Below are 114,349 nucleotides of genomic sequence, written 5' to 3'. Positions count from 1 at the left end.
TACGGGCGCAGCACCTCGGGGACGTACACGGAACCGTCGGCCTGCTGGTGGTTCTCCAGGATGGCGACGATGGTGCGCGGGACGGCGCACAGGGTGCCGTTCAGCGTGGCCAGCGGGCGGACCTGCTTGCCCTCGCGGACGCGGATCGACAGACGGCGGGACTGGAACTCGGTGCAGTCCGAGGTCGAGGTCAGCTCGCGGTACTTGCCCTGGGTCGGGATCCACGCCTCGCAGTCGAACTTGCGGGCGGCCGAGGAGCCGAGGTCACCGGAGGCGACGTCGATGACCCGGAACGGCAGCTCCAGGGCGGACAGCCACTGCTTCTCCCAGGCGAGCAGCCGCTGGTGCTCGGCCTGCGAGTCCTCGGGCTTGACGTACGAGAACATCTCGACCTTGTCGAACTGGTGGACGCGGAAGATGCCCTTGGTGTCCTTGCCGTGCGAACCGGCCTCGCGGCGGAAGCAGGGCGAGAAGCCCGCGTAGCGCAGCGGCAGCTTGTCCGCGTCGATGATCTCGTCCATGTGGTACGCGGCGAGCGGCACCTCGGACGTGCCGACCAGGTAGAGGTCGTCCTTGTCGAGGTGGTAGACGTCCTGGGCCGCCTGGCCGAGGAAGCCGGTACCCGCCATGGACTGGGGACGGACCAGCGCCGGGGTGAGCATCGGCGTGAAGCCGACCGCCGTGGCCTGGGCGATCGCCGCGTTGACCAGGGCCAGCTCGAGCAGGGCGCCGACGCCGGTGAGGAAGTAGAAGCGGGAGCCGGAGACCTTCGCGCCGCGCTCCACGTCGATCGCGCCGAGGATCTGGCCGAGTTCCAGGTGGTCCTTGGGCTCGAAGCCCTCGGCGCCGAAGTCGCGGATCGTGCCGTGCGTCTCGAGGGTGACGAAGTCCTCCTCGCCGCCTACGGGCACGTCGGGGTGCACGAGGTTGCCGAGCCGCTGGAGCAGCTCCTGGGTCTCGGCGACGGCCGCGTCGCGCTCGGCGTCGGCGGCCTTGACGTCGGCGGCGAGCTGGCTCGCCTTCTTCAGCAGCTCGGCCTTCTCGTCCGCGGACGCCTTGGGGATGAGCTTGCCGAGCGATCGCTGCTCGGCGCGCAGCTCGTCGAAGCGGACGCCGGACGACCTGCGCCGCTCGTCGGCGGACAGGAGGGAGTCGACGAGCGCGACGTCCTCTCCACGGGCACGCTGGGAGGCGCGCGCACGGTCGGGGTCCTCACGGAGCAGGCGAAGGTCAATCACGCGGCCAAGGCTACCCGTGCGGGGTTGCGGCTCACGACTCGGTTTCCCGCGTCGCCCGCCGAGTGTTCCGGCGCCCCGGCGGAGTGTTCCCGCCAGTGTTCGGGATTGCTCCTTACGATGCGTTTTGAGGCAATTGCCGAGCGTGTCAATAAAGCGCGTCTCACTCCGTGGGACGGAGCATGTGACGGGCGTCGCATTGACTCGACTTCCTTGCGCCGCACGGGATTTGAGGGCGGAGTTGTCCACAGGAACCCGCGCCCCGTGTGAGTTATCCACAGGGTGTGCGAAAGATCTGTGGACATCGGAATTGATCATTCCGAAGCCTCCTTCCGCACCGGCGAATTCCCTTCCCAAACCCGACCTCAGCCCACTTTCGGGTGGAAATGGGTCGCCCTGAAGGGTTGATCGGAGGAAACAGGTGGACGAGGGGTGACGTGCGGGTTGCCCGTCACCCTGAGGGGATGAGGACCGATTTGTCGACTGAATGATGCTTCGTTGTCGACTTGTCCTCAGGTCGAGAAGCCGCCCTGTGGATAACTTCTGTGGATAACGAAGATATGCAGGTAGGACCAGCCCCGGACCCGCTCGAGCGCCTGCCGGACGCCTGTCCGGCCGGTGCCGGGTCGGTTCCGGGTTCGCGCCGGGTGACCCGCGGAAGGGTCAGAAACGGCCGTCCTGGCAGCGCGCCACCCAGTCCGCGGCCGCCATGAACTCCCCGTCGGAGGTTCCGGGCAGCGGGGTCTCGACATCCGCCGCGTCGACCTCCGCACGCGGATACGAACCGAGAAAGCGCACCTCTCGGCAGATCCTTTTCAGCCCCATGAGGGCCTCGGCCATCCGGCGGTCGGAGATGTGCCCTTCGGCGTCGATGCAGAAGCAGTAATTGCCGATGCCCGCGCCGGTCGGGCGGGACTGCAACAGCATGAGGTTGACGCCGCGGGTGGCGAACTCGCCCAGAAGGTCGCGCAGGCCGCCGGGATGGTCGTCGCGCTGCCACAGCACGACGGACGTCTTGTCCGCGCCGGTCGGCGCCGCAGGCCGGGCGGGCCGCCCCACCAGGACGAACCTGGTCTGCGCGTTCTCGGCGTCGTGGATCTCGGTTTCCAGGGCGGTCAGTCCGTAGCGGGCGGCGGCGAACTCGCCGGCGAAGGCGGCGTCGTAGCGGCCCTCCTGGACGAGCCGGGCGGCGTCCGCGTTGGAGGCGGCCGACTCCCAGGCGGCGTCCGGGAGGTTCGCCTTCAGCCAGTTGCGCACCTGGGGCTGCGCGGCCGGGTGGGCCGAGACCGTCTTGATGTCCGCCAGCTCGGTGCCGGGCCGTACCAGCAGGGCGAACGTGATGGACAGCAGCACCTCGCGGTAGATCATCAGCGGGGCGCCCGCGACCAGCTCGTCCAGCGTCGTGGTGATACCGCCCTCGACGGAGTTCTCGATGGGCACGAACGCCGCCTCGGCCTCGCCGGAGCGGACCGCGTCGAGCGCGGACTGCACCGACACGTACGGCATGAGCTGCCGGGTGGCCGCCTCCGGAAGCGTGCGCAGGGCGACCTCCGTGAAGGTGCCCTCGGGACCGAGATACGCATAGCTCGCTGGCATGACCTCACCCTAATGGCCCTCGCCCGGCGGGGTGCGTGCGTCTCACTAGGTGCCCTCGCAGGAATGAATCCGCGCAGCGGGGCGTGACGTCGCGGATTCCGCGGGGTCCGCCCGCGTCAGGCCTCAGGCCTCCAGGAGGCGCTGGCCCACGTACTCCCCCTCCGCGGCCCCGCCGGGCACCGCGAACAGGCCGCTCGACTCGTGGCGGATGTACTGCGAGAGCGCGTCGCCGCGGTCCAGCTTGCGCTGCACGGTGACGAAGCCGCGCAGCGGGTCCGCCTGCCAGCAGACGAAGAGCAGGCCCGCGTCGGGGGCGCCGTCGGGGTCGATGCCGTCGTGGTAGGAGAAGGGGCGCCGCAGCATGGCCGCGCCGCCGTTCTGGTCGGGACGGGTGATGCGCGCGTGTGCATTGATCGGGACGACCAGATCGCCGTTGGCGTCGGTCTTCTCCAGGTCCATCTCGGTGGTCTCGGTCCCTCCGGACAGGGCCGCCCCGTCCGCCTTGCGTCGCCCGATGACCTGCTCCTGCGCCGCGAGCGACAGTTTCTCCCAGTCGTCGAGGAGCATGCGGATGCGGCGGACGACGGCGTAGGAGCCGTTGGCCATCCAGGCCGGGTCCTTGGTGCCGGAGGCCGGGACGAAGATGCGCTCGTCGAAGTCGGAGTCGGTCGTCCGGGGATTGCGGGTCCCGTCCAGCTGGCCCATCAGGTTGCGGGCGGTCATGGGGTGGGCGGTGGCGCCCGGCGTCCGGTTGAAGCCGTTCATCTGCCAGCGGACCTTCGCGGCGCTGCCCGCGTCCTTCTGGACGGCGCGCAGGGCGTGAAAGGCGACCAGGGCGTCGTCCGCGCCGATCTGCACCCAGAGGTCACCGTTGCTGCGGGCCTTGTCGAGGTGGTCGGAGGAGAAGTCCGGGAGCGGGTCGAGGGCGACCGGCCGCTGCTTCTCCAGGCCGGTGCGGGCGAAGAAGCTGTTGCCGAAGCCGAAGGTGATCGTCAGGGACGAGGGGCCGGCGTCGCGGGCCACATCGGTGTCGCCGTGGGGGGCGGCCTCACCGGCCATCAGCCGCCGGGCCGTCTCCGACCAGCGGCGCAGCAGGGCGGCGGCCTCCTTGCGGCCGGCTCCCGCGGCGAGGTCGAACGCGACGAGATGACCGCGTGCCTGGAGGCCCTGGGTGATTCCGGGCTGATGTTTCACGTGGAACATCGCCTGCCCGGATCCGATGGAGGAGAGCGGGGTCGCCTGGGCGGGGGCCGCGGCATATCCGGCGGCCGCGCCCGCAGCGCCGAGGACGAGTCCGGTCGCTCCGGCGGTGCCGAGCAGCTTGCGCCGGGTGAGCCCCTCGCCCGAGGAGGCGGCGGGGGAAGGAGCGGAGGCGGCGGCGCTTGCGCGGGCCGCGCCGTCCTTCGCCGGGGCGGCCTTCGTCCCGGCAGTCTTGGGCGCACGGGCCGTGCCCGTCCTGGCCTTGGGCGTGGCGCTCCTGGCTGTCGCGCTCTTCTCTGTTCCGCTCTTGTCTGTTCCGCTCCTGCTCGGGTGGGCGCCGGGGCCGGGGGAGTCGGGTGTGCGGGCGTCGGGGAGGGACGGGTCGGGCATGGTGCGGTCAGCCGATCTGAGCGTTCTTGGACACGGTCACCTGGTCGATGTCGGAGGTGCGCACGGTGACGGCGACCTTCCATTCGCCGGCCAGGGGGATCTGCACGGCGCTCGCCGCCCAGTGGCCGGTGGTGATGTGGTCGGGGGTGACGGGCAGCGGTCCGATGTCCTTGGCCTCGAGGGTGAAGGCGACCTTGACCTCGGGCACGTCGAAGGCGCGGCCGTTGGGGCGGGTGACGTAGACGTGCATCTCGTTGGCGCCGGCGCGTGCGGGGTCGAGGTCGACGCTGACCACGCCCTTGCCGTCCGTGCCGCCGGTGTCGAAGGACATGTCCAGGGTGAGCGCGCCGGAGGCGGAGTCCGAGGAGGCCGAGGCGGACTTCGAGGCGCTGGTGGCCTTGGCGGCGTCCTGCTCCGTGCGGCCGGGCTCGGTCGAGGTCAGGACGGTGGTGACGGCGAGCAGCACGACGGCGACGCCGGCCTCCGCGAACACCGAGCGGCGCAGGCCGAAGCGGTCGGCGTCGGAGTCCCGCAGTCTCTTCTCGCGGGTGGCGTCGACGGCGGCCTGCTGCCGGGCGAGCTGCGCGGCGCGTTCGTCGCTTCCCGGGGCGGTCTCGGCACCCTTCGCGCCCTTCCCGCCCTTGGAGTCGCCCTGGCCCGCGGCGGGGCCGGTGGTCGCGCCGGCCGTGGCTCCCGACCGCCGGCCCGCCGTGACCACGGACTGGTGAGCCGTGGCCGTCTGCGCGGCGGGTGCGGTGGAGGCCGTCGTGTCCGTGAGGCGGGAGGTCCACCGGCGGGAGATCCAGGCGATGCCCACGAGCAGTGCGACGAGGCCGATCTTGACGAGGAGCAGCTGGCCGTAGCGGGTGTCGGTGAAGGCGGACCAGGAGCCGAGCTGGCGCCAGGACTGGTAGACGCCGGTGGCGACGAGGGTGACGACGCTGCCGAAGGCGACCTGGGAGAACCGGCGGACGGCGGCGCCCTCGACGGGCCGGTCGGCGGGCGCGCGGTAGAGGGCGACGAGGAGGGCGGTGAGTCCGCCGAGCCAGGTCGCGACGGCCAGCAGGTGCAGCACGTCGACGGGCATGGCGATGCCCGGCTGCAAGCCGGTGGAGGCGTGTTCGGCCATGGCCCAGCTCGCCGCCAGCCCGGCGGACACGACGGTTCCGCCGATCGCGAGCCCGAAGGTCAGGTCCCGCTTCTCCTCGTCCTCGCGCTTGTCGTAGGCGCCGAAGAGCACGGCGATGAACAGTGCGGCGGCGGCGAGCAGCAGCAGCCGGGAGACGAGGGCGGCGCCGGTCTTGGTCTGGAGGACCTGTCCGAGGAGGTCGAGGTCGAAGACGTCCCCGAGTTTTCCGGATCCGGCGTAGGAGCCGCGCAGGAGCAGCAGGAAGAGAGTGGCGGCGGTCATGGCGAGCCAGCCGGAGAGGACGAGGCGTTGCATGGCCCGCACTCCGGTGCCGCGTGGCCAGCAGGCGAGGACGAAGACGGCCCCGCCGGCCATCACGATGAACCCGGCGTACGAGGCGTACCGGCCGAGGCCGTAGAGCCAGCCGACGACTCCGCCGCCGGCCACCTGGTCGGACACCGACACGGTGGTCTCGGAGGGGGAGCCGATGGAGAAGGTGTAGGCGCCGGCGACGGGGTGGCTGTCGGCGGAGACGACCTGGTAGGTCACGGTGTAGGTGCCGTCGGGCAGCCCGGTGTGCAGCTGGACGGCGTAGGTGGCGCCGCCGACCTCGGACGGTTTGCCGGTGTCGACGCGGGTGCCCTTGGGGTCCAGGACGCGCACGGAGTCGTCGTTCATCGAGACGGTCTCGGAGAAGGTGAGCGACACCTGCGTGGGTGCCTTGTCGACCACCACCCCCTGCGCGGGGTCGCTGCCGGTCAGCGCGGCGTGCGCGGAGGCGGGTCCGGCGCCGGCCAGGAGTGCGCCGGCGACCGCCAGGAACAGCAGCACGAGCATCCGGACGCGGGGGGCGATGGTCTGCGTCAAGGTGGTCCCTCCCTCAGTGGCCGGTCTTGGGGGTGTACGTGGCGGACTTCACCGGCATCTCGACCGTGAGGGGGTCGGAGGAGGCGAAGTGGAGCCGGACGGTCACGGTGTCGCCCTGTACCGGCTTCGTCTTCAGCATCTCGAACATCAGGTGGTTGCCGCCGCTGTTGAACACGAGTCGACCGTGTGCGGGCACGTCGAAGGAGCCGACCTGCTCCATTGAGGATCCGGCGGTCCTGTGGAGGGTCACCTGGCCCGCGGCCGGGCTGGTGACGGAGGTCAGCTCGTCCTGGGCGTCGCCCTTGTTCACGATGGTGAGGAAGCCGGCGGCCATGGTGTCGGAGACGGGCTGCGGGATGTAGGCGGCCTGGACGGACAGGTCGGCGGTGCCGTCGGCGTCCGATCCGCAGCCCGCCAGCAGGAGTGCGCCCGTGACCATCGTGGCGGGTACGGCGAGCAGTCGTGCGGACCGCGTCGGCCTCACGGGTTCTCCCCCTTGACGATCTTGGGGAGGTCCTTGGTGTAGTCGTCGACCGTGGCGCTCTCGCCGTACAGGAGGTAGCCCGCGTCCGTCTTCGGGGAGAAGGCGACGACCTGGGTTCCGTGGGTGGAGACGATCTTGCCGTTCTTGTCCTTGTGAGGGGGTTCGACGGTGATGCCGAGGCGGCGGGCGGCGGCCTGGACAGTGGCGAACTTTCCGCTCAGGCCGACGACCTGGGGGTCGATGCCCTGGAGCCATTTGCCGAGCGCGGCCGGGGTGTCGCGGTCCGGGTCGGTGGTGACGAACACGACGCGCAGGGCGTCCTGCTGGGCCTTGGGCAGTTGCTTCTTGGCGACGGCGATGTTGTTCATCGTCAGCGGGCAGACGTCGGGGCAGTTGGTGTAGCCGAAGTAGATCAGCGTGGGGTGGCCGGCGGTCTCCTTGCGGAGGTCGTACGGCTTGCCCTGGGTGTCGGTGAGCACCAGGGCGGGCTTGGTGAAGGGCTGGTCGAGCACGGTCACGGGCCGCTGGGCGGTGTCCTGGGAGACGGAGGCCACGGAACTGCCGCTGTCGTCGTTGCCGCAGGCGGAGAGGGTGAGGGTGGCGGCCGCGATCAGCGCGGCCGCGGCGAACGTCTTGTTACGCATAGAGAAATGTCCCAGATGTATGGAATTCGGCGCGCACCGGGTGCTCGGCGGGGTGCACGGCCCGCCGTACGGATAGGAGTACGGCGGCCTCCGCGCCCCGGTGCGTCCCGGTGCGCACCGCGGGGAGCCGGCGTCGGACGGCGGCGGCCGTCCGGCGCGGCGGGGGATCAGGCCTCGGTGGCGGGGGTGCGGCGGCGTCCGGCGAGCACGCCGTAGGCGACGCCGGCGGCGCCGACCACGATGCCGACCACGCCGAGGACCCGGGCGGTGGTGTCGCTGCCGTCGGAGCCGGCGGCGGCGGTCGTGGCGGCGGTCGCCTTGGCGTCGTCGGACTTGTCGGAGGCGTCGTCGGCGGCGGCGCCGTGGTGGCCGTCCTTGGCGGGGGCGGTCAGGGCGAGCACGGGGGCCGGGTTCTCGGGCTCCTCCGCGCCGTCCTCCTTGACCTCGATCCAGCGCACGACCTCCTTGTCGGAGTACGTCTGGATCGCCTTGAAGACCAGTTCGTCGGCGTCCTCGGGGAGCGCGCCGACGGACACCGGGAACTTCTGGAAGAAGCCGGGCTGGACGCCGCCGCCGGTGGCGGTCCAGGTGATCTTGGAGACGGCTTCGGAGATCTGCTTGCCGTGGACCTCGAGGGGCTTGGCGAGCTTGGCCTTGGTGACGACGATCTTCCAGCCCGGGATCGGCTCCGGCATCGCGGAGGCCAGCGGGTGGTCGGCCGGGAAGGCGACCTCGAGCTTGGCGGTCGAGGCGTCGTCCCGCTCGTTGGGGACCTTGAAGTCGACGACCGCGTAGCCGCCCTTGGCCGCGGCGCCTTCGGCGGCGACGCTCACGTGGGCGAGGGCGGGCGAGGACAGGGCCAGGACGCCGGCCCCGGCGGCGGCAGCGGCGGCGGCGACACGGGTGGCGATACGAGAGGCCTTCATGGCAGGGAGCACTCCACTCTGAGTGAGTCTGTGGCTGGGGAGGCGTGGGCACGGTGGTGCGCACGCGCGCGTGCCGCACGACGGCGGCCGCTCTCCCCGGTCGTGGTGGAGTGCTGGTCGTGTCGTGTCAGGCAGCGAGGGCGAGGGCGGCCGGGTGCGGCGGGCCTCGACGGATCACCGAGTGCTGGAGTGCGGTGATGCGGGGAGCGGCCGGAGCGGGCAGACCGGCGCACGGGACGCGCGGTCCCGCTCCGGGCGCGGCCGGCAGACCCGCGAGCAGGGCGCGCACCAGCGCGAGCGCCCCGCGCAGGGACCGTACGAGCGCCCCCTCGGCGACTCCGTGGGCCGACAGGGCGAGCAGCCGCAGCAGGGCCTTGTCGCCGCGCCGCAGCAGCCAGCCGGCGGCGACGGCCGCCAGGACGTGGCCCAGCAGCATCGGCAGGGACGGCAGCAGGGGGATCGGCGAGCCGGACGTGGACAGGACGTCCGCGGAATGGCGCATCGACCCCATCCCGGTCATGCCGTCCATGGCCGTCGCACCGCCGCCGCCCGTAGCGCCGGGGTGGAGCCGGGCGTTCACCAGGATCTTCTGCGCCTCGGCCGGGCTGATCGCGGCCGCCGTGGCCCCGCACACCAGCCGGGCCGCCCGGGCGACGAGCGCGGCGTCCGTCCCGGCCAGCGGGGCGGAGACGTCGGCGGAGAGCGGGGCGGTCGCCGCGACGGTGTGCTGGCCGAGCCCGAAGAGGGTGTGCAGCGCGCTCTGCCCGACCGCGAGCAGGGCCGCGATGCCCGGCAGCGAGCGCTCGCGCCCGGCGAGCGGCACCACGACCGCGAGGACGCCCAGGAACCCCGCGCCCAGCGTCCACAGCGGGACGACGGCGCAGGAGGCCACCGAATGCCCGACAGCGGCCAGCACGACGCAGACCGCGGCGAACACCGCGGCCCGCAGCAGCCGTAGATCGCGACCGGAGCACGCGCTGTGGGGGGCAGTCATGGCGGGCTCATCATCGCACTGGCCCCACGACCGCCGTACGGCAGGTCCACAAGGTCGCAAAGATCCCCGGGGGCCCGCCAGAAGCGGAAGATCACTTTCCGTCAGGGCAGGTGCTCCTGGTGCCGATGGGTCCCGCATACACCGATTCCAGGCCTGCGTGCATCCCCCATATGGGCGGCATCACGCGGAAATCGCGCTTACATACGGCCCGGTGCGGCAATACGTATCGGTATGTCGAGCCGCAGCCAGGAGGCTGGAGCATGAGCATCTGGTGGTCACTGCATCTGCGGCGCGAAGCCGCGAGCGTGCCGCTCGCCCGCCGCCTGCTGCTCGGCACCATGGAGACGGCGGGCGTCGATCCCGACGTCAGCTACGACCTCTCCGTGGCCCTGAGCGAGGCCTGCGCCAACGCCGTCGAACACGGCGGCGAGACCGCGTACGGCGGCTGTTCGGAGGCGTACCGCGTCACCGCCTACCTCGACGGCCAGACGTGCCGGATCGAGGTGGCCGACTCGGGCCCCGGATTCACCGCCGAACGCCCCGCGCCCGCACCGACGCGCACGAACACCGACGCCGAACACGGCCGGGGCCTCTTCCTCATCCAGGAGCTCGCCGACCACGTCCACATCGGCAACAAGCCGGGGCGCGCCGGCGCCGTGGTGAGCTTCGACAAGATCCTCAAGTGGCGCAAGGACGCCCCGCTGATCGCCGTCTGACCCACGCCGTCCGACCCACGCCGTCCGACCCACGTCGTCCGACCCACGCCGTCCGGCCCTCCTCGGACCGCACGACCGCCCGTCAGGCCGCCCGTCCGGCAGGGGACTTCGCGATCCATGCGCGCGCTCACGGGTTACTCCCGGCGTGACCACCGCTCGGCCTTCGCCGACACCTCGACGGCGCGCCGGTGCGCGTCACCGAGGGCGCGAGCGGGATGCGGCCGAGGGCCGTGCGGCGGCGTGGGCAGGTGACGTCACGCCGCCGCTGCGGCCGGCCGCAGCGACGGCGACGGCGACGGCGGCGACGACGACGGCGGCGTCCGGACGGCGGCCGCTCGGCGGGCCGCCGGGCCCATCGCGTACGACGCCGCCACCGTCGCCGCGCCCAGCAGCAGCCAGCCGGGCGTGCCCCACTCGACCAGCAGCCAGGTCAGGACCAGGGGGCCGAGCGTGCGGGCCACCGTCACCCCGGTCCCGAACAGCCCCTGGTACTCGCCGACGCGGTCGGCCGGCGCCAGGTCGAAGGACAGCTGCCAGGAACCCGCCGACTGCCCCATCTCGGCCGCCGCCTGCAACGCCGACCCCAGCACCAGCACACCCGCCGCCACCCACGGCGAGGCCCCGGCGGACAGCGCGAACACCGCGCACGCACCGCACATCACCCAGCCCGCACGGCGCACCGCGCGCGTGGCGCTAGCGGGCCCCCGCACACCCCGCGCCATCCGCACCTGGAACACGGTCACCGCGGCGGTGTTGAGCACGAACAGCGCCGACACCAGCCAGGCGGGCGCGTCCGTCCGCCGGGTGATCCACAGCGGCAGGACGAGGCTGAGCAACGGCATCCTCAGCAGCAGCACGGTGTTCAGGAGCGCCACGACCGCGTACGGCCGGTCCCTCAGCACGCCCAGCGCGCTTCCGCCCGGCCGGGCCGCTCGCGGAGCCACCCGCGGCAGCGCGGCCAGCAGCAGCGCGCACACCAGGAAGCTCACCGCGTCGACCGCGAACACCGCGAGGTACGCCTCCCGCGTCCCGGCGTGCAGCGCGAGTCCGCCGAGGCCCGCGCCGACCGCCAGACCGGCGTTCAGCGTCGCCTGGAGCCGCGCCAGCAGCCCTGTCCGCTCCCCGGCCGGCGCGAGGCCGGCCAGCAGCGCCTGGCGGGCCGCCGCGAGCCCCGACTGAGCGGCCGCGTACGCGCACGCCACGAGGACGAACGGCACGAAGCCGCGCACCAGGGCGAAGGACGCCACGGTGAGCCCGGTCGCCAGCGCCAGCAGCACCGCCGTGCCGCGCGCTCCACGCCGGTCGGCCAGCCGTCCCAGCGGCACCCCCGCCAGCGAGCCCACCGCCCACCCGAGGGTCAGCCCCAGCCCCACGCGCGCGGGGGCGAGACCGATCACCTGGGTGAAGTACAGGGCCGACGTCGTGTAAAAGGCGCCGTCCCCGACCGAGTTGCTCAACTGCGCCAGCGCGAGCAGCCGTTGCGGGCCCGTCCGCCGCGCCGCCGCCCGCCGCGCGGGAGTCTTCGTCGTCATGGGAACGACGCTAGGGGTGCGTTGGACCGATGGGCAGAACCAATGGAGAACAGGTTCATTGGCCCAATCGCGCCCGAAGGGAAGACAGCCGACGAGCACACGGCTGACGAGCAGACGGCCGACGAGCAGACGGCGAGACATCAGGCGGCCAGACAGCAGGCGAGGTCGGCCGCCAGACGCCGGCCGCCAGACGCCGGCCGGCAGACGCCGGCCGCCAGACGCCGGCCGGCAGACAGCCGGCCAGTAGACACCCCGGCCCGAGGGCGGCCGGAGAGGACCGGCGCGCCCGCCCGCGCTCGCTCCCGGCGCGGCGCTGCGGGTCACCTGCTCCGGGGCACCTGCTCCGGAGCAGGTGCCCCGGAGCACATCCCTTCGAGCGCCCGCGCGAGCGCTTCCAGCGCCTCGGGGTAGGCGCCCTCCCTGGGCGTGCCGTAGCCGACGACCAGCCCCTGGGGCCGTCGCTCCGCCCCGTCCGGGGCGGCGTCGTGCCAGTGTTCGCCGAGGCGGCCCACCGCGAGCCCCTCCGCGGCCGCCCGCGCCAGCGCCTCCTCCTCGTCGGCCACGTCCACCAGCGCGTGCAGCCCGGCCGCGATCCCGCGCACGCGCCGGTCCGCGCCCAGCCGGTCGAGCAGCAGGTCGCGGCGGCGCCGGTAGCGCAGACGGCACGCGCGCACGTGACGGTCGTAGGCGTGGGCGGTGATCATTTCGGTGAGCGCGAGCTGCCCGAGGGACTCGGTGTGGTGGTCGCTGTGCAGCTTGGCGTCGACGACGGCGTCCACCAGCCGCGGCGGCAGCACCATCCAGCCGAGCCGCAGCGCCGGCCCGAGCGTCTTGGAGGCGGTGCCCAGGTAGACGACCTGTCCCGGCGCCATGCCCTGCAGCGCGCCGACGGGCTGGCGGTCGTAGCGGAACTCCCCGTCGTAGTCGTCCTCGACGATGAGGCCGTCACGCGCGCGTGCCCATTCGGTCAGCGCCCGCCGCCGCCCGGGGTGCAGTGTCCCGCCGGTCGGGTACTGGTGGGCCGGCGTGACGACGACCGCGCCCGCGTCGCCGAGTTCCGCGACGCGCACGCCGTCGTCGTCGACCGGGGCCGCGGTCACGGTTCCGCCGTTGTGCCGTACGACCTCGCGGTGGAAGGGCAGACCGGGGTCCTCCATCGCGATCGGGGCGTCGCCCAGCACGCGCGTGAGGAGGGCGAGACCCTGCACGTACCCGGCGGTGACGACGATCCGCTCGGGCGGCGCGAGGACGCCACGGGCCCGTCCCAGGTACCCGGACAGGGCGGTGCGCAGTTCGATGCGGCCGCGCGGGTCGCCGTAGTCGTACGCGGGGGAGGGCGCCGCCGCGAGGGCGCGGCGCATCGCGCGCAGCCAGGCCGCGGCCGGGAACGCCCCCACGTCGGGGCTGCCGGGCCGCAGGTCGAAGCGCGGCGCACGCGCGCGTGCGGCGGCCTCGGGCGGTTCGGCGGCGGCGGGGGGCAGGGGTGCGACCTGGGTGCCGGAGCCCTGCCGGGCGGTGAGGTAGCCCTCGGCGACGAGTTGGTCGTAGGCCGCCTTGACGGTGTTGCGCGACATCCCGAGCTCGGCCGCGAGCCGCCGCGTGGCGGGCAGCAGGGCGCCGGGCGGGAGCCGTCCGTCGCGCACGGCGTCCCGCAGGGCGCGTTCGAGCCCGGCGCGGCGCCCCTCGGCGGAGTCCGCCTCCACGTGCAGGTCCACGACCACCCCTTCCGGGCCGGGCGCCCGCGGGAGCGCCCCGCACGCCCCGGCCTCCGCGCCCCGCATCTCCCCGCCCGGCGGTCCCCACGCCCCCGCGGGGTTCACGGGCCCCTGTCGTGCGACGGCCGGGCACCCGCCGGGCGTCCGCCCGCCGAGTGCCCGGCCGTCGTCGTGCGTGACCCGCGTCAGCCGGTCAGCGACGCCATCCAGCGCTCGACCTCGTCCGACGTCCGGGGCAGCGCGGCGCTGAGGTTCCGGTTGCCGTCCTCGGTGACGAGGATGTCGTCCTCGATGCGGACGCCGATGCCCCGGTACTCCTCGGGCACGGTGAGGTCGTCGGCCTGGAAGTACAGGCCGGGCTCGACGGTCAGCACCATGCCGGGCTCCAGGGTGCCGTCGACGTAGGACTCCACGCGCGCGGCGGCGCAGTCGTGGACGTCCATGCCGAGCATGTGCCCGGTGCCGTGCAGCGTCCAGCGGCGCTGGAGACCGAGTTCCAGGACCCGCTCGACCGGCCCTTCGACCAGGCCCCACTCGACGAGCCGCTCGGTCAGCACGCGCTGTGCAGCGTCGTGGAAGTCGCGGTACTTGGCGCCCGGCTTCACCGCGGCGATGCCGGCCTCCTGGGCGTCGTACACCGCGTCGTAGATCTTCTTCTGGATCTCCGTGTAGCGGCCGTCGACCGGCAGCGTGCGCGTGACGTCGGCCGTGTAGTACGTGTGGGTCTCGACGCCCGCGTCGAGCAGGAGCAGGTGGCCCTTGCGCACCGGTCCGTCGTTGCGCACCCAGTGCAGCGTGCAGGCGTGCGGGCCCGAGGCGGCGATGGTGCCGTAGCCCACGTCGTTGCCCTCCACGCGCGCGCGGAGGAAGAACGTGCCCTCGATGTAGCGCTCGCTCGTGGCCTCGGCCCGGTCGAGGACCTTCACGACGTCCTCGAAGCCGCGCACCGTCGAGTCCACGGCCTTCTGCAGCTCGCCGATCTCGAACTCGTCCTTGACCAGACGGGCCTCGGAGAGGAAGACGCGCAGCTCCGCGTCGCGCTCGGCGGTGACCTTGTCGGTCAGGGCGGCCTCGATGCCCGCGTCGTGGCCGCGCACGACCCGCACGGGCCCGGTGGCCTCGCGCAGCCGGCCGGGCAGCTCGCGCACGTCGGAGGCGGGGATGCCGTACAGCTGCTCGGCCTCGCCGAGCGAGTGCCGGCGGCCCACCCACAGCTCGCCCTGGCCGGACAGCCAGAACTCGCCGTTCTCCCGGTCGGAGCGGGGCAGCAGGTAGATCGTCGCCTGGTGGCCGCCGGCGACGGGCTCCAGGACGAGGACGCCGTCCTCCGTCTGGTTGCCGGTCAGGTAGGCGTACTCGACGGACGCGCGGAAGGCGTACTCCGTGTCGTTGGAGCGCGTCTTCAGGTTGCCCGCGGGGATCACCAGACGCTCGCCCGGGAAGCGCGCCGAGAGCGCGGCGCGGCGGGCGGCGGTCTGCGCGGACTGGGCGATCGGCTCCAGATCGCGCAGCTCCGTGTCGGCCCAGCCGGACTTCATGTTCTCGGCCAGCTCGTCGGACACGCCCGGGTACAGGCCGTTCTTCCGCTGCTTGATGGGCTCTTCCGACTCTTCCGGGGTCTCCGGGGTGAGCTCGTCGGCCACGGTCATCCTCCTAGATACGGCACTGGACCCCCTCCATCGTACGGTCGTACGTAAGAGGGCCCAGAGGAGAAGGACCTGTCGCCGGGCCGGTCACGGACTGTCGTCGCCGTCCTACTCGAAGCGGGCCGCCAGCAGCACGACGTCCTCGTCGCCGTCCTGCCCGTCCGGCCCGCCCCGTCCGTCGGCTCCGCCCGGTGCGCTCCGTCCGTCCGGTCCGTCGGGCAGGAGCGTGCGCAGCACGTGGTCGGCGATCGCGCCCGGGTCGCCGCGCAGCGGTCTGGGCACGCTCGCGGCGGCCGCGTGCAGGCGGGCGAAGGCGCGGTCGACGGGCTCGCCGGTGCGGTGCAGGAGGCCGTCGGTGTAGAGCAGGACCGTCTCGCCGGGCTCCGCCTCCAGTTCCACGCTGGGCGCCTCCCAGCAGGCGAGCATGCCCAGCGGCGCGGAGACGGAGGTCTCCACGAACTCCGTGCGCCGCTCGCCGACCAGCAGCGGCGGGCAGTGCCCCGCGCCGGCCAGGGTGATCTTGCGCAGGGCGGGCTCGCAGTAGGCGAACAGCGCGGTGGCGGACCGTGCGGGCTCGGTGAGCCGCAGCAGCAGCTCCAGATCGGACAGGACGGCGACGGGGTCCTCGCCCTCCATCACGGCGTACGCCCGCAGGGAGGCGCGCAGCCGGCCCATCGCGGCGACCGCGCTCGGCCCGGACCCGGTGACGGAGCCCACGGCAAGCCCCAGCGCGGCGTCCGGCAGCGGCAGCGCGTCGTACCAGTCGCCGCCGCCGCGCGGGCCGGTGCGGTGCCGGGCGGCGAGCTGGACGCCGGGCACCCGCGGCAGCCGGGACGGCAGGAGTTCCTCGGCCATCGTGCGCATGCACGCGCGTGTGCGCTCGAGTTCCACGAGCCGGGCGAGGTGCTCGGCGGCGTACCGGACGTACAGGCCGGCCAGGTGGCGCCGGCGTTCGCCCGGTTCGGCGGGCTCGTCGTAGAGCCAGACGGCGGCGCCGAGCCGGCCCGGCGCGCCGTCCGCCCGCAGCGGCAGCGCGTAGCTCGCGGCGTAGCCGAGGCGGGCGGCCACCTCGCGGTGGCGGGGGTCCAGGCCGTCCCCGGCGAGCAGGTCGGGCTCGGCGATCTCCCCCTCGCCGCCGGGCAGTCCGTCGAGGATGCGGCCGTAGGCCAGGGCGCTGCGGGGCACGGTCTCGATGTGGCCGAGGTCGGCTCGGCCGAGGCCCAGGCCGATCGTGGTGTCGGGGCCGAGCCGGTCGGCGGGCTCCAGGACCACGAGGCCGCGGCGGGCGCCCACGAGGGCGGCTCCGGCGTGCAGCAGCTCCGTCAGGGCGTCCGCCAGCACGTCGGTGCGCGCCAGGCGTTCGGTGAGTTCGTGCAGGGTGGTGAGGTCCGAGACCCAGCCGGCGAGCCGGTCCGTCAGCACGGCTCCGGGACCGGAGGCAAGCGGGGGGCCGGGGGGAGGCGCGGGGAGGGTCGCGTGGCCCGGGGCGGCGGGCGCGGGCGGGACAGTGTGTGCGGGCGAGGGAACCGTTGAATCGATTCCGGCCACTTTCGGAGGGTGAGGGGCGTTCATGGCGTCCGGCTCTCGGACCGGAGCGTATTGCTCAAAAGCATCGCAAACCCCCATGTCATTCTGCGCCGCTAGCGGTGTCTCCACATGTACACGCACTCGTGAGGGGATGTCCAGCATTGTCCTGCTGGGATTACTGGTGTCCGCTGGGTCTTTGGGAGAATCACGCATGGTTCTTCCGGCTCCCTTGCGAAAATGCGAAGTTGGCCTAAAACTGCCTCGGGTAAGGGGTGATTGCGGTCGACTGGGTTTGCTCGACGGAGCGTCACAGCGGACGCGGTGGGTACGTACTCGGTAAGGGCCGGGGTCGTCGGGGGCTCGTAGGGAGCCTCCCGGAACCCGGTGACCGGACCGGGCGTCATAGTCATCGACGACCGTGCCCCATCCTCCCGTGGTGGAGGCGGAGAGAAATACGCGCGACGCCAAACGCCAGACTTCGCCACCCCACGCCACACCCAGGCACGAGAGGGACGCAAGTCGGACGGAGCGGCCGCGGAGGCAGCCGCCACCTCGACCCTGAGGGGTCTCCCTTGTCCAGGACAGGGGTGTGATGCGCCACAAGGTACGCACAGTGAAGTGATCGACACATGGTGTGATGAGACCCACGGTGTTGCCAGCGGTGCAACGGAAAGGAACGAGCGCTCATGCGCGAGATCCTCGGAAAGCGACGCAGGCTGCTGTCCCGGCGCGACGACGGAGGGCCCGACTTGCTCGACGCGGCCCTGACGTTCGCGACGCGATGGCAGTGGCCCGTCCTCCCAGGGGCGACGGCGGACCAGCGGAGCACGTCCCGCTGCACCTGCCCCGACCCGGAGTGCACGGTCCCCGGCGCCCATCCCTTCGATCCCGGCCTCCTCGCGGCCACCACCGACGCCCGCATGGTGCGCTGGTGGTGGGGCAACCGGCCGGCGTCGCCGATCATCCTGGCCACCGGGGGCGCCGCCCCCTGCGCGGTCAGCCTCCCGGCCCTCGCCGCCTCGCGCGCGCTCGTGGCGCTCGACCTGCAGGGCATGCGCCTCGGCCCGGTGGTGGCCTCCCCCACCCGCTGGTTCTTCCTGGTGCGGCCGTACTCGATGGAGCAGCTCGGTGAGCTGCTCTACGCCAAGGACTTCGTCCCCGGCTCGCTGCGCTTCCACGGCGACGGCGGATACATCGCCCTGCCGCCGTCGGAGACCGGCCGCGGCGGCATCCGCTGGGAACGCGCGCCGCTGCCCGGCTCGGCCTCGCCCTGGGTGCCCGACGTCGAGGCCCTCGTGGACGCCGTCGTCGACGCCCTCACTCGTACGGGTGTGAGCGCCCCCGAGTTGTAGGGGTGTCGGGCGCGCACCGGGCGGCAAGCCCGGGTTCGCCCTCTATCTTCCGGTGCATGAACCTTCGTCTCCTCGCCCTCGGGGGCGCCGTGGCCGGCGCGATCGCACTGCCTCTGGCCATGGCGTCCGCGGGGCCGGTCGGCGACGAGGGACGCACGGCCGACACGGCCGTCACCCGCGCCCTCGACCTGAGCGACCCGCGCGCCGCCGGACCGGCCGGCCCGCCCGGCGCGGAACGTCACGGCCCGCGAGCCGCGGAACCTCACCGTCCGCGCGCCGGGGAGCACGGCGACCGCAAGGCGCCCTACGCCGCGCCCTCCCGGTCTCCGCTGCTGCTCGGCCTGGGGCTGGCCACCGCCGCCCGCTGCGGCCCCGAGCTGACCTCCCCCGACGGCGTGGAGGCGCAGACCTGCGTGCTGTCCCAGGGCGAGGACACCTGGGCGCGCACGTACTACCGCAACGCCACCGGGCGCGCCCTGGGCGCCTTCCTGAGCCTCATGGGTCCCGCGGGCCGCACGGTGCAGACGAAATGCGCGGTGGGCGCCGAGGACGAACCGCTGTCCTGCGAGACGCCCCACGAACGCAGCCGTGGCGATCTGCCCGCCTACACGGCGGTCGCGGAGTTCGCACGAGCATCGGAGGGCGGACGGCTGCTGTTGCGCTCCGGCAGCAACTCGCCGACGGACACGGGGAGTTGACGTGCGCTGTCTCCGCGTGAGCGGATTCGCGCACGGAAAAACCCGGTTGCTGGCGACGGGGGATGCACCAGCAACCGGGCTACTCGAACGGTAACAAGAGATCGGCCCTGCGCAAATTCGATCTCTAGTTTTCATCGGCTTTCCGGACACGGGCGAATCGGTGCTTGTGGCGTCGACTCGCCTTGTGCGGACGGCAGTTGTGAGCGGACTCACCCCGGCCGCCCGCACCTCAGTCCCGAACGGCCCTTCCACCGGGGCCTGTTGGAACCCTGTGCGTCAGCTGAGCGTCACCTGTCGGTTGGTGAGGCCGCCCCGCGCGCGACGCTCGTCCGCCGTGAGCGGCGCGTCCGAGGCCAGGGCGACGGCGAGCCGCTCGGCGAACTCCGCGGCCGGCTTCTCCACGTCGTCCGCGGTGACCGCGCTCGGCAGGTCCCACACCGGCACCGTCAGACCGTGCGCCCGGAAGGAGCCCACCAGCCGCGTGCCCTCCCCGAGACCGGCCGCGCCCGCGGCGTGCAGCCGCGCGAGAGCGTCCAGAAGCCGCTCCTCCGGGTGCGGCATGACCCAGCGCAGATGGTTCTTCTCCGGCGTCTCGCACCAGTACGCGGCGTCCACCCCGGTCAGCTTGACGGTGGGGATGGCCGCGGCGTTCGCCCGCTCCAGGGAGGCGGCCACCTCGGGCGCGGCGTTCTCCGGGTCCGGCACCCAGAACTCGAAACCGCTGTGCACAACTGGCGCGAACGTGCCCTCCGGGTCGAGCAGGTCCTGCATCCGCGGACCGTCGGCCGGGGCGCGGCGCGCCTGGACCGGGGTCCCCGGCTCCGCTTCCAGGGCGCGCGTCAGGGTGTCGGCCAGGTCGCGGCTGATGTCCCCGGACGGCGTGTCGTTCTGGAGGCCGAGCAGCACCGAGCCGTCGTCCCGGCGCAGGGCGGGCCACGCCATCGGCAGCACCGTGGCGAGCGTGACCGACGGAACGCCCTCGGGCAGGCCGTCCCTGAGCGCCAGTTCCACCGTGGCGGCCGGCACCAGCTCGCGCAGCGCCACCCAGTCGCCCTCGCCCGGCAGCCCCTCGAAGGGGCGCTGCACCAGCTCGGTCACGGCGTGCGCGGCGGCCCGGCCGTGACAGGCCTTGTAGCGGCGGCCACTGCCGCAGGGGCAGGGCTCCCGCGCGCCGACGACCGGGATGTCCCCGTCGGTGAGCTGCGGCCGCTTGGCCTTCGTCTGGGGTCGCTTCTTGGCCACTGGGTGTCTCCCGGGTACGGCTCGTCTGATACGCCGGGAGCCTAACCGTTCGCACGCTCCGTCACCGGAACCTGTGGACAACGCCCGGCTCGCGGACGGCAGACGGCGGACGGCACGGGGGCAGACGCGGCTGCGGCCGCGCGGTGATCCGAACGACAGGCCCTGGCTGGCTAGACCACGTCGTCGAACCTCTCAGGGCAGTACAGCTAGTCCATGTCGTCGAAGACGTCCGCGAAGTCCAGGCCGGCCATGGACGCGACCGAAGGGGCCGCGACCCGGGACGCGAAGTCGTCGCGCCGGCAGCCCGCGTCGGGGTCGTACACGTCCGCGTGGACGACGACCCACACCGTGACCTCGCCGCGCGCGTCGTCGCGGACGCCCCAGTCGTCGGCCAGCGCCGTGATGATGTTGAGCCCGCGGCCGCCGTGGGCGGTGACGGACGGGGTCGCCGGGGCGGGGCGGGTCGGGCCGCCGCCGTCGGTCACCTCGACCACCAGCCGGCCGCCCGGATCGACGCGCCAGGCGGCCCGGACGTCCCCGTCCCCGGACAGGGCGTCGCCCAGTGGTCTGCCGTGCTTGCAGGCGTTGCTCAAGAGTTCGGAAAGGATCAGTACGGCGTCGTCGATGACCGATTCCGACACCCCGCCCCTGCGCAGCTGATCGCGCATGCGGTGTCTCGCGTTCCCCACGCCCGCAGGGCCATGGGGTACGGCCATGCTCGACGACGCGGGCACCTCCTGTGCCACCACCAACGCCACCCCCGAGACCTCCTTCGCCCCACGCCACGGTGTGGATGCCCCATTGGCCTGTACCGGAAACCGGCCGGCGCAGGTCCGGGGACGCATTCGGCACGACCGAACACGGACCGAACGCGCCGGAGCACTCCCTGTGAGGGGCTGGTCAGCGAGTGGCTGAATCTGGGCGGTATGGCTGAGAACGGAGAATGCTGTAGGTGGCGCTGTGGGTCAAGAGGTATGGATGGGGCTTCTGGGACGTGTGTGGCCTCCGAGGGACAACGAGGGCTCCCGGACGGCTTCCGGAGGGCTTCCGGCAGAGCCGTACGACCGCTCGATTCCGGCCCGTGCGGAGGAGTCGCAGCCGGGCCGAGCCGGGCTGACCGGGCCTGGCCGGGCGGGGCGGGGGCGATTCAGCGGCCCAGGCGTCGCAGGGTCGCGCGCGGACGGTTGGTGATGATGGCGTCGACGCCCAGCCCGACGCAGAGGTCGACGTCCCGCGGCTCGTTCACGGTCCACACGTGCACCTGGTGACCGGCCCGCTTCAGCCGCTCGACGTACGCCGGGTGACCGCGCACGATGCGGATCGAGGGGCCGGCGATCCCGACTCCCGCGGGCAGCCGTCCGTCGCGCAGCCGGGGCGAGACGAACTGCATCAGGTAGACGGCCGGGATCGTGGGCGCGGCGGCGTGCACCCGGTGCAGCGAGCGCGCCGAGAAGCTCATGATCCGCACCGGTGACTCGGCCGGGGAGGCGGGCGCGTCCAGGCCGAAGCGCTTGAGCAGCGTCAGCAGCCGCTCCTCCACCTGTCCGGCCCAGCGGGTCGGATGCTTCGTCTCGATGGCCAGCTCGACCCGCCGTCCCGCGTCGGAGACCAGCTCCAGGAGCCGCTCGAGGGTCAGGACGGAGGTCTCCTCGCGGTCCTCGGGCCGGACCTCCCAGTCGGGGTCCTCCTCGCGCGCGTGCCAGGCCTCGTGCGCCTCCTTGGTCTTCCAGGAGCCGAAGTCCAGCGCCGCCAGGTCGGCGAGTTCCAGGGCGGAGACCGCGCCGCGTCCGTTGGACGTACGGTTGACGCGGCGGTCGTGCACGCACACGAGGTGACCGTCCGCGGTGAGCCGTACATCGCATTCGAGGGCGTCCGCACCGTCCTCGATCGCCTTCTTGTACGCGGCCAGGGTGTGCTCGGGGGCCTCCTCGGAGGCGCCCCGGTGGGCGACGACTTGAATGTGGTGCTGCCGTGCGTGAGTCACCGCGTCATCGTGCCACCGTCGGACCGTCGTCTGAGAACCCTCTGAGATCTTTTGAAGATGCGCGCTTATTGTGCGTATTGACCCTTATAAAGAAAGACCGTGGACCCACAGGCACCGCTTATGGTGCTCTGACGGCCCGTGGGAAAAGCTGAGACGTACAAAAGGACAGGCAACAGCTTCAGCGCGCCGGGTAGTGGACGAAGCGTGCGACGAAGCGCGTCGAGCGCCGACGAGCACGACCCCGTGCCACCCAGTGCGACCGCCGAAAACAGCCGTGGATCGAGGAGAAGAGCTGTGAGCACCGAGAACGAGGGCAAGAGCGAGGGCACTCAGGTACCCCCGGCCCCGTCCGCACCTCCCGTGCCGGTGGAGTCTCCCTCGGCCGCCTCGCAGGCGTCCGCGCCGGACGCCGGCGCGCCCACCACCCCGCTCCCGGCGGCGCCCCCGCAGGCGCCCGAGCACGTCCCCGCGGGGGCGGCCGGTGCGACCGGCGCGCCCGAGGGCGCCTGGCCGCCGCCCAGTACGCCCCCGGCGGCGCCCGCGCCGACCGCTCCGGTCGACGGCGACTGGCCGCCGCCGACCGTCCCCCACGCCTCCGCCGCGCACGAGTCCGCCGCGCCCCAGGGCCCCCCGGCCGCGTCCGGGAACGACTGGCAGAACCCGCCCCCGGCGACCCCCCTGTACGCCGACGCCGGTGCGGGCACGCACGCGTACGGCGCCGACGGGTCCGGTGCGGGCGGCGCGGGCGGCGGCAGCGGCACCGTCTGGGGAGCCTCCTACCAGCAGCCCGCGCCGAAGTCGGGCCGTGGCCGCGGCGGGCTCGTCGCAGCGGTCCTGATCGCCGCGCTGGTCGCCGGCGGTCTGGGCGGCGGCCTCGGCTACACCCTCGCCAGGAACGACGACGACAGCGGCTCCACCACCGTCTCCGCCTCCACCGAGGGCGGCGCGGTGAAGCGCGATCCCGGCACGGTCGCGGGCGTGGCCGCCAGGGCCCTGCCCAGCACGGTCACCATCGAGGCCGAGTCCAGCAGCGGCGAGGGCGGCACCGGCACCGGGTTCGTCTTCGACACCCAGGGCCACATCGTCACCAACAACCACGTGGTGGCGGAGGCGGTCGACGGAGGCAAGCTGACGGCGACCTTCCCCGACGGCAAGAAGTACAACGCCGAGGTCGTCGGGCACGCCAAGGGCTACGACGTCGCCGTCATCAAGCTGAAGAACGCCCCCTCGGACCTCAAGCCGCTCACCCTCGGCAACTCCGACAAGGTGGCGGTCGGCGACTCGACGATCGCGATCGGCGCCCCCTTCGGACTGTCCAACACGGTCACCACGGGCATCATCAGCGCGAAGAACCGCCCGGTGGCCTCCAGCGACGGCTCCGGCAGCTCCGCCTCCTACATGAGCGCCCTGCAGACGGACGCCTCGATCAACCCGGGCAACTCCGGCGGCCCGCTGCTGGACGCCTCGGGCAACGTCATCGGCATCAACTCCGCGATCCAGTCCACCGGCGGCGGCGGGCTCGGCGGCACCGCCCAGTCCGGCTCGATCGGCCTCGGCTTCGCCATCCCGATCAACCAGGCCAAGAACGTCGCCCAGCAGCTGATCAGGACCGGCGAGCCCGTCTACGCCAAGATCGGCGCGTCGGTCTCCCTCCAGGAGGGCTCGGGCGGCGCGAAGATCACCGACACCGCCGAGGGCGGCTCCTCGGCGGTCGAGTCCGGTGGCCCCGCCGACCGGGCCGGCCTCAAGCCCGGCGACGTCATCACCAAGCTCGACGACATGGTGATCGACAGCGGCCCCACCCTCATCGGCGAGATCTGGACCCACCAGCCCGGCGACAAGGTCACGATCACCTACGAACGCGGCGGCAAGACCCACACCGTCGACCTCACCCTCGGCTCCCGCAAGGGCGACAGCTGACCCCACGCGCGCGTGCCTCCCGGGACGCGGCAACCACCGCCCCCATACGCGCGTGCGCGGCAATGAGTGAGGCGGCCTGCCGGAAGTGTGGCTTCCGGCAGACCGCCTCCGCTCGTCCAAGCTGTCGGATCAGCGGAGCGCACCGTCGGTGATCTGAGTGGCCACGCCGTTCTTGACCACGACCTCGGCCTCCACACCCTTCTTGGCGGCCTTCTCCAGGTCGGCCTCCTCGCAGGGAGCGTCCACCTTCGAGCCGGCGGTGCCGCAGATCTGGCCCCCGCCCAGGATCACGGTGTCCTCGGCGAGGAAGAACGCCTGCTGCTCACCGCCGGCGCCCTGGGCCGCAGGACCGTCGACCAGGTACTTGCCGGGCGCCACGTACCGCACGATGCCGTACCAGGTGCCGCTGACGCCCTTGCCCTTGTCGAGGCCCTCCACGACGGTCTCGCCGGACTCGGACGTGCCCCCGGAACCGGACGTGCTGCCACCGCCGGACGTCTTCCCGACACCGGACGTGCTGCCACCGGTCTTGCTCCCGGGACCGGACGTGCTGCCGCCGGACGTGCTCCCGGAACCGGAGGGAGAGCCGGAGGCACCGCTGACGCCTGTGGCGCCAGACTTGCTCGCCGCCGCGGACACGTCGGCCTTGCCGGAGGAGCTGTCGGCGTCGTCGCTCTGGTTGCACGCCGTCATCAGCAGGGTGCCGCCCAGAAGCGCGGCGGAGACAAGGAAGGCCTTGCGGCGGTTGCGGATCATGTGTCAATTCCCCTGCGTGATCAATGGGTTGGGGCTGAGGTGCGGGCGTTCCCCGGCCCGTGCTTGATCATTATGAGCGGTCCAGGATCCGATCGGATGCCTCGGTCCTTGACCCAGGACAACGCCGTAACGACCCCGTGACAAGACCGACTCGGCGTCACCTGAAGTACCGAAGTGTGGTGCGCTCATGCTCCCGCGGAGGGCCGGCACCGGAGACGGGAGCCTGTGAACCCGCGTGGACCATGCTCCCCGCTTCGAGCCCGCGCCCGGTAGTCTGTACCCGCTCCGCCCCAGGTGGGCCGGGGCGCGGGTGGGTTGCCCGAGCGGCCTAAGGGAACGGTCTTGAAAACCGTCGTGGCGCGAGTCACCGTGGGTTCAAATCCCACACCCACCGCGTAGCAGGTCAGAGGATTGCAGGTCAGAAGGGGTGCCCTCTCCGGAGCGGCACCCCTTCTGCGTGCACCCTGTCTCACCCTGATTCGCCCGTATCCCGGCTTTGACCAGCGCGTGCGGCCAACCTGCGGCCAGGATCTAGGGCTCTTCGGACCCGCTTTCCTGCTCCGCCAATCCCTGCTCGATCAGCGCGTTCATCCTCGCTTCCTCGCCGTCCAAGACCTTGGCGTAGTAGCGCTGGAGCACGGCGACGCTTTGCCCAGCCCGCCGGGCGGTCTCTGCCAGGCTCACCCCCGAACGGAGCCAGAACGACACGCAGGCGTGCCGCAGGTCGTATGGGATGGCGGCGAGCGGAGAGGCCACCTGCGCGGCGGTGAGAGCCTTACGGCGGGCTTCCTTCCATACCGAGCCGTACTCCTGCGACCGGATGGGCCCGCCCCGCACTGCGCTGAACAGCCGACCGTCGTCGGTCCTCCCGGACGCTTCGATGTGGGATCGCAGAATGGAGACCAGCACTGGCGGGATAGGCACTGGCCGAACCGCACGGCGGGCCCGGTGCTTGAGTTGCCTCTCCTCGTACGGCTTGCCGTCGTCGGTCCAGGCGGAACCCACCTGCGGCCGGGCACCGGCGAGCATGAGTCGTCCCCAGCCTTCGGTGGGAAGGTCGCACTGGTCAGCGCTCAGCATGGACACTTCTTCGGGGCGCAGTGCGGCGTAGTAGATGCACGCGAAGAACGCGGCCAAGTGCGCGCCGCGCGGGCCCTGGGCGCGAACGGCGTCCAGCAGCGCTCGTGCTTGCGCCGGCGTAGCGACGCTTCGGACGTCCAACTCCTCTACCGCTTTTGGGGTTTCCCAATGCACGCGGTGCAGGGGGTTGCCGGGCAGCAATTCGTGTTCGACGGCGAGGCGCAGGCAGTTGCTCAGTACCGCCCGGCGGCGTCGGAAGGTGTTGGCTGCGGCCGCTTTGCCATCCTGTCGCTTGGCCAGGTGTTCCAGGACCATGCGCACACGCTTCGCACTGTCCAGGTCGACCACGGCCGGGGCGTTGCGTTCCACCCACGCCAAGGCCTTGGCTTCCGCTTCCGGGGGCTCCTCGCCGTGGCGTCCGGCGTTGAATCCCCACTGGTAGAGGGCGCGGCGCAAGAGGTCGTCCGTCGGCCGTCCCTTTCCCGCCGGGCAGAGCGCCATAGTGGCGATGGTGAGGCTTTCCGCAATGCTCGCTCGGTGCTTTGCTGCCGCAGTCGGCCACTTCCGTGCGGCATGCGCGCGAGCGTGGGCGTACCAGCTCGTGCGGTTCCGCTCGCGCACCTCGGAGACCGGCAGACCGGTCTCCGTGTCGAAGGGCTCGCCCTTGCGGGTCGCGGTCAGCAACTCCGCCCGGCGGGCATCGGCGAGCGTCTTGGTGGCGAACTTCTCCTGATGCTCCGTCCCGTCTACTTGCCAACGGAGCTGGAACGGAGCGGCCTTGCTGGCACGCTTCCGGACGCTCCAAATGCGCACGTCATAGCTGTGCATCTTTGCTCCCTCACGGTGAAGGGGCCCCTGCCGCGCGGCAGGGGCCCCCTCGATGGGTCGACGTCAGGCTGCGATCTCGTGCATGGCCCACCAGGCGTCGAGGTCGGTGCGGCGGCAGCGGAGTTGCCCGTTGGGCAACTTGATGAGCTTGGGGGCCTTGCCGCGGGCGCGCATGCGGTAGAAGGCGGCGCGGCTCATCTCGATCTCTTCGAGGACTTCGGGGAGCTTGAGCATCTTGGGGCGGGCCAAGGTGAAGACTCCTTCTCTGCTTCTGCGGAGGGGGTACCTCTGAGGGCCGCTACTTCCGCTACCGCCGCTACCTCGCAGGTCAGGGGCCCTGTTGAGGTAGCGGGAAGGGGTAGCGGTAGCGGATGGGTAGCGGCGAGGTAGCGGCAAAATCCGGTGCTTGCCGCTACCGCATCACTGCTGGTCAGGCAGCATTTTCCATGCCGGGTAGCGGAGGTAGCGGACTTTCGGGGGGTGGGGGGCAGTAGCGGGCCCAGGCGTCCCAGAGATCGGTGGCGTAGTAGCCCTTGAGGACGCTGCCGGCGGCCTTGATGTTGCGGGAGGTGATCGGCTCGTTGTCGGCCGTCATGTACTCGGCGAGCATCTTGGAAAGCCGCCGGTTGTCGAGCGGCTTGCCGCCCAGGTCGGCCCATGGCGCGTCGTCGAGGGCGTTGAGGCGGTCGAGGATGGCGACGGTGGGCAGGCGGTCGATGCCGACCATGACGTGGTCGCGCAGGTCGGTCAGCAGCCGCACGCCCATGCTGCCCTTGTCGTTGGCGCGTGAGGCCTTGACCAGGGTCAGGCAGGCTTCGCGGGCCCGGTCGGGCCAGGTTCCGCCGGCCGCGTCGGCGATGGCGAGGAGTGGTTCCCACACGTCGGCGGGCCGGTCGGCGACTCCGTCAGGCATGTCCGGCCATGCCCCCATGACGAACCCTCGGGCCTGTTCCGCCCACTCGGCGAGCCGGTCGCGGAGCTTGTGGCCTTCCGCCTCGTGGATGCGGGCCCGGAAGGGTTCGACCTTCTCGTTCCTGGCCCGCCGACGCATGCGGATGATGACGGAGCGGGTCAGGATCGTGTCCGGCAGCGAGCCGAGACCGGCGACCGCGACCGCGCAGTACGAGGGGAAGGCCTGCACGGTCTGGTTGCCGCCGTCGCCGATGCACCGGTAGGTGACCCCGGTGCGACGGTGACCGGCGTTGAGGAACCCGCGCAACTCCTCGTTGTCGCCTGCCTTGGGGCCGAAGACGGTGTCGATCTCGTCGAACAGGATCGTGGGCTTCCCGCCGGGTCCGGAGACGGACCGGAACAGGGCGGCGGCGGACGCGTTCACGGCCGTCATCGGCTGCGGCACGAGGGTTTCCACGATCTCCAGCGCCCGTGTCTTGCCCGACCCCGGCTCGGGGGACAGGAAGGCGATGCGGGGGGTGGAGTCGAAGCAGTCGAGCAGGTGGGCGTGCGCGTCCCACAGGGCGACGGCGACGAACGCGGCTTCGGTGGGGAAGACGTTGAAGCGGCGGTGGAAGGCTTCCACCTCGTCGAGCAGGGCAGCGCCGTCGATGGCGGGCGGGGTCATGCGGCGGTCCTCCGTTCGGTGAGCGTGGCGGGGGTGCCGGTGCAGAAGTGCTTGTGGGCGGCGTAGTCGGCGACCAGGTCGGCCACGTTCTGTTGGCCGGTGGCGGTGGCGGTGTGGCCACAGGGGCAGGCGTACGCGGCGGTGGGGGTGTCGCCGTAGCGCTTGGACCAGCGGGCCCCGTCCCAGTGATGGTGGTACACCGGCGGGGCGTAGACGCGGATCCCAGGTCGTTCGGGCGTCGGGTCAGTACCGATGGGGACGCCCTTACGGGCGACGACCTTGGGCCCGCCCACGGCCGTCGTGTCCACAGGCTTTGCAGCGGCATCCGACCCGGTGGGGGTGGGGGTGATGCTCTTCAGGCGGGGGCGTGGAGGGGTGCTCATGCCGCCCGCCGGCTGCGCTGGTTGTGGGCGATGGACCAGTCCAGGGCGCTGCGCAGGGTGGAGCGGCACTCGGCGACGGTGAGTCCGGTCGCCTCTCCCGCCTCCTGAAGAGCCTGCTCCACCACGGGCCGGGGGAGGTCACCCCACGCGACGAACCGTCCGAGTGCTCGCGCTGCGCGGAACAACGTCGCTTCGCGTGCGCCGTGTTGGGCGGCGGCGACGTTCCGCGTCTCGTTGGCGAGCGCTACATCCGCGTATGTGCGGGATTGCGTCGTTACGGACCGCGAGGGGGCTTGAGACGCCCTGGGGGCGGGCCGCAGGATGCCTTGCAGCCATCGGGGCAGCGGAGCCGCCTCAGAGCCGCACAGCGCTTCGTAGGGCCCCGTGGGGGTGATGGAGCCGGCCGCGACGACGTATCCACCCCACGCCCTGGTGTCGACCAACGACCCAACGGTGCCTGCGGTGTTGGTCAGTCGGGCCCCGGTGGGGGCGGTGAAGTACAGGTGCTCTCCGCCGCTCGCGGTCCGCGCTCGATAGGTGGCGGGGACGGCGTGCCCGGCGCGCTCGCAGAGCGCTCCGAAGATGGCCGCGCCGCACGGCGCGTCCGAACAGCCCTTGTCCTTCGGCACGTCGAGGTCGACGACCAGCAGCCCGGATGGGCCGGTGGCGATGCCGACGTTGAACGGGCCGTGTGACCAGGCAGCGCGAATGCGGTCCGGGTCGGTCGTGGCGCGCTGCTCCCACTTGCGGTGCCCGCTCGCGCAGGGCCCGGTGCCGGGGCAGGAGGCTTCGCCGTGCAGGGAGGGGCGCTTAGTGCCGGGGCGCAGGGGGAAGACGTGCCATCCGCGTGCGGCGGCGTCGAGCGCTGCACGTAACAGCGCGGATCGTGCGTCATGGGTCATGCTGGAGGTCTCCAGTCCTGTGATGGGTGCTGGTGGACAAGGGCGGCCCCGGTTCTTTGGCGAGATGCGGGGGCCGCCCTTGGCGTAGCTACTGGCCGTTCGCGGCCCAGTGGGCGTACTGCTGACGGACGTAGGCGCGCGGGTCGCAGTCGGCGTCGGCGTCGTCGAGCACGACCAGGAACTTCGCCGCGATGTGGGCGGTGTCGTCGTCGCGGTAGTCGGCTCCGTCGGCGAGCGCGATGCGGTCGAGGACGGCGGCCTTGCGCAGGTAGAAGCCGCGTTCCAGCTTGGTGTAGCAAGCGGCGGTGCCGAGGGCGTGAGTGATCCAGTCGATTTCACTGTGGATGCTGGGGGCGTCGGCGTAGGCCTGCTCGGGCTCGGGCCAGACGTCGGCGTGGTCGGCGTCGAGGTAGAGGCGCACGCGGTTGCCGTCGCGGGCCGGATGGACGGTGACCCGTCCGGCCTTGAACGCGGTCTCCAGTGCGGCGGTGACGCGGTCGGAGTCGGCGGGGTCGCAGATGACGCGGATCTCGAACACGAAAGGGCTCCTGTCAGCCGTTGAAGTGGTTGCGCTTGAAGGTGGCTTTGCGGATGTGGAAGGTGTTGCCGCCGCTCGCGTGGCGGGTGCTGCCGAAGATCTGCACGGCGATCCATCCGCCGAAGATGACCGCGGCCAGCGTGATGAGCTGGGTGATCAGCGCGGTGAGTGCGGCGATGAACGTGGTCAGCAGCAGCAGTCCGCCGCACACGGCGAGGAACCCGATGCCCCCCAGGGCGACGTTCATCGCCGTTCGCGAGACTGCCGGCCGGTGCGCGATCGGATCCGGCTGGGCGGGTTCGACGGCGTACCCGGTGACGATTCGCCCGTCCGGCAGGACCACGCTGGCGACCGTCGGGAGGGCGGCCGGCTGCACCGGCATGAGGGGTGCCGCGTAGGACGTGGCGGGGGCGAGCGGGGTGGGGTGGTGGACTTCCGAAGCCCGGACGGCGGGCTGGTTGTGGGCAGGTTCGGGGTACATGCGGAATCCCTTCCGGTGCTCGGTGGGGGAGGCGGACACACCCCCTGCCGGGGGCGTGGTGGAGGGGGTTTCGGGGGTGCTGACCTGCGGGCCTCCCCGCCTCCCCGAAACGGTGTTTTCGCTGATCACCGTGGGGGAGGCAGGGTTGGGGAGGCGGTTGGGGAGTTCTCCCCGCCTCCCCGGACCGGGGGCCTGTTCCTCCCCGTTAGTGGGAGACGGAAGCGGAACCGTCGGCGTCGCGGTCGGCGAGAGCGCGGGCGATGTCGTCGGCGCGCACGACCATGCGACCGTGGGACTTCTTGGCTTCCGTGCCGGCCGCGTCCAGAACGCGGGTGAGGTCGCCGAACGACCAGCGGCCGTAGGCCTCCGCGTCGAGCACGGACAGACGCTTGATGACGTCCTGCGTGAACACCCGCTTCTCGTCTCCGAGGACGGCGAGGATGTCGGCGAGCGGGTCGCGCTTCTCGCCCCGGTCGACGGCGCGCAGGGTGATGACACCGTTGCGCAGGGCCTTGGCCCGGTCCGTGATGGCCTTGGCATCCTTGTCGCCGATGAAGTGCGTGCGCACGGTGATGGACGACTGGCCCTTGGGGATCTCGATGCCGTCGGAGGCGACGACCAGGGTCCCCTTGTCCAGACCTTGGCGGAGCAGGTGCGGTGCGGCGCCGCCGTTGACGGCCTTCTCGCCGAGGGCCATGACGGCCTGCGCCTCGGTGCCCAGCGCGAGGGAGGCGCGGGTGTGCGCGCCCTCGCGGACCAGCTTGGGAAGGTTCTGGTCGGTTGGGTCCTGCGTGCCCTCGTACATGAGCACGTCGACCACGCGGCCCTGGTTGTGGACCTTGCGCACGGCCATGAAGTAGCGGGACGTGGCCTTGGACCCGCCGTAGGGCCGCTTCTCGTCGTCCACGGCCGGGCACATGAACGCCACCTGCGCCTCGTCCACGATGCCGATCAGCGGATCGAACACCACGGTGGGGTCGGCCTGGCGCGCCGCGATGCGCCGGTTCATCTCGTCGACCAGGCTCTCGACCATCTCGGTCGCCTCGATCACGTGCTCATCGGTCGGCCCCTGGATGAGGACGGTGGCGAGCCCGTCGAACATGGCCCAGTCACCCGCGCCCTTGAGGTCGGCGATCCGGAACTCCACCCGACGGTCCAGCGCCGCCCACAGCGCGAGCGAGCGCAGCGCGGCCGTCTTGCCCTGGTTGGACAATCCCGTGATGAGCAGGTGGCGCTGATACAGGCTCAGCGATGCGGCGTCGCCGCGCAGGTCCTGTCCCCAGGGGGCGCGGCCCTTGGCGTAGTCGGCCGTGATCGTCTCGTCGGTCACCAGAGGGGACGGGCCGATCGGCTCGTCCAGCGCCCCGGAGTCGGCGACCCACAGCCGCACCGTGCGGGCCGCTTCCGGGATGGTGATGAACACCTCGTGCTCGTGCCGGGTGAGGTTCTCGGCGAGCTTGCGCCGCCTGGCCTGTACCTCGTTCGTCGACACCCCGGACGGAAGCGTGACGTCGACTTCCACGCCGCATCCGGCGATCCGGATGGGCCCGAGCATGGACGCGCCGGCGTCGCCCATCTCCTTGATGGCCTTGGCCAGAGTCGACACTCCGAGGTCGCGCAGGGCCTTGACCACGATCGAGGGCGTGATCGGCTCGCCCTCGCCCGATCGGACGTTGGCGGGCATCGCCCACGCGGGCGCGGCCTGCTGCTTGCTGCCGACCGCCCACAGCGCCAGCAGCGCGAGGAACGGGCCCAGCGAGACCAGCGGCCCCCACACCACGCGGACGATCGTGATCAGCAGGTTGATGAACTCGATCACGGCCGCGATGGGGGTGATGACGTCGGTGACGTCCTTGTTCGCGATGGCCATGACGATCCCGAGGGCGACCAGGGACCCGATGCCCATTCCGGTGCCCACGGCCAGGCCCTTGGCGGCGTCGAGCGGGGAGTGGAGGAGGTCCATGCGGCGGCGGTGGCGGGCGTCGCGGTAGCGCTGGGCGCGCTCCTCCCACTCCATGGCCGCGTCCATGTTCCCCGCGGCCTCCGCCGCGCGCATGAACCGCTCGTAGCGGGCGGCGGTCTTGCCGTCCCAGGTGCGGCGGGCCACGATGCGCGCCCCACCGGCCACGTAGAGGGAGTGCCGGGCGACCGCGCGGCCGGCGGTCCTCGTGCGGTCGTGCGTGACGGCCATCTTCACGGCGCGCCCGGAGCGCACCCACAGGGGCACCGGGGCGGGCGGGGAGGGGTCGGGCACGACGGTGAGCACGGTCGGCGCGGCGGGGGTGGTGTCTTTGTGCAGGTGAACGACGTTGTCGGACATGCGGAAGTCTCCTCAACGCCCCACGGCGGGGCGGGGAAGGCGGCGGGAAGGGTGAGGGCCGGGACGGGCGGGGCCGTCCCGGCAGAGCTGTTCAGGCGCGGCGGGCGGGTGTCACCACCAGCGCGACGGCTTCTTCGGCACGAGGTGGGGGTGGCCGTTGCGCATGTGGTCGACGCACTGGGGGCAGTCCTCGCGCGGTGCGAGCCTGCGGTGGATGCTGCGGTCGTGGGCGTGCTGCCAGCACTGCGGGCACTCGCCCGGCGGCGTCGGCTTGACGGTCATGGTCACCACCAGCCCTGGGACTTCTTGGCGGCCTTGGCACGTGCGGCCTCGCGCACGATCCGCTGACGCTCCATGTGCAGCGCCGTCAGCTCGGCGGTCAAGCGCGTCTCGGCGGAGCTGGCGACGGAGTCGAGGCGGTTCTCCTCGCGGCCGGTGCTCTTGCCGCGCAGGACGCGGTAGGAGCCGCCGGCGAGCGCGCCGATCACGGCGCGGCGCTCCGCGCTGGTCAGCGGCCACATCTCGCCCTTGCGGACCGCTTCCAGCTTGCGGGTGGTCTTGCTGATCTCGCGGTCAAGGCGGCGGGTGTCGGCGTTGCCCATGGTCAGCTACTCCTCAAAGCAGGGGATCGCCGCTGGTCGGCGGCGGGAAGGGTGGGGTCGCAGGGCTCGCACGTGCCGATGGACGTGCGGATCACGTAGCCGACGTCGCGCCGGCAGACGGGGCAGGTGCGGCGGCGGCGCATCATCGCCTCGTGCGCCCGCCACCGGCCCGCCGTCATCGGACGCACCGGCTTGGCCAGGTCGATCCGGTACAGGTAGGCGGCCGCGATGCCGCGCGGGTAGCGCCACAGCACTTGAGCGGCCACCTGCTGACCACCGGGCCGCAGGCCACGCGCCCTCAGTTGGCGGCGGGTGGCGAGCCCGGCGGGGGCCATGCGCAGCGGGTAGGTGGGGATGCCGAACGTCGCACCGTCCGGATCCCAGAACCGCACGCTCACGCGGCGACCACGCGCTTCCACGCCTCGCGCAAGCGGACCTCGGATGCGGAATGGCCGGCCGCGCGGAAGCGGGCGGCCATCTCGCGGTACGACAGGGCGGGGGTCTGGCTGTGCCGGATCTCGTACACCAGCCGGTCGAGTGCCTCATCGGTGAGCGCGAGAGCGAGCACGGGAACCGTCTCCACCGGGCCCCACACGGGCAGCTCCCAGCGGGGCGTGACGTCCGGTGTGACGGGGGTCGTCACGCTGGTCAGCGCCCTACCGGTGTCCTCGCCGCGCCGCGCCGCCTCCAGCGTCGACCACGCCCCGGCGAGGGTCTCTGCGGTCTTGGCCTGCACGCGTGCGACGCTCGCCCCGGCCTGCGTCACGGCCGTCAGCCGCGTCTCCTCGGTGGCCGCTTCAGCGCGCAGCCGGGCACGCGCCACGGCCGCCTCGTCGCGGGCTTCCTGCTGAATGCCCGCGATCGCGTCCAGCGCGACCGGGGTGAGCGCGGTGCGCTCCCACAGACCGTGCACCAGCCACAAGGCCTTGGCCGCGACCGGCAGCCACGCCACAGCCAGCCACGCCCCGGTGGACTGGTCGGCGGTGAGCGCGTGGGCGACCAGAACGCCGGTGGCGATCAGGCCGAAGCCCCAGCCGACGCCGGTCACAGTGCGGCTGTGGTCGCCCTGCGCGGCCAACCTGCGCTCATAGGCGAGGGTGGCCAGCCATCCCCCGTCGATGCCCAGACCGACGACCAGCGCGACCGGCCACGGCATCGCGCCGCCCAGCCACATCACGACCACGGCCAGGGTGAGCACCATGGACACGGCCGTCATCGCGACGGCCGGCAGAACGGTGCGCGCCTTCACAGCGCACCACCTGCCGCGATCAGCACGGCGAGCAGGAGCAGGGCCCCGCCGGCCATGGTCAGGTCGACCGCACGGCGCAGGCAGGTGAACTTGGCCACCGCCAGACGGGACAGCCCGGCGACGTCCGCGGCCAGGTTCCCGCCGTTGACGGTGGCGGTGATCTCGTCCGCGGTAAGGGTCGCCCACAGCGGGAAGCCGTGCCGGCCGCCCAGGTTCGGGCGGGTCGAGCGCAGCAGCAGGCCGGCCGCGCCGACCAGCACCGCCATGCCCAGACCGCCCGCGACGGCGGCGGGGACGTTCAGCGGGAGGTCGCGGGCGATCGTCCACGCGCCGGCCAGGACTGCGCCGACGAACGCGAGCAGCAGGGCCGTCTTGGCGTCGGTCCGGGCGATCTCCGCCTTCACCTCAGCATGCGCCGCCGTCAGCTTCTCGGCCGGCGCGCTCATGCTGCACCGCCCGGCAGCAGCGCGCCGGCCGGGCCGTTGGCCAGGTCCCGACGGGCCGCCAGCACCCGGTTACGGGCCCGGCGGACCCGGCGGGCGTCCACCTCGTTCACGGGGCGGTCAAGGGTCATGATCTGCGCGTCGAGCAGGTCGACCTCCGCCGCAATGACGGAGGACTCCAGCTCGATCGCGTCCAGCTCAGCGCTGGTCGGTTCCATGAAGTCGGCGAACGCCGTAACAGCGTCCTGAACAGTGACGATGTGTTCCATGGGTCGTGGTCTCCCTAGCAGGTGAAACGGCCCGAACAGCGGCCCCGGTGTTCGCGCACCGGGGCCGCGCGCCGTTGAAGTCGGAATGTCCGGCTCCCCTCAGCGCTACTCGTACGAGACGAGCAGCGGAGGCAACCGGCCGTCGCACGGATGCGGCGGAAGTCAGAGATGCGCGGGCCTGAGCCGCGCCGGACACCTTTTGCGGGAGGTGACGGCCCGTACTGCGCGATATGGATCTGTGCCTCAGTCCCGCTCCTCCGAGGAATCGCGTCTCGGTCTCTTCGCGCGGCGTAGGTGCCCTTGGGCAGATCCGTTCTTTTGAGTCGGTGCGTGTCCCTGACGGGAGGTGACCGACTGGTCTCCACTCGCCTCGGCCGGGGTCGTCACGGCCGTCCTGCCTGCGGTGGATCACGCTGTGGAGTTGTAGGCAGGAGGGAGCACACTTGAGGGTGTTGCACCACCTGCTCAGCTTGTTGGTACAAGCTGATGTAGTGATGCTGCACCCACGCACCGTGAGCCGTCAAGGGATTGGGGCCTACATGTACCAACAAGTTGCGCGAGTGCGTCATGATGAGGGCATGAACAAGCAGCCGAAGTACCGGCAAGTTGCCGACGTCCTGCGTCGCGAGATCGACAACGGCACCTACGCGCCGGGGTCGAGGCTGCCCTCTGAGAGCGACCTATCGCAGCGCTTCGACGCGTCGCGGAACACCATCCGTAACGGGCTGAGTCTGCTGGTCAGCGAGGGTCTCGTCTCATCCAGCCAAGGGCTTGGATACGAGGTCAAGTCTCATGAGGTGTTCGAACTCAACGCGTCCCGGTTCGAGAACCTGACGTTTCCGCAGAACGGCGACGCCTACAACACGGACGTGACGAACGCGGGGCGACGGCCGCACCAGACGTTCCGCGTCGAGATGCTGCCGGCATCACAGGAGATCGCTGAGCGTCTCAAGGTCGAGCCGAGTACGAAGACGGTATTGCGGTTCTGTCATCGCTACGTGGACGACGTCCCCTGGTCTACCCAGGCGACCTACTATCCGTCGTGGCTGGTCGATGTGTCGCCGCGACTGGCTGAGCCTGGGGACATCGACGAGGGAACAACGCGGTACCTGGCTGCTCAAGGGATCGAGCAGGTCGGGTACTTCGATGAGATCTCGGCCCGGATGCCCACGCCGGATGAGGCTCGCCTCTTGGAGATCGGAGCGGGGGTGCCGGTCATGCTCTGGACGCGAACCGGCTACTCGACAGATCGCCCCATCCGCTGCACGATCACAACGTTTCGGGGGGACCTGAACCGGATGAACTACGAGATCGGCGACCTTGCCGCCCGGAGCGAGAACACGTGATCATCACGCCCGCAGAGCCGCACGACGTAGCCAAGTTGCTGGCTTTCCGTGAGGAGGCCGCATCTTGGCTACGAGCCCTTGGGTCCGACCAGTGGAGTCGCCCGTACCCGGCCGACAAGCTTCTGGCCACCATCGAGGCAGGCACAGTTTTCATGCTGCGCGACGGCCACACGACGGCTGGCACCATCACGCTCACCCCGGACGCTGAAGACGGTTTGTGGACGGACGAGGAATTGACCGAACCTTCGATGTTCGTCAACAAGCTCACGGTGGCCCGTGAGTACGCCGGACAGAATCTTGGCGGTCGGCTGCTCGACTGGGCTGGTGACCGTGCGTGCCGCGCGGGTGCTCGGTGGCTGCGTCTGGACGCTTGGACGACGAATGAAGCTCTCCAGCGGTACTACCTAGAGCGAGGGTTCGTGCACATCCGCACGGTCCGCGAGGGCGGTGCCGTGAATGGCGGTCCACGAGTCTCCGGGTGGCTAGGACAACGGCCCGCAGCGCGGGCGAGCCATGAATTCACGGACCGCGCACCAGCACCTAAGCGACTCCGGCTCGCGGCTTGAAGGTCGCACGACTATTGGTCGTGTGAAATGCGTCACTAGTCGACCGATCTAAACCCCCTCAGGGCCTCTATGCGGGGGCAACGTGGTGCGCCACAAAAAGGGTGCTCGGGCGGCGCAGTGTTCAGGGGGTCCGTGTGTTGAGCCGCTAGAGCGGGGCCTGAACAGAAGGTCCAGGTCGCGACAGCATCGGCACTACCAGGGGTATCTCGCTCCCGCACACCCAAACCTATTGCGTTGCAATGGGATATGGGTTATCTCGAAGGTCGTTCATCTACCGCTCTGTTCAGGGGTTTGATGAACAACCCCAATTTGCCAGATGGTTCACGTGTGGAAATCGAGATGGAATGTTCCGGTTGTGGAGCGGAGTCACCCGAGGCCCATGGGGCGAACTGTCAAGGCACACTGATGCGGTGCCCGCCCTCGCTCATGGTTGGCTCCCTGAGCGCGAGGGCGGGCTGACCTAGTCCCTTGGCAGAGAAAGGTCAGAGATGACGTTACCCATTCAACGCGAGTCCCTCAGCGTTGAGTCCGACCCTGCGACCCAGTCGCGACTGGCACGGCTTGAAGCAGCATGGCGAACTCGGCGTATTGCGGCAGTGATCGTCGTCGTTGGACTGGCAGCTACCGCAGGCCTGGCTGTGCTCATGATCCCGGCGCTTGCTGCTCCGATTGGGACGGCCGCAGGTGTCGCGGCGGTAGCCCTGCCGCTGGCGCAGGGAATTTGGAAGGCAACGACACCTGGTAGGGGACTCGCGGACCGCGAGACTCCGTAGGCCCTCCACAGTGGTCTCTGGCCATCCTCCGGCCAAGAAGCCAAAGATGGCCACCTAATCTAGGTGAAACAGCAGGTCACGAGGATGCTCCGGGGGAATAGCGGTCGGTCTTGAAAACCGTCGTGGCAGCGATGTCACCGTGGGTTCAAATCCCACACCCACCGCAGGTGAACGGCCCCTGACCGGGTGAATCGGTCGGGGGCCGCTCTCGTGTGGGCGCCCGTCAACGCCCGTGGCTCCCCGCCGGTTACCGGGCGATCGGGCACGGCAGGGGCAGGGGCACGGGCATGCCAGGGCAACGGGTGCCGGGCGCCGGATGGCGGGTTCTCGTCGGCGCGCCTCAGTCCGGTGTGCCCGGGGTGTCCGGCCGGCTCGGGGTCGTGTCAGGTGTGCGGTGAGTGGTCATGCGGGCTGCTGAGGCGATGGTGCTGCGGGCCTCTTTCGGCGTCAGGCCCGTGCGTTCCGCGGCGGCGATCAGGTCCGCGGTCAGCTCCGCGCCGATGCCGTCCTCGTAGGCCCGGCAGGCCGCCCAGAACAGGCGGGTGTTGCGCTGCCCCTCGTGGGCGGCCAGGACGAACTGGACCAGGCCGCGGCCGTGCGCGCCGCCCGCCGTGGGTCCGGCGCGGCCGGGCCGGGACGCGCGCGGCGGCGGCAGCAGCAGGCGCAGCAGCGGACGGGGGCAGGGCGCCGGGGTGAGGTGTGCGGTGCCGGGCGCCGTCGTGTAGGCGCCGTGGGCGGTGCGGGAGCCGGGGCCGACCAGGTAGCCGCCGGCGCCCCGGATGTCGATGCCGGGGGCGAGACGGCCGGCCGAGTTGGGGACGACCACCTCAGGCGGCCCGGTGAGCCACAGGTGCCGTCCGCCGGACGGGGTGAGGACGATGATCGTCGGCGGGATCGTGAACCGGTGGCGCTGGGCGAGGGCGCGCAGCGCGGCGGCGGAGTCCGTGTCCGACTTGATGTCCAGGTCGACGCCGACGAGGTGGTGCGGGGGCAAGCCGCAGGCGATGCCGTAACCGGTGGCCCAGGGCGCGGCGGCGAACAGTTCGCGGATGCGGGCCGGGTCGGTCGAGGCGTCGTGGACGCCGTGCCCGAAGCGGCCGCACTCGCCGTGACACGGCGTCCCGGCCGGTGCGGTGGCGTCGCGGTGAGGGGAGCGAAGGGCCGGGAGCTTCGTGCGGGACAGGGGGATGACGGCCAGGCCGCGTTCTGCGGCCGACAGGGCGTGGGCGAGGGCCAGGGTGGCGGCCTGCCGTGGATACCGGTCGGTGGTGGCCATGCTCTCAGTGTCGTACGCATGTTCGATAAAAGGAAGGGGTGCGCGGTGCCGCGCCCGGCGCGAGCCGTGCCGGGCGCTCGGCTGGCCTGGCGCTTGGCGTCTCGTACCGCGTGACGTTCGGTATATGGCATCAAGGAGGTTTATCGGCCGTCCCTCACGCTTGCGTGGTAATCAGGGCATGTGGGGTGGTTCGTCAGGGATTTGGTGGGCAACTCTGATCTCGCGACGTCGTCGCAGGGGCGGGGTGGTCGGCGGACTGCCCTGGATGGAAACCGACTTGCGTCCGCACTTCGGGGAGGGGAGGGAGAAGGGAGAGAGGAGAGGGGGGAGGGGAGGGAAAGGGGGAGGGGCGCCGGGGGCTGGGGGCGCGGCTTCGGAGGGGAGGGAGGGGGCGGTGCGGCTGTGCGGCGGTGCTTCGGCGTCGCCGCACAGGCGTTTCCGGTGCTGCGACGACCTTGACAGGCGACCCGATCTGACGGACAGTCAGAAACCGTCTGGAAGGAGTGCGGCCGTGGACGACGACCATCTCCACCTGCGGCTCAAGGCCTACGAGGGGCGCCCCGCCGCGGTCGCCGGCGTGGGCCGGGATCCCGTCAACGCGCCCATGATCAGGCACTGGTGCGAGGCGATGGGCGACGCCAACCCCGCGTACACCGGCCCCGACGCGATCGCCCCGCCCACCATGCTCCAGGCGTGGATCATGGGTGGTCTGGGCGGTCCGGGCGGTCCGGGCGGTCCGGGGGGCACGCACGAGGGGCGGGCGCGGGCCTATGAGGAACTGCTGTCCCTGCTCGACGGGGCGGGCTGCACCGCGGTCGTCGCCACGGACTGCGAGCAGGAGTACGCGCGTCCGCTGCGGCCCGGGGACGAGGTCGCCTTCGACACCGTGATCGAGTCGGTCTCGTCGCGCAAGACGACCAGGCTGGGCGCCGGGTACTTCGTGACGACGCGGACCGAGGTCCGGGTGGGCGGGGCGCTTGTCGGCACCCATCGCTTCCGCATCCTCAAGTACGCGCCGGCCGGGTCGTCGGGCAGGCCCCAAGCGGGGACGGCGGCAGCAGCCACGGGCACGGCAGCGGCCGCGCCGACCCCTGCCGCGGCCACACCGGCCCCTGCCGCGGCCGCCCCTGTCGCCGCGGTGGCGGAGGCGCATCGGCCCGAGTCCGCGCGGTCCATGGGGCCCGGAGAACCCGCGCCGCCCAGGCAGCCAGGTGAGCCCGTGGAGTCCGCGCCGCCCAGGCAGCCCGTGGAGGCCGCGGGGGCGGCCGGGCTTCGGCCGCGGCCCGTCGTCAACCGGGACAACGCCGGATTCTGGGCGGGGGTCGGCGAGCGGCGTTTCCTCATCCAGCGGTGTGCCGCCTGCGCCACCCTGCGCTTTCCCTGGCTGCCCGGCTGCAACGCCTGCGGTTCGGCCGAGTGGGACACGGTCGAGGCGGGCGGCCGGGGCACGGTGTTCTCGTACGTCGTGATGCACCATCCGCCGTTCCCGGCGTTCTCCCCGCCCTACGCGGTGGGGCTGGTCGAACTGGCGGAGGGCGTCCGTGTGATCAGTGGCGTGGTCGGCGTGCCCTACGACAAGGTGCGCATCGGGATGCCGGTGGAGCTGGAGTTCCAGGTCTTCGACGACGGGCTGACGTTGCCCGTGTTCCGCGCGCGGGAGGGCGCCGCGTGAAGGCCGGTGACGAACTGCCGCCGCTGGAGATCGCGGTCACCCGGACCCTGATCGTCGCCGGCGCCATCGCCTCGCGCGACTACCAGGACGTCCATCACGACCACGAGCTGGCCCGGGCCAAGGGGTCCCCCGACATCTTCATGAACATCCTCACCACCAACGGCCTGGTCGGCCGCTACCTCACCGACTGCTTCGGCCCCACGGCGGTGCTCCGCAAGGTGGCGATCCGGCTGGGCGCGCCCAACCACCCCGGCGACACCATGGTGTTGAGGGGCCGCGTCGAGGAGGTCGACGGCGACACGGCCGTGGTGCGGGTCACCGGGGACAACGGCGTGGGCCGGCACGTCACGGGGACGGTCACGCTCCTCCTTGCGAAGGAGGCCGGGGCGTGAACGCGCGCGTGCGGGACCGGCTGGGCGGCCGGGCCGCGATCGCCGGGATCGGGGCCACGGAGTTCTCCAAGGACTCGGGGCGCAGCGAGCTGCGGCTGGCGGCGGAGGCGGTGCGGTCGGCTCTGGCCGACGCGGGCCTCACGCCCGCCGACGTGGACGGCATGGTGACCTTCACGATGGACACCAGCCCGGAGATCACCGTGGCGCAGGCCTGCGGCATGGGCGAGCTGTCCTTCTTCTCCCGCGTCCACTACGGCGGCGGTGCGGCCTGCGCGACCGTGCAGCAGGCGGCGCTCGCCGTGGCGACGGGCGCGGCCGAGGTCGTCGTCTGCTATCGCGCGTTCAACGAGCGCTCCGGGCGCCGTTTCGGGTCGGGCGTGCGGCAGCGGGAGCCGTCGGCGGAGGGGGCGGCGCTCGGCTGGTCGCTGCCGTTCGGGCTGCTCACGCCGGCCTCCTGGGTGGCGATGGCGGCGCAGCGCTACCTGTACGCCTACGGGCTGAGCGCGGAGGAGGCCTTCGGGCCCGTCGCCGTCACCGCCCGGCGGCACGCGGCGACCAACCCGGCGGCGTACTTCCACGGCCGCCCGATCACCCTCGCCGACCATGCGGCCTCGCGCTGGATCGCCGAGCCGCTGAGGCTGCTGGACTGCTGCCAGGAGACGGACGGCGGCCAGGCGCTGGTCGTCACCTCCCTGGAGCGGGCCCGCGACCTGCCCCGGCCGCCCGCCGTGATCGCGGCGGCGGCGCAGGGCGCGGGCCGGGCCCAGGAGCAGATGACCAGCTACTACCGGGACGACCTGACCGGGCTGCCGGAGTCGTCCGTGGTCGCCCGGCGGCTGTGGGACGGCTCCGGGCTGGCGCCGGACGACATCGACGTCGGCATCCTGTACGACCACTTCACGCCGTTCGTGCTGATGCAGCTGGAGGAGTTCGGCTTCTGCGCCCGCGGTGAGGCCGCCGCCTTCGTGGCGGAGGACCGGCTGCCGCTCAACACCCACGGCGGTCAGCTCGGGGAGGCGTACCTCCACGGGATGAACGGCATCGCGGAGGCCGTACGGCAGGTGCGCGGCACGGCCGTGAACCAACTGCCCGGTGCGGCCCGCGTCCTGGTGACGGCGGGAACGGGCGTGCCGACGTCGGGCCTGGTCCTCACCTCGGACGGGTGAGCGTCCGGCGCGGCCGGGAGGGGTGCGCGTGCGGCGCGGTCGGGGAGATCTGCGCGTCCGGCTGCGTCCGCCCCGGGGTGACGGGGCTCCGGCCCGCGCGCGGGTGGGGCATCGGCTCACGTCGTCGTGGACGGCTTCGCCCCAGGTCGGCGGGTGTGCGGGCGGCTTCGGGCGGGCCTCGGGGGCGAGTGCGACGTCATACCCCGGTACCAGGGTCATCCCGCAATGGTGGGGGACGTCTCGTCCACCTCTGGGAGGTGGGGCCCGCACCACCTCTACAACCTGAGACGGACCCGGCTTCGGGACCTGCGGGCGATCCGCGCGGCCGGGGGGCGAACCTAGCGTGGAGCCATGACCACCACCGTGTGCACCAGCGCTTCGAACGGCATGACGCGGCCTTCACCGTACCCGTCGTTCGCGTCGTACGTCAGGGCCCGGCAGCCGGTGCTGCTGCGCACCGCCAGGTCGCTGACCGCGAACCCGTGCGACGCCGAGGACCTGCTGCAGTCCGCGCTCGCGAAGACGTACGTCGCGTGGGACCGGATCGAGGACCACCGGGCGCTGGACGGCTATGTGCGCCGCGCCCTGCTGAACACGCGCACCTCGCAGTGGCGCAAGCGCAAGGTCGACGAGTTCATGTGCGAGGAGCTGCCGGAGCCGGACCCGGTCGGCGGCGACGATCCCGCCGAGCGGCAGGCGCTGCACGACGCCATGTGGCGGGCGATCACCAAGCTGCCCGCGCGGCAGCGGGCGATGGTCGTCCTCAGGTATTACGAGGATCTCAGCGAGGCCCAGACGGCCGAAGTGCTCGGCGTCTCCGTGGGCACGGTGAAGTCGGCGGTGTCGCGGGCCCTGGGCAAGCTGCGTGAGGACCCTGAGCTGGTACTTGTCCGGTAGTGCGCCGCTATGCGCTCACCTGGTGTGCTGACCTGGGCTTTGTCGTGACGTGATCGATCATCGTCAGCTAGTGACATACCGCGTGGTATGTGCGCAGAATCAGCGCAACAATGACCACCGCGTAGGCGATGTCGCCGCCCTGGGAGGACGCCGTGCTGAGCACCATGCAGGACGTACCGCTGCTCATCTCTAGGATCCTGACCCACGGGACGAAGATCCACGGAACGTCGCAGGTGACCACCTGGACCGGTGAGGACGAGCCGCGACGCCGCTCCTTCGCCGAGATCGGCGGCCGTGCCGCCCAGCTGGCGCACGCCCTGCGCGACGACCTCGGAGTGACCGGCGACGAACGGGTCGCCACGCTCATGTGGAACAACGCCGAGCACGTCGAGGCCTACTTCGCGGTCCCCTCCATGGGCGCCGTGCTGCACACCCTCAACCTGCGCCTGCCCCCGGAGCAGCTCGCGTGGATCATCGGCCACGCCGCCGACAAGGTCGTCCTGGTCGACGGATCCCTGCTGCCCCTCCTCGCGCCGCTGCTCCCGCACCTGCCGACGGTCGAGCACGTCGTGGTGTCCGGCCCCGGCGACCGCTCCGTCCTCGACGGCGCCCACGCGCGCGTGCACGAGTACGAGGAGCTGCTCGCGGACCGTCCGACGACGTACGACTGGCCCGAGCTGGACGAACGCTCCGCGGCCGCCATGTGCTACACCTCGGGCACCACGGGCGACCCCAAGGGCGTGGTCTACAGCCACCGGTCGATCTACCTGCACTCGATGCAGGTGAACATGACCCAGTCGATGGGCCTCACCGACCAGGACACGTCGCTCGTCGTCGTCCCGCAGTTCCACGTCAACGCCTGGGGTTTGCCCCACGCCACCTTCATGACCGGCGTCAACATGCTGATGCCGGACCGCTTCCTGCAGCCCGCGCCGCTCGCCGAGATGATCGAGCGGGAACGTCCGACCCACGCGGCGGCCGTCCCCACCATCTGGCAGGGCCTGCTCACGGAACTCACCGCCAAGCCGAGGGACGTCTCCACCCTCACCCAGGTCACCATCGGCGGGGCGGCCTGCCCGCCGGCCCTGATGGCCGCCTTCGACGAGCTGGGCATGCGCGTCTGCCACGCGTGGGGCATGACGGAGACGTCCCCGCTCGGGACCGTCGCCCGCCCGCCGGCCCACGCCGTGGGCACCGACCAGGAGTTCGCGTACCGCATCACCCAGGGCCGCTTCCCGGCCGCCGTGGAGGCCCGGCTCACCGGCCGCGACGGCGAACGCCTGCCCTGGGACGGGGAGTCCGCAGGCGAGCTGGAGGTGCGCGGCATGTGGATCGCGGGCGCCTACTACAACGGCCCCGACGCCGAACCCCTGCGCCCCGCCGACAAGTTCAGCGAGGACGGCTGGCTGCGGACGGGCGACGTCGGCACCATCTCCCCCGACGGCTACCTCACGCTGACCGACCGCGCCAAGGACGTCATCAAGTCCGGCGGCGAGTGGATCTCGTCGGTCGAGCTGGAGAACGCGCTGATGGGCCACCCGGACGTCATGGAGGCCGCCGTCGTCGCCGTCCCGGACGAGAAGTGGGGCGAGCGTCCGCTGGCCACGGTCGTCCTCAAGGAGGGCTCCACCGCCGACTTCGCGTCGCTGCGCGCCTTCCTCGCCTCCGAGGGCGGCATCGCCCGGTGGCAGCTCCCCGAGCGCTGGACGATCGTCGAGGCCGTCCCGAAGACGAGCGTGGGCAAGTTCGACAAGAAGGTGCTGCGCAGGCGGTACGCGGAAGGCGAGCTGGACATCACACAGCTCTGATCGCCCCGGCGGCGCGCCCCCCGGCCGCACAAGGGCGGGGCCGGGGGCGTGCTGCGGGGCCAGGAGCAGCGGGAGGGGCAGGGCCGGGGCGCGCGAGGTCGCGCCGACCCCGACCCAGACCCCGGCCGGGGCGCCGGCTGCGGGTCCCCGCGCCTGGTGGGCCGGGAGCGTACGCCCGGTGAGCCGGGCGGGTACGCATGGTGGGCCGGCGCCCGGCCGTCCACCGGGCCACCTGATCCGCCGAGCCACCTGATCCGCCGGGCCGCCTGATCCGCCGGGCCGGCCGCCTGATCCGCCGGGCCGTCGGGCCGTCGGACCACCGGGCTCACCTGGGCCACTCATGTGTCGGGTGCCTCTGGTGCGCCCCGCCCCTACCGGGCGGCGGCCCGGCGGCGTGTGCCGGTCGTGGTCCAGCCCAGGATCAGCCATGCGCCCGCCACCGCGACGACCCCGCCCCAGCCGAGGCGGGCGTAGGCGAGTCCGGCCAGGGCCGAGGCGGTGGCGCCGCCCGCGAAACCCGCGACGACATAGGCACTGTTGGCGGTCGCGGGCGCCGAGGTGGTCGTCAGGGCGAGGGTCTGGTTGGCGACGTGGGACGCGACGAGCGCGGCGTGGATCACGACGGCGGCCACGAACAGCGCCGCCAGCACGTGCCCGCCCAGCCAGAACAGCGGGACCGAGACGGCGGCGAGCAGGTACGCGCCGCGGACCGTCCGGGCCGCGCCGAAGCGGTCGACCAGACCGCCGGCCAGCGGCGCGACGACGCTCGCGGAGAGCCCGAAGAGGCCGAACAGACCGGCGGTCGCGGTCGACATGCCGTACGAACCGTCGGTCAGCAGCAGCGCCAGCGAGGTCCACAGGGCGCTCCAGGCGCCGTACATGCCGGCCTGCCGCACGCACGCCCGCCACAGGTCGGGCGAGCGCCGCACCAGTCCCGGCATCGCGGTGAGACCGGCGAAGAGGTGACCGTCACGGGCGGGCCGTTCCTCGGCGGGGAGCGCGGCCGCGGTCAGCAGGCCCAGGACGGTGGTGAGGACGGCCGCGCCGACGAACACCGTCCGCCAGCCGAAGGCCTGTCCGGCGAGCCCGCCGAGCACGCGGGCCGCGACGATGCCGGTGAACAGTCCGGCGATGACGGCCGCCACGTGCCGGGCGCGCCGGTCGGACGGGGCCCGGGCGGCGACCAGCGGGACGAGGAGCTGCGGGACGACCGTGGCGCCGGAGGCGACGAGCACCGCCGCCGCGAGGGCCGCGGCGCTCCCCGCCGCCGCGCCGGCGATCAGCGCCAGCGCCGTGACCAGGGAGAGCGCGGCGACCAGCCGCCGCCGGTTCACCCGGTCGCCGAGCGGAGCGAAGAACAGCAGGCCGGCCGCGTAGCCGAACTGGGCGACCGAGGCGATCCAGGCCACCGCCGAGGACGTCGTGCCGAAGTCGTGGGCGATGAGGGGGAGCAGCGGAGCCGCGACGTAGATGTTGGCGGCCGTGACGGCGGTGCACAGGGCGATGAGGACCAGGAGGAGGTTCGGGCTCCGGCCGGTGACCGGGTCTGGGTCCGGGTTCAGGTCCGGGTTCGGGTTCGGGGTCGGGGTCCGTCGGTGCGTGGCGGTGGCGGCCGGGGTGCGGGTGCCTGCGGACGACATGGGGGAGGCGCTCCTTCGAGACGACTCGACAACCAACCAGTTGGTTGGAACGGCAGGTGCAACAGTCTGGGGCGGTCGCCGATTCCCTGTCAACCAACTAGTTGGTTACGTGTCTCGCTACGATGTCCCCATGGCAACCACCAGGGATCCCGAGGCCACTCGAGCCCGGATCTTCGACGCCGCCGTCGCGGAGTTCGCCCGCCACGGCATCGCGGGCGCCCGCATCGACCGGATCGCCGCCGAGGCGAAGGCGAACAAGCAGCTGATCTACGCCTACTTCGGCAACAAGGCCCAGCTGTTCTCCCTGGTCCTGGGGCGCAGCATGGTCCATCTCGCCGCGGCCGTCCCCGTCGACCCGGACGACATCGAGGGCTGGCTCGACCGGCTGATGGACTACCACGCCGCCCACCCCGAGCTGCTGCGTCTCCTCTACTGGGAGGGCATCGAGTACGGCACCGCCGAACTGCCCGACGAGGCGGAACGCCGGGAGCACTACGCGCTCAAGGTCGGCGCGATGCAGGACGGCCAGGACCGGGGCGTGATCACCGACGCGATCCCGGCCCGCGACCTGCTCCTCCTGCTGATCGCGATCGCCAACTGGACCACTGTCGTCCCCCAGATGAGCCGCATCCTGGCGGGCGGCGAGGACACCGACCGCGACCGGCTGCGCTCCTCCATCAAGGAGGCGGCCCGCAGGATCATCGCGAACTGACGCCCGGCCGACCCCCGTCGGCCAGCGGGCCAGCAGGTCAGCCGGTCGCTGGGCCGGTCGGTCCGTCGGTCAGTTGGTGCCGATGCGGGCCAGCAGGTCCACGATCCTGCCCTGCACCTCGGGGCTGGTCGACCGCTCGGCGAGGAAGAGGACCGTCTCCCCCGACGCGAGCCGCGGCAGGTCCGCCTGGCCCACGGCCGCCGTGTAGACGACCAGCGGGGTGCGGTTGAGCTGTCCGTTCGCCCGCAGCCAGTCCAAGATCCCGGACTGCCGCCGGTCCACCTGCATCAGGTCCATCACCACCAGGTTCGGCCGCAGCTGCCCGGCGAGCGTGACCGCGTCCGCGTCGCTGGCCGCCCGCGCCACCTGCATCCCGCGCCGCTCCAGCGTCGAGGTCAGCGCGAGCGCGATCTCGGCGTGCTCCTCGATCAGCAGAACCCGCGGCGGATGCTGCTCGCTGTCACGCGGGGCGAGCGCCTTCAGCAGGACGGCGGGGTCGGCGCCGTAGGCCGCCTCGCGCGTCGCCTGCCCGAGCCCGGCCGTCACCAGCACCGGCACCTCGGCCGCGACGGCGGCCGTGCGCAGGGACTGGAGCGCGGTGCGGGTGATCGGCCCGGTCAGCGGGTCCACGAACAGGGCCGCCGGGAACGCGGCGATCTGCGCGTCGACCTCCTCGCGCGAGTGCACGATCACCGGACGGTAGCCGCGGTCGCTGAGCGCCTGCTGGGTGTGCACGTCCGGCGCGGGCCACACCAGCAGCCGGCGCGGATTGTCCAGCGGCTCCGGCGGAAGCTCGTCGTCCATCGGCTGCGGCCGCGGCGGATCCGCCACCTCGACGGCCCCGCCGGGACCGTCCAGCGGCTCCGGCCCCTCGGCGGCGTTCTCGTCCGGCGCTCCTATGGCGTACGAGCGTCCGGCGCCGTCGGTGCCACCGGGAGCGAGCCGCGACTGCCCCGCGAGCGAGGGGTGCGCCTGCGGCGCGGGCGGGGGAACGGGACCGCCCGCCACCGCGGCCTGCGCCGCCGTCGGGGAGGTCGGAACCCTGACGGCCTGGCCGACCGGGCCCGTCTGTCCCGCCTGTCCCGGCTGTCCCGTCTGTCCTGCCCGGGGCGGCAGGGCCTGCTCGGCCGACGGGTGCGGGCGCGCCGTCTGCTCCGGGCGGGTCGCCGGATCGGGCGGGGTCCCCAGCTTGCGGCGACGCCCGGAACCGCCCGGCGCATGGGGGGCGGGGGTGGCCGACGAGGACGGCGGGCCCTGGAGTACCGGCTGCGCCTGGTGCGCCGGGTGAGCCTGCTGCACCTGCGCGGCCTGCCGGGTGAACGGCACGCCCTGGCCCAGGGTCCGCACGCTGATCGCGCGCCCCTGAGTGGAGTTGGGGTCCATGACCGGCGCCGGCGCCGGCGCCGGGACCGCGGCCTCGGCGGGCAGGGGCTGCGCGGCCCGCGGCCGTCCGACGGCGGCCTCGGGCGGCAACGGGGTGCCGCCGCCCGGGGTCGGCGTGAGAGGGGCGGCCGGTGCGGGCCCCGGCGCCGCCTCGGCCGGGAGCGGCTGCCCCGGCCCGGACGCCTGTGCCTGCGACGACGTCTGAGTCTGGGGCTGGGCCTGGATCTGGGCCTGCACGGGTGCCGGGGCCTGTGCCCGGCCCTGCGCGTGCGGCTGGCCCTGTCCCGGAACGACCGCCTGAGCCACCATGGGCCCGGCCTGTCCGGCCTGTCCGGCCTGCCCGGACGCGGCGACGACCTCGGCGGGCGGCTGGGCGACGGCACGCCGACGACGGCCCGTGGGCGCGCTCGTCGGGTGCGGCTGGGGCGGGGTGTGGTCGCCCGACTGGTCGTGGGTGACGGCGTCATGGCGACCGCGGTCAGCGCCGGAGCCGTCCGCGACACCCGGGCCCGACGCCTGGACAGCAGCCTGGACCGACGCCTGGCCCGGCGCCTGCGCCTGCGCGGGAATCGGAGCCTGCGGGGGAACAGGAACAGGAACAGGCACGGGTCCGGAGCCCGGGGCCTGCGGCGGTAGGGGAGCCTGTGCCGGAACCGGCGACTGCGCCGGAATGGGGGACTGGGCCGGTACGTGAACCGCTCCGGGCCCGGAGAACCCTCCCGTTCCCGGCATCGCTCCCGCTCCCGGCATCGCTCCCGCTCCCTGGGCGGGAAGGGGAGCCGTGCCGGCGGGGGGCACCGGCCCCATGGCCGGCGCCTGGTGTGCCGCGCCGGTCCCACCGGCGGCGTCGGGGCCGTCGGGGCCGTCAGGGTCGTCCGGCGTCCGGTCCGCCGCCGCGGGCGGCAGGGCGAAGACCGAGCGGGGGGCGGCCTCCTGGGCGGCGGCGCGCTCGTTCGCGGCGGCCAGCGCACGCCGGCGACGCCCGGTGGGCTGCCCGCTCTCCTCTTCCGTCTCTTCCGTCTCCCACCCGGCGGCCGGGTCGGCAGCGCCCTGGGGGTGCGCCGGCGCGAGCGCGGGCAGGCCGGACGGCAGGGCGTTCTGCGGGTGCGGCGGCTGCTGTTGCTGCTGCCCGTCCGGAGCGTGCCGGGCCCGGCGTCCGCCCGGAGCCTGGACGCCCTGCGGCGGAACACTCTGCGGCGCGACGCCCTGGGACGGAACGCCCTGCGGCGGGACGGTGCCGCCGAGTCCGGTGCCCGAGGCGGCGGTTCCCGCCGCGTGCTCGGCCGCGGTCATGACGGCGCCCTCGCTGACACCGGCGTCGGCTCCCGCGTCCCCCACGAGGGCGACCTCGGCCGACCGTCCGCGCCGCCGTCCGGTGCCGCCGGAACCCTCCGTGCCGTCCGCGCCGTCGGTCTCCCCCACCGGGGGCGGAAGTTCGCCCGGGAGTTCCTGGGCGGCCGGGCCGCGCCTGCGCCGGCGTCCCGTGGGAGCCGACGCGTCCGCGTCCGTGCCGCCGCCCGCGCCGGGCGGCGCGGCCTCGCCCTCCAGGAACGCGTCCACGGAGGACCGCCGGGCCCGACGGCGTCCACCGGCGCCCTGGTCCACGGGGGCGCCCGAAGCGCTCTCGTCCACGCCCGCGCCCGCGTCGGGACCGGAGGCGAGGGCGGGCAGCGCCAGTGCGGGCGGGGCCGCGACCGCTCCCGCCCCGCCGCCCAGCGGCACCTCCAGGACGTAGGCGCTGCCGCTCATGCCCGGCACCTCGTGCGTCTGCAGCACCCCGCCGTGCGCCCGCACGATGCCCCGCACGATCGGCTCGTGCACGGGGTCGCCGCCGGCGTACGGCCCGCGCACCTCGATGCGCACGACCTCGCCGCGCTGAGCGGCCGCCACCACGACCGTGTTGTCCATGTAACCGCCCGCCGAGACGGGCGCGTTGCCGGTGGCGTCCACGCCCGCGACGTCGGCGACGAGGTGCGCGAGCGCGGTCGCGAGCAGCCGCGCGTCGACCTCGGCCTCGATGGGCGGCGCGTGCACGGCGAACTGGACCCTGCCGGGCCCGATGAGGTCGACCGCCCCGTCGACGCCCGCCGCGACGACGGCGTCCAGCATGACCTTCGTGCGGACGACGGTCTCCGCGCCCGTGTCGAGCCGCTGGTACCCGAGGACGTTGTCGATGAGCGTGGTGATCCGGGAGTAGCCGGCCGACAGGTGGTGCAGCACCTGGTTGGCCTCGGGCCACAGCTGGCCGGCGTCGTCGGCGGCGAGCGCGGCCAGCTCGCGGCGCAGCTCGTCCAGCGGTCCGCGCAGGGAACCCCCGAGCAGGGTGAGCAGCTGTTCGTGCCGCCCGGCGAGCGCCTCGTAGCGGTCCTTCTCCCGCTCGCCCAGCGCGGCGTAGCGCTCCTCGCCCGCCGCGAGCTCCTCCTCGTGCCGCTCGCGCAGCTCCTCCAGCTCGGCGACGTGCTGCTGGCGCAGCGCGGTGAGGTCGGAGGCGTGCTCCTCGGAGAGCTTCTCCAGCTCCGACGCGTGCCGCTTCTCGACGGTGTCCTTCTCCTCGGCGAGCGCGTCGAAGGGCCGCCGGTCGGTGAAGGTCATGACCGCGCCGACGAGCTGGTCGCCGTCCCGCACGGGGGCGGTCGTCAGGTCGACCGCGACCCTGTCCCCGCTCTTGGACCACAGCACCTGTCCGCGCACCCGGTGCTTGCGCCCGGAGCGCAGGGTGTCGGCGAGCGGCGACTCGTCGTACGCGAAGGGGGAGCCGTCGGCGCGCGAGTGCAGCACGAGGTCGTGCAGTTCCTTGCCGCCGAGATCGCTGGCCCGGTAGCCCAGTATCTGGGCGGCGGCCGGGTTGACGAGGACGATCCGCCCGTCGGTGTCGGTCCCGACGACGCCCTCCGACGCGGCCCGCAGGATCATCTCGGTCTGCCGCTGCGAACGCGCCAGCTCGGCCTCGGTGTCGATGGTGCCGGAGAGATCGCGCACGACGAGCATCAGCAGTTCGTCGGAGGCGGACGTGTAGCCGTAGCCGTCGTAGGCCTGCTGGCCGTTCTCGAGGTTGGCGCTGGTGACCTCGACGGGGAACTCGGTGCCGTCGGTACGGCGGGCGGTCATCCGGGTCGGCTTGGTCTGGCCGCGCGGGTCCATGTGGTCGGGGCGGCGCATGGAGCCGGGGATCAGCTTGGAGTCGAACTCCGGAAGCAGATCGAGCAGCCCGCGCCCCACCAGGGCCGTGCCCGGCGTCTCGAACGCCTCGAGCGCGATGGTGTTCGCGTTGACGACCGTCCCGTTGGCGTTGACCAGCAACAACGCGTCGGGAAGCGCGTCGAGTATGGCTGCGAGGCGAGCAGCGCCTCGGGATGGCCTGCTGCTCACGAGTCGCTTCCTCCCTGTTACCGCACTTTGCCGACCGCTCGGGCCATCTTGCCAACCGGTCCGCAGCGTGTCACGCGAGGGAGTCTAAGGGCTGGGGTCCCTCCGGCGACGCCGGATGAGAGGCAGCTCGCACGACGAAGCGCCACAGAACGTGTGTCCGTACCCCTCCCCGCCGGCCCTCCCGCCCGTCGGCCTGCCACGAAGCCCGTCCGGCCCCTGGTCCGCATGCTCCCGCAAGCCCGCGCGACTTCGCGGGACCTTCGCCCGACCTTTACGGAACAGGTGCTTCCGCCCCCGCCCGCCCGAACCCGCAAGAACCCCGAACGACCACGCCCCGACGAGACCGACCGACGACCGCCTGCGGTCCGGACCGACGACGTTGCCCACGGCCGGGGCGGGCCGCTGCCCGGCTCAGCCGCCCATCAGCCGCTGATCCGGTCAACCGCTGATCCGGTCAACCACTGATCCGGTCAACCACTGATCCGGTCAGCCACTGATCCGGTCAGCGGCCGACCGGACGCAGATCGGGCAGCAGCGGCACGAGCCGGTCCCACCGCTCGACCTCACAGCCGTTGCTGCGGTCGTACACGGCGTCGACCGGCCGCCCGGCCCAGCGTCCGGTGACGTGCGCGGTGGCCGGGCCGCCGTACCGCATCGTGCAGATCCCGTCCTCGGGCACGGGCGCGAAGACGTCCCGCCCCCACCGGGCGTCCCGGTCCAGGACGCCGCACGCGCCCGCCGGGTCCGGATGACTGCCGCCGGCCGGGTGGCAGTACACCTCGAAGGTCCCGTCGACGGGCCCGTGCGCCCGCGCGCCCGTGTGCCGGACGGTGACGGTGAGGTGATCGCCGGACACCTGGTCCTCGTCCCGTACGGGCGGAGGCGCGAAGGGGCGGGCGGCGCCGGCCGGCGGCGCGACGGCGGTGAGCGCGCCGACCGTCCCGGCGTACGCGGCGCCGGGGCCCGCGCCGGAGGCGGCGATCACGGCGGCGCAGGCGGCGGAGACGGTGACGGCGAACCGTCGGAGGGGGGTGACCTGGGGCATGACCGTACTAACGGCCCGCCGCCGCCGACGTTGCGCCCGACAACGCCTTTGCCCTGCGACGGGGGTCCCTAGTACCGTGGACGCCGATTGGTGACAGCGCGCTCGACTGTGTCATCATCTGCACGCACCACTCGCACACACGCGAGCGGTTGTGCTGGAGGCGTCGCCTAGTCCGGTCTATGGCGCCGCACTGCTAATGCGGTTTGGGGTTTACGCCCCATCGAGGGTTCAAATCCCTCCGCCTCCGCTCGAACACCGAAGCCCCGGTCCCACCGACCGGGGCTTCGTCGTTCCCCGGCCCGCCGCCGCCCGGTCCGGCCCCCGACCGCCCGGAGGCCGCTCCGAGGGTATCTCCGCAGGTCACAAGGGGTATGGCTAACGGATTTCACATGACGGCGGCAGTCATGTAATGTTCTTCCTGTCGCCGCGAGCGGCCCGAAAGGGCCAGGAACGAAGACAGAAAAACCGAATAACAAGCACTCGTAGCTTAACGGATAGAGCATCTGACTACGGATCAGAAGGTTGCAGGTTCGAATCCTGCCGAGTGCACACAGGTCAAAGGCCCCGGAGAGATCCGGGGCCTTTGGTGTTTCGCGGGCATGCAGCGGTGACTCGACGGATGGCGAGTGGGAACGGCTGCGGTCGTTCCTTCCGGTAAGCAGCGGGCGTTGTGGCCGGTGGCGGGATCACCGGCAGGTGATCGACGGGATCCTGCACCGGGTGCGGACCGGGGTGCCGTGGCGGGATCTGCCCGAGCGGTTCGGTCCGTGGAAGACGGGCTATGAACGCCACCGGCTGTGGTCGGCCGACGGCACCTGCGGGCGTCTGCTACAGCAGGTCCAGGCCGTGGCCGACGCGGCCGGAGGGATCGACTGGGGCATCGCGGTGGACTCCACCATCGTGCGTGTGCACCAGCACGCGGCCGGTGCTCGCGCCGACCCGCCGCCGGTCTGGTCATTGCACTGCCCGGATCAAGAAGGGTCTTTGAGGAAGCCGACCCGGAAGGTCACAGAGTCCACGCCAATGCCACCCTCCTCGTAGTCGATCACTTGCAGAAGCGCCCATCGTCCGCGGTCTGTCTTCATACAGACACTTTGCTCCGTCGATACGTCACTCAGGTCCAGATGCCCGCTCTTGACCAAGGCGCGGCTGGCACAGCGGGGAACGTTCTTGTTGTCGATGATCCCGAGGCTTTTGGCGTTTACGGGGAACAGCCGAGCCATCGAGAGGTTGACCTCGAATCCCGGATGCACTTCCTTCTCCTCAGCAACCACCCTGGCATCAACATCAAGATCATTTCGATCACCGACCTTGATGTCTTCGACGTCCGTCATGAGGCTGTCGAGAGCGTCGTAAGGGCTGTTCGGCGACTCGGTCACGCCCTTCGGATCGTCAGAGGCGCCCGTGGAGGAGGACGTCTCATCCGAGGGACCATCCGACGGCTTCGGATCAACGCTGGCGCCCGTAGGGGCCTGGGATAGTTCAGAGTGGGAGGCATCCGACTGCGACGCCGAGCCGCTCGGTGGGGAGGAATCCTCGGGCTGGAGGAGAGCCACGAGCAGTGCGATGACACCTCCAACCACAGCCACAACAATCCCGATCTTCAGATCTGAAGACTTCCACCACGGGCCATCGCCTGTCGTCATGGCTCTCCCCCGATGTTCGCGATGACTCATCGTGACACCAGAAGCCCCGAGTGTGCATCGGTCCCCATATGTATGTTGCCAAGTTGCCGATCTGTCGGCGAAAGATGATGGGCAGAGCTGCCGGAAGTGGCGAGAACTGCGACCAGGACGGTCAGTCGAACCCGGACCCGCACAGCCGGCCCGGCGTCGGCGATGACTCCCAGAGCTTGGGCAGCCACGTCGGCGCTGGGCTGTGGTGGCGGCGCGTCAGGACTGGGCTGATGGCCGTACCGCTGTGCATGGTGAGGGTGGACATGGATGGCGCGTCGGTGGTCACCCATCGCACGTCCTGGTGGCCGTACTCGGGCTCCAGTGGGCCATCATGGCGCGGCCGAGCCGTCGCGGGCTCCGGTCCGTGGAGGGGACATGCCGGCTCCGCCGCTGCGGACGCGCCGGCGTCGGACACCGTGACAAACGCGGCGTTGTCGGGCATGAGGTGCCGGGCGGCGGCCAGGACGGTGCTCGCGTGCGCCGGTTCCGGCGGCTGAGGCGTGACATCAACAGTCACGTATGTCGACGGGCAGTCGAATGCCCGCGTCCCGGGTGGCGGGGGACCGCAAATGCGGAGCAGAAGGTCGACGCGAGCCGCTCTTGCAACGAACGCGCCTGCGGATCAGAAGGTTGCAGGTTCGAATCAAGGATGACTCCTGAGGGCCTCCGGCTTTTGCGTTGGCGGCAGTGATCTTCGCTGGGCGGCTGGCGCCGTCTCGTCGTCGCCGCTCGGCAGCCCGTCGACGGTCGCTCGGCGGCGGTGGGGATATCCGTGCGCGACTTGTCAGAGGCATGACTTAACCTTCACTCACTTGCCACACGCACTCCACACCTTTCGCGCCCATGCGCCTGCGCGTCGGGTGCGGTGGCTCAGACCGATTTTCGTACCGGGGGGTTCGAAATCAGCGTGCACAGACGCACTCTCACGGCCGCTACGACACTGGCGGTCGTCCTGAGTTCCATGGTGCTCGGCGCCACACAGGCGTCCGCCGACACCAGCAGGCCCATCGCCGTCTCGGACGCGGACGACACCGTCGTCGACGGCCCGCACCAGCAGGTGTACTTCAGCGACCGCAGCCAGAACCGGATCGTCGTCGCCGACTACAGCGGCAAGGTCACCGCCACCCTCACCGGCCTGCCGCAGGTCCGGGACCTGGAGCTGAGCCCGGACGGCGGGACGCTGTACGCCGCGGTCCAGGGGGCCGACAAGATCGTCGCCTTCGACACGGCGACCCTCACCCGCAGCGCCGAATACCCGACCGGGGACAGGACCATCCCCTCCCGACTCGCCTACGCCGACGGCAAGTTGTGGTTCGGGTACGGCGACCAGTGGGACTCGGGGCTCGGTGTCGTGGACCTGACGGCCGCGAGCCCGACGGTGACGCTCGACCTGGCGGCCGGGCACGACTTCGCCACTCCGCCCGAGCTGTACGCCGATCCCGACAACCCGGGCACGCTGGTGGCCCTCGACTCGGGCATCAGCTCCGGCCCGATCATCGTCTACGACATCTCGACCGGCACCCCGGCCGTCCGCGTCTCCGCGGACAAGGGCGGCTTCTACAAGGACGCGGCGCTCACCCCGGACGGCCAGAACGTCGTCGTCGCGGGGCCGGGCAACCGGGCGCTCACCGAGTACCGGCTGTCCGACCTGGAGCAGGTGCGCACCTATCCGGTCGCCTCCGAGCCGGAGACGGTCAGCATCGCCGAGGACGGCACGGTCGCGGCCACCGTCCTCGACACCGACGACCTCGGCGACACCTACGTCTTCAGCACCGACCCCACCCGTCCGCCCAGCGTGCGCAACCTGTCGTCGAACTGGATGCCCTGGTTCGGGCACTCGATGAACTGGTCGCACGACGGCGCCAAGCTGTTCGTGCTGACCGGGTCCGACGGCTCCACCGAGTTCCACTCCGTCGACGCGCCCCGCACCTACGTGACCACGCTGACGGTCGACGCCCCCGCCACGGCCGCCCGGGCCAAGCCCCTGACCGTCAAGGGCGTTCTCCGCACCGGCCTGGCACTGCCCGCGGGGACGCCGCTGACCGTCACCCGTACCGACGTGCAGTCGCCGAACGGGAAGGTGCTCGGCGCCAAGCCCCTCGGCGCGGGCGGCAAGTACTCCTTCACGGACACCCCGCCGGCCGGCGGCCCCGTCAAGTACACGGTGACCTACGCGGGCGACGCCTCCCACGCCGCGGTCACGGCCTCCGACACGGTCACCGTCTCGCGCGCCGCGGCGAGCCTGACCCTGAACAACAACGGCAAGACCTACGCCTACGGCGCCGACGTCGCCTTCACCGCGCACCTCGGCACCACGTACACGAACCGTGCCGTGGAGATCTGGGCCGACCCGGCCGGCGCCGACAGGCCGAAGAAGCTCGTCAGGACCGGCAGGGTCAACTCCAAGGGCAACCTGGCCGCCACGCTCGACATGAGCCGCGACACCACCCTGACCGCCGTGTTCAAGGGCGACGCCCGCTACGCCCCGCGGACGGTCACCGCCACGGCCTACGCCAAGGTGAAGGTCTCGACGGTCCTCACCCGGCACTACAAGACCGGCAGGATCGGCAACACGACGTACCAGTACTTCCACAAGAACACCGACGTCGTCTGCACCACCACGATGAGCTACTACAAGGGCCGCAAGCAGCGGATCCAGCTCCAGGTGTACTCGGGCGGCGCGTGGTACGACGGGGCCGCCGAGTACTTCGCCCTCGGCACGAACGGCAAGTCGGTCGTCAACCTGGGCCACGCCGGCCAGTCCGGCATCCGCGCCCGAGTCCGCTCGTCCTACGTCGACGGCAGCTCCGGCGACAAGGTCAACTCCACCACCCACGGCGCCTGGAAGTACTTCTACTTCTCCAACTAGTGCCCCATCGGGCGGGGCGAGGTTCGCCCCGTCGTGACGCGCCACACCGCGCCGTCCGGACACCGGTCCGGGCGGCGCGGTCTCGTCATGCCGTCGGGCGACCTGTCAGGCGTCAGGCGTCTGACCTCTGACGTCAGACAGGTCGCCAGACGTCAGTCGTCCGGCTCCGGGGTCCAGTGTTCCGGGCCGGTGCCGCGCCAGTCGATCCACGGGGCGCTCGCTATCTCCGCCGGATCGATCTCCAGGCCGGCGCGGCGGAGGAATTCGGCGACGTCGGCCGCGTTGTGGGCGAGGCCCAGCATCTCGCCGTCCACGCGCACCCGCCGGCCGCCCGCGGGGGTGGGCGGGAGCACGGTCACGCGGCTCGGTCCGGACATGTCTCCAGGGTCGTCCGGGGTGTGCGGTCCCGCATTCCGGCCGGTCATCCGGTGAGCCGTTCGCGCTCGTCCGACACCGGGCCCGCCGGGTGCCGCAGCTCCCACCACGCCGAGGGGTCCGGACGCCGTCGCTGCCAGTAGGGGTGGAAGAACACCTGGGTGGACAGCCGGTGCAGGCGCCGCCGCAGCTCGGTGCGACCGGGCCGGGCGGCGAGCTGCCGGTAGGCGGCGCTCCACTCCCGCTGCGCTTGGACGAGGTCGTCGGGAAACCGTCGCATGACGAAATTCAATCATGTGTTCGATTTTCTGCGCCACACACGCCACACACGCCACGCCGAGCCGGGCTCCACCCGCCGACGCCGGTCTGTCCGCTCCGGGATGCGGGCGCCGCTGGCTAGAGCAGGCCCAGGTCGTCCAGTTCCTTGTGCAGGGCCGCGCGGGGGGAGCCGTCGGGGGCCGACGCCTTGCCGCGGGGGCGGCCGCGGGGGCCGCGGTCGCGGAACAGCCAGGCTCCGAGCAGACCGCCGGCCAGGCCGCCGAGGTGGCCGAGCCAGCTCACCCCGGGCGTCCCGGGCACGGCCACCGTGAGCAGATAGGCGAAGGACGCGGCCATGACGAGGCCGATCAGCGTGTCGATCAGGTGGCGGTCGAAGAGTCCGCGGACCACGACGTAACCGAAGTACCCGAAGACCAGACCGCTCGCGCCGACCGTGTCCGCCCCGCCCTGTTCGAAGAACCAGACGGTGAGGCCGCTGGAGAGGGCGACGAGCAGCGTCAGCCCCATGAAGCGCGCGACCCCCCGGTACGCGGCGAGGAAACCGAAGACGAACAGCGGCCCCGAGTTGCTCTCGATGTGCGCCCAGTTCCAGTGGAGGAGGGGCGCGGTGAGCACGTGCGGCAGGGCGCCGACGTCACCGGAGACCACGCCGAACTCGCGGGACAGGGCGTAGTCGTCGGCGTAGTTGGCGGCCTGCACCAGCCACACGACGGCCATCAGCCCGAACATCACGAAGAACGCCTTGCGCGCCTCCGCCACCAGCTCCGATTCGCTCATGACAGCTCCCCTCCCCGGCGGACTTCTCCGCGTCGTCGCGAACTCTACGGAGTGGCGTGCGGGGCGGGTCGCCGGGTGTCGCGAGGTGACGGGACGGCCCGGCGAGCCGGCTCGCGGGGCGCGGGCGTCCGGTCCCGGCCGCGTTGTCAGTGGCTGCGCCTACCGTTGCGGGTGATGGCACAGGAGTGGAAGTGCTCGGGGCTGCGATGGTCGGCGCAGGGCCCCGTGCTGACGTGGGACGGGGGGCGTCGCAGCCCGTTGTCCTGGGGGAAGCGGGTTGGCTTCGGGGTGGCGGCGGGGGGTGTGCGGCAGTGCGTGGGAGCGCGGGGGCATCCGTGTCCGCTGCGGGCGGCGGTCTCCGGGAGAAGCGCCGGGGCCAGGTGCGAGGAGTGCGCGCGGCTGGACCGCGCGCACTCCGTCGCGGCGGACGGGATCGCCGACGATCCCCGGCCGTACCACGTGTATCTGGCATGGTTCGGTCCCGGGCTGGTGAAGGTCGGGATCACGGCGGTCGAACGGGGGTCGGCGCGGCTGCTGGAGCAGGGCGCGGTCTGTTTCACCTGGCTCGGCGCGGGCCCGCTGATGGCCGCCCGGCGCACCGAGGAGCTGCTGCGTGCCGCGCTGCGGGTGCCGGACCGGATCCCGTACGCCGTGAAGCGGGCGGTGCGGGCCGCGTTGCCGGACACGGAGGAGGAACGGGCGGACGAGATCAGGGAGGTGTACGGGAAGGCCGTCCGACTGGGCGGCTGGCCCGAGTCGTTGGCCCCGGAACCGTTCCTCGCGGTGGACCATGTGCGGGCGTTCGGGCTGGCGGACGCGCCCGCCGCCTCCGGCGAGGTGCGCGAACTCGTGGCCGGGGGGTCGCTGGGCGGGGAGCTGGTGGCGGCGGCCGGGCCCGATCTGCATCTGGCCGGCTCCGACGGGGTGGTCGTCCTCGACACCCGGCTGATGCGGGGGTGGGAGCTGGTCCCGGCGGCGGGTGGTGAAGTCGCCTTCCCCGTACGGCACTTCGAGACGCCCCCGGACCACCGGCAGGACGGGCTGTTCTGAGCCTCGCCGGCCGGCGCCCGAACGGCCGGCGCCCCGGCGCCCGAACGGCCGGCACCACGGCGGGCCCGGCCGGGGCCCCGGCGCCCGTACAGCCGGTGCCGCGGCGGGGTCCGGCCGGCGCCCCGGCTCTCGTACGGCCGGGACGGGGCCGGGTTGGCCGGGGCGGACGGTGGAGGCGGGCGGAGCCGGGTTCGCGGGGGCGGACGGGCGGAGTGGGATGGGCGGGGGCGGACGGGCGCGCATCACCGGGGCGGCCAGGACGTAGACGTGGTGGGGAGGCCAGGACGTGGTGGGCGGCCGGGATGTGGTGGGGAGGCCGGGACGTGGTGGGGGCGGGAGGTCCCCAGATGTTCCCTGAGAGGCGCCTGTGTGTTTCTCAGCCAAATCACAGACGCGTGAAAGGGTGCTCTCAGGGGCCCCCGACAGGGTGTTCATCATGACCACGACCTCGCCCCAGGGGCGCACCGAACTGCTGAGGCCGGACGGGAGCCCCGTCCGAGTGCTTGTGGTGGACGACGAGATGTCGATCACCGAACTGCTCTCCATGGCCCTGCGCTACGAGGGATGGCAGATCCGCAGCGCCGGGGACGGCACGGGCGCCCTCCAGACGGCCCGCGAGTTCCGGCCCGACGCCGTCGTCCTGGACATGATGCTGCCGGACATGGACGGGTTGACGGTCCTGGGGCGACTGCGGCGTGAGCTGCCGGACGTCCCGGTGCTGTTCCTGACGGCCAAGGACGCGCTCGAGGACCGCATCGCCGGTCTCACCGCCGGGGGCGACGACTACGTCACCAAGCCGTTCAGCCTGGAGGAGGTCGTGGCCCGGCTGCGCGGGCTCATCCGCCGCTCCGGCGCCGCCGACCGGCGTTCCGACTCCATGCTCGTCGTCGGGGACCTCACCCTCGACGAGGACAGCCACGAGGTCTCGCGGGCCGGCGACGACATCCATCTGACGGCCACCGAGTTCGAGCTGCTGCGCTTCCTGATGCGCAACCCGCGGCGCGTGCTCTCCAAGGCGCAGATCCTGGACCGGGTGTGGTCCTACGACTTCGGCGGCCAGGCCAACGTCGTGGAGCTGTACATCTCCTACCTGCGGCGCAAGATAGACGCCGGCCGCGATCCGATGATCCACACGCGCCGCGGAGCCGGTTACCTGATCAAGCCCGCCGTGTCATGAGCGGACGGCGACGACCGCGTCCGCAGAAGCGTCGAGCGGGTACACCGCGCACCCTTCGGACGCGACTCGTCGTCGTGTCCGTGACCCTGATCGCCGTGGTCTGCGCGCTGATCGGCACCGTGACCACCCTGGTGCTGCGCGAGCACCTCTACGACCAGCTGGACGACAGCCTGCGCGAAGCCGCGATGCGCGTCTCGGGCGGTCCCGTCGGCGGGCCCGGCGGCAAGGGCACCGCGAAGAACGGCGAAGGCAGCGGCGTGCCGCAGCAGCGGGCGACCGACATCGGCGCGTTCGTCAGCCAGGGGCCGGGACCGCAGAAGGCCCTCGCCGCCACGGTCGTCGGCGGAGCCATCACCAGCGGCAAGGTCGGCGACAAGCGCACCGACGACAACGACATCCCGCAGATGCAGCCCGAGGACCTCACCGACGCCCAGACGACGAAGCTCGGCACGGTCGCGCGGGACGGCCGGCGGCACACCGTGGAGATCCCCGGCCTCGGCGCCTACCGGGTCCAGTACATCCACGGCAACAAAGGCGACTTCTACGTGGGCATCCCCACGTCCGACGTCGACGGCACCATCAGCACCCTGATCCTCGTCGAGGTCAGCCTCACGTTCGCCGGGCTCGTCGCCGCCACCCTCGCGGGCACCGTGATGGTCGGCGTCGCCACCCGCCCCCTGCGCAAGGTGGCGGCCACCGCCACCCGCGTATCCGAACTCCCCCTGCACAGCGGCGAGGTCAACCTCAGCGAGCGGGTGCCGGAGGCGGAGACCGACCCGCACACCGAGGTCGGGCAGGTCGGCGCGGCGCTGAACCGGATGCTGAACCACGTCCACGGCGCGCTGCACGCCCGCCAGGAGAGCGAGACGCGGGTCAGACGGTTCGTCGCGGACGCCAGTCACGAACTGCGCACCCCCCTCGCCTCCATCCGCGGCTACGCCGAGCTGACCCGGCGCGGGCGCGAGGAGGTCGGCCCCGACACCAGGCACGCCCTCGGCCGCATCGAGTCCGAGGCCGGCCGCATGACCCTCCTCGTCGAGGACCTGCTGCTGCTGGCCCGCCTCGACGCGGGCCGCCCGCTGCGGTTCGAGCAGACCGACCTCGTCCCGCTCGTCGTCGACACCGTCAGCGACGCCCACGCCGCCGGACGCGCACACGTCTGGCGTCTCGACCTCCCCGACGAGCCCGCCCTGGTGTCGGCCGACTCGGCCCGGCTTCAGCAGGTGCTCGTGAACCTGCTGGCCAACGCCCGGACGCACACCCCGCCGGGCACCACGGTCACCGCCCGCGTACAGCGCCGCGGGCCGTGGCTGTGCGTGGACGTCCAGGACGACGGGCAGGGCATCCCGCCGGAGCTGCTCCCGCACGTCTTCGAACGGTTCGCGCGCGGCGACTCCTCGCGCTCCCGCGCCTCCGGCTCGACCGGCCTGGGCCTCGCCATCGTGCAGGCCGTGGCGACCGCGCACGGCGGCGCGGTGACCGTCGACAGCGCGCCCGGACGCACCGTGTTCACCGTGCGCCTGCCCGCGCTCGGCCCGGCCGAGACGCGGCCCGCAGCCGCGACGGACCGGCGACCCGACCCGCGGACCGGGCACCCGGGGGCCCGGCACGCCCGGACCGGGCACGGGCACGGGCACCCGACGGTCCACGACTGGGACGTCCACGACTGGGACGTCCACCACGCGGACGTCCGCGACCGGGGCATCCTGCACCCGGCGGTCGGGGACTCGGCGACCGCGAACCCGGAGACCGAGCATTCAGGGGCGGGGCACTCGCGGGCGGGGCACTCACGGGTCGACGACCCGCAGGCCGGGCACGCGCAGGCCGACTACCCGCTGTCCGGGCACCCGCAGGCCGACGACCCGCAGGCCGACGGCCCGCTGTCCGGGCACGCGCAGGCCGGGCACGCGCAGGCCGACGACCCGCAGGCCGGGCACGCGCAGGCCGGGCACGCGCTGTCCGGGCACGCGCAGGCCGACGACCCGCAGGCCGGGCACGCGCAGGCCGGGCACGCGCTGTCCGGGCACGCGCAGGCCGACGGCCCGCTGTCCGGGCACGCGCAGGCCGGGCACCCGCAATCCGGGCCTTCACCGTCCGGGCACTCACAGGCCGGGCACAGTGCCACCACATGGGTGCGACAGGGCGCCTGACGAGAGTCGACGGCATGCGAACCGACTCTTCTCCCGGCACCCTGCCGGCGCGGGAGCACCTCCCGGCCGCCACCGCCGGAACGCCTGTCCTGGACGTAGTGATCCCCGTCTTCAACGAGGAGAAGGACCTCCAGCCCTGCGTCCGGAGACTGCACGATCACCTGACGCGCACGTTCCCCTACTCCTTCCGCATCACCATCGCGGACAACGCCTCGACCGACGCCACGCCCTCGGTGGCGCGCCGGCTGGAGGCGCGCATCCCCCAGGTGAGAAACGTCCGGCTGGAGCAGAAGGGCCGCGGCCGTGCGCTGCGGACCGTCTGGTCGGCCTCGGACGCCCCGATCCTCGCCTACATGGACGTGGACCTGTCCACCGACCTCAACGCGCTGCTGCCGCTGGTCGCGCCGCTGATCTCCGGTCACTCCGACCTGGCGATCGGCTCGCGGCTGGCCCGCGACTCGCGGGTGGTGCGCGGCCCGAAGCGCGAGTTCATCAGCCGCGCCTACAACCTGATCCTGCGCGGCTCGCTCCAGGCCCGCTTCTCCGACGCGCAGTGCGGGTTCAAGGCGATCCGGCGCGACGTCGCCCGGATTCTGCTCCCCCTGGTGGAGGACACCGGCTGGTTCTTCGACACTGAGATGCTGGTGCTCGCCGAACGCGCCGGTCTCCGTATCCACGAGGTGCCGGTCGACTGGGTCGACGACCCGGACTCCACGGTGCACATCGTGAGGACGGCGACCGACGACCTGAAAGGGGTGTGGCGCGTGGGCAAGGCCCTGGCCACCGGTTCGCTGTCCCTCCACCGGCTCCGCCGCCCCTTCGGCGACGACCCGCGCGACCGCGACATCCAGGACGTGCCCAAGGGCCTGGCCCGTCAGCTGGTCGGGTTCTGCGTGGTCGGCGGTCTGTCCACCCTCTTCTACCTCCTGCTCTACAGCGGCTTCCGCCAGTTCAGCGGCTCGCAGATCGCCAACGCGCTCGCGCTGCTGGTCTCCGCGGTCGCCAACACCGCCGCCAACCGGCGGCTGACCTTCGGGGTGCGAGGCCGCGGCGGGGCCGTCCGGCACCAGGCGCAGGGCCTGGTCGTCTTCGGCATCGGCCTCGCGCTGACCAGCGGCTCGCTCGTGGCGCTGAACGCGGCGGCCTCCGAGCCCGCGCACACCACCGAGCTGGCGGTGCTCGTCGCCGCCAACCTCGCCGCCACGGTGCTGCGCTTCCTGCTCTTCCGCGTGTGGGTCTTCTCCGACCGGCGCGACGGTGACGACGACCCGGTGACGACGCCCGCAACCGCCGCCGACGCCAAGGCCGTGGAGGCCGCGGCCCCCGACGCCACGGTCGTCGACGTCACGGTCACCGACGCCATGGCCGGACGGGCCGCGGGCGGCGTCTGGAGCGACGCCACCGTGCGACGTCAGCCGGTGCGCTGCGAGGACACCGACCGGGGGGACGTCCGATGAGCGCCCGTCTCGACCAGCCGACGGCCTGGGGCCCGCCCACCGCCACCGCTCCGCACGAACCGGCCGCCTCCCCGCCGGGCCCCGCCGCCGACCCCGCCCCCGGCGCGGGTCTGCCCCGGCGGCCCCTGTCGCACCGGCTCTGGCGCGGCCGGCCCGAGGACCCCCGCTGGGCCCGCCCGGCCTTCCTCGGCCTGCTGACGGCCACGCTCCTGCTCTACCTCTACGACCTGAGCGCCTCGGCATACGCGAACTCCTTCTACTCCGCGGCGGTCCAGGCCGGCAGCCAGTCCTGGAAGGCGTTCTTCTTCGGCTCGCTGGACGCGGGCAACGCCATCACCGTCGACAAGCCCCCGGCCGCGCTGTGGCCGATGGCGCTCTCGGTGCGGGTGTTCGGCCTCGGCTCCTGGGCGATCCTCGCGCCCGAGGCGCTGATGGGCGTCGGCACGGTCGCCGTGGTGTACGCCTCCGTGCGCCGCCGCTTCAGCCCCGCGGCCGGTCTGATCGCGGGCGCCGTTCTCGCGCTGACCCCGGTCGCCGCGCTGATGTTCCGGTTCAACAACCCGGACGCCATGCTGGCCCTGCTGATGGCCGTGGCCTGCTACTTCACGGCTCGCGCGGTGGAGGACGGCCGGACGCGGTGGCTGGTGTGGGCCGGGGTCGCGATCGGCTTCGCGTTCCTCGCCAAGACCTTGCAGGCGTTCCTGATCCTGCCGCCGCTCGCGCTGGTGTACGCGTTCTGCGCGCCGGTGCCGGTGCGCAGGCGGCTCGGGCAGCTGGCCGCCGCCACGGGCGCGCTGATCGTGTCCGGCGGCTGGTGGGTCGCGATCGTCGAGCTGTGGCCCGCCTCCTCCCGCCCGTACATCGGCGGTTCGCAGAACAACTCCTTCCTGGAGCTGACCTTCGGCTACAACGGTCTCGGCCGCCTCAACGGCGAGGAGACCGGCAGCGTCGGCGGTGGCGGCGGTGGCGGCGGCACCGGCCAGTGGGGCGAGACCGGCTGGGACCGGATGTTCAATTCCGAGATCGGCGGCCAGATCTCCTGGCTGCTGCCGGCCGCGCTGGTCCTGCTCGCTGCCGGACTGGTGGCGACGCGGAAGCTGAGGCGGACGTCGGCGACCCGGGGCCTGTTCCTGGTCTGGGGCGGCTCGCTGCTGATCACCGCGGCCGTCTTCAGCTACATGGCGGGCATCTTCCACCAGTACTACACGGTGGCGCTCGCGCCCTACATGGCCGCGGTGATCGGCATGGGCGCCGCGACCCTGTGGGAGCGGCGGGCCGAGACCTGGGCCTCGGTCACCCTCGCGGCCTCGGTCGTGGCGGCGGCCTCCTGGTCGTACGTGCTGCTCAACCGCACCCCCGACTACCTGCCCTGGCTGAAGTGGCTGGTGCTCACCGGCGGTCTGACCGCGGCGCTCGGCCTGACCTTCGCGGGCCGCGTCGACCGCAGGCTCGCCCTCGCCGCGGCCTCCGTGGGCCTGGTGGCCGCGCTGGCGGGACCGACGGCGTACACCGTCAGCACGCTGAAGGAGGGCCACACCGGTTCCATCGTGACGGCGGGTCCGGCGGGCGCGAGCATGATGGGTCGCGGTGGCCCGGGTGGCGGCGGTGGCCGAGGCGGCTTCGGCGGCGGCCCCGGCGCCCAGAACCAGGGCCAGAACCAGGGCCAGGGCCGGCAGAACCAGGGCCAGGGCGGCGGCACGGGCGGCCTCCCCGGCGGGGGTCTGCCGGGCCAGGGCAGCCGGAACCAGCAGAACGGGACGCCGGGTGCGGGGACCGGTGACGGCGGTGGCATGGGAGGCGGTGGCGGCGTCGGCGGTCTGCTGAACGGCGCGTCGGTCACCGACCAGGCCAGGAAGCTGCTGGAGGCCGGATCGGGGAAGTACACCTGGGCGGCCGCCGCGATCGGCGCCCAGAACGCCGCGAGCTACCAACTCGCCACGGGCGAGGCCGTGATGGCGATCGGCGGCTTCAACGGGACCGACCCGTCCCCGACCCTGGCGCAGTTCCGCCAGTACGTGGCCGACGGCAGGATCCACTACTTCATCGGCGGCGGCTCGGGCGGCGGCACGGCCGGCGGCGGCAGCGGGACGTCCTCGCAGATCACCGCCTGGGTCGCAGCCAACTTCACCAAGGTGACGGTCGGTTCGGCCACCTTCTACGACCTGACGCAGAAGGCGACGACGAGCGGCTGATCTCTCACCGAGCGGCCCGGCCGAGGGGCGGTGGCGGACAGCCACCGCCCCTTCGCATGCCCGGGGCGGCACGGCGCGGCGGTGGCCTGCGTGGTCGCCGTCGGCTCCGCTTAGCATCTTCAGCAGTGACCGCCACCAGCCGTGACCGCAGTCCAGGAAGGTGCCCAGCCATGGCCGAGACCGCCAAGGACGCCGCGCGGCACAGTGTGTGGCTGGAGGACAGGGCGCGTCGGCGGGGGCGGGGCGGGGGACAGCCGTCCGGGCTCGACCGGGACCGGATCACCGGGGTCACCGTGCGGCTGCTGGACGCCGAGGGGCTGGCCAGGTTCTCCATGCGGAGGCTGGCGGCCGAGCTGAACGTGACGGCGATGTCGGTGTACTGGTACGTCGACACCAAGGACGACCTGCTCGAACTCGCCATGGACACCGCCTTCGGCGAGCTGGCGGACCTCCCCGACGCGCAGGACGCGGACGCCGACTGGCGCGAGCAGATCCGTGCGCTGGCCACGGCCTACCGCGCGCTGCTGGTCCGGCACCCCTGGCTGTCGCCGCTCGCCGGCCGCTACCTCAACATCGGCCCGAACTGGCTGCGCTTCGCCCGCACGGTCCAGGAGGCGGTGCTGCGCACGGGGCTGCCCGCGTACGGCGTCACCGGCGCGATCTCGGCCGTCTTCCAGTTCGTGTACGGCTACGGGACGGTCGAGGGCCACTTCTTCGCACGGGTCGCCGACACCGGTCTCACGCCGGACGAGTACTTCCGCGACGCCATGACCGCGACGGCCGAGGCCCCGGACACCGGGGGCGTCGTCGAGCAGTCCCGCGACCTCATGGCGGCCCGCGGCGGGGACACGGTGGCGGAGATGATGGACCGGGACTTCACCTTCGCCCTGGACCTGCTGGTCGCGGGCATCGAGGCGATGGTGCGGCGCGGCTGAGCAGCCGGGACCGTCGCCCCGGCCCGCTTCCCGGCCCGCCGCGCCGGGCGTCCTGCCGTCGGTCCCGCCCGCGGCCCGCCGCCGGTGCGGCCGTCAGTCCTGCTGGGCGAGGCGGGCCGGGAAGCCGCCGGTGGCCACCGGGCCCCAGCGCCGCGGGGTGATCCGGATGATCGACTTGCCCTGCTTCAGCATGGCCTGCCGGTACTCGTCCCAGTCGGGGTGCTCACCGGCGATGTTGCGGTAGTACTCCACCAGGGGCTCGACGGACTCCGGCGCGTCGACGACCTCGGCGGTGCCGTCGATCTGGACCCAGGGGCCGTTCCAGTCGTCGCTCAGCACGAGGACGCCGACGCGGTCGTCGCGCTTGGCGTTGCGCGTCTTGGCCCGTTCGGGGTACGTGGAGACGACGATGCGCCCCGAGTCGTCGACCCCGCAGGTCAGCGGCGAGGCCTGGGAGCTGCCGTCGGTGCGCCGGGTCAGCAGGATCGCGCGGTGCCGGGGGCGGACGAAGTCCAGCAGCTCGTCCAGGGTGACCTTGGTGTTCGTCGCGATGTTCGGTGCCATGGGGCCAGCCTAGGCGGCGGCCCGCCGCTCCTGGCTGACCCTGCGCGACCTACGACCACGCCGCACCGGTCCGCGGGCAGGCGCCCGGCCCGGAGGTCGCCCGGCCCGGTCGCCCGGCCCACGGTCGCCCGGCCCGGTCCCGTCTACATCCCCGGCAGGGCGTCGCCCTGGACCGCCTGGACGTCCAGTTCGACCTTCAGGGTCGTGCCGATGGCCGCGATGCCCGCCTGGACGACCTGGTTGTAGTTCATGGCGAAGTCCTCCCGCCGCAGTTCGGTCGTGGCGCGGAAGGCCGCCCGGGTGCCGCCCCACGGGTCCGCGCCGGTGCCCAGATAGGCCAGCTCCAGGTTCACCGGGCGGGCGACGCCGTGCAGGGAGAGGTCGCCGTGGACGGTCCACCGGTCGGGGCCGGCCGGGGTCAGGCCCGTCGAACGGTAGGTGATCTCCGGGTACGTTACGACGTCGAGGAAGTCCGCCGAGCGCAGGTGGGTGTCGCGCATGGCGTTGCCCGTGTCGATGGAGGCCGCCCGGATCACCGCGTCCACGCGGGAGCGGGCGACGTCGTCGGGGGCGACCTCGATCGATGCCGTGAAGTCGGTGAACCGGCCGCGGACGCTGGAGATGCCCAGGTGCTGGGCGACCGCGCCGACGGTCGAGTGCGCGGGGTCGACGGTCCAGGGGCCGGGCGGGGGCAGTTCCGTGCCGCCCTGCCGGGCGAGGGTCACGGTCCCCACCTCGGCGCGGCCGCTCGCCGTCACGATCGCGCTGGCGGCCGCGGGCGCGTACCCGACGGCGGTGACGATCACCGTGTAGGCGCCGGGGGAGAGTTCCGTCCCGTCGCGCACCGCGCCCTCGCCGTCGGCCTCGGCGCGCAGCACCTGGCCGCCCGCCATGTCGGTCACCGTGACGACCGCGTGCGACACGGCCCACCCGTCCCGCGTGCGGATCTTCGCGGTCAGTCCCATCTCACGTACTCCTCGTCCTGCTCGTCCTGCTCGTCCTGCGAAAACTGGAACCGGCCCGGTGCGGGGGATCGCCCCGCACCGGGCCGGAGTCGTCAGCCGACCGTCCGGGCTACTCGCCGGGGTGGGCCAGTTCGATGTCGTGGCCGTCGGCGCCGGCGCCGGACACGGTCAGCGCGGTGGCCACCGGCGGGTAGCCGGTCGCGATGACGGTGTAGTCGCCGCCGTCGAGGTCGGCGAAGGCGTACGCCCCGTCCACGCCGGTGGTGGCCGTGCCGACCACGTTGCCGGCGGCGTCCACGAGGGTCACCCGCGCGTCGGCCAGCGGGCCGTGCGGCGCCCGGACGACGCCCTGGAGCCGGGCCCCCGCGTCGAGGGCGACCTCCGCACGGGTCACGCCCGTGGCGCCGACCTCGACGGGCAGGGCGCGCGGCCGGAAACCGGGCGCGTTGACCGCGACGGTCACCGTGCCGGGCACCAGCTCGGCGAAGGAGAACTCGCCCTGCTCACCGGTGGCCGCGGTGGCGAGCAGGTCGCCGCGCACGTCGGTGACGATCACCATCGCGCCCTCGACGGTCTCGCCCGACTCGGCGGCGCGCACGACGCCGGCGAGTCCGCTGGTCCCGCTGAGCAGGATGTCGTACGCGACCGGCTCGCCGTTGACGACGATCGTGGAGGCCTGCGGCTGGAAGCCGTCGGCGGAGGCGATCAGCACGTACGAACCCGTGCCCGGCGCGTCCAGCGCGTAGGAGCCGTCGCCCTGCGCGATCGAGCGGCCGAGCTGCCGTCCGGCGAGGGAGATGAGCGTGACGGCGGCCTGCGGGACGGGCGCGCTCTCCGCGCCCCGGACGAACCCGTGCACCGGGATGCCGGCCGGGGGCGTCGGGGCCGCTTCGGCGGTGGCGACGGCGGACAGCCGCTGGGCGCTCTCGGCGCCGCCCTCGGCGTCCGGTCCGGCGACGGCCCAGCTGGGGACCTTCTCGCCGGCGGCGGCCGGGCCGGCGGCGGAAGTCGCGTCCGCGGCCGATACCGCGTCCGTGACGGCGGAGGCGTCCGCTGAGGCGCCCATGGCCGTGGTCGCGGCCGTGTCCGGGGCCGTGTCCGGGTCGGCGGCCTGCGCCAGCGCGCCCTTGGTCCGCAGCGGGACCTCCTTGATGAACAGGGTGATGAGGAAGGCCAGCAGGGCGAGCCCGGCCGCGATCAGGAAGACGTCCGCGATGCCGTGGCCGTACGCGCTCTCCATGACCGTGCGCAGCGGCGCGGGCAGCTTGTCCATGTCCGGGATCTGGCCCGACGAGCCGGAACCGGCGAGGGAGGCGTACTTGGGGCCGAGGTCGGCGATGCCGTCCTGGGCGTAGTCGGTGATGCGGTGGGCCATCACGGCGCCCAGCGCGGAGACGCCGACGGCACCGCCGAGGGAGCGGAAGAACGTGACCGTGGAGCTGGCCGAGCCGAGGTCGGAGGGGGCGACCTGGTTCTGCGTGGAGAGCACCAGGTTCTGCATCATCATGCCGATGCCGAGACCCAGCAGGGCCATGAAGACGGCCATCTTCCAGTAGTCCGTGTCGTACCGGATGGTGCCCAGCAGGCCGAGGCCGGCCGTCACCAGGACGCCACCGCTGACCAGCCAGATCTTCCACTTGCCGGTGCGGGTGATGAACTGGCCGGAGACCGTGGAGGAGATGAACAGGCCGCCGATCATCGGGATCGTCATGACACCCGACATCGTCGGCGACTGGTCGCGGGCCAGCTGGAAGAACTGGCTGAAGAACACGGTGCCGGTGAACATGGCGACGCCCACGAAGAGCGAGGCCAGCGACGACAGGGTGATGGTGCGGTTGCGGAACAGCCGCAGCGGGATGATCGGCTCCGCGGCCCTCGACTCGACGAGCACGAAGATCAGGCCGAGCACGATCGAACCGCCGACCATCGCGGCCGTCTGCCAGGACATCCAGTCGTACTTGTCACCGGCGAAGGTGACCCAGACCAGCAGCAGCGAGACCGCCGCGGAGATGAAGAACGCGCCGCTCCAGTCGACCTTGACGTCCCGCTTCACGACGGGCAGGTGCAGGGTCTTCTGCAGCACGACGAGCGCGATGACGGCGAAGGGCACGCCGACGTAGAAGCACCAGCGCCAGCCCAGCCAGCTCGTGTCGGTGATGACGCCGCCGAGCAGCGGTCCGCCGACGGTGGCGACGGCGAAGGTCGCGCCGAGGTAGCCGGAGTAACGGCCGCGCTCGCGCGGGGAGATCATCGCGGCCATCACGATCTGCGCGAGGGCGGACAGGCCGCCGACGCCGATGCCCTGGACGACACGGCACGCGATCAGCATGCCGGCGTTCTGGGAGAGTCCGGCCGCGGCCGAGCCCAGCACGTAGATGACGAGCGCTATCTGGACGAGCGCCTTCTTGCTGTACAGGTCGGAGAGCTTGCCCCACAGGGGCGTGGCCGCGGTCATGGACAGCAGCGCGGCGGTGACGACCCAGGTGTAGGCGGACTGGCCGCCGCCGAGGTCGCCGATGATCTCCGGGAGGGCGTTCGAGACGATCGTGGAGGACAGGATCGCGACGAACATGCCGAGCAGGAGCCCGGAGAGGGCCTCCATGATCTGCCGGTGGGTCATCGGAGCGTCGCCGGCGGAGCCGTGGGACCCTCCGCCGTGCTTCGCGTGAGCCCGCACACCGGCTGGTGTGGTCGTTGCCATGGGCTTCCTTTTCTTACGTTGCTTGCGCGGGTGTACGGGTGGTCTGTGTCCGTTCGCCTGCCGGGACGGCCGGTGCGGCCGGTGCGGCGGGAACGGGGGGAGCAGCGGGTGCGGGGGGCCGGGGCGCGGGCGGGGGCGGCGGCCGGTGGGCGACGGTCCGGCAGTCGCCGAAGCTGGCGCGCAGCCGGGTCAGCAGTCCGATGAGCTGGCCGACCTCGGCGTCCGTCCAGTCCTCCAGCCGCTCGGCCAGGAGGCCGGCGCTGCGACGCGACAGCTCGACGAGCATCGCGTGGCCCTCGGGGGTGAGGTGCAGGATGCGTGAGCGTTTGTCCGCCGGGTCGGGGGAGCGTTCGATCCAGCCGCGGTCGGCGAGGTGCGCGGCGTGGCGGCTGGTCACGGACATGTCGACGGCGAGCAGCTCGGCGAGGTTGCTCATGCGCATGTCGCCGTGGCTGCCCAGCAGCGCCAGCACGGCGGCGGAGCCCGCGGAGCAGTCCTGCGGCAGGATCCGTCCGAGGTCCCGCTTCACGGCCCCGACGGCGCTGAGCTGGCGTGCCAGCTCCTCGTACTGCGCCTGCCCTGCCATCGCACCTCCCGGTATCGTTGCTTAGGGCAACCATAGAAGCGGTTGGTTGACGCAGGCAAATAAAACCGGACCCTGCGCCACAAAAAGTTGGCAAAGGCAAGTATTGCTGCGATAAATGTGCAGGTGGCGGAGGCGCCGGGGTGCGCGCCGCCGCCGAGACGGGCTCGCACGCGCCGACTGCCGGGAACTCCGTGACGACCCCCGCTTGGGCTCGCCCCCGCGTTTTCGCTAGTGTCTCGGCACATGGCTAACACCCAGGGCCCCCAGGGCAACCACGACCCCGCCGGCAGCACCCAGATGTTCCGCGCGTTCGTCGACGAGGGCGCCCCCCGGGCCGCCCAGCCGGCCCCCGCGGCAGCCGGTTCGCGCATCGGCCTGATCATCGGCGTCGTCGCCGCCGTCGTGATCGTCGCGGCCGTCGCCTGGCTCGCGCTGAAGTAACTCCCGCACCACGCGGCACGGGTGGGCGCGGGCGCCCGGACGAGCACCGGACGCGACGACCGGCACGGGACGCCGTCCCGACGACGCCGACGCGCCCCGCTTTCCCGACCCCGCGCCTCCCTCCGCCGAGCCCCGCCCGCGCGTCGCGCCCTGCCGCACCCGCGCCTTGCGGGGACATGCGTCTCCCCCCGCCGCGCCCGCGCCCTGCGGTGCCTGCGTCCATTGCCCGCGTCCGCGTCTTGCGGTGCCTGCGCCCACCTGCCTGCGCCCGCGCCCTGCGGTGCCTGCGTCCATCTGCCCGCACCCGCACCTTGCGGGGACGTGCGTCTCCCCTCGCCGCGCCTGCGCCTGCGCCCTGCGGTGCCTGCGCCCACCTGCCTGCGCCCTTCCCGCCCGCGTCCGCACCCGCACCCGTGCCCGCGTCTTGCGGTGCCTGCACCCTTCCCGCCCGCACCCGCGCCCGCGTCTGCCGGGTCGGGCTCGCGCCTTCGGGACGGCTGTTCCGCGGGCCCCTGCTCGGCCTGCCCGGCGGTGTCTGCCGCCGCCCTCTGCCTGTCTGCCCTTCACCGGTCCGGCGAGGGCCTCACTCCCACCGCACCGCGACGTCGCGTGTCTCGATGTGCATCCCCAGCGGTACGCGCCACGCGTCGACGCACACCGTCCACGTCCGCGCCTTGCGCGTGCCGGCGGCGATCGGTGTGGGCAGCGGGACCGTGGACTTCCGGGTGGCCCAGTCCGTGCCGAGGGCGTCCACGACATGCGCGCCGAAGGTGACCGTCCCCGAACCGACCGCGCGGCCGCCCGAGTTGACGAACGTCAGGGTCACGTCCTCGCACCACCGCCGATCCGTCCTCGCGCGGACGGGCTCGCTCACGGAGAGGGCGGCCGGTCCGCCGGACGCTCCCCCGGACGGCCCCGGACTCGGGGGCGTGGACGCCGGCACGGGCGGCGGTGACTGCGGGCGCGAGGGCGGGAGTGAGGGCGAGGGTACGGGTGGGACGGAACCCGCGCGGCCGCCTGGACCGCCTTCGCCTGACCGGTCCCCGCCTGAACCGCCCCCGGCCGAACCGGTTCCGCTCGTCGAACCGCCCCCGACGGCCGTGCCGCGGGGGTCGCCGGCCGAGCCGGGTGTCCCGTCGGGTGATCCGGTGGCGGACGTCGTCCCGGCCCCGCTGTGCGCCGTGGCGCCGGAGCCCGGTGTGCCGCCGGGAGAACCGCGCTGTCCGTCCAGCGGAACGAGACGCACCCCGCCGGTCGGATCCGCGGGACCGTCCGCGTCCGGGGCGGCCGGGTCACCGGCCGCGCCGATGGCGACGTAGTCACCGCCGTGTCCGCCGCCTCCGCAGCCGACGGCCAGGGCCGCCGTCGCCACGACGACCGCGGCGGCGGCCGACGCGCCCCGAAGGGCGCGCCGCCGCTCACGTGCCCGTGCCGGACTTCGCATCACGGCAGTGTGCCTGACGCACCGTCAGGAGAACAGCCCCCGGACCGGCTCGGCGCATACGACGCGGCGGGGAGCTGTGTCTCCAGGACGGAGGTCTCCCTGAGGGCCCGCGCGCTCCTGATCCCCGGCTAGTCGGAGATCAGGCCCTCGCGCAGTTGGGCCAGGGTCCGGGTGAGGAGGCGGGAGACGTGCATCTGGGAGATGCCGACCTCCTCGCCGATCTGCGACTGGGTCATGTTGGCGAAGAAGCGCAGCATGATGATGCGGCGCTCGCGGGGCGGCAGCTTGGCCAGGAGGGGCTTGAGCGACTCCCGGTACTCCACGCCCTCCAGGGCCGTGTCCTCGTAGCCGAGGCGGTCCGCCAGGGAGCCCTCGCCGCCGTCGTCCTCCGGGGCCGGGGAGTCCAGCGAGGAGGCCGTGTAGGCGTTGCCGACCGCGAGGCCGTCGACGACGTCCTCCTCGGACACGCCCAGGACCGCGGCGAGTTCGGCGACCGTCGGCGAGCGGTCCAGCTTCTGGGAGAGCTCGTCGCTGGCCTTGGTGAGGGCCAGACGCAGCTCCTGGAGCCGGCGCGGGACGCGCACCGACCAGGACGTGTCGCGGAAGAAGCGCTTGATCTCGCCCACGACCGTCGGCATCGCGAACGTCGGGAACTCGACGCCGCGTTCGCAGTCGAAGCGGTCGATCGCCTTGATCAGGCCGATGGTGCCGACCTGGACGATGTCCTCCATGGGCTCGTTGCGCGAGCGGAAGCGGGCCGCCGCGTAGCGCACGAGGGGGAGGTTCAGCTCGATCAGCGTGTCCCGGACGTAGACCCGCTCGGGGCTGTCCTCGGCGAGCGTGGCCAGTCGCAGGAACAGGGAGCGGGACAGGGTGCGGGTGTCGATGGCCCCCGTGGCCGTGAGAGCCGGGGCCTGGGGGGCCTCGGGGGCTGTGACGTCGTCGAGCACGTCGGGCTCGACCGGCGCGACAGGCGCGACGGGCGCGGACTCGCTCGGCGTGAGCGTGAGCGTGAGCACCTTCGAGCTGCCCTGTTCTGCGGACATGCCACCCCCTTTGGGTCGCGGGACGGTCGCGGCGCAACGCCCCCGCTTGAGGAACGTCAGCCTTCACCTGAATACCGGAGCCGAAGCCCCGGCAAACGCTCTTCCGGCAGAATGTCACATGTCGGCAACACGCTGTAGTGACATGTCGACACGTGAGTGACGAATCAGCCCTGGAAACAGGGGGTCTGACGGCTTTTCAGCGGGGTTTCACCGGGATCGGTCCCACTGGGTGATTCGCTCTCAGCGGTGACGACTCGGTCGTGCTTGCGATCCCTCAACGAGTGACGTGTCCTGACCCGGTTCCCCTCCCGCGCCCCGTCATGCGGGTCGTCCCGCGTTCCGTCAGGCCTCGATGCGGTTGGCCGAGCGGAGCCGCTGGAAGGAGCGGGCGAGGAGCCGGGACACGTGCATCTGGGAGACGCCGAGTTCGGCGCTGATCTGGGACTGCGTCAGGTTGCTGTAGTAGCGCAGGAGAAGGATGCGCTGTTCGCGCTCCGGCAGCTGGACCAGGAGGTGGCGGACGAGGTCGCGGTGCTCGACGCCGTCGAGCGCCGGGTCCTCGTAGCCGAGGCGGTCCAGGAGTCCGGGCAGGCCGTCGCCCTCCTGCGCCGCCTCCAGGGAGGTGGCGTGGTACGAGCGGCCCGCCTCGATGCAGGAGAGGACCTCCTCCTCGGCGATGCGCAGCCGCTCGGCGATCTCGGCCGTCGTCGGGGTGCGGCCGAAGGCGGTGGTGAGGTCCTCGGTGGCGCTGTTGACCTGCACCCACAACTCGTGGAGGCGGCGCGGCACGTGGACCGTGCGGACGTTGTCGCGGAAGTACCGCTTGATCTCGCCGATGACCGTGGGCATGGCGAACGTGGGGAACTGCACGCCCCGGTCCGGGTCGAAGCGGTCGATGGCGTTGATCAGGCCGATGGTGCCGACCTGGACGACGTCCTCCATCGGCTCGTTGCGGGAGCGGAAGCGGGCGGCCGCGTAGCGCACGAGCGGGAGGTTGGCCTCGATGAGCGCCCCGCGCACGCGGTTGTGCTCCGGCGTGCCCGGCTGGAGTTCCTTGAGTTCCGCGAAGAGCACCTGGGTCAGCGCCCGGGTGTCCGCGCCACGGCTCCGTTGGGGGGCCGGCGCGGGTTCCGTGGCGGCTTCGGGCACGGTCTCCAGGGCGGGGGCCGGTGCGGGTGCCGGGGGTGCCTCTTCCTGAGGCGGCGCAGTACTGGCCGACACGGTCAACGCCACCTCTTCGTCAGGTCAACATCGGTCAACTCATCCGTCAAAAGCGGTCATAGCATCACAAGACATGTGCACTGTGTGCAAGCACCCCATAACGCCGTGTTGAGGGATAAGTTGGGCCCTTACGGTCGTGCCGGACGTGCGAAAGCCCTCCGCCGTCAGGGCGGAGGGCTCCGTGCCGTCGGAGCGGCGGGCCGGGCGGGACGGCTCAGAACTCGTAGTCGGCGACCACCCAGGTGGCGAACTCGCGCCACAGAGCGACGCCCGACTGGTGCTCGGGGTGCTCGATGTAGCGCTTGAGGGCGTCCGCGTCCTCGACCGCCGAGTTGATCGCGAAGTCGTAGGCGACGGGGCGGTCGCTGACGTTCCAGCCCAGCTCCCAGAAGCGCAGTTCCTCGATCTTGCCGCCCAGCGCGCGGAAGGCGGCCTCTCCCCGCACGACCCGGGGGTCGTCGCGCCGGACGCCCTCGTTCAGCTTGAAGAGGACCAGGTGGCGGATCATGGGCACTCCCTGTGCGTACGACGGTGTGGGCTACTTGGCCCCGTCGGCGAGCCAGGTGAAGAAGTCGCCGATGGCCTTGGCGGCGTCCGATATGCCCTCGAAGCCTATCTGGACGTAGTCCGCCGCCTTCGCCGGGTCGGTGATGATCACATAGAGCACGAAGACCACGAGCATGTAGACGGCGATCTTCTTGGCGTTCACCGCCACCTGGCCTCCCCAGTAGTGCCCGCGCGGGCCCTTGTTGACGGCGGCGAGTGTATCTGTAAGTGCGATTTACACACCGCTTTTGATCGTCGTGGCGCGTTCATGAACGGCGGGAGGCGACGCGCGCGGAGACCCGGCCGACGCCGTGCACGCGCCGGCCCGGGGGGAAGGCGGGGCGCTTTCGACGAGACGGAAACCGAGACGGAGCACGACGAAGGGCCCGGTCCAATGGACCGGGCCCTTCGTCTACCAGCGGTAGCGGAGGGATTTGAACCCTCGGTGACTTGCGCCACACTCGCTTTCGAGGCGAGCTCCTTCGGCCGCTCGGACACGCTACCGAGGGAGACCTTACAGCAAGGTGAGCCCCGGTTTGAAATCGGAATCGGGGGCCGGCTCAGCGTTCCCGGAAGAACTCCGTGAGCAGGCCGGAGCACTCCTCGGCGAGGACGCCCTCGACGACCTCGGGGCGGTGGTTGAGCCGGCGGTCGCGGACGACGTCCCACAGGGAGCCGGCCGCGCCCGCCTTGTCGTCGCGCGCGCCGTAGACCACCCGGTCCACCCGGGACTGGGTGATCGCGCCCGCGCACATCGTGCACGGTTCGAGGGTCACGACGAGCGTGCAGCCGGTCAGCCGCCACTCCCCGACCGCCTCGGCCGCCCGCCGGACGGCGAGCACCTCGGCGTGCGCCGTCGGATCGCCGCCCGCCTCGCGTTCGTTGTGGCCGGCCGCGAGGACCGTCGTGCCGTCCGGGGCCAGCACGACGGCGCCGACCGGGACGTCTCCGCCCCGGGCGGCGAGCCGGGCCTGGTCGAGGGCGAGCCGCATCGCGGTCCGCCACCGGTCGCGTACCGGGTCGGGCGGCGTCTGCGGTGCGGTCAGCGGACGGTCTCCAGGACCTCCGAGGCGCCCAGGGACTCGGCGATCTCGTTGACGGCGTCCTCGGTCAGCGACCTCAGCTCCTTCTCGCCGACGCCGAGGTCGTCGAGGATGCCGGGGTCGCCGACGGGACCGTGCGGCACGGCCTCGGCGGAGCCGCCGCCCACGACCACCGGGGCGTCCCCGTCGCCGTCCTGGTCGTCGTCGGTCTCACCGTCCTCGGTGCCGTCGAGGTCGAGGGCGTCGAGGACGTCCTCGTCGCCCGGATCCCGGCCGAGCAGTTCGTCGGTGAGCAGGATCTCGCCGTACGAGCTGCGGGCGGCCGCAGCGGCGTCGGACACGTAGATGCGAGGGTCCTCCTCGCCGTCGATGCGGACGACCCCGAACCAGGAGCCCTCCTGCTCGATCAGCACGAGCACCGTGTCCTCGTCGGGAGAGGCTTCCCGGGCCAGGTCGGCCAGATCCGACAGGGTCTCCACATCGTCGAGCTCTGTGTCGCTCGCTTCCCACCCGTCTTCGGTGCGCGCGAGCAGTGCGGCGAAGTACACCGTGACTCTCCCACTGGTCATAGGCGTGCCGGTTGGGGGTCCCCCCGGCGGAGGTTGCGGGCGGGGCAGGAATTCAGGGCTGCGAGCCCCACCCACTCGGAATCGTGGCAGAAACAAGGCGTTCAGGGGACGTCTTCGGCTCCCTGTGTCCGGTGGTTTTGATCGCACGTCCGCGGTCACGTCCGTGAGGGACTCTCCGGCGCCCCGGTTGCGGCCACGAGCGGATCGTACGCGGCTTTGTCGCGCGCCCACGCACGAGCGCCCCCGCGCGGCACCCGTGGCGGCGGGGATCCTCCCCCTACGCCCCAAGTCCCGTACGGCAACGGCCGCCACCCGGCTACCAGCGGAACGTGCGCATGCGCATCGCGTGGCGCAGCCGGGCCGTCTTGGCGCGCCGCGGCTGGACGCGGTCGCGCAGTTCGCGCGCCTCGGCCAGTTCGCGCAGGAAGCGGGCGCGCCGTCGCCGGCGCTCGGCGTCGCTCTCGGCGCGAGCGGCCGCGTCCGGCGGCCTGTCGTCGGGCAGGTCGGGCAGCTCAGGCATCAGCACACCACCCCGGGTACCCCGGTCCGTCTCCATACCTGTCCCCCATTTTCCCTCCGACGGGCGGTTTGATGCCGACGAACGGCCGAAGCCGGGGGGAGGGGTTCACTGTCCGTGGGGACGCCGGGCGGGTTCGGCACCGTTACTGTTGTGGACATGCGTCTCCACGTCGTCGACCACCCTCTGGTCGCCCACAAGCTCACCACGCTGCGCGACCGGCGCACGGACTCCGCGACCTTCCGCCGGCTGGCCGACGAACTGGTCACCCTGCTCGCCTACGAGGCCACGCGTGACGTGCGCACCGAACAGGTCGACATCACCACGCCGGTCGCCTCGACCACCGGCGTCAAGCTCTCCTACCCGCGGCCGCTGGTCGTGCCGATCCTGCGCGCGGGTCTCGGCATGCTGGACGGCATGGTCCGGCTGCTGCCGACCGCCGAGGTGGGCTTCCTGGGGATGATCCGCAACGAGGAGACCCTGGAGGCGTCCACGTACGCCACCCGCATGCCGGAGGACCTCTCCGGCCGCCAGGTGTACGTCCTGGACCCGATGCTGGCCACGGGCGGCACGCTGGTCGCCGCGATCCGCGAGCTGATCCGCCGCGGCGCCGACGACGTGACCGCCGTCGTGCTGCTCGCCGCCCCCGAGGGCGTCGCGATCATGGAGCGCGAACTCGCGGGCTCGCCGGTCACGGTCGTCACGGCGGCCGTCGACGACCACCTCAACGAGCTGGGCTACATCGTGCCGGGCCTGGGAGACGCGGGCGACCGGCTGTACGGAGCGGCCGAGTAGGCCGAGTACGCCGAGCGGGCGCACCGGCCGGGCGGGCCGGCGGGCCAGGCAGGGCGGGTCCGACGGGTCTCAGCGGGCCCGACGGGTCCCGGCAGGCCTGACGACGGGTCTCAGCAGGCCTTCTTCGTGGTCGCCGTCGGCCGGGGGGCGGTCAGGGCCGTCAGGGCCTTGGCCGCGTCGGCCGGGCTGGCCAGCGCCTTGAAGCCGTTTCCGATGATGAGATCGACGGCCGGGCCCGTGCGGGCCGCGTCGGTGCGGCGCTCGGCGGTGGTCAGCTGGGTGGCGAGGACCGGCAGCGAGGTGTTGAGCGAGGACGCGGGACCGAGCAGCAGCCCGGTTCCGGTGACCTTCTTGTCGTACTGCTTGGCGGCGTTGCCCACCTCGCCGATCCGGAAGCCGCGCTTCTTCAGCTCGTCCGCGGTGGTCTTGGCCAGACCGCTGCGGGTAGTGGCGTTGAAGACGTTCACCGTGATCTGCGCGGGCCTGGGCACCGCGCCCGCGACGCCGCCCGCGGCCGAGGCGGCCCCGGACGCGGAAGGGGAGGGGGCGGGCCCGGACCTGGTCCTGTTCGCCGCGGACGTCCCGGCGGTGTTCCCGGCGGCGCTCCGGGAGCAGGAGGCGCCGGCGGCCGTGGCCGCTCCCGCGCCGCCCGTGAAGACGTCGATGAGCTGCAGGGTGCCCCATCCGGCCACGCCGAGCACCGCGCCGCAGCCGACGACCACGACGGCCAGCCTGCCGCGTCGCCGGTGGGGGCGCATGCGGGGGTACTTGTCCCCCGTGATCCGGTACTTACCGCCCATGCCCGGGGGCGTCAGCATGCTCATGGGCGCAGCGTAGTGCGCCCGGGCGGCCGTGACTAATAAACGATCATCCGACACCGGACGCGGGCAGCGGAAAGAACCCGAAAGGGTCAATCGGAGTGCGCCGCGAGGCGTGCGGCGGCTGGAGAAGGGCGTGTACGGCGGGCTGTCGGAGAGGTCTCGGGGCGGGCCCCGGAGGGCGCTGCGCGCCGCCGGCTCCCGGTCGGCGGTCCCGTTCTCCGGCTCCGCCGGCGCGGTCCGCGACCCTGTCCGGTCAGTCCAGCTCCAGCACGCGAGCGTGCAGCACCTGGCGCTGCTGGAGCGCCGCCCGCACCGCGCGGTGCAGTCCGTCCTCCAGGTACAGGTCGCCCTGCCACTTCACGACGTGCGCGAACAGGTCGCCGTAGAAGGTGGAGTCCTCCGCGAGCAGGGTTTCCAGGTCGAGCTGCTGCTTGGTGGTCACCAGCTGATCGAGGCGGACCGGGCGCGGCGCGACGTCCGCCCACTGCCGGGTGCTTTCCCGGCCGTGGTCGGGGTACGGCCGGCCGTTTCCGATGCGCTTGAAGATCACACGGAAAGCCTACCGGTCCTGACGTTCCGGGCGCAGCCAGGGAGACGGAGTGCGACGCTGGAAAAGACGTGATGAACAGGGGTAAAACGGAATGAGGGCCTGCCCATGAGCGAGTCGACGAGCGCCGCGGACATCGCCGCCGGGTACGCGTTCACGGGGCCCGCCCTCGACCTCGGCGCCGTCCTGTGGGACGGCGACTGCCTGCCCGACGCGCGGGTGCGCATCCCCCTCCCCGTGCTGAACAGGCACGGGCTGGTCGCGGGGGCCACCGGCACCGGCAAGACCAAGACGCTCCAGCTGATGGCCGAGCAGCTCTCCGCGCAGGGCGTGCCGGTCTTCCTCGCCGACGTCAAGGGAGACCTGTCCGGGATCTCGGCTCCCGGGACGGTGAACGACCGGGTGCGGAACCGGGCCGCGGAAGTCGGCCAGAAATGGACGGCGACCGGCTTCCCCGCCGAGTTCTACGCGCTCGGCGGTCTCGGTCACGGCATCCCGCTGCGCGCCACGGTCACGAGTTTCGGCCCGCTGCTCCTGTCGAAGGTGCTCGGGCTCAACCAGACGCAGGAGCAGTCCCTCGGCCTGGTCTTCCACTACGCGGACCAGAAGGGCCTGGAGCTGTTCGACCTCAAGGACCTGAGGTCGGTCGTCGCCTTCCTCACCTCCGACGACGGCAAGGAGGAGCTGAGGAGCCTGGGCGGTCTGTCGAGCGCCACGGCCGGGGTGATCCTGCGCTCCCTCATCGCCTTCGAGGCGCAGGGCATGGCGGGCTTCTTCGGCGAGCCCGAGTTCGACACGGCCGAGTTCCTGCGCACGGCCTCCGACGGCCGCGGGATCGTCTCCGTCCTGGAGCTGCCGGCCGTGCAGGACAAGCCGCAGCTCTTCTCGACCTTCCTGATGTGGCTGCTCGCGGACCTGTTCCACGACCTCCCGGAGATCGGGGACGCCGACCGGCCGAAGCTCGTCTTCTTCTTCGACGAGGCCCATCTGCTGTTCGACGACGCCTCCAAGGCGTTCCTCGACTCCATCACGCAGACGGTCCGGCTCATCCGCTCCAAGGGCATCGGCGTGTTCTTCGTCACGCAGACCCCGAAGGACGTGCCGGGCGAGGTCCTCGGCCAGCTCGGCAACCGCGTGCAGCACGCCCTGCGCGCCTTCACCCCGGACGACCAGAAGGCGCTGCGGGCCACGGTGAAGACGTTCCCCGACTCGGCCTACGACCTGGAGGAGCTGCTCACCGGCCTCGGCACCGGCGAGGCCGTGGTCACCGTCCTCAGCGAGCGGGGCGCCCCGACCCCGGTCGCCGCCACCCGGCTGCGGGCCCCGGAGTCGCTGATGGGGCCGGTCGGGGGAGCGGAGCTGGACCGGGCCGTGCGGGAGTCCCCGCTGCACGAGCGGTATGCACAGGCTGTGGACAGGGAGTCGGCGTTCGAGAAGCTCGCGGCCCGCACCGACACCGGGTCGGGAGCGGTATCCGGGGCCGGGGCTGAGACCGGGGCCGGGCGCGGGGAGGCGCGGGAACCGCACGGGGGGAAGGGGCCGGAGCGGGCGGAGCGGCCGACGGCGTCGAAGGAGGAACGGAAGCAGGAACGGTCCGTCGTGGAGCAGGTGGTGGGAAGCGGGATGTTCCGGTCGCTGGCCCGTTCCGTCGGCACGCAGGTCGGCCGTGAGATCACCCGCTCGCTCTTCGGAACGGCCCGGCGGAGGCGGTAGCCGCGCGGCCCCGCCCCCGCCGGCCGGTCAGCGGTCGCGCTCCGGCCGCCCGGGTCTGCGTCTCCGTCTACTTTTTCGTCGTCGCCTTGGCTGCCTTCGTCGCCTTGGCGGCCTTGGCTGCCGCCTTCATCTCCTGTTTGTGGGCCCGCACCCTCGTCAGGGACTCCGGGCCGGTGATGTCGGCGACGGAGCGGAAGGACTCCGGTTCGCCGTAGGCGCCGGCCGCCTCGCGCCAGCCCGTGGGGCGCACGCCGAGCTGCTTGCCCAGCAGCGCGAGGAAGATCTGCGCCTTCTGCTTGCCGAAGCCGGGCAGCTCCTCCAGGCGGCCGAGGAGTTCGCGGCCGTCGGCGACGTCCTTCCACACGGCCCCGGCGTCGCCGTCGTAGTGCTCGACGAGGTACGCGCACAGCTGCTGGACGCGCTTGGCCATGGAGCCGGGGTAGCGGTGCACGGCCGGCTTCTCGGAGAGCAGCGCGGCGAAGGCGTCGGGGTCGCGGGCGGCGATGTCGTGGGCGTCCAGGTCGTCGGCGCCGAGCCGGTCGGCGATCGTGCGGGGCCCCTTGAACGCCCACTCCATCGGAACCTGCTGGTCCAGCAGCATCCCGACCAGCGCGGCGAGCGGGGAGCGACCGAGCAGCTCGTCGGCCTCGGGGTCCTGGGAGAGGTGAAGGGTGACGTCCATGCGTCGATGATCCCGCCTCGGACCTCAGCCCGCGCGCCAGTACCCCAGCGCGTGCAGGCGGTCCTTGGGGACGCCCAGCTCCTTGCGCACGTACGCGGCGAGCGTCCGGGTGGTGCCGGTGTCGCAGGCGATCCACACGTACGGGTCGGGGGTGGCCCGCAGCAGGCCGGGCAGTTCCGCCTTCACCCGCTCGACGAGAGCCGCGCCGCCGTCGCGGCGCGGGACGAGCCGTATCTCGTGCCGGTCGGGGTCGGTGAGGAAGGGCAGGCCCTCCGCGTCGTCGGCGCCGCTCTCGAACCAGACGGTCGCCGGGGCCGGGCCGAGCGCGTTCCCGCCGTCGCCGAGCAGGGAGTTGACGGCGGGCAGCGAGGCCGGGTCGCCGATCACGAGGACGTGGGAGGGGGCCGGGGAGGGGGTTTCGAAGCCGGTGCCCTGGACGGTCGCGTCGATGGTGTCGCCGGGTTTCGCCGCCCGCGCCCAGTCGCTGGCGGCGCCGTCGTGCAGGGCGAACTCCAGGCTGAAGGAGCCGGCCGCCGGGTCGGGGCCGACCAGGGTGTAGGCCCGCTGGTGCGGCCGGCCCGCGTTGTCGAACCAGAGCCGCACCCACATCGTGGGGTGGACGCCGGTGGCGGCGAGCAGTCCGCCGTCGGAGAGGTGCAGCCGCCGGTAGCGGTCGGTGACGTCCTGTGTGCCCGTGACGGTGAGCGTGAAGTCCTTCGCCCGCATCATGCGGAGGACCGCGCCCTCCCAGCCCCGCCCCTGCGCCATGACCTGTCCACCCCTCGCGTACGATTCCGGCAACCGAATAGTTAGGGCAGCCTAACCTAAAGAGCGAGGGGTCACCGGGTGACGACCGAGATCTACCGCGACGCCTGGGGCGTCCCCCATCTGCGCGCGGACGGCCCCCTTGAACTCGCCCGCCTCCAGGGCCTGGTCACGGCCCGCGACCGCGCCTGGCAGCTGGAGGTCGAACGGCACCGCGCGCAGGGGACCTCGGCCGCCTTCCTCGGCCCCGACGCCCTCCCCTGGGACGTGTTCGCGCGCCGTGCCCGCCTCGACGACACGGCGAGACGCTGCTCCGCCGCGCTGGAGGAACGCGACCCGGAGACGGCGGCGTGGGTCCGGGCGTACGTCGACGGCGTCAACGACGGACTCCGGTCGGCCGGCGACGCCCCCGAGTTCGCCCGCGTCGCGCTCGCCCCCGGCCGCTGGGAACCCTGGACCCCGCTCGCCGTCTGGCTGGCCACGCACATCCTGTTCGCCGGGTTCCCCGCCAAGCTGTGGCGCGACGAGGCCGCCCGCCGCCTCGGCCCCGATGCCGTCGGCCTGTTCGCCGCCGACGGACCCGGCTCCTCCGGCAGCAACGGCTGGCTGGTCGGCGGCGACCGCACGGTCACCGGGCACGCCGTCATCGCCGGCGACCCGCACCGCTTCGTCGAGGACCCCGGCGTCTACCAGCAGATCCGCCTGGCCTGCGACGAGTTCGACGTCGTCGGCCTGGCCGTCCCCGGCGTCCCCGGCATCGCGCACTTCGGGCACACCGGCGCCGTCGCCTGGGCCATCACCAACGCCATGGCCGACTACCAGGACCTCTACCGCGAACGGCTGCGCCGCACCGGCGCGGACGTCGAGGCGCTCGGCCCGGACGGCGTCTGGCGGCGGATCGCCCGGCACACCGAGACGGTGCGCGTGGCGGCCGGGGACAGCGTCGAGGTGGAGGTGCTGGAGACCGGACGGGGGCCGGTCATCGTGGGCGGCCCGGAAGGGCTGGACGACGGCGCCCCGCTCGCCCTCGCCCTGCGCTACCCGCCCCGCGTCACCGCCGACCTCGGATTCCAGGCGCTGCTGCCGCTGCTGCGGGCCCGCAGCACCGCCGACGTCGACCGCGCCCTCGACCTGTGGGCCGAGCCGGTCAACGTCGTCCAGGCCGCCGACACCGGGGGCGGCGTGCTGCACCGGGTCGCCGGCCGGGTGCCGGTGCGCGCCGCCGCCAACGGCACGCGTCTCGTGCCCGCCTGGGAACCCGGCCACGAGTGGACCGGCTGGCACGAGCCGCCCCGCGCCGGACTGACCGACGGCGTCGCCGTGATGGCCAACCAGCGCGGCCCCGCCGCCGGCCTGGGCGTCGAGTTCGCCGCCCCGCACCGCGCCGACCGGATCGCGGCCCTGCTGGCGCGGCGCAGGCGCTGGTCCGCGTCCGACATGCCGGCCCTCCACACCGACACGCACCTCGCCTCCGCCGCCCCCCTCCTGGAGCGCCTGGCCGCCCTCGACGACCTCACCGGACCCGCCGCCGACCTGCGCGCACGACTGCTGCGCTGGGACCGCCGCATGGACGCCGCCAGCCAGGACGCGGCCCGCTACGCGGCCCTGCGCGGCGCCGTCGTCCGCCGCCTCGCCGCCCACCCGGCCCTCGCGCCCCTGGCCTCCCCGCCCGCCTACCCCGACGTCTTCCTCCCCTGGCTGGCGCTCCTCCCCCGCGTCGGCTTCGCCCTCGAACACCTGCTGCGCGCGCGGGAGTTGTTCGGGATCGACCGCGGGCGTCTGGTGCGCGAGGCCGTCGACGAGGTCGCCGGGGCCTTCGCCGGACCGGACGCCCCCCGCTGGGGCGACACCCACCGCCTCGCCGCCTGGCGGGCGCTGCCCGGCCCGTCGGACGAGGCGCCGCCTCTCGACGGCGACCACGACTGCGTGCTGTGCACCTCGGCCGTGCCCGGCTGGACCGACCTCGCCGCACGCGGCCCCGCCGCCCGTTACGTGTGGGACCTGGCCCGCCGCGAGGACAGCCTGTGGGTCGTCCCCTTCGGCGCGTCCGGCCTCCCCGGCCACCCCCACCACCACGACCAGCTCCCCCTGTGGCTGAGGGGCGAACTGGCCCCGGTCGTCACCGACTGGGCCCGGCTGAAGAAGGAGAACGACCATGGCTGACCGCCACCCGCCCGCGTACGTCCACGAGCAGACCGTCGAAGGGCTCGGCGTCATCGGACTGCGCCCTCTCGACCCCGAGGGCGACGCGGCGGCCGTCCACGCCTGGGTGAGCCAGGAGCGGGCCGTGTTCTGGGGCATGAACGGCCTGACGCGCGAGCAGGTCGCCGAGGTCTACGCCCACCTGGCGACGCTGGACACCCACCACGCCCTGCTGGCCGAACGGGACGGCGTCCCGGTCGCCCTGTTGCAAACCTACGAGCCCGCCGCGGACCGGGTCGGCGAGGTCTACCCGGTGCAGGACGGCGACATCGGCGTCCACGTGCTCATCGCCCCGGCCGGCGAGCACGGCGCCAGGACCGGCTGGTCGGCGGCGCTGATGAGCGTCTTCGCCGCGTACGTCCTGCTCGGCCTGGACCGGCGGCGCGTCGTGGTGGACCCCGACGTCCGCAACACCAGGGCGGTCGCCCGCTTCCTGCGGCAGGGCTTCGACGCGGGCCCGGTCGTCACGCTCCCGGAGGTCGACCTGCCCGACGTGTACCTGCCGGAGAAGAAGGCCCAACTCGCCTTCCTGCGCCGGGAGTCGGTCTTCCCCGAATGACGTCGTCGGCGCGGCCCCGGACCCGGGACGTCCGGCGGCCGCGCGCACGGCACCGTCCAGGAGCCCGCCACGGTGAACCGGATGCCCTGTGCATGCGTACGTATCCGCGAGCACGCGAGTCTCGGATCATGAGGTGCGAGCAGTCGAGCAAGGCGGAGCGGTGACGTGAGCGAAGGCCACCAGGACGGACGACGGGACGGCGGCCCCCACGGCGGCGGTCCCCACGGCGACGGCCGCGGGACCGGCGACCGCCGGACCGGCGACCGCCACGGCGACGGGCGCCGCGGCGGTGGCCGACGGGGGCTGCGCGGGCTCGTGCTGCTCGGGTCCGTGCTGATGCTGCTCCTCATCGGCGGCGGACCGGCCTCCGCGCACGCGGCCCTGCGCGGCGCCGACCCCGCCGACGGAAGCGTCGTCAAGACGGCCCCCCGCTCCCTCACACTCGCCTTCACCGAGTCCGTGGGCCTGCTCGACGACTCCTTCCGCGTCTTCGACGCCCAAAACCAGCGGCTGCGCACGGGCCGGCCCGAGCACGCGGACGGCCGCGCCGACACCGCGCGGGTGACGCTGCCCGGCCGTCTCGGCACCGGCACGTTCACGGTGGCCTGGCGGGTCGTGTCGGCCGACAGCCACCCCATCGCCGGCGCCTTCACCTTCTCCGTCGGCAAGCCCTCCGCCGTCCCGCCCGCCCTGCCCAGCGCCTCCGTCGAGGACCCGGCCACCAGCGGCCTGTTCAACATCGGCCGCTATGCCGCCTACCTCGCCGCGGCCCTCCTCATCGGCACGGCCGTCTTCGTCGCCGTCTGCGGCCCGCCCGACCTGCGGCCGCTGCGCCGGCTCCTCATGACCGGCTGGTGGGGACTCGCCGGATCGACGGTGTTCCTGCTCCTGCTGCGCGGCCCCTACGAGACCGGCGCCGGCCCGGCCCAAGCCCTGGACCCCTCGGGTCTCGGCCGCACCCTGGGCACCCGTCCGGGCCTGGCCCTGGTCGCCCGCCTCGCCTTGCTGGCGGCGGTCGCGGTCCTCCTGTGGCGGCAGCGGGGGCTCGTGCGGGAACGGGACGGCGGGCGGCCCTCGCGCCCGGCACTGCTCACCGGCGCCGTACTGGCGGTCGGCCTGACCCTGACCTGGGCGGCCGCCGAACACGCCTCGGCCGGCATCCAGGTCCCGGCGGCGATGACGTCCGCGGTGCTGCACCTCCTCGCGATGGCCGCCTGGCTGGGCGGCCTGACGGCCCTGCTCACCCTGCTCCACCGCGCGTCCGTCCCCTCGCACGTCGTCCACCGCTTCTCCAGGCTGGCGGCCCTGTCGGTGACGGTGCTGGTGGCGACCGGCGTCTACCAGTCCTGGCGCGGCCTCGGCTCGGCGTCCGCCCTGACGGACACCACGTACGGGCGGGTCCTGCTGGCCAAGATCGCCGCGGTGGCGCTGCTGCTGGCGGCGGGGGCGTGGTCGCGCCGCACGGTCCACGGAGCCCTACGAAACACGACGACGGGGAAGACGACGGCCGACACAGCGACGACGGCCTCCGGTACGGCGACGACGGCCGGTACGGCGACGACGGCCGACGCGGCGACGACCGCGACCGTGCCGCCGACGGCGACCGCCAAGGTGACCGCGACCGCGAAGGTGACGGCGGGCGTGAAGGTGACGGCCGGGGCGCCCGTGCCCGCAGCGGCGGCCGGTGAGGGCCCGGCCGGCGGGGACCCGGCCGGCGGGGACCCGGCCGGTGGGGACGCACCCGGTGAGGACGCACCCGGTGGGGGCACGTCGGCTGCGAACCCGGCCACCCGAGCCCCGGGATTCCCCGGCCGTGATCCCGGGCCGCTCGCCCCGGCCGGTGCGGACAGGCGGCGTTCGCTGCGCCGCTCCGTGCTGGCCGAGGTCGCCGTCTCGGCCGTCGTCCTCGTCCTGACGACCGTGCTGACCGGCACGCTTCCCGGCCGGGCGGCGGCCGAGGCCGCGGCGGCGGAGCAGTCGGGCGGGCTGCCCGTGGCGTCGGTGACCGACGTCCCCTTCTTCCTCGACTCCCCGCAGGCCGGCGAGGTCCGCGGCAAGGTGCAGATCACCCTCGACCCGGGCCGGGTCGGCGCCAACAAGCTCCAGGCCGTGGTCTACGGGCCCGACGGCGGTTTCGTCAGCGTCCCCGAACTGCGCGTCTCCTTCAGCCTTCCCTCGCGGGACGTCGGCCCCCTCGACTCCAGGATCACCGACAGGGGCGGCTACTGGGGTGCCGACGCCGTGAACCTGCCCATGCCGGGCGAGTGGGACATGAAGGTGACGATCCGGGTGTCGGACATCGACCAGGTGAGCGAGACGAAGCCGGTCCGTATCGAACGCTGAGCCGCCGCCGCCGCCGCCGCCGCCGGAGCCGCAGCCGAGCAGGAGCCGGACGCCCGGAGCCGTAGGGAGCCGCGGGGAGCCGCGGGAGGAGCCGCGGGGGCTGCTCAGCGGGCCGGGTCGGCCGTACCGACCGCACCGACCGTACCGACCGCACCGGCCGTACCGGTCGTTCCGGGTGTCGCGTGCCGGGCGGCCAGGGCGCGCTCCGCCTCCTCCAGCCGGCGCGAGCAGCGGGCGTCCGGGTCGTAGGCGACGGCCGTGCTCACACACGTGCAGAACACCCGGGCGTCACGGGTGACGCGGCTGGTGACGCGGAACGACGAGCGGCGCAGGTCGCCGATCGTGGTGGTGATGGTGACGGGCTCCGGCTGGAGCGTCAGCGGCTCCGAGTAGTCCAGCTCGTGGCGGGCGTAGACGAACCGGGGGCGGATCTCCTGTCCGGGCAGCCCGGGGCGCAGATAGAACATGTCGATGTGGGCGTCCTGGATCATCTCCAGCAGCCGGACGTTGTTCACGTGGTTCATCGAGTCCAGGTCGCTCATGCGGACCTGGCGCAGATACAGGTGCGGCCGGCACTCCGGCACGGCGCTCGTGCGGCGGATGTCGGCCGCCAGGGCGTGGGTCACGACGTCACTCCTAGAAAAGGGCTGCGGGTCTACAGGGCCCGCTCGATGAGGTCCGCGGCGGCGCCCGCCCCGCCCGCCGCCGCGATCTCCCGGCGCATGTCCGCCACGGCGGCGCGGACGTCCCGGTCGGACGACACCCGCAGGACGGCCTCGCGCAGCGCCTCCGCGGTGACGGTCTCGCGCGGCAGGTGGACGCCGAGCCGCAGACGTTCGATCTGCGCCGCGTTGACCCGCTGCTCGGCCATCTGCGGCACCGCGACCAGCGGGACGCCGTAGTGCAGCGCCTCCATCGTGCCGCCCATCCCGGCGTGGGTGACGAAGGCGTCCGCCTGCGCCAGCACGGCCAGCTGGGGCACGTGCGGATGCACCTCGACGCTGTCGGGCAGCGCCCCCAGCTCGTCCGGCGACACGGCGGGACCGACGGACATCACCACATGCCACGGCAGCTCGGCGAAGGCCTCGACGCAGGACCGGTAGAACTCGGGCCGCCGGTTGAACTGGGAGCCCAGCGACACCAGCAGCACCGGCCGGTCCTGCCGCGGGCGCCGCCAGGAGCCCTGGTAGGAGCGGTCCCCGAGCGCCGGTCCGACATAGGCGACGCGCCGCGCCATGACCGTGTCCGGCCTGCGCTGGAAGGCGCGCGGGAAGAACGCGACGGCGTGCTCGGGCTGGACGAGGTCCTGGATCCGCGCGCTGTCCACGCCGTGCTCGGCGAAGCCGGCCACGAGTTCCGCGAAGCCCGGCACCTGGGGAAGGCCCGGCACGCCGAAGAACTCGGGGACGATGCCGTCGTAGGCGAGGTGCGTGGGCGACGCCACCACCATGGGAGCCTGCCAGCGGGCCGCCAGCAGCAGCCCGGCCAGACCGTACACGTCGCACAGCACCAGATCGGGCCGCTCCCGGTCGTAGGCCCTGGTCAGGGCGGGCAGGCCGGCCAGCGCCAGCCGGACGACCCGGGCGAACCCCTCGCCCATCTCCTCCGGCGCCTCCGAGCCGTCCCCCGTGTCCGGGTAGAGGACCGGCTCGGCGCCGGCCGCCTTCACCTGGTGCACGAAGTCCTCGGTGACGGCGTAGGTGACCCGGTGACCCCGCCGGACCAGCTCCTCGACGACCCCCAGCGTCGGATTCACGTGGCCGTGCATCGGGACGTTGAACACGGCGATGTGCGCGGGATTCGCACGGGTACCAGGCACGACACGCAACTCCTGTCCGGCGCGGAGCCGGTGCGGGGACCGAAAACGGGTGACGGGGCGTCCCAACGCGGACGCGGAGTCCCGATTAAAGGCGCTCCGGCACCGCTCCCGGCCGCAAACCTGCTGCAGTGTCACCCCATCAGGGAGCCTGCGGGCCCGCGCGTTGACACCCGGGGGAGGCGCGGCACGTGACCGCCGGTCCGATCGGCCGTTGGGGGTACAGGACGTCGTCCGCGAGCGGCCGGTCCATGCCAGGACCGGTCCACGACAGGGACGGCCCACGACAGGAGCAGTCTCATGCCCGGATCGCATCTGCCCTTGCTGGAAGAGGGGATGGCCCGCTGGCCGTTCGGCCCGCCCAACGCCGGGATCGCCCTGGACTTCACGGGCGCGCCGCCCGCGCCGGACGAGCTGCGGGCGCTGGTGGAGGAGCGGTGGAAGGCGCTGCCCCGGCTCACCCAGACCCTGGTCGCCCCGGGCGCGCGGGCGGGCCTGGCCTGGTGGACCGGCCGGCACCGCTGGGCCCGCGCGGACGGCCACGCGCTGGGACGGCAGGTCGGCGAAGTGGACGGCACCCTGCGGGACGCGGTCCGGGAGTGGTTCCACTCGCCGTTCCCCGCCGGGCGTCCACCGTGGGGCCTGCACCTCCTGCGCGGCTCCGCCCAGGGCGAGTTCTCCCTGCTGTTCCGGATGCACCACAGCCTGCTCGACGGACGCTCGCTGACGACGCTCCTGCGCGCCCTCCTCGACGACGGCGGGCCCCTGGACGGCGCCGCGTCCCTGGCGGTGCCCGGCCCCCGGCGGCGGACGGCGCGGGCCGCCCGGTCGGCGGGCGGGCCGCCCGGCCTGCTGACCGCGGGCCGCCCCGTGCCCCTGCCGCACCAGGGCCCGCGGGAGCCCGCCTACGCGCTCGTCGCGCTCGGCTCCGACGTCCTGCGGGCGGCGCGGCAGGCCGCTCCGGCGCGCACGGCGACCACCAACGAGGTGTTCCTGGCGGCGGTCTCCGGAGTCCTGCGCGCCCGGCTCCCCGACCACGACGCCGATACCGTCCCCGACCGGGCTCCCCGTCCGGTGTGGCTCTCGGTCCCGGTCGACGAACGGCCGGACGACTGCGGGGAGTTCCTCGGCAACGCGTTCGCCAACGTGCGCGTCCCCGCGCCGGTGACGCTGGCCGGCCCCGCCGACCGCCTCACCGCCTGCACCGGCCTGCTGACGACCGTCACCCGCGCCCGGACCGCTTCGGAGCGGCTCGTCGAGGGCACGCTCGCGGCGCTTCCCGGAGCGACCATGGCGCTGGCCGGCGGCAGGATCTTCGCCCCCGCCTACGCCCCGGCCGCCTGCTCCTACGTCCACCTGCGCGAGCAGGGGCAGACCCTGGCCGGACGGCCGCTGCGCGGCCTGAACATCGTCCCGATGGTGCCCCCGGCGGGCACGGTCACCTTCGCCCTGGGCGGCTGCGCCCAGGGCCACACGCTGAGCGTCGCCACCAACTCGGGCGGCCGGGACGCGGCCCTCCTGGCCGAGGCCTTCCTGACCGAACTCGCCGCACTGGCGGAACGGGGCCGGGACCGGGCCCCGTCCGAGACCGGCCGGGGATGACCGGCGGCGGTTCGCCCCCGCCCGCGGGACGGTCGCCCTCCCCGCCGTCAGGCCCGGCGGGCGCGGGACGCGAGACGGTCGGCGAACGCGACGACGAGGCCGCGCAGTTCGTCGGGCCGCTCGACGGCGAACGGCCGGTCGAGCGAGGCCAGCACGGACGGCAGCCAGTCCAGCCGCTCCACCCGCAACTCGACCCGCCACCAACGCTCGGCGCCCGGATCGCCGGGGTCCGGGGTGGCGGGATCGCCCGCGTCCAGGGTGGTGGGATCGCCCGCGTCCAGGGTGGTGGGATCGCCGGGGTCCTGGGTGGTGGGATCGCCCTGGCTCCCGGTCGTCGGTTCGCCCCGGCTCCCGGCCGCCGGTTCGCCTGGGGTCCCGGTCGCGGGATCACCTGGGCCCCCGGTCGCCGGCCCGCCCGGATTCCCGGTCGCCGTCCCGCTCGGACCGCCGGTCGCTGGACGGGCGTCCGCCGGAGTGACGTCCGCCGGACAGACGTCCTCCGCATGGACGTCCTCCGCATGGACGTCCGCCGGGGGCCGCGTCTCCTCGGGGGTCAGGCTCGCGACGGTGGCCGGCAGGCGGGCGCGGATCGCGTCGGCCGTCGCGTGGATGCGCAAGGCGACCTCGTGGCGGTACTCGGCGGTGGCGAACCCGGACACCACGCGCTGCGCGGCACCGGGCCCGTCGGGCGCCTCGAACGAACCGGGCAGGGTCCGCGCGGCGGCGACGCGGTCGAGCCGGAAGGTCCGGTCCTCGCCGATCCCGGGGTCCGCGCCCGTGACGTACCACCGGCCGGCATGGGCGACGATCCCGTAGGGGTGCAGGGTGCGTTCGCTGCGCCGGCCCGCGCGGTCGGTGTATCCGATCCGGAGCGGCCGACTGTGGCGCACCGCGTCGGCGATCGTGAGCAGGATTTCGGCGTCCGGGGAGGCGAACGCCTCGGGCGCGGCCGTGAACGCGAGGGATTCCAGGACCGCGTCGAGCCTGCGGCTCAGCCGCGGGGGCAGGACCCTGCGGATCTTGGCCGCCGCCGTCTCGCTCGCGGTGTCCCCCGTCGCCGTCAGGCCCGCCCGGCGGCCCGCGAGCAGCCCGAGCAGGACGGCGAGCGCCTCGTCGTCGCTGAGCATGAGCGGAGGCAGACGGTATCCGGCGCCGATGCGGTAGCCGCCGTAGCGGCCTCGCACGGCCTCCACCGGCACGTCGAGGTCGACCAGCTGGTCGACGTAGCGACGCACGGTCCGCCCGTCCACGCCGAGCCGGTCGGCCAGCTCGCCCATGGTCCGGACGCCGCCCGACTGCAGCAGCTCCAGGAGGGTGAGGACGCGGCCGGTGGGTCGGGACATGGACGGAGAGTAGCCCGATTCCGCGAATAGTGGACGGATTCTGTCCAGTAACCGTCCTAGCCTGCGGTGCACAGCGGCCGGACGGCGCCGCGAGAGCCTGGGAGAACACCATGAACTTCGTCTCGACCCGCATCATCACCGGCGACGTCGCACGCCTGGTCGCGTTCTACGAGAAGGCCACGGGGGCGTCGGCGGCCTGGGCCACCGAGGACTTCGCCGAACTCGCCGGCGCGACCGCCACCCTGGCGATCGGGAGCGTCCGCACGGTCGCGATGTTCGCCCCGGGGGCCGCACGCCCCGCGGACAACCACAGCGTGATCATCGAGCTCCTGGTCGACGACGTGGACCGCGTGCACGGGAACCTGTCCCGTGCCGGGTCCGGCGTCGATGTCGTCGCCGAGCCCACCACGATGCCCTGGGGCAACCGCTCGCTGCTGGTCCGCGACCCCGACGGCAACCTCGTCAACTTCTTCACGCCGGTGACGGCGGCCGCCCGCGAGAAGTACGCCCGCTGAAAAGGGTGAAGGGCCGGGACGCGGTTCAGCCGAAGACGAGGAACAGGGGGACGGGCAGCAGCACGGCCAGCCCCACAACGGCGTCAGGAGCCCTGACGGCACGTCACCGGATCGGGCGGGCGCACGGCTGCTCGCCTTGCCCCGACCGAAGGTCCGCGAGGTCCGCGAGGTCCGCGAAGTCCGCGAGGTCCGCGAGGTCCGCGAGGTCCGCGAGGTGCACGAGGTGCACGAAGCTCACGCGCGGTGGAAGACGTCGAGCGGGCCGTAGGGGGTCGGGTTGCCGTCGGCCAGCTCGGGGTGGTCGCCGACGCGGTCCCGGAGGATGCCGACGGTGTCGGGCCACACGGTGAAGCGCCCTCCGCCGCCGACGAGGATGCGGTCCCAGTCCTGGGAGGCCGTGACGCCTGCCCGGTCGATGACGAACCCACGGCACTCGGCCGCGTCCTGGTCGAGGGTGCGAACCAGGGCGGCGACTGCGTCCTCGCGGTCAGGAGCAGGGATGTCGCTGATCTGGAAGAAAAGCTTCTGGATATTGCCGTCCAGGCACTGCACGGTCACGGCAAGGGACTCGTCGCGCCCCATCCAGCCCTGGAACTCGACATTTCGGTACTCGTCCGAGGCCAGCGCTGAGAGGAGGGTGTGGACCCCGCCCACCAGCGGCTCTCGCTTGCCCTGGACCGTGTCGCGGAAGCCGAAGAGATTGTCCGTGAGCGGGTGTCGGACGAAGAGCCCCGAGGTCGCCAGCTGGTCGATCAGGTTCTGAGCGGAAGCGCGGGTGAGGGCGGTCCGATACCAGATGAAGAAGCCCTTGGCCGTGGCTGCGTCGGCCGCCGCGGTGGCTCTGGCATTCTCGCCGAGGCACTCTTCGAAGATCGCCAGGGCCTGTTCGCGGGGGACCGGGGGGCTGACGTAGTTCCTCGCCCGGATGTGGGCGGCGAACTCGGGGAGCAACGCGACGTGGTGTCGCCGTACGTAGTAGGCGAGTTCGGTGGGCCACACGTAGGTGCCGTCCGTGATCAGGGAGCCGGCGCCGGTGATCCAGACGTCGTCGGCGATGACGTCGCGCTCGGCGCCCATGACCGTGTAGATCTCGTGGCTTGCTTCGAGGTAGGCGAGCAGTCGTTCTTCGTCCCGCTCGCCGGTGCTGCGCGCGGCGTCCCGAAGGGAGGGGGCGGCCGCTCCGCCGTCGGCTCCGCCGAGTTCTCGGTAGAACCCCGCCTGCTCGATCATGGTGTCTCCAGTCATGCCGGCCACCTAGTGCTGAATCGTGGGCAGGTAGGTACGCCAGTAGCCATTGTTGCCGATGGTGGGGGTCTGGTTGAGCCCGAGGTCGGGCGAGGTGCCGACCTTGTCCGTGGGCGCTGTCACGGGGACGCCGAGCTCGTCGGCCACGGTCTGGGCGAGTGGGATCTCCGGCGGCCGGGCGTCGGCACCGGAGTGGCAGGAGACCAGGCGTACCGGCTGGCCAGACCTGTATTCGGGGTTACTGCGGATCGCGTCCACGATGTGGTGCGGGTTGACCTCGAAGTCGGTCAGGTTCTTCCCGGCTGCGTTCAGACGGCCGGCAGCGAAGACGCCCCTGTCGGTACCGTGCACGATCACGTCGTGCACTCCGGGTATGCGGCGGACGCGTTCGAGGTTGTTCAGGGTGGCGTTGTCGTAGCCGACCGTCGTGGTGTTCTTTCCGTAATAGACCGGGTCGCCCGAGACCAGCTCGTAGTCGCCGGCCCGCGCCGGTGCGGCGGGGATCTTCGAGTCCGGGGATTGGATCAGCTTCCAGGTACGGGACTTGCCCATCTCGTCGAGGGCCGCGCTGTTCAGCCGGAAGCCGTTGAACAGGCTTTCCACTCCGCCGTTCTCGGCGACGATCCGGACCGTGCTCCCACCCGCTCCGAAGGCGCCGCCGAACTCCATGCCGTAGCGGGCGGAGTCGCTCACCTCGTCGAGGCTGAGGCCCTTGCTCTCGCCGGTGGCGATGGCGACGGGCTGGGTGACGGCGAGGTCGACGGTGATCGACTCGAGTCCGCCGATGGCGGCCGTGGCGAGGGTGGTGCCGGCGATGGTGGCGATCTCGGTGGACACGGTCACGCCGATCGTGGCGGACAGCTCCAGGATCGAGGCGGTGGCGGCTGCCGCGGCGCCTTCGGAGATGCCGAGGGTGAAGACCGCGAGGGCCGTGCCGGCGACGATGGTGGCGCCGACGATCTCCAGCTCGTGTTCCAGATGTTTGACGGCCTTGTGGACGGCGTCGGCGTACTGGTCGAGGGCCTTGGCCAGGTCGCGGGCGGCGTCGATCATGTCCTGGAGCCAGCCGTGGCCGTCGTAGTAGTAGCGGCGCCAGAACGGGTCGTCGAAGGCGGAGATCGCCTCGCCCTTGTTGTGCTCGATGATGCCGCGCGCCGACTTGTTCGCGGCGGCCGTCACGTCTTCCAGGTCGTCGGCGAAGTCCCGCCAGACTTTGGCCGCGTCGCGCAGACCCCCTTCGTCGGCGTCCGGCCACCACATGCCGGTCATGTCCTGGACGATCTCTTTGGCCTTGTCGGCCGCGCTCATCGCGCGTTCCCGTCACCGTCGTGCGGGGCGGGCCGGATCCTGCTGAACATCGAGCGGATGAGCAGTTCGTTGTCGATGTGACCGTCGGCCATGTCGGTCATGGCCGCCTCGATGCTGGCCAGGCCGAGCGCGAGAATCCCGGCGGCGGCCTCCATCCTCTTCACGTGCGGGCCGTAGTGCCCGTGGAACTTCTGCCCCTGCTCGTCGTCACCCCACGGCGAACCGGCCGCCGCCAGCCCGGTCTTGAGCTTGGTCAGCGCCTTGGCCAGGTCGGAGCTGTGGGTGTGGAAGTGCGGCGCTGTCGCCTTGAGATCGGCGATCTTGATGTCGAGTATCTTGCCGTCGCTGTGATCGCCCATGGCGTCGTCTGTTCCCCCTGAGTCGGCTGATCGGCCAGAAGACGTTCAGTCAACTCAAGGGGCTCACGGCCGCGATGCCGACAAAGGAAAGGCAAAGTTCCGGCCAAGCGCGACAGGCGGCGCGGCCTTGTCCGTCCGGGGGTCAGGGGATGCCCGGAGACGTCCTGACCTGCCGTGAGGCGTGAAAGGCGCACAGTGAGGCGGACGATTCGATCCGCTCCCGGCGGCGGAGCAGCTGGGCGGGGAGTCCGGTCTGCACGTCACACGTCACACGTCCAACCCAGCCGAAGATCAGCCGCATGTCCTCGATGCCACGTGTCCGGTCGGCGGTTGACCGTGCGCTGGAGAAGAACTCGAGCCCGGTGATCGGGCAGGTCGCGATGAGTCCGGCCGCGGCGGCCTGGTCCCAGCCGTGCTGCTCCGCTTCCCCGCCCGTGAACCGCGCGAGCGCGCTGGTGTCGATCAGGGACTGGGCCGAGTTCACCGACGGCAGTGCCCCTTGTTCTCGAACAGCTCCAGATCGAATGCGCCGTCGCCCGCCACGGCCCACAGCCGGGCGAGAACCAGGGCGCGACGCCGACTCTCCAGCGCCTCGCGAAGGGCCGTGTCGACAGTCTCCTTCTCGGTGCTCGTCCCGAGGGCTTTCGCCACGTCCGCGACCAGGTCGTCGTCCAGGTCGATAACCGTCCGACTCATGAGTGCCTCCCTGATATCGAATGTGGGCGGGCGCCCGGCCGTGGCCGCCGAGTCCTACGCGGGCATCACGCCGTGGATGCGGGAGAGAGTGAAGACACGTTGCGCTTCGCGCAGGTGGCACCAGGCGTCGAGGTAGGGCGGGTCGAGTTCCAGGTCGCTGAGGGTGCGCACGGTCCGGCTTCCCGAGGTGGCGATGTACTCGACGGTGATGGCCGCACCGGTGTCGATGGCATGGGCTACCTGGCGGACGTCGCTGTACGACAGGTGCTTCGCGTATCCGGCGACGATCTCCTCGGTGTCCGTCGCGAAAGGCACCCCGCTGCCGAACGGGTCGGGTTCCGGTGCGGTCGGCGGGGCCTTGAGCAGCCGGTCGGCCAGGACGTCCATCCCGGCCTCGGCGGGCATGCCCGAGGCGCGGATCGCGGTGGTCCCGGGGCCGCGCCGCCCGACGTTCCTTCGAGGGGGCGGGACGGCAGCGGGGGCCCGCTGCGGCAGGCGCTTCTCGATGCGTACCGTTCCCCCGGCGGTCTCGGCGACCGGGGCGTAGCCCGCGGCACGGAGCGCGGCGAGAGTCGTCGCGGGTGGGCTGCCGCTGACCAGGACCGTCGGGGCGAGCTGCCGCAGGGCGAGCTTGGACAGTGCGCGGTGGGCGGCGAGCTCGGCCAGGAGCGCGGGTTCGTCGCCGTGGATGACACAGGCCGCGGGGGCGATGCGCACCCGTCCGTGACCTCGTGCGGTGTCGGCGATGAGAAAGGTCAGCGGCTGTGGCAGGGCCGTGGCGGAGCCGGCCGCCAGGTCGGCTGTGATGTCGTCCGGGGTGCGGCCGGCGTCCAGGGCCCGGCGGATACTGCCGGCGCTGAAGCGCCATACTGAGGCCGTGCCGCTGGTCTCCCGGTCGGCCGTCGAATCCAGCAGCGCGGCGAGTCGCGCGGACGGGGTGCCGGTGACGACGGCGGTGAGGTCGGCTCCGATCCGGGCCGTCGTGGTCGCGGGGGGCAACAGCCGCCGGGCCGTGATGTCGAGCTCTTCGTCGGCGTGGGCCGCCAGGTGGGCGCCGAGCGGGGACAGCGCACCCCGTGCCAGCACGCCGAGCAGTTCGCCTTCGCGGATCACGGTGCTGAACGGTGCCGTGTCCTGGGGCGAGGCGTCGTCGGCGAGCGGACGGTGCCAGGCCACGAGCGGCCCCAGCTCCGAAACGACCTTCACCCCCTGTCCTGCCGGGAGCCCCGCTGCCGCGGAGAGCAGCCCGTGGCGGGCCTGCAGACAGCCGCCGCAGGCAGGCGCACCGGCGAGCGCGGGAAGCGCCTTGTCGTCTTCGTCGCGCGCCCGGGTGGGGGTGAGCGGCAGGTCCCGCCAAGCCCGGAGAAGTACGGTGAGTTGCTCTGCGGGCTCCTGCTCGGCCCAGGCGTCGTACGCCCGGGTGGGAGCTACGCGATCGCCGTCGCGGGCCAGCAGTCCGGCGGCGTACGCGGTCTCCAGGGCGATGCGTACGACGGCGTCGTCCGCTTGGGCGGCCTTGCCGAGCCTGGCCAGTTCACGCGCGCCGATCCCGCCCGACTTCAGCCGGGTCGGTGGAGCGGCCGCGCATGCCGAAAGGACGGAGGCGGCATGGGCCGCGAACGCGGTGGCGGCCGCCGCGGCCTCCCGCTCCACCTCCGAGCAGGTGATGGGCACCGACTGCGGGACGGGCGGCAGAGGTTCGAACGGAGCGTGCCAATCGGGGCCCCTCAGAGCCAGGGCCACCTCGACCGGCATCCGGACGGGCCCGTACCGGTGACGGTCCTGGAGCAGAAGCCCGCGGTCGAGTGCCCATCGCGCGCCTGGCCGGAAGTCGCGGCCAGGCGCCCCGAACACGACGGACAGTGACTGACCCGGCGTGGACCTGGCGCTCCGCTCAAGCAACTTCCGTGTGGCTGCCGGTGCCCCCGCCACCGACGCGGCGACCCGTTCCGCGTCACGGTGATGCTCCACCAGAGCCGCGAGCCGCTGCCGCTTGGTGCCGGGTGGCTTGATGCCCAGGGCCGCCAGCATGCCGCGCAGTTCCTCCGAGGTGGTGCCGGCCAGCAGCTCTTGCAGCGGGGCGTCAAGTCCCAGAGGCGTGCTCCACGCCTGCCGCAAGGACGTAGGGGTGCGGAGTGCCTCGTTGCCGTCGTGCCACACGAGCGCCCGATCCGACAGCGCCTCCAGGGTCGCGTCCAGCGCGTGTGCCGCCGCAGGGGATGTCGAGCCGAGCAGCTCCGCGAGGCTGTCCCGGGTCGCTCGTGCTCCCAGGGCTGCCAGCGCCTCGGCGGCCTGCAAGCACGGCAGCGTGAGTTGCGGCAGGACGAGTGCCACGGACCCCGGACGTTGGAGACGGTCCGCCAGTTCCCCCACCGAGCGTGGTTCCGGGGAGGAGGCTGCGTCCTTCCGCATGGCGAGTACGCGTGCCAGGCGGGGACCGTCGAGTTCGCTCAGCCAGGCCGCAAGCGTCGATCGGGACTTCATGAGGGTGCACCTCGACAGACAGGGAACGTGACAGGCGGGCCGTAGCCGCTTCGGCGCCAAGGTCAAGGATGGCGCAGCTCCATGATCCGCGGATGCCGTACGAAGACAGAGTCCGGGACACCTCCCCGCCGCGGGCCCGGTCCCACGACCCGAGCCGGCAACAGTGGAAGAGTCCGACCACCCGTTCGCCGAAATGTCCCCCTGGGTTGAAGTGAACGCAACCAAAACTGCGAGGGCCGAACACGACGAAGGGCCCCACCGCGAACGGTGGGGCCCTTCGACATCGTGCCCGGTGAGGCACTGGCGGAGGATACGAGATTCGAACTCGTGAGGGGTTGCCCCCAACACGCTTTCCACATGTTCGTCCGGGGTTTCGGGGTTGGTCATCGGTGTCCTGACCTGCGACGGAATGCGGCTGAGGGCAGGCGGTGAACGGTGCTGAACGGCAGTGAATGCAACCAGAACTGCAACCAGGGGGTTCAGTTCCTGCTCACACTCTGCGCCAAGCGCTGAGCAGTTCCTCGGGGCCGTACACCGCCTGGAGGCCGGAACAACCGACCCCGCTGCGCGAGACCGCCACAAGCGGTACCGGCTCGTCGGTGATCGCCGCCCGGTGCTTCTGCAGCGCGGCCAGGTCGTGGCTGTCGAACGCGGCGTTCTCCAGCCACTTCACAGAGCCGAGAAAGAGCAACTGCTTGGCCACCGGCTGTCGGTCGGCGCCCACCAAGTCGATTTCGACGTCGTTGCTACGGGTCCAGTACCCGCCGATCGCCGGGGCAGCGGGCAGGAGCCCGTCCGGCAGGAGACGGGCGAGGGATTCCCGGACCAGGGGCTCGATCGCGCGGCCACGCCAGCTCGTCCACTGCTCCTTGATCCGGCTCAGTGTGAGATCTCCCCGCATCCGCTCGATCTCCGCCATGTGCGGATCCAGAAACGCGAGCCAGAACCGCAGGTAGGGGTCGGCCACGCGGTAGCGGCGCTCCTTCGACGGCCGCAGTGAGAGTGGCAGCTCTGCGGCCACGACCCGTTTCCCGGTCAGGACCTCAGTGGCCCGGGTGAGAGTGGTGTGGGCGATGCCGCCGGCCGCGCGCGCGATGTTGGTGAAGGTTCGCTCCCCGGATCCGATGGCCCGCAGGACCTCCCTGCTCATCGCCTGTGGTGGAAACTCCGCCACCAGTGAGCGCTCGGCGGAGACCAGCAGCGCCGAGATCGGGTTGTCCAGCGAGTCGCGGAGAAACTCCCAGACATCCGCTCCGGCCCGCCACTCGGCGCAGATCAGGGGAAGACCGCCGGTGATCAGGGCGGCGTCGAAGGCGACCGCCGGAGACAGATTGAGCATTTCGCCGATGTCGGCCGGGTTCAGTGGCCCCACGACCATCTCCCGGCCGCGCTGATGGAAGGGGCGGTCGTAACTGTTCAGCGCTTTCATCATCGACAGGTCGGATCCGACCAGGAGGAGCAGTACGGGTTTGCGGCAGAGCAGGCGGTCCCACGCCCGTTGGAGCATGCCTTCGAAGGCGTCGATGCGGTCCATGAGATACGGAACCTCATCGATGACGACCACGCTCGGTCTGTCGTCGGGCAGGATCTCCGCAAGGAGCCTGAAGGCGGCGTTCCACTGCTCAGGGGTCTCCTCCGAGAACAGTTCCCGCTCCGGCAGAGTGGACCTGGCCACGGCGTCGAGCAACTCCGTCAGCTCGTCCTCCGCCGTGCCGCCCGCCGCGGTGAAGAAGAGGTACGGCGCCTCGGTGCGCCGGAGGAACTCCTCGACGAGGCTGGACTTGCCGACCCGCCGCCTCCCGCGCATGAGAATGCACTGACCGGGTTTCGCCGACCCGACAGCATTGTCAACCGCCTGCAAGGCGTTGCCGAGCGCGTTCAGCTCGCGGCCCCGCCCGATGAAACGATGCATGACGAACCTCCCGACAGGAACAGTATCGATGGAGATACTATCTCTGTCGATACTGTTATTCTCTTTCGCTCGGGCAGGACGCTGCGGATCCGGGAGACGGTGAAATCGCGCTCGCCGTCCCGCAGGTGACACCAGGCATCGAGGTGGGGCGGGCCGAGTTTCCAGGCCGCTGAAGGTGCGTATGGTCCGGTTGGCTGGGCCAGGTCGCCGAGGGCTGGCTCGGTGGCGCGCAGAACCGCTTCGAGGAACACCGGTACGGCTGGACCGAGCGGCTTCCCCAGCTGGGCGCGGCGCTGTGCTCCGCCCGGAGTCCGGCGGTGGCGCAGCTGCTGTCCGCCGGGCCTGGGCCCAGGTGGACGGTGAGCTGCGGCTGCGGCTGTGGACCGGCACCGGGCCGGCCGAGATCCGCCGCGCACAGGTGGAACGGCTGAGCCTGCCGCTGCTGCGCATCCTGGAAGCGGCCGACACGAAGCTGCACGGCCCGATCATGGCGGCAGTTGCGTTCCTGCCCGGACACGGTCCTGGAGTGCCTGCTGCCGCTGCTGCGCCACGCGGCGCAGGAACAAACGGAGGGCGAGTCCCGGGCGGCGGGGCTCGCAGCGGTGGTACGGGAGTGCGGGGACCGGCTCGGCGCGCTCGTGCGACGGGCGCCGCGCGCCCCGGATGACTGGTCGGTGGCATGGACAGCAGGGTGCGGCTGCGAGCTGTGCGGCACCCTGGGCGCGTTTCTCGGCTCCCGGTCGCGGCGGACGCTGGAGTGGCCGCTGGCGAAGGACGGGCGGCGGCACGTGCACAGCCGGATCGACACGGCCGAGCTGCCCGTAGACCATCAGACCAGGCGCCAGGGACGTCCTTATACGCTGGTGCTGACGAAGACCGAGGAGCTGTTCTCGCGCGAGCGGGCGTCCCGCCGCCAGGCCGGAGACGACCTGACCTGGCTGGCCTCGACATGGAACGTTTCCGGCGAGGTCGCAGTCGACCCGAGGCCGTGACACGAGTCCCGGGGCGTGGGAGCGACGCAGACGAAGGCCGCCAGGACGTCCGGCGAGGCGAACTCCTCCCAGCCGCCGCCGACGGCCGCGAGGAACTCCGCGCCCAGGACGGTGCCGATGCCGCGGCGGCTCTGGACTGTCAGCGAGTTCGTGTTCGCGAAACCGGCCTTCGACGGGCTTGTCCGACTCGGCGATCTGCTCGTTGAGGGCCATCACTTCCCTGGCCGGGTACGGCGAGTACCGCGTTGTCCACTCCGCTGAGGACCGTCAGCTGATGGTGTGTCCTGGCCGTCGGCAACCGCCGCGACACCGCCAAGTTCCATAGGACCTCCGCAATGCAGGTCGGTGCCAACTGCCCGCCGGGGGCGCGGGGCGTGCGTCTGCACGTCTGTCGAGATGTTCTGAATGTCGCCTATAAATGCAACCAGAACTGCAACCACACACGTCGAAGGGCCCCACCGCGAACGGTGGGGCCCTTCGACATCGTGCCCGGTGAGGCACTGGCGGAGGATACGAGATTCGAACTCGTGAGGGGTTGCCCCCAACACGCTTTCCAAGCGTGCGCCCTAGGCCACTAGGCGAATCCTCCGCGGCAAACAATACAAGACGTTGAGGAGTGCTCGCGAACTCGTTCCCCCCGCTCGGATCCTGTAGCCTGTGCGGAGCCCCTCACGCGGCGCTATCTGACTGAACTCCCCCAGGGCCGGAAGGCAGCAAGGGTAGGTCGGCTCTGGCGGGTGCGTGGGGGGCGCTTGCGTTCCCGGGGCCGGGCGGGCGGGGCGGCGGGAGCCGGGCGTGGGTCCGATGTCAGCGGTCGCCTATAACCTCGTATGCGTGTCGTCTCTCGCGCTGTACCGCCGCTATCGCCCGGAGTCGTTCGCCGAGGTCATCGGGCAGGAGCATGTCACCGACCCGCTGCAGCAGGCGCTGCGGAACAACCGGGTCAATCACGCGTACCTGTTCAGCGGTCCGCGTGGGTGCGGGAAGACCACCAGCGCGCGCATCCTGGCGCGATGCCTGAACTGCGAGCAGGGCCCCACGCCGACGCCGTGCGGTGAGTGCGAGTCGTGCAAGGACCTGGCCAGGAACGGGCCGGGCTCCATCGACGTCATCGAGATCGACGCCGCTTCGCACGGAGGCGTGGACGACGCCCGTGACCTGCGGGAAAAGGCGTTCTTCGGGCCCGCCCGCAGCCGCTACAAGATCTACATCATCGACGAGGCCCACATGGTCACGTCGGCCGGCTTCAACGCCCTGCTCAAGGTCGTCGAGGAGCCGCCGGAGCATCTGAAGTTCATCTTCGCCACCACCGAGCCCGAGAAGGTCATCGGGACCATCCGGTCGCGGACGCACCACTACCCGTTCCGGCTCGTTCCGCCGGGCACGCTGCGGGAGTACCTGGGCGAGGTGTGCCGGCAGGAGGGCATCCCCGTCGACGAGGCGGTGCTGCCGCTCGTCGTGCGCTCCGGCGCGGGGTCCGTGCGTGACTCCATGTCCGTCATGGACCAGCTGCTCGCCGGCGCGAGCGACGCGGGTGTGACATACGCCATGGCGACCTCCCTCCTCGGTTACACGGAGGGCTCCCTGCTCGACTCCGTCGTCGAGGCCTTCGCGACGGGAGACGGGGCCGCGGCCTTCGAGGTCGTCGACCGGATCATCGAGGGGGGCAACGACCCCCGGCGGTTCGTCGCCGACCTGCTGGAGCGGCTGCGGGACCTCGTCATCCTGGCCGCCGTCCCCGACGCCGCGGAGAAGGGGCTGATCGACGCCCCGGCCGACGTCATCGAGCGGATGCAGGCCCAGGCCGGCGTCTTCGGCGCCGCCGAGCTGAGCCGGGCCGCCGACCTGGTCAACGAGGGCCTCACCGAGATGCGCGGCGCGACCTCGCCCCGCCTCCAGCTGGAACTGATCTGCGCGCGCGTGATGCTGCCCGCCGCCTACGGGGACGAGCGGTCCGTCATGGCCCGCCTCGACCGCATCGAGCGCGGCGTGAACTTCTCGGCGGGCGGGGCCGTGTCAGGGCAGCCCGCGCAGGCGGCGCCCGCCATGCCGGCGATGGGGTACGTGCCCGGGCCGCAGGCCCACGGCGGCGCCGCCATGGCCGACGGCGCGTCGATCCCGCCGGGCGGCGGAGCCGCCGCGGCCCGCGCCGCGGTGCGGGGCCAGGGGCCTGGGCAGGCGCCAGGTCAGGGACCGGGGCAGGGGGCCGCGCCTTCCCCCGTCGGACCGGCGGTGACGCCCGCGCCCGACCAGCCCGCGGCCGCTTCTCACGCGCCCCCTCCGGCGCACCCGTCCGCACCCGCGGCCGCCCCCGCCCCCGCACCGGCTCCCGCGGTCCAGGCGGCAGCGCCCGCCGACGTGGCTCCCGCCCAGCCCGCTCCGGGCGCCTGGCCCACCGCGACGGCGGCCGGCGGCGGGCGGCGACCCGGCGGCTGGCCCACGGCCACGCCCGCGGGCGGCGGCGGACGGCCCCCGGCGGGCCCGGCCCCCGCCCCCCAGCCGGGCCCCCCGGCCTCCGCACCGGCGGCGGCCCCCGCGCCCTCGTCGCCGGCGGCCGCGCCCGCGCCCGCCGGGTACGCGCCGCCCTCCGGCGGTCCCGATCCCCGCATGCTCTGGCCGAACATCCTCGAAGCCGTCAAGAACAGGCGTCGCTTCACCTGGATCCTGCTCAGCCAGAACGCCCATGTCGCCGGCTTCGACGGCACCACCCTCCAGATCGGCTTCGTCAACGCCGGCGCCCGCGACAACTTCGCGAGCAGCGGCAGCGAGGACGTGCTGCGGCAGGCGCTGGCCGAGCAGTTCAATGTCCAGTGGAAGATCGACGCGGTCGTCGACCCGTCCGGCGGTTCGGGTCCGTCGCCCTCCGGCGGGTTCGGCGGCGGCGGGGGCGGCTTCGGCGCAGGCGCTCCCGGCGGGGCAGGGACGACCGGCGGGCCCGGCGGCTACGGCGGCGGCCCGGGCGGTTCCGCCTCTTCCGGCGGCGGCTACGGCGGTCACGGCGACGCCGGGGCGGCGGGTCCGTCGGCCTCCTCCTCCTACTCCTCGCCGCAGGCGTCGGGACCGGCCGGGAGCGGCCCGGACCGGCACAGACCCGCCCCGGCGTCGCCGCAGTCCCCGGCCCACGGCGGTTCCGCCGGTTCCGCATCCGGCCCGTCCCGCCCGCCGGCCCCGGATCCGGTGGCCCCCGAGGACGACACCGCCGAGGACGACGATCCCGACCTCAACGAGTCCGCTCTCTCCGGTTACGAGCTGATCGTGCGTGAGCTGGGAGCGACCGTGGTGGAGGAGTTCACCAACGAGTAGCGCGGGCAGCGCCGGCCCGCCCGGCGGCCGGAGTTGGAGGAACGCACAGGAGACCGGGCGACCGTCTCTCGGCGGCCCGCACAAAGCGTCCCGCCCCGCGGCGGCTAGGCTGACCCCGTGAACGTCCTCGTCATCGGCAGCGGCGCCCGCGAACACGCCCTGTGCCGCTCACTGTCCCTCGACCCCGCCGTCACCGCGCTGCACTGCGCGCCCGGCAACGCCGGCATCGCCGAGGTCGCCGAGCTGCACCGGGTCGACGCCCTGGACGGCGCGGCCGTCCGCGCGCTGGCCGTCGAACTCGGCGCCGAACTGGTCGTCGTGGGCCCGGAGGCGCCGCTGGTCGCCGGGGTCGCCGACGCCGTGCGCGAGGCGGGCATCCCGGTGTTCGGCCCCTCGAAGGAGGCCGCGCAGCTGGAGGGCTCCAAGGCGTTCGCCAAGGACGTGATGGCGGCGGCCGGTGTGCCGACCGCCCGCTCCTACGTCTGCACCACCCCGGAAGAGGCGGCCGAGGCCCTGGACGCGTTCGGGGCGCCGTACGTCGTCAAGGACGACGGTCTGGCCGCCGGCAAGGGCGTCGTCGTCACCGACGACCTGGAGGCCGCCGCGGCGCACGCGGCCGCCTGCGACCGAGTGGTCATCGAGGAGTTCCTCGACGGTCCGGAGGTCTCCCTCTTCGCGATCACCGACGGTGTGACGGTCGTCCCGCTGCAACCCGCCCAGGACTTCAAGCGCGCGCTCGACGGCGACGAGGGCCCCAACACGGGCGGCATGGGCGCGTACTCGCCGCTGCCGTGGGCCGACCCGAAGCTGGTCGAGGAGGTCATGGAGACCGTTCTCCAGCCGACCGTCGACGAGCTGCGCCGCCGCGGCACCCCGTTCTCCGGGCTGCTGTACGCGGGCCTCGCGATCACCGGCCGCGGTGTCCGGGTCATCGAGTTCAACGCGCGCTTCGGCGACCCCGAGACGCAGGTCGTCCTGGCCCGCCTCAGGACGCCGCTGTCGGGCGTCCTCGCGGCGGCCGCCACCGGTGAGCTCGCCGACCTGCCGCCCCTGCGCTGGAGCGAGGAGGCCGCCGTCACGGTCGTCATCGCCTCGCACAACTACCCCGGCGACCCGCGCACCGGCGACCCGATCACCGGGCTCGCCGACGTGGCCGCCGAGGACGCCCCGCACGCCTACGTGCTGCACGCCGGCACCAGGCGCGACGGCGGCGACGTCGTCAGCGCCGGCGGCCGCGTGCTGTCCGTCACCGCGACCGGCGCCGGTCTGACCGAGGCCCGTGACCGCGCGTACCGGGCGGTCGCGCGCATCGGCCTCGACGGCTCCCAGTACCGGACGGACATCGCCGCGAAGGCGGCGGCCGAGGCGTGACCGGCGTCGCGTGACGGACGACGCCCCACAGGCTTCTCACCAGGTGTTTTTCAGGCCCCGGGTTTCCGGGGACCCCCGCGCGGGGGTCCCCGGAAACCCGGGGCCTGATCGTTGCCCACCGTCATACACCTTTCCCCAAAGCCATTCCATCGAGTGACGCTGAAGCATCCGGCTGACGGGGGCCGGACCGCCAACTAGGGTGCGGCGCAAGCCTCCCGGCCCTCGTTCCGGCACTTGGCCCACCGGCATTGCGATGTCAGTGGGCGGTGCCACAGTGGGGGAGTGAGCACTGCGAAGACAGCCGGGGGACACAGGACTGCAGGGAGGGGGTGACGTCCGGTCGTGACCGGTATCGGTGTGGAGGCGGGCGCGCAGGCGGCCCGCGCCAGGGCACTGGCCGTGCTGCGGATCCGCAGCCGGGCGCTGGCCGTCGCGCTGCTGCCCGCGGCGGCCGCCGTGATCCTGGGCGCGGGCGGCGCCACCGGGCACTTCGTGGGGCCGGGCTGGGACGGCGCACGCGTGGCCGTGTGCACCGTCGCCGCCGTCGTGCTGATCGCCGCCGCGGTCGTCGGCCTGGTCGTCGCACGGGCCCGGCCCGCCGTCAGCCCCACGGTCGCCGTCGCCGAGGGAGCGGCCCCCGACCTGTACCGGCTGGTGCGCGACCTGGCCGACCGTCTCGACGTCCCGGCGCCCTCGGCGATAGCCCTCACCCCGGACTGCGACAGCTGGCTGGAGGACCGCACCCATCCGGCCCACGGCCCGCCCCCGGCCCGCGAGGGCGACGAGATAGCCGGTCCGGGCGGCGCCCACGGGCCGCTCCACCGCCGTGCCGCCGCGGCGCCCGTCCTCGTCATCGGCTCCCCGTTCCTGTGGTGGATGCGCGTCGGCGAACTGCGCGCCGTCCTCGCCCCGGTCGTCGCCGGCACGGGCCCCTCGGCGCACCCCGACATAGCGGCGGCGCGGCGCTTCGTGCGCGGTCTCGACGCGGCGGTGGCCGTCTGCGTCCAGCAGGGCGGCAGACACCCCGTGCTGCGGCCCGCGTGTGTCGGCGTCGGCTGGGTCGCGCGCCTGATGCTGCGCGGCTGCCAGCCGCACGCGGGCGAGATGGAGCGCGCCGTGGCCGCCGCGGCCGCCGCGCGCGCACAGACCGTGGACTACGGCCTGCGCATCGTCGCCCAGGAGCAGGTGGGCCTGGCGTACGCGGGCTGGGACCGGCTGCTCACCCGCGTGGCGCTGCCTGCGTGGCGCATGGGCCGCTGGCCCTCCCGGCTGGACGCGGGGGTCGTCGCGGCGCTGACCGAACTGTCCCGGCGCGACCGGCTGGCCGAGGGCTTCGCCTCCCGCCTCGGCGAACGCCCCGCCTGCGACCTGCTCGAAGAGCCCGGCACGGTCGACGAGGCCGCCTCGCTGCTCGCGGCCCGCCTCTTCCACGGCGGCCGGGCGGAGACCGGCCCCGACTGGTCGCCGATCGCCTGGGACGACTACCCGGACGAGGTCGTCGACCGCAAGTGGCGCACCGACGCGGCCCGTCTGCACCGCGTCCTGGACGCCCTAGGCGTCCGGCGCGCTCCCGACGCCGCGGCCGTCCGCCACCCCGGCGGTCCCACCCTGGCCCGCGTCCTGGACCACCTCACGGACGGCTTCCCCGCGCCCCCCGAAACGACGGCGCACCGCTCGCCGGCCCCGGCCCCGGACCCGGACCCGGACCAGGGGCACCAACCCACAGAACCGCCCGCGCCGACCACAGGCCCTGCGCCGAGCACGGGCCCTGCGCCGAGCACGGGCCCTGCGCCGAGCACGGGCCCTGCGCCGAGCACGGGCCCTGCGCCGAGCACGGGCCCCGCGCCGACCACGGGCCCCGTCGCCCACCCGGACCCCTTCCTCGGCGGGGCACCCACCGGTCACCTCGCGACCCCGGGGACGCCCGAAACCCCCGAGGCCCCCGAAAGCTCGGAGATGCCCGAGCCCTCCGAGCCCCCCGAGCCCTCCGAGCCCTCCGAGGTCCTCGCGATTCCCACGAACAGCTCGGATACCTCTGAGGGCTCGGGCATCTCCAAGGCCCCTGCGGCCTCTGACGCCTCCGGGCCCCCCGAAAACCCGGAGGCTCCCGAGGTCACCCCCGACGACCTCGCTCACCTTGCCTCCGCCTTCGCGCCCGACGGCGACGACGAGCTTCCGCCCGCCAACCCCCGCAGCGCCGCGCTCGCCGCCCGGCTCGGCGTCGAGGTCGGCCGCGAGGAGGCGGCGGCCGTGCCCGCGGCCGGCGCGGGGCCGCTCGCGGCGGGGCAGGGGCCCGACACGGCCCTCTGGGACGACTCGGCGCTACCCCTCTTCCCCCTCCAGCCCCCGCGCACGGACCGGGAACTCCTCGCCGACCACGTCACGGCGATGGTCTGCTGCGCGGCGATGGACACCGTCGGCGCGACGCCGGGCCTGGACTGGCTCGACGGGCCGACCCTCCTGGTCGACGGCGAGCGCGTGCCCGACCTCACGCCCCGGGTCCTCAGCCTCGTGGAGGACGGCGACGCGGGCCCCCTGCGCACATGGCTCGTGGAACTCGGCATACGGCCGGAGAAGCCGGTGCGGCTGGGCTGAGCGCGAGCGGGACACCCCCGCCGTTCACCGCCGTCCGCCGTCCGCCGTCCGCCGTCCGTCGCCCACCGCCCACCGCCCACCGCCTCCCCGCGAAGAGCCCCGGCTGCTCCGGCCTGTCCCGGCTCTTCGTCTCTTCGGCCGGACCGGTGGCCGGATCAGTGCGCCGGCCGGGCCGCGGTCGTCGTGCGGCCGCTCGGTGCACCGCAGGGCGCCGTCGGCCACCGCCCCTGGAGGGGCTAACGGAGGAGTGAATTCCACTTTCGGCCAATTCGCAACGACTAGTGACTGCATGCGCGCGTTATGTGATGTGCTGGGACCGATAGGGCCCATGGCAAGGGCTCGCGACATAGGACACGCGGCACGGGACCGGACACACAGGACGGTCACGTCCGTACGGGCCGGCACGGGGGCACGAGGGAGGGGAGCACCATGGGACCCGGACCAGGACCGGAGCACATCCGCCGATGGGAGTCGGGCGCACTGGCCCACGCCGTGACCGACCCCTTCGGCCAGGGCCCGGTGCCCTGGCTGCGCGGCAGCGAGACGTACTTCGACGACACCGGGCAGGTGGTCCCCTGGTACGTGGACCAGGCGGCGCCCGCCCCGGCGCAGGGCGCCCCCCGCGTCCCCGGACCCCGCTCCGCCCCCCGGCCCGGCGGCCCCCGCTCCGCCGACGACGTGGGCCGTCAGATCAAGGGTTTCGTCTCGACGGGCGCGGTCGCCCCCGGGGGCGCCGTCGACTTCCACGTCACCGTCGACCCGCCCCAGGAGTTCAGCGTCGACGTCTACCGCATCGGCCACTACGACGGCGACGGCGCGGCCAAGATCACCACCAGCCCGCGACTGTCCGGCATCGTCCAGCCGCCGCCCCTGACCGCCGACCGCACGGTCTCCTGCCACCACTGGTGGCTCTCCTGGCGTCTTCAGGTCCCGTCGTACTGGAACGTGGGCGCGTACGTCGCCGTCCTCACCACCGCCGACGGCTACCGCTCCCACGTGCCCTTCACGGTCCGCGAGCGGCGTCCCGCCGACCTGCTCCTGGTGCTGCCCGACATCACCTGGCAGGCCTACAACCTCTACCCCGAGGACGGTCGCACCGGCGCCAGCCTCTACCACGCCTGGGACGAGAACGGCCGGCTGCTCGGCGAGGCCGACGCGGCGACCACGGTCTCCTTCGACCGGCCGTACGCGGGCGCGGGCTTACCCCTGCACGTCGGTCACGCCTACGACTTCATCCGCTGGGCCGAGCGCTACGGCTACGACCTCGCCTACGCCGACGCCCGCGACCTGCACGCCGGCCTGATCGACCCCACCCGGTACCGGGGCCTGGTCTTCCCCGGCCACGACGAGTACTGGTCCGCCAAGATGCGCCGCACGGTGGAACTCGCCCGCGACACCGGCACCTCGCTCGTGTTCCTGTCCGCCAACTCCGTCTACTGGCAGGTGGAGTTGGGGCCGTCGCCGTCCGGTGTGCCCAGCCGTCTGCTCACCTGCCGCAAGCGCAGGGGACCCGGCAGGGCCGCGCTGTGGCGGGAGGTCGACCGCGCCGAGCAGCAGTTGGTGGGCATCCAGTACGCGGGCCGGGTGCCCGAGCCGCATCCGCTGATCGTCCGCAACGCCGGCCACTGGCTGTGGGAGGCGACCGGCACGGGAGAGGGCGAGGGCATCGAAGGGCTGGTGGCGGGCGAGGCCGACCGCTACTTCCCGCGCACCCCGCTCCCGCGGCACGAGGACCGCATCCTCCTCGCCCACTCGCCCTACCGCGACGGCGAGGGCGTCCGGCGGCACCAGGAGACGTCCCTCTACCGCGCGCCGTCGGGCGCCCTGGTGTTCGCCTCCGGCACCTTCGCCTGGTCGCCGGCGCTCGACCGCCCCGGCCATGCCGACCCCCGGGTCCAACGCGCGACGGCCAACCTCCTGGACCGCATCTGCAAGCGCGACTGATCCACCCCCACCCCCGCCCCCACCCGCTCCCCACCGCCGCTCGCTTCACACCGCCGCCCATCCCCCCACCGCCGGGATCCCCGCCGCCTCAGGGCCTGTGCCCGCCTCCCAGGCGGGCCCGTTCGGCTGTCGTCCCGGACGGTCCGGCCACCCGGCGTCCGAGGTCAATCCTGAACTAAGGGACAATCGAGCCTCCAGGTCAGAACCACGGGGAGGAACCGTGTCCGGATTCGTAGAAAAGCCCGAGCCCCTTCAGGTGCCGGGCCTGGTGCATCTGCACACCGGCAAGGTGCGCGAGCTGTACCAGAACGAGGCGGGCGACCTCGTGATGGTCGCCAGCGACCGCACGTCCGCCTACGACTGGGTGCTGCCGACCGAGATCCCGGACAAGGGCCGCATCCTCACCCAGCTCTCCCTGTGGTGGTTCGACCGGCTCGCGGACCTGGTCCCGAACCACGTCCTGAGCACGGAGCCGCCGGCCGGCGCCCCCGCCGACTGGGCCGGACGCACCCTGATCTGCAAGTCGCTGCGGATGATCCCGGTGGAGTGCGTGGCCCGCGGCTACCTCACCGGCTCGGGGCTCGT

97 protein-coding genes, 6 tRNA genes, 1 other RNA gene and 3 pseudogenes (2 of these 107 running past the window's edge) are annotated in these 114,349 nt (G+C 72.8%); 39 read left to right on the top strand and 68 right to left on the bottom strand.

From position 1 onward, the window contains the following. From serS to OG802_RS17545, 8 genes are all read right to left on the bottom strand, one after another. Window positions 1-1,238, bottom strand: the 5' portion of a protein-coding gene (gene serS, locus OG802_RS17580; protein WP_329411619.1) for a serine--tRNA ligase. The gene continues 40 nt to the left of window position 1, outside the view; the window shows 1,238 of its 1,278 coding nt (coding positions 1-1,238); the start codon lies at window positions 1,236-1,238; its stop codon lies off the left edge, out of view. A 660-nt stretch (window positions 1,239-1,898) separates the two neighbouring features. Continuing rightward, the gene (gene pheA / locus OG802_RS17575; protein ID WP_329411618.1) at window positions 1,899-2,831 is read right to left on the bottom strand and encodes a prephenate dehydratase; all 933 of its coding nucleotides are present in this window, start codon (window positions 2,829-2,831) and stop codon (window positions 1,899-1,901) included. Window positions 2,832-2,954: 123 nt separating this feature from the next. After that, a complete protein-coding gene (efeB, locus tag OG802_RS17570) occupies window positions 2,955-4,421 on the bottom strand; it encodes an iron uptake transporter deferrochelatase/peroxidase subunit (protein ID WP_329411617.1) in 1,467 nt (488 codons plus the stop codon). 7 nt (window positions 4,422-4,428) lie between these two features. Further along, a complete protein-coding gene (locus OG802_RS17565; protein WP_329411616.1) occupies window positions 4,429-6,417 on the bottom strand; it encodes a copper resistance CopC/CopD family protein in 1,989 nt (662 codons plus the stop codon). 13 nt (window positions 6,418-6,430) lie between these two features. Continuing rightward, entirely contained in the window at window positions 6,431-6,856 is a 426-nt protein-coding gene (locus OG802_RS17560; RefSeq protein WP_329417145.1) for a copper chaperone PCu(A)C, read from the bottom strand. Window positions 6,857-6,897: 41 nt separating this feature from the next. Further along, on the bottom strand, window positions 6,898-7,545 hold the full coding sequence (locus OG802_RS17555; RefSeq protein ID WP_329411615.1) for an SCO family protein: 648 nt from the start codon (window positions 7,543-7,545) through the stop codon (window positions 6,898-6,900). A gap of 167 nt (window positions 7,546-7,712) precedes the next feature. Then, complete coding sequence (locus OG802_RS17550; RefSeq protein WP_329411614.1) at window positions 7,713-8,471, bottom strand: YcnI family copper-binding membrane protein; 759 nt, start codon at window positions 8,469-8,471, stop codon at window positions 7,713-7,715. Between the two features lie 127 nt (window positions 8,472-8,598). Then, entirely contained in the window at window positions 8,599-9,465 is an 867-nt protein-coding gene (locus OG802_RS17545; RefSeq protein ID WP_329411612.1) for a hypothetical protein, read from the bottom strand. 260 nt (window positions 9,466-9,725) lie between these two features. Here OG802_RS17545 and OG802_RS17540 point away from each other — a divergent pair, with 260 nt between their 5' ends. After that, complete coding sequence (locus OG802_RS17540; RefSeq protein WP_329411610.1) at window positions 9,726-10,181, top strand: ATP-binding protein; 456 nt, start codon at window positions 9,726-9,728, stop codon at window positions 10,179-10,181. 254 nt (window positions 10,182-10,435) lie between these two features. On the opposite strand, the gene OG802_RS17535 is transcribed toward OG802_RS17540, so the two are convergent. From OG802_RS17535 to OG802_RS17520, 4 genes are all read right to left on the bottom strand, one after another. Next, window positions 10,436-11,713 carry an MFS transporter gene (locus OG802_RS17535; protein ID WP_329411609.1) on the bottom strand — a complete coding sequence of 426 codons (1,278 nt, stop codon included), beginning with the start codon at window positions 11,711-11,713 and terminating at the stop codon, window positions 10,436-10,438. A 320-nt stretch (window positions 11,714-12,033) separates the two neighbouring features. Further along, window positions 12,034-13,494 carry a MocR-like pyridoxine biosynthesis transcription factor PdxR gene (gene pdxR, locus OG802_RS17530; protein WP_329417143.1) on the bottom strand — a complete coding sequence of 487 codons (1,461 nt, stop codon included), beginning with the start codon at window positions 13,492-13,494 and terminating at the stop codon, window positions 12,034-12,036. A 119-nt stretch (window positions 13,495-13,613) separates the two neighbouring features. Then, window positions 13,614-15,071: an aminopeptidase P family protein gene (locus tag OG802_RS17525; RefSeq protein WP_329411607.1), complete on the bottom strand. Its 1,458-nt coding sequence runs from the start codon at window positions 15,069-15,071 to the stop codon at window positions 13,614-13,616. A gap of 111 nt (window positions 15,072-15,182) precedes the next feature. Then, window positions 15,183-16,763 (bottom strand): PP2C family protein-serine/threonine phosphatase, encoded by a 1,581-nt coding sequence (locus tag OG802_RS17520; RefSeq protein ID WP_329411605.1) that lies wholly within the window; start codon window positions 16,761-16,763, stop codon window positions 15,183-15,185. Window positions 16,764-17,287: 524 nt separating this feature from the next. On the opposite strand from OG802_RS17520, the gene OG802_RS17515 reads away from it, so the two are divergent. After that, window positions 17,288-17,953, top strand: coding sequence for a bifunctional DNA primase/polymerase (locus OG802_RS17515; protein ID WP_329411603.1), 666 nt, complete (start codon window positions 17,288-17,290; stop codon window positions 17,951-17,953). A gap of 56 nt (window positions 17,954-18,009) precedes the next feature. Next, window positions 18,010-18,651 (top strand): hypothetical protein, encoded by a 642-nt coding sequence (locus tag OG802_RS17510; protein WP_329411601.1) that lies wholly within the window; start codon window positions 18,010-18,012, stop codon window positions 18,649-18,651. Between the two features lie 276 nt (window positions 18,652-18,927). Here OG802_RS17510 and OG802_RS17505 read toward each other — a convergent pair whose 3' ends face one another. The 3 genes from OG802_RS17505 to OG802_RS17495 form a co-directional block, all read right to left on the bottom strand. Beyond that, window positions 18,928-19,893, bottom strand: coding sequence for a DUF5926 family protein (locus tag OG802_RS17505; RefSeq protein ID WP_329411599.1), 966 nt, complete (start codon window positions 19,891-19,893; stop codon window positions 18,928-18,930). Between the two features lie 206 nt (window positions 19,894-20,099). Then, window positions 20,100-20,738: an ATP-binding protein gene (locus OG802_RS17500; RefSeq protein WP_329411597.1), complete on the bottom strand. Its 639-nt coding sequence runs from the start codon at window positions 20,736-20,738 to the stop codon at window positions 20,100-20,102. 302 nt (window positions 20,739-21,040) lie between these two features. Continuing rightward, window positions 21,041-21,877 carry a glycerophosphodiester phosphodiesterase gene (locus OG802_RS17495; RefSeq protein WP_329411595.1) on the bottom strand — a complete coding sequence of 279 codons (837 nt, stop codon included), beginning with the start codon at window positions 21,875-21,877 and terminating at the stop codon, window positions 21,041-21,043. A gap of 294 nt (window positions 21,878-22,171) precedes the next feature. Here OG802_RS17495 and OG802_RS17490 point away from each other — a divergent pair, with 294 nt between their 5' ends. Next, window positions 22,172-23,797, top strand: a complete 1,626-nt coding sequence (locus OG802_RS17490) for a S1C family serine protease (RefSeq protein ID WP_329411594.1) — start codon at window positions 22,172-22,174, stop codon at window positions 23,795-23,797. A 129-nt stretch (window positions 23,798-23,926) separates the two neighbouring features. Here OG802_RS17490 and OG802_RS17485 read toward each other — a convergent pair whose 3' ends face one another. Next, window positions 23,927-24,553 (bottom strand): hypothetical protein, encoded by a 627-nt coding sequence (locus OG802_RS17485; RefSeq protein ID WP_329411592.1) that lies wholly within the window; start codon window positions 24,551-24,553, stop codon window positions 23,927-23,929. A 309-nt stretch (window positions 24,554-24,862) separates the two neighbouring features. Here OG802_RS17485 and OG802_RS17480 point away from each other — a divergent pair. Next, window positions 24,863-24,947, top strand: a tRNA-Ser gene (locus OG802_RS17480). 137 nt (window positions 24,948-25,084) lie between these two features. On the opposite strand, the gene OG802_RS17475 is transcribed toward OG802_RS17480, so the two are convergent. The 14 genes from OG802_RS17475 to OG802_RS17410 all read right to left on the bottom strand — a co-directional run bounded on the left by OG802_RS17475 (window position 25,085) and on the right by OG802_RS17410 (window position 35,227). Next, a complete protein-coding gene (locus OG802_RS17475; RefSeq protein WP_329411591.1) occupies window positions 25,085-26,461 on the bottom strand; it encodes a tyrosine-type recombinase/integrase in 1,377 nt (458 codons plus the stop codon). A gap of 63 nt (window positions 26,462-26,524) precedes the next feature. Next, window positions 26,525-26,710: a helix-turn-helix transcriptional regulator gene (locus OG802_RS17470; RefSeq protein ID WP_329411590.1), complete on the bottom strand. Its 186-nt coding sequence runs from the start codon at window positions 26,708-26,710 to the stop codon at window positions 26,525-26,527. A gap of 181 nt (window positions 26,711-26,891) precedes the next feature. Beyond that, the gene (locus OG802_RS17465; protein WP_329411589.1) at window positions 26,892-28,040 is read right to left on the bottom strand and encodes a DUF3631 domain-containing protein; all 1,149 of its coding nucleotides are present in this window, start codon (window positions 28,038-28,040) and stop codon (window positions 26,892-26,894) included. Further along, the gene (locus OG802_RS17460) at window positions 28,037-28,240 is read right to left on the bottom strand and encodes a hypothetical protein (protein ID WP_329411587.1); all 204 of its coding nucleotides are present in this window, start codon (window positions 28,238-28,240) and stop codon (window positions 28,037-28,039) included. The genes OG802_RS17465 and OG802_RS17460 overlap by 4 nt, the downstream gene beginning before the upstream one ends. Before the next feature lie 179 nt (window positions 28,241-28,419). After that, window positions 28,420-29,325, bottom strand: coding sequence for a bifunctional DNA primase/polymerase (locus OG802_RS17455; protein WP_329411585.1), 906 nt, complete (start codon window positions 29,323-29,325; stop codon window positions 28,420-28,422). Between the two features lie 88 nt (window positions 29,326-29,413). Next, on the bottom strand, window positions 29,414-29,863 hold the full coding sequence (locus OG802_RS17450; protein WP_329411583.1) for a hypothetical protein: 450 nt from the start codon (window positions 29,861-29,863) through the stop codon (window positions 29,414-29,416). Between the two features lie 13 nt (window positions 29,864-29,876). Further along, window positions 29,877-30,344 (bottom strand): hypothetical protein, encoded by a 468-nt coding sequence (locus OG802_RS17445; protein WP_329411581.1) that lies wholly within the window; start codon window positions 30,342-30,344, stop codon window positions 29,877-29,879. A gap of 205 nt (window positions 30,345-30,549) precedes the next feature. Next, window positions 30,550-32,664: an FtsK/SpoIIIE domain-containing protein gene (locus OG802_RS17440; RefSeq protein ID WP_329411579.1), complete on the bottom strand. Its 2,115-nt coding sequence runs from the start codon at window positions 32,662-32,664 to the stop codon at window positions 30,550-30,552. A 111-nt stretch (window positions 32,665-32,775) separates the two neighbouring features. Continuing rightward, on the bottom strand, window positions 32,776-32,946 hold the full coding sequence (locus OG802_RS17435) for a pRL2-8 (RefSeq protein WP_329417142.1): 171 nt from the start codon (window positions 32,944-32,946) through the stop codon (window positions 32,776-32,778). A 2-nt stretch (window positions 32,947-32,948) separates the two neighbouring features. Further along, a complete protein-coding gene (locus OG802_RS17430) occupies window positions 32,949-33,266 on the bottom strand; it encodes a hypothetical protein (RefSeq protein WP_329411577.1) in 318 nt (105 codons plus the stop codon). 2 nt (window positions 33,267-33,268) lie between these two features. Beyond that, complete coding sequence (locus tag OG802_RS17425) at window positions 33,269-33,658, bottom strand: RRQRL motif-containing zinc-binding protein (protein ID WP_443055446.1); 390 nt, start codon at window positions 33,656-33,658, stop codon at window positions 33,269-33,271. Between the two features lie 2 nt (window positions 33,659-33,660). Then, on the bottom strand, window positions 33,661-34,515 hold the full coding sequence (locus OG802_RS17420) for a protein spdB (RefSeq protein ID WP_329411574.1): 855 nt from the start codon (window positions 34,513-34,515) through the stop codon (window positions 33,661-33,663). Continuing rightward, window positions 34,512-34,961, bottom strand: coding sequence for a Pycsar system effector family protein (locus tag OG802_RS17415; protein ID WP_329411571.1), 450 nt, complete (start codon window positions 34,959-34,961; stop codon window positions 34,512-34,514). The genes OG802_RS17420 and OG802_RS17415 overlap by 4 nt, the downstream gene beginning before the upstream one ends. After that, entirely contained in the window at window positions 34,958-35,227 is a 270-nt protein-coding gene (locus OG802_RS17410; protein WP_329411569.1) for a DUF6284 family protein, read from the bottom strand. The genes OG802_RS17415 and OG802_RS17410 overlap by 4 nt, the downstream gene beginning before the upstream one ends. A gap of 578 nt (window positions 35,228-35,805) precedes the next feature. On the opposite strand from OG802_RS17410, the gene OG802_RS17405 reads away from it, so the two are divergent. From OG802_RS17405 to OG802_RS17395, 3 genes are all read left to right on the top strand, one after another. Then, window positions 35,806-36,573 (top strand): GntR family transcriptional regulator, encoded by a 768-nt coding sequence (locus tag OG802_RS17405; RefSeq protein ID WP_069772387.1) that lies wholly within the window; start codon window positions 35,806-35,808, stop codon window positions 36,571-36,573. After that, window positions 36,570-37,139 carry a GNAT family N-acetyltransferase gene (locus OG802_RS17400; protein ID WP_329411566.1) on the top strand — a complete coding sequence of 190 codons (570 nt, stop codon included), beginning with the start codon at window positions 36,570-36,572 and terminating at the stop codon, window positions 37,137-37,139. The genes OG802_RS17405 and OG802_RS17400 overlap by 4 nt, the downstream gene beginning before the upstream one ends. A gap of 858 nt (window positions 37,140-37,997) precedes the next feature. After that, window positions 37,998-38,073, top strand: a tRNA-Ser gene (locus OG802_RS17395). A gap of 179 nt (window positions 38,074-38,252) precedes the next feature. On the opposite strand, the gene OG802_RS17390 is transcribed toward OG802_RS17395, so the two are convergent. Further along, on the bottom strand, window positions 38,253-39,188 hold the full coding sequence (locus OG802_RS17390; RefSeq protein ID WP_329411565.1) for a bifunctional DNA primase/polymerase: 936 nt from the start codon (window positions 39,186-39,188) through the stop codon (window positions 38,253-38,255). Between the two features lie 511 nt (window positions 39,189-39,699). Between OG802_RS17390 and OG802_RS17385 the strand changes: the two genes are divergently transcribed. The 5 genes from OG802_RS17385 to OG802_RS17365 all read left to right on the top strand — a co-directional run bounded on the left by OG802_RS17385 (window position 39,700) and on the right by OG802_RS17365 (window position 45,123). After that, window positions 39,700-40,860 carry a bifunctional MaoC family dehydratase N-terminal/OB-fold nucleic acid binding domain-containing protein gene (locus OG802_RS17385; protein ID WP_329411563.1) on the top strand — a complete coding sequence of 387 codons (1,161 nt, stop codon included), beginning with the start codon at window positions 39,700-39,702 and terminating at the stop codon, window positions 40,858-40,860. After that, window positions 40,857-41,252 (top strand): MaoC family dehydratase, encoded by a 396-nt coding sequence (locus OG802_RS17380; RefSeq protein WP_329411560.1) that lies wholly within the window; start codon window positions 40,857-40,859, stop codon window positions 41,250-41,252. Before OG802_RS17385 ends, OG802_RS17380 begins: the two co-directional genes overlap by 4 nt. Beyond that, window positions 41,249-42,418, top strand: a complete 1,170-nt coding sequence (locus OG802_RS17375) for a lipid-transfer protein (protein WP_329411559.1) — start codon at window positions 41,249-41,251, stop codon at window positions 42,416-42,418. Before OG802_RS17380 ends, OG802_RS17375 begins: the two co-directional genes overlap by 4 nt. Window positions 42,419-42,769: 351 nt before the next feature. Continuing rightward, window positions 42,770-43,315: a SigE family RNA polymerase sigma factor gene (locus OG802_RS17370; RefSeq protein WP_329411557.1), complete on the top strand. Its 546-nt coding sequence runs from the start codon at window positions 42,770-42,772 to the stop codon at window positions 43,313-43,315. Window positions 43,316-43,467: 152 nt separating this feature from the next. Next, on the top strand, window positions 43,468-45,123 hold the full coding sequence (locus tag OG802_RS17365) for a long-chain fatty acid--CoA ligase (protein WP_443055262.1): 1,656 nt from the start codon (window positions 43,468-43,470) through the stop codon (window positions 45,121-45,123). A 371-nt stretch (window positions 45,124-45,494) separates the two neighbouring features. Here the strand turns inward: OG802_RS17365 and OG802_RS17360 are convergent, their stop codons facing one another. Next, on the bottom strand, window positions 45,495-46,763 hold the full coding sequence (locus OG802_RS17360; protein ID WP_329411554.1) for an MFS transporter: 1,269 nt from the start codon (window positions 46,761-46,763) through the stop codon (window positions 45,495-45,497). Window positions 46,764-46,893: 130 nt separating this feature from the next. On the opposite strand from OG802_RS17360, the gene OG802_RS17355 reads away from it, so the two are divergent. Next, window positions 46,894-47,475 (top strand): TetR/AcrR family transcriptional regulator, encoded by a 582-nt coding sequence (locus OG802_RS17355; RefSeq protein ID WP_329411552.1) that lies wholly within the window; start codon window positions 46,894-46,896, stop codon window positions 47,473-47,475. A gap of 69 nt (window positions 47,476-47,544) precedes the next feature. Here the strand turns inward: OG802_RS17355 and OG802_RS17350 are convergent, their stop codons facing one another. Next, entirely contained in the window at window positions 47,545-52,227 is a 4,683-nt protein-coding gene (locus tag OG802_RS17350; protein ID WP_329411550.1) for a PAS domain-containing protein, read from the bottom strand. 502 nt (window positions 52,228-52,729) lie between these two features. Beyond that, window positions 52,730-53,272, bottom strand: coding sequence for an SSI family serine proteinase inhibitor (locus tag OG802_RS17345; protein WP_329411549.1), 543 nt, complete (start codon window positions 53,270-53,272; stop codon window positions 52,730-52,732). Between the two features lie 156 nt (window positions 53,273-53,428). On the opposite strand from OG802_RS17345, the gene OG802_RS17340 reads away from it, so the two are divergent. The 3 genes and pseudogenes from OG802_RS17340 to OG802_RS17330 form a co-directional block, all read left to right on the top strand. Continuing rightward, a tRNA-Ser gene (locus OG802_RS17340) sits at window positions 53,429-53,519 on the top strand. A 229-nt stretch (window positions 53,520-53,748) separates the two neighbouring features. Further along, window positions 53,749-53,821, top strand: a tRNA-Arg gene (locus OG802_RS17335). 57 nt (window positions 53,822-53,878) lie between these two features. Beyond that, window positions 53,879-54,223 (top strand): annotated as a pseudogene (locus tag OG802_RS17330) (IS5 family transposase); the annotation flags it as partial. Between the two features lie 20 nt (window positions 54,224-54,243). On the opposite strand, the gene OG802_RS17325 reads toward OG802_RS17330, so the two are convergent. After that, complete coding sequence (locus OG802_RS17325; RefSeq protein ID WP_329411547.1) at window positions 54,244-54,918, bottom strand: hypothetical protein; 675 nt, start codon at window positions 54,916-54,918, stop codon at window positions 54,244-54,246. A gap of 937 nt (window positions 54,919-55,855) precedes the next feature. On the opposite strand from OG802_RS17325, the gene OG802_RS17320 reads away from it, so the two are divergent. Beyond that, the gene (locus OG802_RS17320) at window positions 55,856-57,817 is read left to right on the top strand and encodes a YncE family protein (RefSeq protein WP_329411546.1); all 1,962 of its coding nucleotides are present in this window, start codon (window positions 55,856-55,858) and stop codon (window positions 57,815-57,817) included. A 152-nt stretch (window positions 57,818-57,969) separates the two neighbouring features. Here OG802_RS17320 and OG802_RS17315 read toward each other — a convergent pair whose 3' ends face one another. The 3 genes from OG802_RS17315 to OG802_RS17305 form a co-directional block, all read right to left on the bottom strand. Further along, the gene (locus tag OG802_RS17315) at window positions 57,970-58,194 is read right to left on the bottom strand and encodes a hypothetical protein (RefSeq protein ID WP_329411544.1); all 225 of its coding nucleotides are present in this window, start codon (window positions 58,192-58,194) and stop codon (window positions 57,970-57,972) included. A gap of 44 nt (window positions 58,195-58,238) precedes the next feature. Then, window positions 58,239-58,472 carry a hypothetical protein gene (locus OG802_RS17310; protein WP_329411542.1) on the bottom strand — a complete coding sequence of 78 codons (234 nt, stop codon included), beginning with the start codon at window positions 58,470-58,472 and terminating at the stop codon, window positions 58,239-58,241. 116 nt (window positions 58,473-58,588) lie between these two features. Beyond that, complete coding sequence (locus OG802_RS17305) at window positions 58,589-59,248, bottom strand: rhomboid family intramembrane serine protease (protein WP_329411540.1); 660 nt, start codon at window positions 59,246-59,248, stop codon at window positions 58,589-58,591. 174 nt (window positions 59,249-59,422) lie between these two features. Here OG802_RS17305 and OG802_RS17300 point away from each other — a divergent pair, with 174 nt between their 5' ends. The 6 genes and pseudogenes from OG802_RS17300 (at window position 59,423) to OG802_RS17275 (ending at window position 68,209) form a co-directional block, all read left to right on the top strand. Continuing rightward, window positions 59,423-60,298, top strand: coding sequence for a DUF2797 domain-containing protein (locus tag OG802_RS17300; protein ID WP_329411539.1), 876 nt, complete (start codon window positions 59,423-59,425; stop codon window positions 60,296-60,298). Window positions 60,299-60,734: 436 nt separating this feature from the next. Further along, a complete protein-coding gene (locus OG802_RS17295) occupies window positions 60,735-61,475 on the top strand; it encodes a response regulator transcription factor (protein ID WP_329411538.1) in 741 nt (246 codons plus the stop codon). Beyond that, window positions 61,472-63,094 (top strand): annotated as a pseudogene (locus tag OG802_RS17290) (HAMP domain-containing sensor histidine kinase); the annotation flags it as partial. The gene OG802_RS17295 and the pseudogene OG802_RS17290, both read left to right, overlap by 4 nt. Before the next feature lie 545 nt (window positions 63,095-63,639). Beyond that, window positions 63,640-65,082 carry a bifunctional glycosyltransferase family 2/GtrA family protein gene (locus tag OG802_RS17285; protein ID WP_329411537.1) on the top strand — a complete coding sequence of 481 codons (1,443 nt, stop codon included), beginning with the start codon at window positions 63,640-63,642 and terminating at the stop codon, window positions 65,080-65,082. Continuing rightward, a complete protein-coding gene (locus OG802_RS17280) occupies window positions 65,079-67,274 on the top strand; it encodes an ArnT family glycosyltransferase (RefSeq protein WP_329411535.1) in 2,196 nt (731 codons plus the stop codon). Before OG802_RS17285 ends, OG802_RS17280 begins: the two co-directional genes overlap by 4 nt. Before the next feature lie 170 nt (window positions 67,275-67,444). Further along, entirely contained in the window at window positions 67,445-68,209 is a 765-nt protein-coding gene (locus OG802_RS17275; protein ID WP_329411534.1) for a TetR/AcrR family transcriptional regulator, read from the top strand. Between the two features lie 93 nt (window positions 68,210-68,302). On the opposite strand, the gene OG802_RS17270 is transcribed toward OG802_RS17275, so the two are convergent. From OG802_RS17270 to OG802_RS17255, 4 genes are all read right to left on the bottom strand, one after another. Next, window positions 68,303-68,773 carry a PPOX class F420-dependent oxidoreductase gene (locus OG802_RS17270; protein WP_329411532.1) on the bottom strand — a complete coding sequence of 157 codons (471 nt, stop codon included), beginning with the start codon at window positions 68,771-68,773 and terminating at the stop codon, window positions 68,303-68,305. Between the two features lie 143 nt (window positions 68,774-68,916). Beyond that, window positions 68,917-69,738, bottom strand: a complete 822-nt coding sequence (locus tag OG802_RS17265) for a YceI family protein (RefSeq protein WP_329411530.1) — start codon at window positions 69,736-69,738, stop codon at window positions 68,917-68,919. 109 nt (window positions 69,739-69,847) lie between these two features. Next, complete coding sequence (locus OG802_RS17260; RefSeq protein WP_329411528.1) at window positions 69,848-72,439, bottom strand: MFS transporter; 2,592 nt, start codon at window positions 72,437-72,439, stop codon at window positions 69,848-69,850. Window positions 72,440-72,452: 13 nt separating this feature from the next. Further along, entirely contained in the window at window positions 72,453-73,025 is a 573-nt protein-coding gene (locus OG802_RS17255) for a MarR family winged helix-turn-helix transcriptional regulator (RefSeq protein ID WP_329411526.1), read from the bottom strand. A 243-nt stretch (window positions 73,026-73,268) separates the two neighbouring features. Between OG802_RS17255 and OG802_RS17250 the strand changes: the two genes are divergently transcribed. Further along, window positions 73,269-73,466: a hypothetical protein gene (locus tag OG802_RS17250; protein WP_329411524.1), complete on the top strand. Its 198-nt coding sequence runs from the start codon at window positions 73,269-73,271 to the stop codon at window positions 73,464-73,466. A 583-nt stretch (window positions 73,467-74,049) separates the two neighbouring features. Here the strand turns inward: OG802_RS17250 and OG802_RS17245 are convergent. From OG802_RS17245 to OG802_RS17205, 9 genes are all read right to left on the bottom strand, one after another. Next, complete coding sequence (locus tag OG802_RS17245; RefSeq protein ID WP_329411522.1) at window positions 74,050-74,292, bottom strand: hypothetical protein; 243 nt, start codon at window positions 74,290-74,292, stop codon at window positions 74,050-74,052. Window positions 74,293-75,038: 746 nt separating this feature from the next. Next, on the bottom strand, window positions 75,039-75,956 hold the full coding sequence (locus OG802_RS17240; protein ID WP_069773420.1) for an RNA polymerase sigma factor SigF: 918 nt from the start codon (window positions 75,954-75,956) through the stop codon (window positions 75,039-75,041). A gap of 342 nt (window positions 75,957-76,298) precedes the next feature. After that, window positions 76,299-77,183, bottom strand: a complete 885-nt coding sequence (locus tag OG802_RS17235; protein WP_329411520.1) for an RNA polymerase sigma factor SigF — start codon at window positions 77,181-77,183, stop codon at window positions 76,299-76,301. Window positions 77,184-77,391: 208 nt separating this feature from the next. Beyond that, window positions 77,392-77,685, bottom strand: a complete 294-nt coding sequence (locus tag OG802_RS17230) for a Dabb family protein (protein ID WP_329411519.1) — start codon at window positions 77,683-77,685, stop codon at window positions 77,392-77,394. A 30-nt stretch (window positions 77,686-77,715) separates the two neighbouring features. Beyond that, on the bottom strand, window positions 77,716-77,892 hold the full coding sequence (locus OG802_RS17225; RefSeq protein ID WP_256919961.1) for a hypothetical protein: 177 nt from the start codon (window positions 77,890-77,892) through the stop codon (window positions 77,716-77,718). Window positions 77,893-78,142: 250 nt separating this feature from the next. After that, window positions 78,143-78,227 (bottom strand) — tRNA-Ser (locus OG802_RS17220). 56 nt (window positions 78,228-78,283) lie between these two features. Next, window positions 78,284-78,715: a tRNA adenosine(34) deaminase TadA gene (gene tadA / locus OG802_RS17215; protein WP_329411516.1), complete on the bottom strand. Its 432-nt coding sequence runs from the start codon at window positions 78,713-78,715 to the stop codon at window positions 78,284-78,286. A 50-nt stretch (window positions 78,716-78,765) separates the two neighbouring features. Further along, window positions 78,766-79,314, bottom strand: coding sequence for a tRNA adenosine deaminase-associated protein (locus OG802_RS17210; RefSeq protein WP_329417140.1), 549 nt, complete (start codon window positions 79,312-79,314; stop codon window positions 78,766-78,768). A 337-nt stretch (window positions 79,315-79,651) separates the two neighbouring features. Then, window positions 79,652-79,846 carry a hypothetical protein gene (locus OG802_RS17205; RefSeq protein ID WP_393348141.1) on the bottom strand — a complete coding sequence of 65 codons (195 nt, stop codon included), beginning with the start codon at window positions 79,844-79,846 and terminating at the stop codon, window positions 79,652-79,654. A gap of 165 nt (window positions 79,847-80,011) precedes the next feature. Between OG802_RS17205 and upp the strand changes: the two genes are divergently transcribed. After that, window positions 80,012-80,647, top strand: coding sequence for a uracil phosphoribosyltransferase (gene upp, locus OG802_RS17200; RefSeq protein WP_069773435.1), 636 nt, complete (start codon window positions 80,012-80,014; stop codon window positions 80,645-80,647). Between the two features lie 110 nt (window positions 80,648-80,757). Here the strand turns inward: upp and OG802_RS17195 are convergent, their stop codons facing one another. Beyond that, complete coding sequence (locus tag OG802_RS17195) at window positions 80,758-81,447, bottom strand: LytR C-terminal domain-containing protein (RefSeq protein WP_329417138.1); 690 nt, start codon at window positions 81,445-81,447, stop codon at window positions 80,758-80,760. A gap of 274 nt (window positions 81,448-81,721) precedes the next feature. After that, complete coding sequence (locus tag OG802_RS17190) at window positions 81,722-82,018, bottom strand: type II toxin-antitoxin system VapB family antitoxin (protein WP_004943146.1); 297 nt, start codon at window positions 82,016-82,018, stop codon at window positions 81,722-81,724. Between the two features lie 105 nt (window positions 82,019-82,123). Between OG802_RS17190 and OG802_RS17185 the strand changes: the two genes are divergently transcribed. Then, window positions 82,124-83,728 carry a helicase HerA-like domain-containing protein gene (locus tag OG802_RS17185; protein ID WP_329411512.1) on the top strand — a complete coding sequence of 535 codons (1,605 nt, stop codon included), beginning with the start codon at window positions 82,124-82,126 and terminating at the stop codon, window positions 83,726-83,728. Between the two features lie 67 nt (window positions 83,729-83,795). Here OG802_RS17185 and OG802_RS17180 read toward each other — a convergent pair whose 3' ends face one another. Continuing rightward, window positions 83,796-84,410, bottom strand: a complete 615-nt coding sequence (locus tag OG802_RS17180) for an HhH-GPD-type base excision DNA repair protein (RefSeq protein WP_329411511.1) — start codon at window positions 84,408-84,410, stop codon at window positions 83,796-83,798. A 24-nt stretch (window positions 84,411-84,434) separates the two neighbouring features. Beyond that, entirely contained in the window at window positions 84,435-85,178 is a 744-nt protein-coding gene (locus OG802_RS17175) for a siderophore-interacting protein (protein ID WP_329411510.1), read from the bottom strand. A gap of 78 nt (window positions 85,179-85,256) precedes the next feature. Here OG802_RS17175 and OG802_RS17170 point away from each other — a divergent pair, with 78 nt between their 5' ends. The 3 genes from OG802_RS17170 to OG802_RS17160 all read left to right on the top strand — a co-directional run bounded on the left by OG802_RS17170 (window position 85,257) and on the right by OG802_RS17160 (window position 90,279). Continuing rightward, a complete protein-coding gene (locus OG802_RS17170; RefSeq protein WP_329411509.1) occupies window positions 85,257-87,338 on the top strand; it encodes a penicillin acylase family protein in 2,082 nt (693 codons plus the stop codon). Continuing rightward, entirely contained in the window at window positions 87,331-87,936 is a 606-nt protein-coding gene (locus tag OG802_RS17165; RefSeq protein WP_329411508.1) for a GNAT family N-acetyltransferase, read from the top strand. The genes OG802_RS17170 and OG802_RS17165 overlap by 8 nt, the downstream gene beginning before the upstream one ends. A 315-nt stretch (window positions 87,937-88,251) precedes the next feature. Then, on the top strand, window positions 88,252-90,279 hold the full coding sequence (locus OG802_RS17160) for a copper resistance CopC/CopD family protein (protein ID WP_329417136.1): 2,028 nt from the start codon (window positions 88,252-88,254) through the stop codon (window positions 90,277-90,279). Window positions 90,280-90,383: 104 nt separating this feature from the next. Here the strand turns inward: OG802_RS17160 and OG802_RS17155 are convergent, their stop codons facing one another. After that, window positions 90,384-90,905 carry an acyl-CoA thioesterase gene (locus OG802_RS17155; RefSeq protein ID WP_329411506.1) on the bottom strand — a complete coding sequence of 174 codons (522 nt, stop codon included), beginning with the start codon at window positions 90,903-90,905 and terminating at the stop codon, window positions 90,384-90,386. Window positions 90,906-90,934: 29 nt separating this feature from the next. Then, a complete protein-coding gene (locus tag OG802_RS17150; protein ID WP_329411504.1) occupies window positions 90,935-92,098 on the bottom strand; it encodes a macrolide family glycosyltransferase in 1,164 nt (387 codons plus the stop codon). Between the two features lie 297 nt (window positions 92,099-92,395). Here OG802_RS17150 and OG802_RS17145 point away from each other — a divergent pair, with 297 nt between their 5' ends. Then, a complete protein-coding gene (locus tag OG802_RS17145; RefSeq protein WP_329411502.1) occupies window positions 92,396-93,697 on the top strand; it encodes a wax ester/triacylglycerol synthase domain-containing protein in 1,302 nt (433 codons plus the stop codon). 47 nt (window positions 93,698-93,744) lie between these two features. Here OG802_RS17145 and OG802_RS17140 read toward each other — a convergent pair whose 3' ends face one another. Then, window positions 93,745-95,040, bottom strand: coding sequence for a helix-turn-helix transcriptional regulator (locus OG802_RS17140; RefSeq protein WP_329411500.1), 1,296 nt, complete (start codon window positions 95,038-95,040; stop codon window positions 93,745-93,747). 110 nt (window positions 95,041-95,150) lie between these two features. On the opposite strand from OG802_RS17140, the gene OG802_RS17135 reads away from it, so the two are divergent. Continuing rightward, window positions 95,151-95,555 (top strand): VOC family protein, encoded by a 405-nt coding sequence (locus OG802_RS17135; RefSeq protein WP_329411498.1) that lies wholly within the window; start codon window positions 95,151-95,153, stop codon window positions 95,553-95,555. A 103-nt stretch (window positions 95,556-95,658) separates the two neighbouring features. Here OG802_RS17135 and OG802_RS17130 read toward each other — a convergent pair whose 3' ends face one another. The 8 genes from OG802_RS17130 to OG802_RS17095 form a co-directional block, all read right to left on the bottom strand. Continuing rightward, complete coding sequence (locus OG802_RS17130) at window positions 95,659-95,793, bottom strand: hypothetical protein (protein ID WP_329411497.1); 135 nt, start codon at window positions 95,791-95,793, stop codon at window positions 95,659-95,661. Beyond that, complete coding sequence (locus tag OG802_RS17125) at window positions 95,790-96,800, bottom strand: hypothetical protein (protein ID WP_329411495.1); 1,011 nt, start codon at window positions 96,798-96,800, stop codon at window positions 95,790-95,792. The genes OG802_RS17130 and OG802_RS17125 overlap by 4 nt, the downstream gene beginning before the upstream one ends. A gap of 9 nt (window positions 96,801-96,809) precedes the next feature. Next, the gene (locus OG802_RS17120) at window positions 96,810-98,108 is read right to left on the bottom strand and encodes a WXG100-like domain-containing protein (protein WP_329411493.1); all 1,299 of its coding nucleotides are present in this window, start codon (window positions 98,106-98,108) and stop codon (window positions 96,810-96,812) included. Further along, complete coding sequence (locus tag OG802_RS17115; RefSeq protein ID WP_329411491.1) at window positions 98,105-98,467, bottom strand: hypothetical protein; 363 nt, start codon at window positions 98,465-98,467, stop codon at window positions 98,105-98,107. Before OG802_RS17115 ends, OG802_RS17120 begins: the two co-directional genes overlap by 4 nt. Window positions 98,468-98,609: 142 nt before the next feature. Beyond that, on the bottom strand, window positions 98,610-98,951 hold the full coding sequence (locus OG802_RS17110) for a hypothetical protein (RefSeq protein ID WP_329411489.1): 342 nt from the start codon (window positions 98,949-98,951) through the stop codon (window positions 98,610-98,612). Beyond that, complete coding sequence (locus OG802_RS17105) at window positions 98,948-99,163, bottom strand: type II toxin-antitoxin system VapB family antitoxin (protein ID WP_329411488.1); 216 nt, start codon at window positions 99,161-99,163, stop codon at window positions 98,948-98,950. Before OG802_RS17105 ends, OG802_RS17110 begins: the two co-directional genes overlap by 4 nt. 54 nt (window positions 99,164-99,217) lie before the next feature. Next, the gene (locus tag OG802_RS17100) at window positions 99,218-101,647 is read right to left on the bottom strand and encodes a helicase-associated domain-containing protein (protein ID WP_329411486.1); all 2,430 of its coding nucleotides are present in this window, start codon (window positions 101,645-101,647) and stop codon (window positions 99,218-99,220) included. A 490-nt stretch (window positions 101,648-102,137) separates the two neighbouring features. Continuing rightward, entirely contained in the window at window positions 102,138-103,559 is a 1,422-nt protein-coding gene (locus tag OG802_RS17095; protein WP_329411484.1) for an ATP-binding protein, read from the bottom strand. A 497-nt stretch (window positions 103,560-104,056) separates the two neighbouring features. Between OG802_RS17095 and OG802_RS17090 the strand changes: the two genes are divergently transcribed. After that, a complete protein-coding gene (locus OG802_RS17090) occupies window positions 104,057-104,551 on the top strand; it encodes a hypothetical protein (RefSeq protein ID WP_329411483.1) in 495 nt (164 codons plus the stop codon). Window positions 104,552-104,553: 2 nt separating this feature from the next. Here the strand turns inward: OG802_RS17090 and OG802_RS17085 are convergent. Both OG802_RS17085 and OG802_RS17080 read right to left on the bottom strand, forming a co-directional pair. Then, window positions 104,554-104,776: pseudogene (locus tag OG802_RS17085) on the bottom strand (transposase); the annotation flags it as partial. Window positions 104,777-105,052: 276 nt separating this feature from the next. Continuing rightward, window positions 105,053-105,140: transfer RNA gene (locus OG802_RS17080), tRNA-Ser, on the bottom strand. 71 nt (window positions 105,141-105,211) lie between these two features. Between OG802_RS17080 and ffs the strand changes: the two genes are divergently transcribed. The 6 genes from ffs to OG802_RS17050 form a co-directional block, all read left to right on the top strand. Further along, window positions 105,212-105,310, top strand: an RNA gene (gene ffs / locus OG802_RS17075) — signal recognition particle sRNA small type. Window positions 105,311-105,385: 75 nt separating this feature from the next. Continuing rightward, the gene (locus OG802_RS17070) at window positions 105,386-107,854 is read left to right on the top strand and encodes a DNA polymerase III subunit gamma and tau (protein ID WP_329411481.1); all 2,469 of its coding nucleotides are present in this window, start codon (window positions 105,386-105,388) and stop codon (window positions 107,852-107,854) included. 117 nt (window positions 107,855-107,971) lie between these two features. Further along, a complete protein-coding gene (gene purD, locus OG802_RS17065; RefSeq protein WP_329411479.1) occupies window positions 107,972-109,225 on the top strand; it encodes a phosphoribosylamine--glycine ligase in 1,254 nt (417 codons plus the stop codon). A 342-nt stretch (window positions 109,226-109,567) separates the two neighbouring features. Further along, window positions 109,568-111,820: a hypothetical protein gene (locus OG802_RS17060; protein ID WP_329411477.1), complete on the top strand. Its 2,253-nt coding sequence runs from the start codon at window positions 109,568-109,570 to the stop codon at window positions 111,818-111,820. Between the two features lie 429 nt (window positions 111,821-112,249). Then, window positions 112,250-113,764, top strand: a complete 1,515-nt coding sequence (locus tag OG802_RS17055) for a N,N-dimethylformamidase beta subunit family domain-containing protein (RefSeq protein ID WP_329411475.1) — start codon at window positions 112,250-112,252, stop codon at window positions 113,762-113,764. Window positions 113,765-113,984: 220 nt separating this feature from the next. Beyond that, on the top strand, window positions 113,985-114,349 hold the beginning of the coding sequence (locus OG802_RS17050; RefSeq protein ID WP_329411474.1) for a phosphoribosylaminoimidazolesuccinocarboxamide synthase. It continues 535 nt past the right edge of the window; only the first 365 of its 900 coding nucleotides appear in the window; its start codon is at window positions 113,985-113,987; its stop codon lies beyond the right edge, outside the window.

It is taken from the genome of Streptomyces sp. NBC_00704 (genome assembly GCF_036226605.1).
Classification (GTDB): Bacteria; Actinomycetota; Actinomycetes; order Streptomycetales; family Streptomycetaceae; genus Streptomyces.
Note: the sequence above shows the minus strand (reverse complement) of the source record. Positions and strands in the feature narration are given on the sequence as shown.

What these genes read in the sequence shown, in the direction of transcription:
- OG802_RS17390 (WP_329411565.1), bottom strand. Translation starts at nt 39,188, where the DNA reads ATGGCCACCACCGACCGGTATCCACGGCAGGCCGCCACCCTGGCCCTC.
- OG802_RS17305 (WP_329411540.1), bottom strand. Translation starts at nt 59,248, where the DNA reads ATGAGCGAATCGGAGCTGGTGGCGGAGGCGCGCAAGGCGTTCTTCGTG.
- OG802_RS17270 (WP_329411532.1), bottom strand. Translation starts at nt 68,773, where the DNA reads ATGGCACCGAACATCGCGACGAACACCAAGGTCACCCTGGACGAGCTG.
- OG802_RS17465 (WP_329411589.1), bottom strand. Translation starts at nt 28,040, where the DNA reads ATGACCCCGCCCGCCATCGACGGCGCTGCCCTGCTCGACGAGGTGGAA.
- OG802_RS17250 (WP_329411524.1), top strand. Translation starts at nt 73,269, where the DNA reads ATGGCTAACACCCAGGGCCCCCAGGGCAACCACGACCCCGCCGGCAGC.
- OG802_RS17345 (WP_329411549.1), bottom strand. Translation starts at nt 53,272, where the DNA reads ATGCCCCAGGTCACCCCCCTCCGACGGTTCGCCGTCACCGTCTCCGCC.
- OG802_RS17145 (WP_329411502.1), top strand. Translation starts at nt 92,396, where the DNA reads ATGCCCGGATCGCATCTGCCCTTGCTGGAAGAGGGGATGGCCCGCTGG.
- OG802_RS17265 (WP_329411530.1), bottom strand. Translation starts at nt 69,738, where the DNA reads ATGGGACTGACCGCGAAGATCCGCACGCGGGACGGGTGGGCCGTGTCG.
- OG802_RS17285 (WP_329411537.1), top strand. Translation starts at nt 63,640, where the DNA reads ATGCGAACCGACTCTTCTCCCGGCACCCTGCCGGCGCGGGAGCACCTC.
- OG802_RS17115 (WP_329411491.1), bottom strand. Translation starts at nt 98,467, where the DNA reads ATGGGCGATCACAGCGACGGCAAGATACTCGACATCAAGATCGCCGAT.
- OG802_RS17500 (WP_329411597.1), bottom strand. Translation starts at nt 20,738, where the DNA reads ATGCGTCCCCGGACCTGCGCCGGCCGGTTTCCGGTACAGGCCAATGGG.
- efeB (WP_329411617.1), bottom strand. Translation starts at nt 4,421, where the DNA reads ATGCCCGACCCGTCCCTCCCCGACGCCCGCACACCCGACTCCCCCGGC.
- OG802_RS17520 (WP_329411605.1), bottom strand. Translation starts at nt 16,763, where the DNA reads ATGCTGGACATCCCCTCACGAGTGCGTGTACATGTGGAGACACCGCTA.
- OG802_RS17275 (WP_329411534.1), top strand. Translation starts at nt 67,445, where the DNA reads ATGGCCGAGACCGCCAAGGACGCCGCGCGGCACAGTGTGTGGCTGGAG.
- OG802_RS17135 (WP_329411498.1), top strand. Translation starts at nt 95,151, where the DNA reads ATGAACTTCGTCTCGACCCGCATCATCACCGGCGACGTCGCACGCCTG.
- OG802_RS17510 (WP_329411601.1), top strand. Translation starts at nt 18,010, where the DNA reads ATGAACCTTCGTCTCCTCGCCCTCGGGGGCGCCGTGGCCGGCGCGATC.
- OG802_RS17175 (WP_329411510.1), bottom strand. Translation starts at nt 85,178, where the DNA reads ATGGCGCAGGGGCGGGGCTGGGAGGGCGCGGTCCTCCGCATGATGCGG.
- OG802_RS17515 (WP_329411603.1), top strand. Translation starts at nt 17,288, where the DNA reads ATGCGCGAGATCCTCGGAAAGCGACGCAGGCTGCTGTCCCGGCGCGAC.
- OG802_RS17360 (WP_329411554.1), bottom strand. Translation starts at nt 46,763, where the DNA reads ATGTCGTCCGCAGGCACCCGCACCCCGGCCGCCACCGCCACGCACCGA.
- OG802_RS17310 (WP_329411542.1), bottom strand. Translation starts at nt 58,472, where the DNA reads ATGCGACGGTTTCCCGACGACCTCGTCCAAGCGCAGCGGGAGTGGAGC.
- OG802_RS17255 (WP_329411526.1), bottom strand. Translation starts at nt 73,025, where the DNA reads ATGGCAGGGCAGGCGCAGTACGAGGAGCTGGCACGCCAGCTCAGCGCC.
- OG802_RS17325 (WP_329411547.1), bottom strand. Translation starts at nt 54,918, where the DNA reads ATGACGACAGGCGATGGCCCGTGGTGGAAGTCTTCAGATCTGAAGATC.
- OG802_RS17300 (WP_329411539.1), top strand. Translation starts at nt 59,423, where the DNA reads ATGGCACAGGAGTGGAAGTGCTCGGGGCTGCGATGGTCGGCGCAGGGC.
- OG802_RS17435 (WP_329417142.1), bottom strand. Translation starts at nt 32,946, where the DNA reads ATGACCGTCAAGCCGACGCCGCCGGGCGAGTGCCCGCAGTGCTGGCAG.
- OG802_RS17560 (WP_329417145.1), bottom strand. Translation starts at nt 6,856, where the DNA reads ATGGTCACGGGCGCACTCCTGCTGGCGGGCTGCGGATCGGACGCCGAC.
- pdxR (WP_329417143.1), bottom strand. Translation starts at nt 13,494, where the DNA reads ATGCGGGGCGCGGAGGCCGGGGCGTGCGGGGCGCTCCCGCGGGCGCCC.
- OG802_RS17475 (WP_329411591.1), bottom strand. Translation starts at nt 26,461, where the DNA reads ATGCACAGCTATGACGTGCGCATTTGGAGCGTCCGGAAGCGTGCCAGC.
- OG802_RS17440 (WP_329411579.1), bottom strand. Translation starts at nt 32,664, where the DNA reads ATGTCCGACAACGTCGTTCACCTGCACAAAGACACCACCCCCGCCGCG.
- OG802_RS17165 (WP_329411508.1), top strand. Translation starts at nt 87,331, where the DNA reads ATGGCTGACCGCCACCCGCCCGCGTACGTCCACGAGCAGACCGTCGAA.
- OG802_RS17415 (WP_329411571.1), bottom strand. Translation starts at nt 34,961, where the DNA reads ATGAGCGCGCCGGCCGAGAAGCTGACGGCGGCGCATGCTGAGGTGAAG.
- tadA (WP_329411516.1), bottom strand. Translation starts at nt 78,715, where the DNA reads ATGCGGCTCGCCCTCGACCAGGCCCGGCTCGCCGCCCGGGGCGGAGAC.
- OG802_RS17410 (WP_329411569.1), bottom strand. Translation starts at nt 35,227, where the DNA reads ATGGAACACATCGTCACTGTTCAGGACGCTGTTACGGCGTTCGCCGAC.
- upp (WP_069773435.1), top strand. Translation starts at nt 80,012, where the DNA reads ATGCGTCTCCACGTCGTCGACCACCCTCTGGTCGCCCACAAGCTCACC.
- OG802_RS17405 (WP_069772387.1), top strand. Translation starts at nt 35,806, where the DNA reads ATGAACAAGCAGCCGAAGTACCGGCAAGTTGCCGACGTCCTGCGTCGC.
- OG802_RS17055 (WP_329411475.1), top strand. Translation starts at nt 112,250, where the DNA reads ATGGGACCCGGACCAGGACCGGAGCACATCCGCCGATGGGAGTCGGGC.
- OG802_RS17125 (WP_329411495.1), bottom strand. Translation starts at nt 96,800, where the DNA reads ATGACTGGAGACACCATGATCGAGCAGGCGGGGTTCTACCGAGAACTC.
- OG802_RS17485 (WP_329411592.1), bottom strand. Translation starts at nt 24,553, where the DNA reads ATGATCCGCAACCGCCGCAAGGCCTTCCTTGTCTCCGCCGCGCTTCTG.
- OG802_RS17545 (WP_329411612.1), bottom strand. Translation starts at nt 9,465, where the DNA reads ATGACTGCCCCCCACAGCGCGTGCTCCGGTCGCGATCTACGGCTGCTG.
- OG802_RS17370 (WP_329411557.1), top strand. Translation starts at nt 42,770, where the DNA reads ATGACCACCACCGTGTGCACCAGCGCTTCGAACGGCATGACGCGGCCT.
- pheA (WP_329411618.1), bottom strand. Translation starts at nt 2,831, where the DNA reads ATGCCAGCGAGCTATGCGTATCTCGGTCCCGAGGGCACCTTCACGGAG.
- OG802_RS17295 (WP_329411538.1), top strand. Translation starts at nt 60,735, where the DNA reads ATGACCACGACCTCGCCCCAGGGGCGCACCGAACTGCTGAGGCCGGAC.
- OG802_RS17535 (WP_329411609.1), bottom strand. Translation starts at nt 11,713, where the DNA reads ATGACGACGAAGACTCCCGCGCGGCGGGCGGCGGCGCGGCGGACGGGC.
- OG802_RS17105 (WP_329411488.1), bottom strand. Translation starts at nt 99,163, where the DNA reads ATGAGTCGGACGGTTATCGACCTGGACGACGACCTGGTCGCGGACGTG.
- OG802_RS17550 (WP_329411614.1), bottom strand. Translation starts at nt 8,471, where the DNA reads ATGAAGGCCTCTCGTATCGCCACCCGTGTCGCCGCCGCCGCTGCCGCC.
- OG802_RS17230 (WP_329411519.1), bottom strand. Translation starts at nt 77,685, where the DNA reads ATGATCCGCCACCTGGTCCTCTTCAAGCTGAACGAGGGCGTCCGGCGC.
- OG802_RS17280 (WP_329411535.1), top strand. Translation starts at nt 65,079, where the DNA reads ATGAGCGCCCGTCTCGACCAGCCGACGGCCTGGGGCCCGCCCACCGCC.
- OG802_RS17140 (WP_329411500.1), bottom strand. Translation starts at nt 95,040, where the DNA reads ATGTCCCGACCCACCGGCCGCGTCCTCACCCTCCTGGAGCTGCTGCAG.
- OG802_RS17120 (WP_329411493.1), bottom strand. Translation starts at nt 98,108, where the DNA reads ATGAGCGCGGCCGACAAGGCCAAAGAGATCGTCCAGGACATGACCGGC.
- OG802_RS17180 (WP_329411511.1), bottom strand. Translation starts at nt 84,410, where the DNA reads ATGGACGTCACCCTTCACCTCTCCCAGGACCCCGAGGCCGACGAGCTG.
- OG802_RS17240 (WP_069773420.1), bottom strand. Translation starts at nt 75,956, where the DNA reads ATGTCCGCAGAACAGGGCAGCTCGAAGGTGCTCACGCTCACGCTCACG.
- OG802_RS17455 (WP_329411585.1), bottom strand. Translation starts at nt 29,325, where the DNA reads ATGACCCATGACGCACGATCCGCGCTGTTACGTGCAGCGCTCGACGCC.
- OG802_RS17100 (WP_329411486.1), bottom strand. Translation starts at nt 101,647, where the DNA reads ATGAAGTCCCGATCGACGCTTGCGGCCTGGCTGAGCGAACTCGACGGT.
- OG802_RS17355 (WP_329411552.1), top strand. Translation starts at nt 46,894, where the DNA reads ATGGCAACCACCAGGGATCCCGAGGCCACTCGAGCCCGGATCTTCGAC.
- OG802_RS17095 (WP_329411484.1), bottom strand. Translation starts at nt 103,559, where the DNA reads ATGCATCGTTTCATCGGGCGGGGCCGCGAGCTGAACGCGCTCGGCAAC.
- OG802_RS17555 (WP_329411615.1), bottom strand. Translation starts at nt 7,545, where the DNA reads ATGCGTAACAAGACGTTCGCCGCGGCCGCGCTGATCGCGGCCGCCACC.
- OG802_RS17185 (WP_329411512.1), top strand. Translation starts at nt 82,124, where the DNA reads ATGAGCGAGTCGACGAGCGCCGCGGACATCGCCGCCGGGTACGCGTTC.
- OG802_RS17430 (WP_329411577.1), bottom strand. Translation starts at nt 33,266, where the DNA reads ATGGGCAACGCCGACACCCGCCGCCTTGACCGCGAGATCAGCAAGACC.
- OG802_RS17315 (WP_329411544.1), bottom strand. Translation starts at nt 58,194, where the DNA reads ATGTCCGGACCGAGCCGCGTGACCGTGCTCCCGCCCACCCCCGCGGGC.
- OG802_RS17260 (WP_329411528.1), bottom strand. Translation starts at nt 72,439, where the DNA reads ATGGCAACGACCACACCAGCCGGTGTGCGGGCTCACGCGAAGCACGGC.
- OG802_RS17540 (WP_329411610.1), top strand. Translation starts at nt 9,726, where the DNA reads ATGAGCATCTGGTGGTCACTGCATCTGCGGCGCGAAGCCGCGAGCGTG.
- OG802_RS17195 (WP_329417138.1), bottom strand. Translation starts at nt 81,447, where the DNA reads ATGGGCGGTAAGTACCGGATCACGGGGGACAAGTACCCCCGCATGCGC.
- OG802_RS17445 (WP_329411581.1), bottom strand. Translation starts at nt 30,344, where the DNA reads ATGTACCCCGAACCTGCCCACAACCAGCCCGCCGTCCGGGCTTCGGAA.